Here is a 115,343-nt window from a genome sequence, read left to right as displayed (position 1 = left end):
TAACAAAAACGTCTGCAATCAAGGGTCATTATTCTTATGTTGGGAACCTCCTTCTAGCGTTACTTGGGGTTTTCCTGCTTTTACCTGAAAAGGCAGAGGGTGTCTGTAATCTGATCGGCTCCCTTACAAAACCCGATAGTGTGACCCAGACCCGCTGCACCCAGATGCGGACCACTCCCACTGATCGCCTCGCACCTGGTTTTGATCCCTCGAAACTCCTGACACACAGCTTCCCAGGAGAGATAGGGGGGACCGCTGCAATCGATAGCGCCCTCGAGCTTTTCGTTGTTCTCGGTCCTGGAGAGATCACAGGAAATCCGTTCGGCCAATTGCTTGATAAGACCAGCACCATCTGTAGCGAGATGGGTGGTCCGATCGGACATGAATGCCAGGGTCTAAATAATATCAGCCTGGGCCTTGCAAAATTTAACACGGCGACACAAAAAGATATCCCGCCAAGCACGGGGCCTTGCTTCGATACAGGTCCCGATCCAGACGTAGAAATCACGGCGTCAAGCAGCCCGAGCAGTTTCAGCAATCCTCCTCCACACGCCCAGATCGACTGTCCCTCAAATAACACGGCCGGCTATCTTTACAATAATTTCACGACGCAGGGAGATTTCTTCCCTTTCCAGCTAATCCATGTCGGCTTTGATAGCATTATTAGTTTCGAAGCGGTTCCCGGTGGAGCCACTTCCCCGAAAACACTCGTCCCCTGCACGGCTCCTGCCGGGTGGACCTGCGTCAACAGCAGTCAGACGGTGGAACAAGTGACCGGTGTGTTCAATGACCTGGGCACAGGATCTTTCGACGCTCCCGGCGCAGGGGACCAAGTGGTTGTCAACAATGTGGCCGCATGGTCCGTACAAGCCAAGGGTGATTTAAAATTTACCTCTCCAACGATTGCATGGACACAACAAATCACCGATCCTGATTTCTCCGGCGTTGCACTGGAAGGGTTCGATGAGTTGACATCCGGATCATTTACATACTGTCAAGGATCGCATGCCCCTGGCGGACCGTGTGAGGCAAGCAACGTACCCGAGACATCATATACTTCCGGCGACAGTCAACGAAACGGGACCTTTAGTACCCTGGGAGGAGATTGAATGAATGCCTTTGAGAAATTCACTTCTTCTCCTTTTCCTTCCTCGAATCGACGAAAGAGTGGATACTCTCCCCGCGCCATAGCCACTTTTCGGGTCCTTATCCTTTTCGGATTTACACTATGGATATTTTTAGCTTCTGGACAGCCTGCGAATGCGCAGGAATTCGTCATTTTCACTAAAACTCAGGATCAACGTTTCCCGGCTTGTAGCTCCGCCTCTGAAGCCCAATGCGAACGCTTTAACTCAAGTCAGCCGGCTTGCACCATCAATATTTTCAGTTGTCGTGGGTACGACCCAACACGGAACATCAGCTCCGGCTTGACCACACCGATAAACTGTCCCGACCCCCAAACAAATTGTCCTGCTCCCGCCGATGGCGCGCTCGAACTCTTCGTACACTTGGGACCGGGGGAAGCAACAGGCAATATGCATGGTCGAATACAGGGGGTGAATGGAAGCATCTGTAAAGAGATCTCATCAACGGATCCTTCCAGCGAACTTTGTGCAGGAGTGGGAAACCTTAACCTGGGTATTGAGAAATACAATCCGAAGAGTCAGGACGATAACGCCCCTTGTGTCGGAATTTTTAATGCCTCCTCTCCGACAGGAACCGGAGATCCGAATCCAGCCGAAGATTGCACGAACCCTACCGGGAATGGAAGCAATACAGCCGGGATGACCTCCGCCGACGGCTTCCACGGTTTTTCCGAGCAATTTTCCAGAAATGACGACTTCTTTCCGGGGGCCATCGAACATGCCGGATTCAAGTTCGATGTCAGCTTCAAATGGATGGACCAAAACACCCTTGCGACCTGTAATCAAAATCGAGCCGGGATGGTTCAGCATACTTCTAACTGTACCCATGCCTCACAGAGTGTTGAGCAGGTCACTGCGCTTGATTCCGATCTTGGGATTGGAACACGGGCAAATCCCGGACCGGGCGATCAAGTCGTTCACATCAATGTCCTCGGCTGGTCTGCTAGAAATAACGATGACATTTACACCACACCCGGAGATGCGGCCGCGCAAGCGACCGGTATAAATCCGAGAATTGCCTGGCAGCAAACGATCAAAGATCCGAACTTTTCCGGTCTTTCCGGCTATGATGATGAAATGAATGGCGCATTCACCTATTGCCACGGCGCCCACAACAACTCGGGGGATCCCTGTTTCTCTGTCGTCCTCCCCGATGCGATTTATCCGACCGGAACCAGCCAGACGATCGGCGATTTCAAAAGCTGCTTGTCTTATGATCCGTCGACTGGAAATACAGAGGGCGCTTGTCCATGAGTTATCTTAAAACGAATAAATTTCTCTTTAATACTTTAATGGCGCTCCTCCTCATGTTTTCGATCGTAGGGGAGGTCGGGGCACAACAGTCAGGTGCAACCGACTTTAATATTAACTCAAGCAGCATAGCCCAGCGGCGTGCCGGGAATGCGTCCAGTCCGACTAATTTCGCCAGGAACAATCCAGGTTTTGATCCTTGTTTAAGCCCGACCGGCATTCAAAGCGGTGCAAGATGTGACGGAGAGACAAACCCCGCATCGGGCACGATTCCACTCCTCTCGGCCAGAAACGTCGGTGGTGCCACGAACGATGATAACAACAGACAAGGCGGCTTCTTCCATGCAACCAGTTATGGGGCCGTGACCGACAATATGTTCGGCGCGGTCTCCAAAACCTGCGGTCCCGACAATATTTGCGATAACGCGGACGATGATCCGACGCTTTGCGGAGATCCCGCGTTCGACACCGGGGTCGTGACAGGCCAAAATTGCGGGAACCTCCGCTATAACCCGGTGCGACAGGAGATGCAGATCCCTATCGGCTCGAATAATTTCCACTCGGTGAATTTCCCCTTAAGACGATTCTTCTCATTGGAGATGGTTTCCGAAGACAAAGATCTGGATGCCGATGGTGTTGCGGACTATGACCTATTCGGAAGTCCTTCCGGATCGCCAATTCTCGCAACACCCGATCGGACCAGTTTTTGCGGGTACACGGCGCCCACCGTCTCGGAGTCCGGTGTAGCCGTGCCGAATGACCCCAATCTCAAGACTCCCTGCCAGGGCCCGCTGTTTTTTGCCGGTATTGGGACCGGCTTTTCAAGTGATTTTACTTTCAGACGCGCACCCTCTGCCGGAACATTTAATTGCGGAAAAGATCCTCGGTTGGCCACGGTGCAAACGACAACAGATCTTACCTGCAGCGTCATGGGAATCATTATGGAAACCCAGCTCGAAACCGGTTTTCCGGATCAACATACTGAGATAGGGGCCTATTTCCACGTTACGAATGCAGACTGTATCGGCTCCTCAAGCGGGATAGGGGGAAACAATGACTGCCACGCCTCGAACATTAATCCCGCCACCGGAAACACCCTTTCTCTCACGAACTCTCACACGCCTGCCGCCTTTCGTGGCGGGGGTGATCCTGTCCCGCCGATGATCACGGTCAATTGGGCGCAACATATCACCGATCCGGATGTGGCCGGAGCGATCGATCCTAATCAGCCTGCGGCATTCAGCGCAACAATGGCCGGCTCTTTTGAGATGTGCAACCGAGACGTTTGGACCACCTGCAACCAAACCTTCCCGGCGGTCAATGCGCCGACCGGGGAAAGCCAAACGCGGGGAGATCCCGACTTCTTAATCGGGACCGACCCGAACTAGGAAAACAGATGAAGTTCTCATATTTAATACTCGGTATTTTCTGTACAATCCTCCTGACAGAACAGATCTCCTATGCTCAATCGAATGACTTCTTCAGCTCCACGTCAACCGCCAACAGCCGTTTCAAAAACTCGGGGGATGCAAATGATTGTGCGAATTGTCCCGGGTTTAATCCGTGTAACGGGTCTACGATCGGTGGAACGACTTGTAACGGCAATGGACTGCTTCGCCAGACGCTCGTCGATGGCGCTCTCAACGTGACGCAAGTTGGGTTGGTCGGTCCCCAGGTTTGCATATCGATCTGCGTAGGGACGCCAAGCAATCCGACAAATGATTCGAAACTGGAAGTGAAGGTAAGCCCGCTTTTCGCGATGACCGGCCCCGGCGCCGTCACCGACAATATGTTTAATGTGGTTTCGGACCCGACCCGAACCGCCGCGGAGGTCACGGCCGGAACACCTGCCTTCGGCATGGGAAGCCGCGATCCCGCCCAATGCGGCAATACCGCCGGGGACGGAACGTTTGACCCTTCGATCGATCCCGGCGTACGTTCTGGTCTAAACTGCGGATATCTGAGAAACACCCCGGCCACCCAAGGACTATCCCTTCCCTCAGGGAATAACACCGTTTCAGCTGGCCAGACGATGGTAAGTCTGACAACGATGACGCTGACATCGAGCTCGGGAACCCCATGTGTCCTCGCAACCGATCCTCCTCGCGCAAACGATACAGGGGAGGGATGCGATTTAGTCGACTTTAATGCGGCGCCCCACGCATTTACCTCAAATGTCTTTCCGACCGGAAGCGACTGGACAGCGGGTCCGTTTACAGGAATCCCGAATGGGTTACACAATGAGTTCTCATTTAGCAGGGGAGTTGTTTGCCGTTCCGACACGGGAGACACAACCTGCGCGAGACAGAGTCTCGTTCAGGAAACCCAAACAGAGAACGGCACCTCCCATGCCGAATGGGCCTTTGTGTGGTCGACTCAGAATGTCGACCCCGCCGGCACTGCCTCGGGCGCGGCCACTTGCGGCAATCCGATCCATGGTGTCGCCCAAACGACAGGAGGGAAGATTTGTGTCCATTGGTATTCCAGCTACGAGGACTCTCCCTGTAAAATCATCGGCGCGTATGATCCGAATGCCGGTCCGAACATCTGCCGGGGGGTGGCCTCCGGATACGGATTCCTGGACGTTTCGGAAGGTTACTTCATCCGGGATGGGGATGCCGTCAGCACCACTCCGACCAGTTATCCGCTCGGACCACAGGCATCTTTTGGAATCATCGACGGAGCAACAAGCCCGTGATAGAGGATACAAAATAGAATATTTATCAATTGATTTTTTACCGAACTTTTTTATGCCATTTCTTACTTTTATACTTTACAGGGATATAAAAAACGGCTAAGCTTAGAGGCAGATTACATGGTATTTTTTAATCAGGAGGAAACAATGAACCGCCCTATAAAAAAGATTACCCTGTTTGTCCTAGGCATCGGCATCCTGGCATTTTCTGTCCAGGGCGCTTACGCCCAGGCGCTTGACTTCTTCAGCAATACGCAGTCGCTCGACAAGCGCTCGAGTGGAAGCGATGGCGCACCCGGCTTTAATCCGTGCGCCGGTGGGACCACTCAGACAACCACAGAATGCTCCGGCGCTCCGGGCGGCTCAGAGCCTCTCTTGGATGCACTCAACCTCGGAGATTCTGTGGCCAACACCGCCGGCCTCTTCGAAAAGACCGGACCCGGCGCCATCACAGACAACATGTTCGGAATTGTTGAACGCCCTGCAACCCCGCTTGTGTGCGGAGCACAGGGAGCAGGAGTCCTTGCCGGCGGCGTCGGATCGCTAAACTGCGGTGATGGAAAGTTCGATCCTTCAACGCAGGATCAAACGATTCCAACGTCAGGGACAAATCTCACCGGCGCAATGGCTGTCAACACCCCGATTGACATGACCTCTTGCGGGGCAGGGTCCACAATGGGCGCTTGCGCCAATGATGCCGCGCTGCACCGCTCTCAGGTAGAAGACGCCTTTGTTTGGAATCCGACCGGCTCCACGGTGAACCTTCCGGTCAATACCGCGAACATGCCGACAATCATTGCGGCGCCGGCAGCCAAAACCTGCGCTGCAGGAAGCGCTGCAAACCCCGCTGTCTGCGGACAAGCCTCCATGATCGAAACAACCGCGCTCGGCACAACCACCACGGTGGTCGTCAGCCTGGCAACCGATTGGGCGACAACCAACTCTGCGGCAGGTGCGATGGGAACGGCCCCGACTGTCAACTGGGAAAGCAAGATCGTCCAGAGTGAAATGATCGGAGGGGGCACTTTTGATCAAACGCTCTCCGGCAGCTTCACCTACAACGGCAGCGCTTTCACGGCAACACAATATCCGAGTGGTCAGAGCTTCACGATCCGTGCAGGGGGCGGCGGAACACCGGTTGAGAGCATTCCATAATTTAAGAAACAAGGAGGTAAGAACATGAATATCATTAAAAAGGTTTCAGCGGCGCTGCCCCTCCTGCTGGCAGGAATGCTGACCGTGGCCGGAACAGAAGCTCAGGCAGTTGACTTCAATATAAACACCCAACTGACCGATCTTCGTTCCGATGGTAGCAATAACAATCCGGGATTTAACCCCTGTCGGGGCGGAACCCGCTCGGCTGCCGGAGTTTGCGGCGGAGCCTTAGTCTTGGACGCGAGCGCCCTCGCCTTGCTGGATCCGGATAATCTTCAGACAGTCTTCCCAAGCCTCGGTCCGGGAGCTGTGACCGATAACATGTTCGGGATTATTTCCGGGCAAGATGCCAGTGGAACGCCGATCCCGGTGACTGCCTGCGGAGAGGTCACCAACGCCTCCTTGGCCGGGTTGAACTGCGGCGACCTTCGGTTTAATCCGAGCACGCAAGGCCAAACCACACTTACCACAGATGCAAACACCCTTGTGACACCTGTGGCAGGGCTAGACATGAACAGTCAATTTGTCGCCGATTTTTGCCCCGGGCCCGCCGGCGCGCCGACAGACTGTTCGGACGGGGGAGGAACGCCTGCGCAAGTCATCGCCGCCCATACCGGATTCAATGTCACAAATGATTTCAACTTTATACGTCTGACCGGAACAACTTCTGAAATTACCGGATCCCAAAGCATGCGTCAGGTCACTGCGGTCAAAACGGCCAATATTGGGACCCAAGCGGCACCCGGAACCGGAGACCAGCTGGTTGAGATCAGCGCCGACTGGGCGACAACCGCAGCGAACCCTTCCTCGAATAACCCGGCAACAAATCCCAACAGTCTGACTGTAACCTGGACGCAGAATATCTCCGATCCGGATCAATCCGGAACGGGGGCCAGCTCGTTCACGCAGAACATTGCTGGAAGCTTCGTTTATAACGGTACTGCTGACGCCGTTTCCGCTCAATATCCAAGCGGAAGGACACAAACCGAGAGGAGCATCGGCGTTGCCGCCCCGGTGGGCGAATCGATGGTCTTCGATGCTGTTCCGTAACAGCATATAGCATTATCTTCGCCAAAGAGGAGAGGTCAAACGACCTCTCCTCTTTTTTTTGCTTTCATCTTTGACTTCGATATTACAAGAGACAATGTGGTTCTATTTTTTTCTCAATTTTCTAAAACTTTATGCAGATTCTTTAGACTTTATTGACAATACGGCCGCTCGTGGTAACCTATAAAGACAATTATAGGCTATCCCTGATCGGAGTGGACGTGAGGAAGTTTAGTTATCGACATCGATCGATTATTTTCTCCCTTATTTATTTAACTTTTGTTTTAAGTGGGTGCGGAGGCAGCGACGGCGGCCGGTCAAACACTGGTGAAGCGCCGAGCGACGATACCACTCCGCCTACTGTTTCTTCAGATCCGAGCCCGACACCGGTGAATGGCGCGACGCAGGTCCCTCTGAATACCAGCATCAGAGCCACCTTCAGTGAGCCGATCAACCCAGACACCCTTACCTCGAACACTTTTATTGTTCTTTCCGTGGGGATCTCTGGTGGCACAGCGGTTTCTGGAACGGTTGCCTACACTGCCGAGACAAAAACAACAACCTTCACACCAACCACTCTCCTGGAAATAGATACGACCTATACCGTTACAATTACGACGGCTGTCGAGGATGAAGCCGGCAACCCGATGGCCGCACCCTATTCATGGTCGTTCACGACAGGCTCGGCAATCGATAATAGTCCGCCTTCTTTTCCTGGGAACGATCCTCAACTCGTCGTCCAGGCCACCAGTTCAAATTCGATTTCACTCTCATGGGTCGCCGCGAGTGATAACACAACCACGCAAAGCCAACTCATCTATATTATTTGCCGATCGACTGTCTCAACAGATTGCACCGCCAATCCCTTTCCGACAGGAGGGAATGTGGTCATTACCGAGTCACAAGCAGGACAGACCACATTGGGAGTCAGCGGCTTAGGCAGCAACACAACTTACTATTTCGTGGTCCGGGTGAAAGACCAAGTCAATCTGCTCGACGGCAACACGGTCCAGGAATCGGCAACGACATTCGGAGCTTTCGTTTCTCTAGAAGCCAGCTTAAATAAAAACTCAAGTAAAGATGCGCGTGATCCGTCTATTGCAATTGTTGGAAGTACCCCTTACTTAGCTTGGTGGGAAGGAAATACGCCGGCAGACGTCTACGTTAAAACGTTTGATACCACATCCGAAACATGGTCTACAGAGACCAAGATCAATACTGTTGGAAATCACGCCCTTCAACCTAAGATCGCCTCCAACGGCGCTGCCACTCCCGTTGCTTACATTACTTACACCGAGTGTAATAGCGGAGGGGCGAATTGCAAAGTTTATGTCAAGCGGAATGTGGGAAGCACTACTTGGGACCTCGTTGGCGGGGAACTCAATGTGGATGGAACCAAATCCGCCGCCGACAGCGCCATTGCGTTTGATGGAAGCAACACGCCCTACGTTGTTTGGGTCGAGCCGGATGGATCGGGCATCAATCAAATTTATGTGAGCCATTTCAACGGATCGAATTGGGTCCAAGATGGGGACAGCCTGAACGTCGATGCAACAAAAAACGGATCTAATCCGGCAATCGCAATCAATGGATCAACGATTAAAGTCTCTTGGACGGAATGCATTCCGAATTTAAACGACTGCCAACTCTATGTGAAAGGCTGGGATTCAACGAACTCTACGTGGATACCCGCGAACCCTATTTCCTTAAAAGCAGGCGATCCCGGTCTTCCGTCTCGACCCGATGATGTTTCGCTCGGCTTTATAAACCAAGTCCTGCACGTTGTATGGCACGAGAATGCGAGTGTTTATGCTCGGAAAGAGCAGGGAAATACCTTCGTCTCAGTCGGGACCATTTCCACCGTCGTTTCGACTTCATCAAACGCCGCATTTGGATCGGCTACGACTGGTTCACAGGTTCCCTTCATCACCCTCGTCGATAACAGCAATGCTACGGCGAATCAGGGGCCGCACCTCTTCGTTAAGAAATGGGACGGCACCCAGTGGGTTACAGAAGGGGGTGGAGCGTTAAACATGACCGGTGGGGGAGGGTTCCAGACGATTACCTCTGCGATTGGATTTTCTGGGGGAACCCCCTACGTTGCCTGGGTAGAAAAAGGCTCTTGCCTTGTAAACAATGGATGCGGCCAGAACAATACAAACGCTTCCCAACTTTACGTGAAGCGATTAGAATAACCCGCTGCCATTTTGTTCCGAACAGATCCCTTTTTATCGTTGTCGACGATTCCTTGCAGTTCATTTCAGATCGTTACCTTGACATCTAACCGTCAATCAGGTAAAGTTTTATTTGTCTTTCTCTTTTCAAAGCAAGCACTTGTCGATATGAAACTTTCATTTTTATCCCCTACAAGATCATCAACGAGGATGGTCCATGGATCGACCTTGGCTGAAATTTTATGAGCCTTCCGTCCCTGCAAATCTCCAGTATCCACCCGTCCCTCTTCACCAACTCTTAATCGAATCGACCAAAAAATACCCCAATCAAAACGCAATCCTCTTTTATGGAAAGGGGATGACCTATCGCGAGCTGGATGAAGAGACCAACCGGTTCGCGCAGGCGCTCCAGAAACTCGGGGTTCGAAAGGGAGATCGCGTGGCGGTGATGCTGCCCAATATTCCTCAGTGCGTCATTGCCTATTACGGCGCGTTGAAGATCGGCGCGATCGTCGTCATGACCAATCCGCTTTATGTCGAACGGGAGCTTCAAATTCAGCTCGCCGATTCGGGGGCCGAAACGATCGTCGCGCTCGATTTTTTCTATCCTCGAATCGAGAAGGCGAAGCAGGGAACCGCGCTCAAAAATATCATCCTCACCTCCGTCCGGGACAAGCTTCCTTGGCTCCTCAGCCTGCTCTATCCGATCAAGGCGAAAAAAGAGGGGCAGTGGATTCACGTTGAAAAGAAACCGCCTATCTACGACATGATGGAAATCATGCGGCAGGCGCCGTCGAGTCCACCGGATGTCCAAGTTACAGAGACCGATCTGGCGCTCCTTCAATACACCGGCGGAACAACCGGTATTCCCAAAGGAGTGATGCTGACCCATAAAAATATGGTCGCAAATGCACTCCAGTGCCGTCACTGGATGCCGACCCTTGAGGAAGGAAACGAAGTCTTCCTCGCCGTGGTCCCGTTCTTTCACGTGTATGGCATGTCGGCCTGCATGAATCTGTCGATCTATCTCGGAACGACGCTGGTCCTTCTTCCGCGATTCGTTACGAAAGACGTGCTCCACGCCATTCAAAAAACGCGGTCGACGATCTTCATGGGGGTGCAGGCGATGTATGTCGCCATCAACAACTTCCCGAACGTGAAGCAGTACAACCTCTCCTCCATCAAAGTTTGCATCTCCGGGGCAGGGCCGCTGCACGTCGAAGTTCAACGGCAGTTTGAAACGCTCACCGGTGGAAAACTGGTTGAAGGATACGGTCTCTCGGAGGCAGCCCCCGTCACCCATGCAAACCCGATTCACGGAAAACGGAAGCCGGGGAGCATCGGCCTGCCGTTTCCAGACACCGAGGTCAAGGTGGTCGATATCGAAACCGGCACCCAGCCGCTTCCGATCGGAGAAGTCGGGGAGTTGATCGTCCAAGGCCCTCAGGTGATGCAAGGCTACTGGCAGAAATCGGAAGAAACAAATGCCGTCCTCCGCAACGGTTGGCTTCATACCGGAGACATGGCGAAGATGGACGACGAAGGCTACTTCTTTATCGTCGACCGGAAAAAGGATATGATTAAAACACGTGGAGAAAATGTCTACCCCCGCGAGGTAGAAGAGGTCCTCTTCCGCCACCCGAAGGTAAAAGATGCAGTCGTCGTCGGGTTGCCAGATTCCTTTTCCGGGGAAAAAATAAAAGCCTATCTGATTCTAAAAGAAGGGGAGAGCGCGACCGCCGAGGAGGTTTTAACCTTCTGCAGAACGGAGCTCTCCAAGTTTAAAGTTCCGCAGGAGATCGAATTTCGGAAGGAGCTGCCGAAGACGATTATCGGCAAGGTCCTGCGGCGCGTCTTGATTGATGAAGAAATGAAGAAACTGAAGGAGTCCAAATGAAAGAAATTGCGATTATCGACGGCGTCCGGACACCGATCGGGAATATGGGTGGGGCGCTGAAAGAAATCACGAACCATAAGATGGGGGAGCTGGTCGTCCGGGAAGTGGTGAAGCGGACAGGAATCGATCCCACATTGGTCGAAGAGGTCATCTTCGGCTGCGTCGGACAATACAGCGACGCGACCAACCTCGCCCGCGTGATCACCCTGATGTCAGGTCTGCCGATCACCACGCCGGCCTACACCGTGGCGCGAAACTGCGCCTCGGGGATGCAGGCGGTCGTAAACGCCTGCCAGAACATCCTCGCCGGCGACGCCGATGTTCAGATCGCCGGGGGGGTCGAGAACATGAGCCTGGCGCCGTTTGTCTCGCGCGACATGCGCTTCGGCCATCGGCTGAAACACTCCGTCATGATCGATTCGATCTGGGAGGGGTTGACCGACGGTTTCTGCGGCCAGATCATGGGCTATACGGCGGAGAATCTCGCCGAGGAGTTTAAGATTTCGCGCCAAGAGCAGGACAAATACGCGGTTGAAAGCCACAAAAAGGCTTTCCGCGCCACCCGCGAGGGAAAATTAAAAGAGGAGATCGTTCCGGTCTCCATCCCCAAAAAGGTCGCCGGAAAAGAGGTCACCCCGGAGCTCTTCGCACAGGACGAAGGACCCAACGTTGCCTTGAGCGAACAGATGCTCTCTCTCTATCCGACCGTCTTCAAGGAGGGTGGAACGGTGACCCCCGGCAATGCCTGTCCCATCAGCGACGGCGCGGCCGCCCTTTTGGTGATGTCGAAGGAGAAGGCCCAAGCGCTCGGATTAACACCGCTCGGTTATGTTCGATCCTACGCCTCGGTCGGCGTCGAGCCGCAGCGGATGGGAATCGGCCCGGCGCTCGCCATCCCCAAGGCGCTCAAAAAAGCAAACCTCTCCCTCTCCGATATTCAACTGATCGAGGTCAATGAAGCATTCGCCGTCCAATATCTTGCGGTGGAGCGGGTCCTCGGGAACAAGCGGGAGATCACCAATGTCAACGGCGGAGCCATCGCATTGGGCCACCCGGTGGGGATGAGCGGAACGCGTCTGATCATCACCTTACTGAAAGAGATGAAGCGCCGGAATCTCACCCTCGGCGTCGCCTCCCTCTGCGTCGGCGGCGGCCTTGGATCGGCGATGGTATTGGAGAGAAAATAACCGGATCAGAACAGCGGGAGCGAACAATGTACATCTATAAAGCGGCAGTGATTGGTGCAGGAGCGATGGGATCGGGCATCGCGCAGGTGATTACCTACTCCGGTTTGCCCGTCGTTCTGAAAGATGTTGATCAGAAATCGGTCGACAGAGGAATCGAGGCAATCCGGAAGATCTATCAGAGCCGGGTCGACAAGGGAAAGATGACCGCCTCGGAGTTGGAACAAAAGATGATGCTGGTGACCGGCGCAACCGACTACTCCGGATTCTCCGATGTCGATATCGTCATTGAGGCGATCTTCGAAGATCTCGAGGTGAAACGAAAACTCTTCCAGGAATTGGAAACGGTTTGCCCCGAGAGCACGATCTTCGCCAGCAATACCTCTTCGCTTCCAATCTCCGCCATTGCAGCGGGAACGAAGCGGCCGGAGAAGGTGATCGGGATGCACTTCTTCAACCCGGCCCCCGTGATGAAGCTGGTGGAGGTGATCCCCGGCCTCGGCACTTCTCAGGAGACCATGGATGACGTGGTCGCCTTCACCGAAAGCCTCCGGAAAATTCCGATCCGGGTGCAAGAGTGCGCCGGGTTTTTAGTGAACCGTCTCCTGATGCCTTATCTCAATGAAGCGGCCCTGGCGCTGCAGGAAGGGTCGGCGCCGGCAAAACAGATCGATGAAGCGATCGTCGCCTTCGGGATGCCGATGGGGCCCTTTACCCTCTCCGATATGATCGGGATCGACGTTGCGGTGAAGGTCGCCGACATTCTCTACGATGCCTACGGCCCTCGCGTCACGCCGGCGGAGATTTGGACGGCGCTTTACGAGGCAAAGCGCTACGGGACGAAGAGCGGCTCCGGGTTCTACGAATATGGTGAAGAGAAGAAAGAGAGCCTGGATGCGATCATCGCCAAACTCCAGAAGCAGACCGGCAAAAAGGGGACCCGCTTCTCGGTCAACCGTCTGATGATGCCGATGATCAACGAGGCGGTCATCTCGCTGCAAGAGGGGGTGGCCACGGCAGGCGATATCGACATCGCCATGATGGCCGGCACCGGGTTTCCGCAAGATAAAGGAGGACCGCTCCATTATGCCGATCAGATCGGCGTCGATGTCGTTCTCTCTGAACTACAGGCACTCACAAAGGAACTCGGCCCACGCTTCTGGCCGGCACCCATGCTGAAACGAATGGTGATGGGGGGTTATCTCGGCGTGAAAACGGGAAAAGGATTTTTCACCTATACATAAGGAGGCCGGTTTGGCGAACCAATTCATCAACTACACTCTGGAAGATCGCGTTGCGACAGTGACGATCAGCAATCCCCCGGCGAATGTCCTGACAACCCCTTTGGTCAAAGAATTAGATAAAGTATTTGATGAGCTTTCCGGAAAGGATGATGTGAAAGTCATTATTTTAACCGGATCGGGAACCCTCTTCGTCGCGGGGGCCGATATCAAAGAAATCGGTTCGATCACCTCCCCCAAACAAGGAGAAGAACTCGCCCTGATGGGACAAGCGGTCTTCAATAAGATCGAGCAGATGCGGAAGCCGGTCATTGCGGCCATCACCGGTTTCTGTTTGGGGGGAGGAATGGAGCTGGCGATGGCCTGCCATATGCGGATCGCGGGGGATCGCGCCCGGATGGGACAGCCGGAGATCAATTTAGGAATCATCCCGGGATTCGGAGGAACGCAACGCCTGTCGCGTCTGGTCGGCAAAGCGAAGGCGATGGAGATCATCCTGACAGGCGACATGATCAACGCCCAGGAGGCGAAAGCGCTCGGTCTGGTGAATAAAGTGGTTCCGGAAGGGGAGGTGCTGAAGCAGGCGGTCGGATTGGCGAAGAAGATCGCTTCGAAAGGAATGAAGGCGATTGCCGCCGCGATGAGCGCCATTCAAGAGGGAACCACGCAGCCGTTGTCTCAAGGGCTGACCCTGGAGGCGAAGCTCTTCGGACAGATCTGCGACACCCGCGACATGAAAGAGGGGATCTCGGCTTTTATCGAAAAGAGGCAGCCGAAGTTTCAAGATCAGTGAACAGGTGAGCTCCTTACCCCGCATCCATATGGAATGGAGGAACAATGGAATTTAACTTCAGCGAAGAACAGACCATGCTCCGCGATATGGTCCGGAAATTTACCGACAATGAGGTCAAGCCGGTCGCCCAGCGGATCGACAAAGAGCACAATGTCGATCTCGTAAAGGGAATCTTCAAGAAAGGGGCCGAGCTGGGACTCTGCGGGATTCCTTTTCCGGAGCAATACGGCGGCGCCGGGTTCGGCGAGCTTGGATATTGCATCCTTCTCGAAGAGCTCTCTCGCGGATGCGCCTCCACCTGCGTGACGTTCGGCGCGCATATCGGGCTGGCGGGAACATCAATCCTCCTGGGCGGGACCGAAGAGCAGAAACAAAAATATCTCATCCCTTTGGCGCAAGGACAGAAGATGGGAGCCTATGCGCTCACCGAGCCGGGAGCCGGATCGGATGCGGCGAACATACAGCTCTCCGCCAAGCGGGACGGCGACCACTACATCTTAAACGGCACCAAACTCTGGATCACCAACGGCGATATCGCAGATATCGTGGTCGTCTATGCCGTCACCGACCCGGCGCTCAAGGCCCGGGGCGGCATCACCGCCTTTATTGTCGAGACGAACACCCCCGGTTTCTCCGCCAACCGGATTCAAGACAAGATGGGCCTGCGCGGCTCGGCGACCGCCGAGCTGGTTTTTCAGGATGTCCGTGTCCCGAAGGAGAACATTCTGGGCGAAATCGGCAAAGGCTTCATCATCGCGATGCAGACGCTGGATGAATCGCGGCTCTCGCTCGCCGCCGGCTGCATCGGGGCGGCGAAAGAAGTGATCTCGATGTCGGCCGATTTCGCCAAGAAGCGGGTCGCTTTCGGACAGCCGATCGCTCATTTCCAGGCGATCCAATTTATGATCGCGGAGATGACCACGGAAGTCTACCTGATGGAATCGGTCGTCTATCGGACCGCCTGGATGTATGATCAGGGAAAGAAGATCCCGCGGGAAGGGGCGATCTGTAAGTTGTTCTGCACGGAAGCGCTCGATCGAATCGTCGACAAAGCGGTTCAAATCCACGGCGGAAACGGCTTCATGGGAGAACATCCGGTGGAGCGCTTCTACCGGGACTCCCGGATCAACCGAATCTTCGAAGGGACCAATGAAATCCAACGGCTGGTCATCGCCGAAGATGTCCTGAAAAAGGGAGGATTTTAATCCAAATCGTCGTCCTCATCCAGCCGGTTCCCGATCTCTCCAAGGCCAGCGTCAGCAAAAGCCAAGCGCTTCTCATCGAAAAGGGACCGCGCGTCATGAACCCGGCCGACCGAAACGCGCTGGAGTTTGCGCTTCAAATCAAAGAAAAAGCAGCCGAGTGGAAGGCGACCGGTGGTCAAGTGGAGATCACCACCCTCATGCTCGCTCCGTCTGAATCCGAGGGAATTCTGAAAGAGACACTCGCGCTGGAAGCCGATCGCGCGGTCATCCTCTCCGACGCTGCTTTTTTAGCGGGGGATGGAACCGCCGCCGCGTCGGCCCTGGGGCAAGCGGCGGCCAAACTGAAAGCCGATCTCGTTTTATGCGGCGAAGGGGCGATGGGTCACCGGGTCGCGGAGGAGATGAACCTCCCCTCGGTTCATTCCATCAGCGGGATTTCATTCGATCAAGGCGCGTTGAAGCTCCTGTCCAAGAAACAAAACGGAGAGGAAATGATCAATGTCTCCCCCCCTCTCCTTGCGTCAGTCATCGCGGGAAGCAATACCCCCCGGATTGCCAATGCGATTAAAATCATGAAGGCCGCCAAAAAAGAGATCCTTCGATGGTCCCCCGCCGATCTCGGCTTAACGGCGGACAAAGTCGGCTCCGGCGCATCCGGGATGGAACGCGTACGATCCTTCACTCCGGACAGCACTTAATTGACCCAAAACACTTCGAAAAATTGACGCTCATCAAGAAGGTGTTATACTGATGAATGACATCAGCGTTGATGAAACCTGGACGCATCTCTTCGTCATCGTAGAAACTGAATCCGGCCGGCTGACCCAGGCCTCAAAGGAGATCCTTGGCAAGGGGCGGGAATTGGCCGACCAACTCGGAGTCTGGCTGATGGTATATCCCCGGCCGTTTCCCCTGGACAACGCAAAAGAGATCATCTCCTACGGCGCAGACCTCGTCTTTCGAACACCCTCTCCTTCGGAAGCCTCCCCGGCCGATCGCTTGCTTGGCGAGAAAGCTCGGTTGACCCACTTGATTGAAACAAAACGACCGGAGATCGTCCTCTTTCCCTCGAACGAGCGAACAACCCCACTGGCGGCCCGTGTCGCACAACATTTTCGAACCGGCCTCGTGACCGGCTGCACGGGAATGGCCCTCGATTTAACCGAGCGGCGACTCCTCGCCACGCGGCCTCTTTTTGATGGAAAACTTTTTGAAGAGTATACCTGGCCGGTGCGCCGTCCGCAGATGGCGACCCTGGCCGCCGGCGCCTTCCCGGAAGGATTTTCAGACCCGTACAGGGAGGGACAGATTGAGGAGATATCGAATTAAGATGAAGGAGAAAAGATGAATATTGCCGTCTGCATCAAGCAGGTTCCGGCCTCGGAATCGAAGGTGAAGCCGTCCGCGGATGGAAAAGACATCGATCGGACCGGGCTCACCTACGTCGTCAATCCTTATGATGAATTCGGCGTGGAAGAGGCACTAAGAATCAAAGAGCGGCTCAAGACCGGCCAGGTGACCGTCTTCACCCTCGGTCCTGAAAAGGCCGCGGAGGCGCTCCGGACCTGTCTCGCGGTCGGAGCCGATCAAGCGGTCCACATCAAAGACGCACCCCTGGAAGGGGGGGACGCTTACGCCACCGCCGTGGCGCTGGCGGCTGCGCTGAAGCGAAATCCGTACGATATTCTCTTCTTCGGGCGTCAAGCCATCGATGATGACGCCGGGGCGGTGGGAATTCACGTCGCCGAGATGATGGGGCTTCCGCACGTCGCCGGGATCAACAAACTGGAAATCGATCCCCAGGCCAAAAAAGCGATCGCCCATCGGCAGATTGAAGGGGCGATCGAAGTGGTGGAGGTGACCCTTCCGGCCATCTTTACCTGCCAGAAGGGGCTGAACGAGCCGCGATACGCTTCACTTCCCGGCATCATGAAAGCGAAGCAGAAACCGCTCACAGTGCTGACGCTGGCCGACCTTGGCCTCGATCCGGGCCAGGTCGGATCGAACGGAGCGAAGCTGGTCGTGGAAAAGATCGAATCTCCTCCCGTTCGCTCGGCCGGAAAAATCATCGAAGGGGAGCCGGCCCAAGCGGTGGCCGAACTGGTTCGGGTGTTACGCGAGGAGATCAAGGTCCTCTAATCGGGTTTGATCTCGGTTGGTAAAAAGTGTATGGCGCAAGAAAACGTCCAGGATTCCCAAACCGGGGAAGCGGAAAAACAGGGCCGAGCTAAAAGGGCGCTGGTCCTGGCCGGCGGCGGGATTCCCGGCTGGATGTATGAAATCGGATGCCTGACGGCGCTCGACGATTTCTTCGACGGCTTCTCGGTGAATGACTTCGATATTTATGTCGGAACCAGCGCCGGGGCCGCCGTCGCCGCGCTGATCGCAAACGGCGTCAAGCCGCGGATGATCTACGACGATATCAAAAACGACCGAAAGACGCCGTTCAACTTCGCCAGGCGGGACATCTACAGCTTCGGCTATCAAGAAACATCGCATATCATCAAGAAGTTCCTAAAATCGCTTTACCCGATCTTTCGGTACTATATCAAAAGCGGTCGAAAGGTTTCGATCCTCGACCTTTTGGAGTTCCTGCAGGAGAGTCTCCCTTCGGGAATCTTTACGTTGAAGAATTTTGATCTCTACCTTTCCAATTTCTTCTCCCAAGAGGGATACACCAACGATTTTAGAAAACTGAGGAAAGCGCTTTACATTCCTGCGGTCGATGTCGATGTGGGACGATATGACGTATTCGGTGAAGAGGGATTTGATGACGTGCCGATTTCCCAGGCGGTCATCGCCTCTTCCGCCATGCCGATTCTTTTTCAGCCGATTCAGATTCGAGGGAAAGATTACATCGACGGCGGGGTGGGGCGCGTCGCCTATATGGATATCGCCATGAACCACGGCGCCGAGATGATGTGGATCATCAATCCGGTCCAATACATCGTGAACGACCGAAACCGGGTCCGCCTGCCGTCGCTTTCCGCCGACGGAAAAGCGGTCGGGATCAGAGAAAAGGGGCTCACGTACATCTACGATCAGGCGATGCGGGTCAACACATCGACCCGCATGTACCTGGCGATGAAACGTTATATTTCCGAACATCCGGCAAAGCAGTTTATTTTAACCCAGCCCAAACCGTCGGAGGCCTTCATGTTCGCGCACCACGCGGTCAGCTATAACACCCGCGCTCAGGTCCTCCGGTACGGTTACCATTCGACCATGCAGGCGCTGCGAGAGGAATTCGCTTACTACAAGGATTGCTTGAATCGGAATCAAATTGAGGTAACGCTCGACAAGTTCAAGGAACCGTGACGATTGAAGGAGGCATCATGCCAGGGATTTTGGTTTTTGTGGAACAACGGGACGGCAAGGTCAAACGGGTCGGATTGGAAGCGCTCGGCGCCGCCCGTCGGCTCATTCAAAAGGCCGGCGGAGAGGTGGGGGCGGTGTTGATCGGAGATCGGATCGCATCGGAGGCGAAAGGCTTGGCTGCCGGCGGAGCCGATAAAGTCTATCTGGCTGAAGCGCCCGAGCTGCGGCTCTACTCGTCGGAAGGGTATGCCTCCATCCTCGCCGACGTCGCGAAAAGAATCCAACCCTCGCTCATTCTCATGGGAGCGACCGCGATGGGAAAAGATCTCGGCCCCAAGCTGGCGGCCAAACTCAAAGGTCCCTTCATGGGAGACTGCATCGGTTTGGAAGTCGGAGAGGGGGGCGTTGCGACGGCGACCCGCCCGATCTATGCCGGGAAGCTCCTCTCAAAACTGACGAGCCGGCAGCCGACCCTTCAAGTGGCCACGCTCCGGCCGAATGTCTTTCCGGTCCATCCGCCCGATCCGGCCCGCGAGCCGGTCATCGAAAGGGTTGCTCCCTCCGTCGATCTTGCAAAATTGGGCGATAAGGTAAAAGAGGTCGTCGCGACGGTCGGATCAAAAGTCGAGTTGACGGAGGCCCGTATCATCGTTTCCGGGGGGCGGGGATTGAAGGCGCCCGAAAACTTCAAGCTGGTTGAAGAGCTCGCCGAGGCGCTCGGCGCGGCGGTGGGGGCGTCCCGCGCCGCCGTCGATGCCGGATGGAAACCGCACGCTTATCAAGTCGGCTTGACGGGAAAAACGGTCTCGCCCGTTCTCTACGTGGCCTGCGGCATCTCCGGGGCGATTCAGCATCAGGCCGGAATGTCCTCTTCAAAATATATCGTCGCCATCAACAAAGACCCGAATGCCCCGATCTTCAAGATCGCCACCTACGGCATCGTCGGAGATATTTTCGAGATCCTGCCGCTTCTAACCGAGGCCGTCAAAAAAATGACGGCCGAGGGGTGACAAAAAAGTAGGGGCACGACAGGTCGTGATGTCGTGCCCCTACAGAAATGCAAACCGTGGAACTATTTCTTTCCTAAGATCGAGTCTTTCGCCGCCTTCGCAACGCGGAATTTCACCACGCGCTTCGCTGGAATTTTGATCGCCTCGCCCGTCTGCGGGTTCCGTCCCATTCTCGCCTTACGATTGACCAGAACAAGCTTTCCGATTCCGGGAAGGGTAAAGGTGTTCTTCGCTTCCCGGTAGGCGAGCCCGGCCAATTCATCGAGAAATTGAACCGCTGTTTTCTTCGGGAGACTGGTCTTCTTTGAAAGGGTGTCGGCGATCTGAGACTTGGTCATGGCTTTGGCCATACGTTCATCCTCCTTATAGGTAGAAGTACGATTGATCCAATCTTGCCAAGGCGGGCGCCTCACGCCTTGGCTGTGACAATCATCGGAGCGGGCCACGCGTCTTTCTTCAGGACTGAATGAACTCCTCAGTCGGGAGGGGGGCCCCTTCACCCTCCCACCAGATAAGATCGTGAGAATATATACTGAAATTCAAGAGAGGTCAAGAGAAGAAAATACAAAAAAAGAATTCTTTAAAAAGCTTCTCCTCTATGGAAGCGGGCTGATATGCGGCTCATACAGGACTTGAATCACATTTCCGTCCGGGTCCGCCATGTAAAAAGAGTAGCTCCCGTCTCGGTGCCGCTTCACCGGTTTGACGATCGGAACACCGGCCCTCTCCATTTTTATAGCCATGGCATCGACGACCGACTCGTTCTCCGCAATGAATCCGAAATGGTCGAGTCGCTGCCCCTTCTCCTCGGCCGGCGTCTCTCCCGGCGGAATCTGATGAAGCGCCAGATTGTCCGACCCGAAGCTCAGATACAGATTCTCAGGATCGGGCTCCCAGACGATGCGCATCCCAAGAATTCCCTCGTAAAACCGGCGCGATTTTCCGATATCGGTGACCTTCAGCGCCAAGTGTCTTAACCCCTTGAGCGGGAGCGGTTGCTTTTCATGAGACATCGATTCCCCTCGTGCTTAAAGCAATTCGATCAACTCGTCGAGTTTTTCCTGCGCCCCGTAGGAGATTCCTTCCAGATCTCGATACGGAATCCGGAGCAGATCTTGACTATAGATCGCCCCCTGCCGCTGAAAGAGTTCGCCCAACCAGACCAAGCGCTCGCCGATCCGGGCCTGTCTCGCAATCCGCTCGATCTCTTCCGGAACAAGGTGGTACTCCTTCGCCAATGTCTCCGCCGTCTCTCCGGCGACCAATCGCCGCAGGATCGTCTGGTTTCTTCGGACCGGAGCGGTCAACGAGGAGACATCGAGGTAAACCTCTTCCCCTTCGACTTTGACGGCGAAGCAATCGACCTTCATCGACGGGGCTTCGACCATCGCGCCGGTTCGGACATCAAACCGCCAGAGATGCCAGGGACAGGTGACGATTCCATCCTTCACCGGTCCGTGCCCTAGTGGCCCCCCCTCATGCAGGCAGAGATTGTCGATCGCATAGACCGATCCTTCCGATCGAAAGAGCGCAATCTCTTTTCCCTCCACCTGGATGACCTTCCCCTTCTCCATCGGAATCTCTTGAAGCCGAGCCACCTTGACGAACTCTGCCGACATCTTTTCTCTGCTCTCCATGCTGACGTTAGTCGGATAGTGTACCTTGATGCCTTCCCTTTTTCAATGGACTTCTTGAAAACAGGTGAGGCGTAAAGCGTGAGGGGACGCCTCGCGTTATTTTTCCTCTTCGGAAAGTACGGCGATTTCGTCGATCGCGGCGGGATTTTCGATGGAGGTGAGATCTCCCAGAGATTGTCCGAGAAGCTTTGCCCGGATGACACGGCGGACGATTTTGGCCGATCGGGTTTTCGGAAGATCGGAGACGATGCGGATCGCTTTGGGGCGGAGCGCTTTTCCCATCGCCTCGGTTACCTGATCTGCAAGGCGCTGTTCATCGGCCGATTGCCCCGGCTTCAACACGACGAGACACACGATCGCTTCTCCCTTGATCGGATCGGGAACGCCGATCGCCGCCGCCTCGGAGACGGCGGGGTGTGAGATGAGGACCGACTCGATTTCGGCGGGGCCGACACGGCGGCCGGCGATCTTCATTGTATCGTCCGACCGTCCATGGAGGAACCAGTACCCCTCGTCATCGATCCGGGCCCAGTCGCCGTGAAACCAGATATTCGGCCATCGGGACCAGTAGGTGGCGAGATACCGGTCGCGATCCTTCCAGAAACCCCGCGTCATCGACGGGGCCGGCTTTTTACAAACCAGGTGTCCGGTCTCCCCGCGAACCGGTTTTCCATGATCGTCGAAGACATCGACATCCATCCCCAGCCCCGGTCCCCGCAGGGTGCACGGCTTCAACGGGGTGATCGGAAGGGGGGCGAGAAAACAGCCGATGATCTCCGTGCCGCCGGAGATGTTCATGATCGGAAGTTTTCTTTTTCCAATTTTCTCGAAGAACCAGAGATAACTTTCCTGATCCCACGGCTCGCCGGTGGAGCCGAGCATTCGAAGCGATGAGAGGTCGTGCCGCGCGACGGGGGCTTCCCCCGCGCGGATCAAAAGACGGACGGCGGTCGGGGAGATCCCGAGATGAGTCAGCCGATGGCGGTCGATCATCTCCCAGAGGCGATCGGGGGCCGGGTGGTTCGGCGCCCCCTCATAAAGGAAGACACATCCTCCCTGCAAGTGAACGCCGATGATCATCCAGGGGCCCATCATCCAGCCGATGTCGGTCAACCAGAAAAAGCGGTCCTCCGGTTTGACGTCGAAGTGATACGCCAGCTCCTTCCCGATCTGCATCAAACAGCCGCCGTGCGTGTGGACGGTCCCTTTCGGCCGGCCGGTGGTCCCCGAGGTGTAGAGGATCAAGGCGGGGGCTTCGGCGTCGAGCGGTTCGGTGGCGACCCGCTCCGACTTTCCCGCGACAAATTCGGTATACCAGCAATCACGCGACGAATCCCAATCGATTTCATTTCCGAGGCGGCGCAGAATGACTTTCTTCCGCAACGTCGGAATTTGAGCGGCGGCCTCATCGGCCGACCGCTTGATCTCAATGATTTTTCCACGCCGGAGCGAGCCGTCGGCGGTGAAGAGGATCTTCGCCTCGGCGTGCGCGAGACGGAGGGCGAGGGGGCCGGCGGCAAACCCGGAGAAGATCGGGATGCAGATCGCTCCGATCTTGAAAGCGGCATAGAGCACCGCCACCATCTCCAGCGACATCGGCATGTAGATTCCGATCGTATCGCCGGGACCGATCCCTTCCCGCCGAAGCGCATCGGCCAGGCGGGAGACCTCCCGGAAGAGCTGATCGTACGTCCAGGAGCGGACTTTTTTATCTTCTCCTTCCCAAAGAAGGGCGATCTCATTCGCGCGGGCGGGGAGATGGCGGTCGATGCAGTTCGTCACCAGGTTCGTCCGGCCGCCGATGAACCACTTCGTCCAGGGAAGACCGGCGGAGGTGTCGTAGACCTGTCGATAAGGCCGGTTCCATCGGATTCCGAGGTCCTTCGAGACCGCATCCCAAAATCGGCCGATATCCTCGACCGACCAGAGAATCAGCGCTTCATAAGATGAAAGTCCATGCCGCTGCATCAACCGCCAGACGTTCGACTGCCGGATGATCTCGTCGGAGGGGGTCCAAATGAGATCGTTCATAATGAGCATTATAACATTTCGTCCACCTGATGCCCATCCGATCCAAGGTTCCTCCTATTTGCATTAGAAGTGATCCTTTTTTGCACATCTCTTTCTCTACCGTTCACCGATATGTAAAGGATGTAATCAATTCTGCAATCCGCTGCAATTTCGTCATCACCTAGAAAGGGCTCTCCATCCCCCAATTCGTCTCTTTATCAAAGGTACATAGGTTGCACTCTTACCTAAAAGAAGTACAGTCGGGAGGAGGATCATGAAAAAAGGTTTTATAAAACAAGCAGTCCGTTATTTTGCAGTCGTCCTTATTATTCCTACCCTCATTTCCTGCGGGTCCAGCGGCGGTTCCAATTCGGAGAAGGACCCTGCAACCCCTTCTTCCCTCACCAATGAAACACCCCCCGCCACCCCCGCATCGACAGGGGAGCAGCCCTCAACGGAAGGGGCCACTCCGGCCTCGACGGCGACGGCGGTTCCGGTCGCTCAATCGGTCCCGATCGCCGATCCCGCCCCGGAAACCGATCCGGTGACTGAAGACGCAGGGGGCGGCCCATCCGACGGAGACGCTCAGTGGCAGGCGCTGGGGGCCCGCGTGAACGCGGCGCAACGGGGAGCGGCCGTCTGGTTGACCCTCGCGACAATCGAAAACGCTCCGGTCGTGTCCTGGGAAGAAGACGGAAAAATTTACTCCGGCTTTTGGAACGGAACCGGATGGGGGGTGGAAGGTCCTTTGAATGTGAACCCCAATGAAGCCGCCTCTCTTCCCTCCCTCGCATCCGACGGAGAGCGGCTCTTCCTCACCTGGATTGAAGGGAGATCGCTCTATCTGGTCAGACGAGAGGAGGGTGCATGGTCGACCGTCGCCGTTCAAACGTACCAGGATGGTTGCGGTCCGGCCAATGCCGCTTTGGACGTTCGTCAGGGGGTTCCGACCGTCGCATGGGATTCCTTCTGCAGCGACAGCCGATACGCCAGCACGCGGGTCCAGCAGTGGGCCGGCGCCTGGGTCGATCTCGGCGGGGTCGGATCACACTACGCCGATGCCCCCTCGCCAAGGAAGTATGCGCTCGGCGCCGACGATCAGAACCTCTCCCTTGCCGTTCTGATGCAGAACGCCGCTTCGGAAGGGATCGAATTGGCCCTTTTTGATCGCACCGAGGAGAGCTGGCTTCCCGCCGGCGGCCCGGCCAATGATCCGTCGACTTTTTTCTCCTCCACCTTCTCCCTCGCCTTCGTTCAGGACATTCCAACCCTTGCGTTTCAGCAGGGGGGAATTCAGGCAAGACAATGGAACGGGGAGGCCTGGGTCACCCTCGGCTCACCCCTCTCCCAGGAGGGCGTTGATCCCGCGTTGATGGAAGTCAAAGGGGAACCGACCCTCGCCTTCGGCGGATCGAGTGTGGAAGTTTGGCGTTGGAACGGCACCGCGTGGACCCGGAAGGGGGAGCCCCTGAATGAAACCTCCGGCTCTTTTTCTTGGTCCACCTCGCTTGCCGCTTCGGGCCAACGGCTCTATGCCGCCTGGATTGAAAATGGTTTTGTCTTTGTAAAAGCCCTTCCGGTCCAATGATGTATTGTTTACCCGGCATACCGCCGTGAATACCGCCGGGCATACTCCCAGGCATACTCCCAGACATATTCATTGACGCGCGTCCTAGAAAGCGTTACGCTCTGACCGTTGAAAAGATCGGAATGGACGGAACAACAAGGAGGTCGTTATCGAATCTGTCCTCATTATCGGATGCGGATATGTCGGGTTGCCGTTGGCAAAGGGGTGGATCGAAAAAGGTTTCAGGGTCTACGGCACGACCCGGAGAGTCGAAAAAGTCGATCTTCTCAGAAGAGAGGGGATCGAGCCGATCGTCGTCGATCTCTTAAAACCTCCTTTTCGACTCCCGCAGGCCGACTGGGTTTATTTCCTGGTGTCGGGATCGCAGGAGGAGACCCTTCCCCGCGCCATGACCCATACGATCGCCGCGCTCCTGGAAAACCGGCCCAGTCGGTTCATCTACACCAGCAGCACCGGCCTTTATGGAGATTACTCCAACGGATGGGTCGATGAATCGTCTCTGCGCCGCGCAAAACATCCCGCCGGGGCGCGTCTGATCGAAACGGAGGATATGCTCTTTACCGCCGTCGAAGAGGCGCAGTTCCCGGGAGTGATCGTCCGGCTCTCCGGAATCTACGGACCGAATCGAATTCCCGGACGCGATCAAGTTCTAAAACGGGGGACCCTCCGCGGCCGACCCGAAAGTTACCTGAATTTGATCCATCTCGACGACCTGATTCCGCTCCTCCTGGCGACGGCCCCTTTATCAAAAACGGGAGAGTGTTATCTTTTCTCCGACGATCATCCGGTCCGGCGGGGGGATTACTATGCTTTTCTTGCAAAAAGGCTCGGCATTTCCGATTTCGCTCCTCTCTGGAATTCGTCCGATGAACCGGCCGCCGGTCGGAGATGCCGAAATCAGAAAATGAAGGAGCATTTCCAAATCGATTTGAAATACCCTTCTTACCGGGAGGGGTTAGGCGCCCTTCTTCCGGTCGGATAAATTCGGCTACGGCATGGGTCCGGTCTGACTGGCGACCCCGCCGCCGACAACCATGACAAAGATGAGGACCGCAATCTGAATCACCCACCCGACGACGCAGACGCCGACGGCGCGCAGGGTGCTCTGATAATCAAGCGCCTGTCTTACCGCCACCACCATGGCGATCAGCATCCAGATCGAAGACCCCATCAAAACAATGCCGCTGACGGCAGGGAGGAAGCCCAATATCCGGAGCAGGCCGGGCGCGCTGGCGAAGCCGAGGGTCCGGAGGAGCTCTCCATGGTCCGCCCTGGTCTGCGGCTCCGGAAGCATCTTCGTCCCGATCACATAGATCAGAAAAGCCCAAATATACCAGCCGATGAGGGCCGCCACCGTGCCGAGCGCCAGCCGCCCGATTCCTCCCCCCTGACTCATCGTTCCGATTCCGGCCGCCAGGCTGGAGAGGACCACGACCCCGATCGCCTGTTTCATCGCCCCCTTGTCGGCTTCCACCTCTTCATAGAGATTCACATCGAGCTGCGCTGCGCGAATCATCCGATCTACAAACTGACCCATCGACCCTCCTTCACCGAATACCGATACGAAAACGACGATCCACCGTCCGACACAGAAGCAAAATGATTTTGGATAATGACCATACCAAAAGAGCCGGTCGGAGTCTAGAGGAATCGTCGGAACAGGGTGATGAAGACGCTCTCTCCGGCTGGATGGAAGCCGATGACACCCGGAGTCTTCTTGAATTTGGCGCGCGGTTATGATAAATAAGAAGGCCAATCCACGTGGGGAATCATGTCTTATACCGATGCACTCGACTACCTCTACCGCCTGCAGTGGCACGGCATCCGCCCGGGACTGGAGCGGATGGAGCGTCTTCTCCGTCTGATCGATCATCCCGAGCGAAAATATCGCTCCGTCCATATCGGCGGAACGAACGGGAAGGGCTCGACCGCCGCGACCGTCGCTTCCATTCTGAAACGGGGAGGATACCGCGTCGGCCTCTACACCTCCCCCCATCTGATCGACTTCTCGGAACGGATTCGCATCTCGGGAAAGCCGATTGAACCGGACCAAATCGTCCGTCTGACGAACCTCTTAAGAAAACGAATCGGGGAAGAAGAGCCCGAGCTGGCCCTTTCCTTGACCTTTTTTGAGTTCACCACCGCGATCGCCTTCCTCTACTTCGCGGAGGCGAAGGTCGATCTGGCGGTGGTGGAGGTCGGTCTCGGGGGCCGATTCGATGCAACCAATCTTCTGACGCCGCTGGTCACCGCCATCACCCAGATCGATCTCGATCATGAACGTTACCTGGGGGCGACGATCGTTCAAATCGCGTTTGAAAAAGCCGGGATCATCAAAGCGGGGATCCCCCTGATTACCGGGGCGGCCCAGCCCGAGGTCCTTGCCCTCTTTGAGCAGGCGGCCCGGTCGAAAGGGGCGCCGATCCTCCGTCTCGACCATGAAATCAACGTGGAAGGGGACCGCCCGGAGAGTTTTGTATATCGGGGAGAGCGCGTGCGGACGGTCCACTCTCCGCTGCTCGGACGGCACCAAGTGCGGAACACGGCGGTCGCTCTGGGAATCGTCGAGCAGCTACAAGCGAAGGGGATCGCTCTTTCCGAGGAGGCGATCCTCGAAGGAATCCGTGAGGTGGAGTGGGCCGGACGGCTGGAAGTGATCCGGCGGCGGCCGCTCATTCTTCTCGACGGCGCCCACAACCCGGCGGGAGCGAGGGCGCTGGCCGATTATCTCGGGGAGGTCGATTCCGCGCGGCGCGGAAAACACTGGCTGATCGCGGGAATCATGCGCGACAAAAATATCCGCGACATTCTGAACCCGCTCCTTTCTTGGACCGATGAGATCGTCCTGACCCGGCCCGACATCGACCGGGCGGCCGAGACCGATCTCCTGATCGCCTCCCTTCAAGGGGCATCGCTCATTCAAACCGTCCGAGAGCGGGTGCCCGACGCGATCGATTACGTCGAGTCCAACCTGCGTCCGGAAGACACCCTCGTCATCGCCGGGTCGCTCTATACCGTCGGGGAGGCCAAAGCGGTTTATTCCGGAACCGTCCCCTCTCTGCTACGAGGATGACCCCTCGCTCCGGCGCATCGATAAAGCCTCTCCGTTCCCTTTATACGGGGAGCGCGCCGTTTCGGTCTTTCGGACGTGTCGGCTTTCCCTCGAAGACCTTCTCTCTGATCTTGCTGATGATCGGCTTTCTCCTTCCTTCCGTGCCGGCCGTGCCGGCGTGGGGGCTTCCCCAAGAACTGAACGGAGCCGTGTTGGGTCGCCCGGAAGCAAACGAGCCGATTCAACTCGACGCCGACCGCCTTGAATATCGGCGGGAGGAAGATCTTTTCATCGCCGAGGGATCGGTGGTCGCGATCCAGGGACCGCTTCGGATCGAGGCCGACGCCGTCAGACTCGATAATCGGACCGGCCGACTGATCGCCGAGGGAAACGTTCGCTTCACCGACGGCGACGACCGCATCGACGCCTCACGGGTCGAACTCGATGTCAACACACAGCTCGGCGTCCTCCACAATGCCGAAATCTTCATCGAAGTCGAAAACTATCACATCGAAGCGGACAAAGCCGAGCGTTACGCACTCGATCGCTACCTCCTTGAGAATGCCTATTTTACCGCCTGTGACTGCATCGACGACCCCGATTGGCACATCCGCGCCCAGCGCCTCCGGCTTCAGATCGACGGCTACCTGACGGCGCGCAATGTCGTCTTCTACGCAAACGAGGTTCCGATTCTCTATCTTCCGTATCTCCTCTACCCGGCGAAGACCGAACGCCAAACCGGTCTGTTGATTCCGCGATTGGGGTACAGTTCTCGCGACGGATTCCGCTACAACCAAGATTTCTTCTGGGCCATTTCAAAAAGCCAGGACGTGACGTTCAATCTCGATCACCGCGGCGCCCGGGGCATTGGCGGGGGATTGGAGTACCGCTACGTCTTATCGAAGTTCTCGCAGGGCTACCTGGAAACGAATTACTTTTACGATAAAATAGATCAAGTCGGCCAATGGGAGATCCGCTACAACCACGAACAGCGTTTTACCGATCGGATCAACGCCAAGATCGACGTTCACTACGTCAACCAACAGGATTTTTTCCAGGAGCTCTCGGACGTCACCGCCGAGCGGGCGCAGCAGAATATCGAATCGAACCTCTTCGTCACCTACCGCGGGGACGAATCGTTTGCCTATCTCCTCGGCCGGTATACACAGGACCTGACGACGCCGAGCAACAGCACCACCGCGCAGCGTCTTCCGGAGGTCGGCTACAGCCTGATTGAGCATCGTCTCGGCCGATCACCGGTCTACTTCAACTTTGAGAGCAACGCCGTGAACTTCTGGCGCTCGGAGGGACTGACCACCCAGCGGGTCGATCTTTATCCAAGGCTTTCCGCCCCGATTTCCCTTTCCGGCGCCGGGACGCTGACCCCCTGGGCCGGCGTCCGGGAGACCTGGTACAGCCGGGGAACGACCGAGGAGCCGGTCAGCCGGGAGATTTTTCCAACCGGCCTTCATTGGGAAGAGCACCTTTCCAAAGAGCGGGGAGGGAGCGTTCACCTGTTGAGCCCGTCACTCATGTATGAGTATATCCCGGTGGAAGATCACCCCGACGTTCCACAATTCGACGAACTCGACCAGCTCCAAGACCGCAACGCGGTGACCGCTTCGGTGACGCAGCGTTTCATGCGGCGGGACGTGAAAGGAGTCTTACAAGAAAGGATCTATCTTCGATTCACCGAAACCTACAGCCTGCGGGACGCCCGGTCGGATGGGGACGACACGGAGCCTTTCTCCGATTTTCGCGGCGAGGCGGTGGTTCACTTCACCGATTACCTCTCCCTCGGTTTCGACGCCTTCTACGACCTCTACGATCGTCGCTTCTCCTTCTGGAACACCGATCTAACGATCGATCTTCCCCCGTATCTGATCGCTTCCGTCGGACAGCGCTACACGCGGGGAGGGACCCTTCCGCAGCGGGGGGACCTCTTCAATCCGCTCTATCTCGGCGATCAGGAACCGGCCCCCCGCATTCAGTTCTGGACGGAGAAGATTATGATCCGAACCCCCTGGGGGGTCAGCCTCGCCAGCCGCGCTTACTTCGACGCCGAAACAAGCAAGTTCGTCGAGATCGCCTACGGCCTCCAATACGAAGACCAGTGCTGGGGAATCACGGTCACTTACCTGGACCTCCGCACCCGAAACGAGTTCTCATTCATGCTCACCTTGAAAGGGCTGGGGGCCACCGGATCGCGGAAGTTTGCCAGCATCTTTTAAGGGCAATGCGGCATGGCGAATGCGGATTTCGGATTGCGGAGTAATTAAGGAGAGAAGCCGGAAGTCAGAGGATCACGCGGAGAGCAATCTCTCCAGCGCCGTTTTAAAGGCGATGAGATGGATCTCGACCCGCTCCTGCATTTTAAGATGCACCGGGGTCTCGGAGGTGATGACGTGGGAGGTGCCGTTCATGTAGAAGTAGAGCGCCTGCGGCCACTGCCGCTTCCGAGCGAAGCGCCGTTTGAAGAAGCCGGAGGAAACATCGGGGCTGATTAATCCCTTTTCGGCCGGGGCCCCTTCGATTTCGGTCTGAAGATTGATCGGGTATTTCTTCGCCACCCGCCGGATGATCTTCCGGCCGACCGCTTGGGCCGGGCTGCGAAAAACTTCGTACAGATAAAATCCCGGCGTGTCGATATCCTCGTGGAACTCGACATCGAGATCAAATTTTTTCCCGTCGATGACCTTTTTGACGAACCGTACTTCCGCGGCGGGCCGCTGCCGGACATACTGCCGGTTGAGATCAATTCGAGACCGGTTCTCACGTGTGTGGTGCTCATACCCGAATGGGTTAATGCAGGGAAAAAGGATAAACTGAAACCGGCCAAGAAGCGCCGGCTGGTTCCGGATCATTTCAATGACGGCGAGGATCGCCTCGACGCCGGCCGGCTCATCGCCGTGAATCCCTCCGGAAAGGCAGATCTTTTTCTTTCCCCGCCCGTCGGGGGTCGAAACCACCCAGAAGGGATACCGGTGGGGATCGGCGCGAACCGTTCCAAGGAGATGGGCCTCTACCCCTTTTGTTTCCTTCACCGACCGGAGCATCCGCTCGATCGTTTCCGAATAGGAGCGGACTTTATGTGTCGGCGCCATCGACCCCATCTAAGAAACCCCCTTCGCCTGTTTTAACCGATCGAGGGTGCGCTTGGCCGCATCGATCCGGATATCCTTCGGGTCGAGCGGGGAGTGCGAAATAAATGTTTCCAACGCCTGCCGGACCGAAGTTGTTTGTCCCATCTCCTGATAAGCCAAACCGAGATAGTACTGGACCATGCTTCCGGAGGCTTGATTCCCGAGTTGCTCCGCCGCTTTCTCCAGCTCGACGCTGGCCGGCTCGAACATTCCCAATATAAAGAGGCCGGTTCCGCTATAGAGATGGCCCAACGGGGCCGCCACCAATCGGTTGAAAAGGAGCGCCATCCGCTCTTCCTCCGGAATCTCGATTCCGTTCTTCTTCCGCCATTCGATCTGCTTGGCGTAGGGGAGGGTGGAGAAGCGCTTCGGCTCCAGCTCCAGATCCTTTCGCCAATCGTTGAGGCTGGTGATGAATCGGCCCAGCGCCTGATTGGCCTCCGCTTCTTTTTTCAGCTTACCAAAAACGAGACTCTGATAGTAGTAGGCGAACGGCTCGGAGAAGACCCTTCCTCGGTCGAGCTCATCCAGCGCCCGCTGATACTGGCCGAGATAGTAGAGATTGACGCCATGATAAAAAGCGGCGATCAACTTTTCAGGATGGTCCTTTCGGAGCCGAGAGAGAAGCGGCTCCGCCTGATGAAACGCCCCTTGTTCCTGGTACAACTTGGCCAGACTCAGAGAGGCCTCCGCATGGGAGGGATCCTTCTTCAGGGCGGCCTGCCAGGCGCGGAAAGCGCCGTCGCGATCTCCCTGCTTCTGAAAGAACGAACCCATGAGCCAGTCTCCCTCGGCGGACGGATGGAGAAGGAGCCCCTTTTGGACCATGTCGCGGGCGTCGGTCTCTTTTCCGTTCCGAAGGAGCGCTTTGGCGATGGCGAAAAATGCCTCTCCCTTTGCGCTGTTGGGTTCCGCCGGGTCGATCAGATAAAGCTCCCCGCCGCGCGACGCCCCTTTCATGTCGGCCATATGAATCGAGAGGGTATCTTCGAAAAGCGATTTCGGCGTTTGGAACTCGACGACGGTATAATCGTCGGTGTTGAAGATCCCTTCGCCGGTGTAACGCTCGATCTCGTTGGGCCCTAGGAGAAAATAAGCCCAGAGGTCATACGGAGAGTAGACCTCGGCCCGCGCGAGATCGTTTGCAACGGCATGGACCGCCATCCGCCGGGCGATCTCCTCCCGGTCAATGACGATTTCGCGATCGGAGCCGATCAGGATCAGATCGCCGGCGTCTGTATAAAAAATAAAGACGTGCGGAAAAACGGAATGGAAGGTCCGGATCACCGCCTTCAGCTCCGGCGCCCGGATGCCGTAGAAATGAATCCACTGGGCGAAGATTCCCCCCGGGCGCAGTCGCGATCGGCCCAGGCGAAAGAACTCCTCCGTGAAAAGTTTGGAGGAGCCGCTCCGCCAAGGATGCGACGGCTCGGAAACGATCACGTCGAAGCGCTCTTTCGAAAGAATGAGGTAATTGCGGGCGTCGTCGACGACGATTTGGACGCGCGGGTCCTCAAGGACGCTTCCGTTAAACGGATCGAAGAAGCGCGACGCCTCGACGACCGCCGGCTCGATTTCCAGGGTGACGAGCTTCGAGAGGGGATGGGTCGCGATGGCGCCGGTGGTGATCCCGGAGCCGTGTCCGATCGAGATGACCTCCTTTGCCTCCGGCGCGAGGAGCATCGGAAGATGGCCGACAAGCAGCTGCGTCTTCATGTCGCCGGTGGTGGAGGCATTAGCCTTGCCGTCGATCGCTAAGGTGAGATGAGGGTGCTTCGCCAGTGTCGGGTGCTGAACCACGGTGACGGTGGATGAGATTCCCTCTTTATAGAAAAGAAGGTCGAGGGTCGATAATTTCCCGAAGAGCTCGCTCGACATATGCAGCGGGTTCCAGGCCGGGGTCGAGAAGCCGACGACAACGAGAAACGCGCCAACCCCGCCGACCGCCCAAAGGCGCGCCTCTCCGATTTCGCGCATCTGCATCCAGAGAAGAAGGCTTAAGACGGCGTTGGTGAAGATGGCGACGTGGAGGCTTTTCTGAATGCCGAGCGCCGGGAGGAGGATAAATCCGACCGAGAAGGAACCGACGATCGTTCCGACCGTATTAACGGCGTAAGCGCGGCCGACGATCGACCCCAACCCGGTATCCATGACCGCTTGGCTTTTTCGCTTCGGTTCGTGAGCGGAACTCCCTCCGCCGGTCAGAAGATGGATCACCAGCGGGAAGACCCCTCCCATGAGGACGGTCGGGATCAGCATCACGGCGGCGACAATGAAGAATTTGGAGGCGGAAATAATTCCCCCCTCCGAGTGGAAGATTTCAAGAAGCTTGAAGAAGAGAACGGGGAGGAGGGGAAAAAGAAATTCCCCCCCGAAAGCAAACAGCGCGATCCCCCCTTGAACGAGGGCCAATAAAAGAAGGGGACGCGAAAACCGCTTCAGGAAGAACGAAAAGAGAAAGCTCCCGATCGCAAGCCCCATGAGAAAGGTGGCAAGCATGGTTGCAAAGGAGTAGAGGGTCGACCCGAGAATCAGCGTCAGGATGCGCGTCCAGACCACTTCGTAAATCATTGCGGCAAAACCGGAGAGGGCGAAGGTGATCAACAAGAGTCGACGCGGCGATTGCGGGCGCTTCGGAGCGGAGATCGGCGTTTTTTCAACGGAGGCCTCCATGGGGATGATTCGATATTTCCCGCGCCAGATCGCGAGAAGGCCGACCGCGCCGTTCAGCGCCGCCGCAAGAAGCACCGTTTTGTTCAAACCCAAAGTAGGAAGGAGGACAAACCCGGCCCCCAAAACCCCGATCACCGCCCCCAACGTATTGAAGGCATAAAGAAGCCCGACCCCTTTTCCGACCTCGGCATTGTTTTTATAGAGGCGGGCAAGCACAGGGAGGGTTCCTCCCATCAAGGCGGTCGGAAGAAGGAGGACAAGCACCGCCATCACAAATCGGACCAGGCTGAAGATATAGAACGAGAAGTCAAAGAGGCCGTGGAGATACTGATAGATCGGAATCAGCGAAGAGAGGAGGAACGGAACGAGAAAAGCATACCCTCCGATGCCCAGCTCAAGAAAGCCGTAGATGCGCAGAGGGTTTGAATAGCGGTCGGCGCGCCGGCCGAAGAAATCGCTCCCCAGCGCCAGCCCCCCCATGAATGCGGTCAGGAGGGTGGAGATCGCAAACATCGATGCGCCGAAAACCAAGACCAATTCGCGCATCCAGACCATCTGGTAGATCAGCGCGGTGACGCCTGAAAAAAAGAAGAGAATGGAAACCAAGTTGACCGGGGCTCCAAAAAATCGAACCCCTTATCATAGTCGATCTTTCCGGAAAATTCAAACCCGACTTTGAAGAATCCCCGCCCCGAGGGGGCGGGGATTCTTCGACCCGAAACGAAGAAAGACTTCTTTAGATAGTTTGCTCGCTAACCCCGTCCCAGAGGAGCGAAGATGCGCTCGCAATGCGTGTTTATGATAGAAGTTGACACCCGTTCCGAGAAATGTTAAAAAAGACCTTTCACTTTTCCGATTTCTTCAAAACTGAAGAGATCACCTTGTTCTTCCCATCGTCATCAAGCGAGCCGCTAGCTCAGTTGGTAGAGCACCGCCCTTTTAAGGCGGGTGTCCTGGGTTCGAATCCCAGGCGGCTCACCAGGCTTCTCAAATCGCTTCATCCCTCATCTTTCATCCCGACTAATACTCAATCGTTTTTCTGTTTTTACATCCAGAAAAAATCGCCGAAATTGTCGTATTTCTTGAAGTTCTAAGAAAAAATTTAATGATTTTTTAATTTGACAATGGACTTTTTTAATGTATATTCAACATATTGTATAGTTTTCTCCGGTATCTGATTGTTTTTGCGACCTTGTCTGGAGCTTTAAGGTTGACTGCCAAAGCAAGAACAAGGGCAACGAATCAGACCCACGTAGGTAGTCCTTTCCTACCTTGTTTCCTTCTCCTGAATGTCTCAGGACTTGTCCACTCCATGTTTTATTCATTTCTCTTCTATGAAGATGAAACAGATAAAACCGATTTCATTCAGATAAAAAATATTCTACTTGTGCACGACGGCCCTTTTGCAAACCGATGGGATGAAACATTCCCATTTTTTGTGATGAAGCAATAAATGGAATTGAAGTATGAGGTCAGCTTTATGAAACACCCGGATCGCCGCTCCTATTTTCGCGCAAAAGAGATTGTACCGATCTCAATCATTTTTCGAGATCGAGAGATGAAGAAAGAGAAAAGGATTAAAGGTGAAGCGCTTGATATCGGTTTGACAGGACTTTCAATTTCTACCGAAAAAGCCCTCCCCCAAACTGAGAAGGGCGTTATCGAAATTAGTCTTCCCAACCCCTTCAATCCGATAAAAGCCCGAATACGGATTAAATGGCGGAACGATCAGAAACACGCTTATGGTTTAGAGTTCTATCAATCAGAGAATGGCGATTTGAACAGTTGGGATGAGTTTGTAAAAGGTTCTTCAAATGCAGCGATACCGGATCGGAGGCAAAAGGAGGAGGGGAGAAAAAGAAATTCAGATGGACTCTCTCGTCCATTTAAAAATGATGAAAAACGGAAGATCATTCGAAGAATTACAGACCTCATTGAGTCGGAAAATACCGATCTATTCCACACCGGAAAAAGATCGGACATTACCACTTTGGATCTCATCCCCAACCGAAAAGATGCAAATTACACGAATGATACGGCAGCGGCAAGACGTAAATGGTTGGAACTTAAAACCGGAGTCAAATTGGAAAACGTGAGCGTTTTCAGCGACTGCCCGGAAAATATGAAAGGCAACATCGAAAACTTTATTGGAGTGTCTCAAATTCCGATCGGTATTGCCGGGCCGCTGAAAATAAATGGCAAATTCGCGAAAGGAAACTTCTACGTTCCGATGGCCACGACGGAAGGCGCATTGGTTTACACCTATACTCAGGGCATGCAAATTCTGTCTTTAGCAGGAGGGGTCAACACAGCCGTACTGAAAGATGAACTCCATATCTCCTCTATATTTACCTTCAAAAACATCTCCGAAGCGCTCAATTTTAAAAAATGGCTTCTTGCTAATTTTGAACGCATTAAAACGCACGCGGATGGAACCACTCGACATGGAAAACTCATCCGTATCGAGCCGATTATCTTTGACCGGAATGTAACAGTCAAATTTTATTATTCTACCGCGGACGCATCGGGCGTCAATATGGTTACGTTTGCCACGGATGCCGCTTGTAAATTCATAAGCTCTATCGTAAAACCCGCTAAATTCTTCATTCAATCCAATTATTCCTCGATCAAAAAAGTGACCGCCCATAACTTTATCAGCGGGTACGGAAAATCGCTCATCGCGGAGTGCGTCATTCCGAGAAAGCTCGTCAAAAGAACGTTTAATGTATGGCCGGAAACGATGGTCGATTACTTCCGGCTCGTCCTTTTGAGTACGACGCATGCCGCCATGATCGGGATGAACGGCCACGTCGCAAACGGGTTGGCGGCGATCTTTCTGGCTTGCGGCCAAGATGTCGCGAGTGTCGTAGAATCGCATGCAAGCGTGATCAACTATGAGATCACTGAAAAAGGCGATCTTTACGCAAGCATCAAGCTGCCTTGTCTCGTCATCGGCACGGTCGGAGGGGGGGTCGGCTTGGGAACACAAAGGGAATGCCTTGAATTGATGGGGTGCTTCGGTCACGGACACGCAAAGAAGTTTGCTGAAATTATTGCGGCGACAACCTTGGGAGGAGAGATTGCCATTTGCGCAAGGATCGCAAACGGCACTTTCGTGGAAGGTCATAAGAAGTATGGAAGAAAAACCGGTCCGCAAGTGGATCGATCGCTGGCCCTTCTTCATTCAAACGGTCATGATGAACAAAGTTAATGCACCACTGAATAATATTCTTCTTCATGTAAATAAAAGTACTTTTTGGGCCGGGTTTGTATTATGTGTATACAGTTTCTTCATGTATGCGCTTTTCGTGATACAAAGCTCGGAAAAAATCAATTTCTACTCCATCCCTCCCATCGTCACTTCAATCTTATATTTCATGTTTGGATACTATATTTTCCAAAAAAACTCAAACTCACCTGCAAACATTGCACTCGCTTCGTTATGGTTATCTATCGCAATTTGGCTTTCAGGTTATGCGATGATTTATTTGTCCGCTGATTACGAACATGGGTTGTATTGGGCAAAATTTCTATACTTCGGCGTGCTTTTAATTCCGACGACATTCTATTATTTCACCGTTGAGTTCTTGGGATTAGAACGGCAGAGAAAGCGATCTTTAGCGGTATACTCCGTCAGCGCGATTTTCATATTAGAAATGTTGACAAGTAATCGATTTTTGAATGGGCTATACGCGTATTATTGGGGCAATTATGTCAGAGCAGGTTTCCTTCAAAATATTTTTCTGTTTTTTTTCAGCATTACCTATGCGGGCGGGCTGCTAAATCTCTACCAGGGATATAAGAAAAAACTCGACGAATCTCAAATAGAAGCCAAGCGAATCCAATTCGTATTTTGGGCCTTCGTGATCGCCGTCATCGGCGCCACCGATTTTATTCCCAATTACGGTTTCGAATATTACCCCTTCGGTTATCTTCTGATCGGCGCGCTTTTCGGCGTGATCAGTTATACCATCATCCAGTATCGCCTTTTGGATATTTCGACAGTCATTCACAAAACGATTATGTGGCTCGTCACTTCTTCTCTGATTATTATACCGATCAGCGTTCTCTTTTACTTCGGAAGAAATCAAATCGATAGATTATCCAACCTGCAATTATCGATCTTCGTCGCCGGGCTTTTCATCCTCACCATACCGTATTTTAAATTGATTCAACCACGAATAGATCATTGGTTCCAACGAAGACAATACGATATGCAAAAAATCCTTCAAGGAATGGTCAAAGAGCTTGCGACGTTGAAGGATCTGGATAGTTTAATCGGTAAAATTGCAAGCACGATTCAAGATGCGCTTTACATCTCGAACATCACCCTCGTCTTATGGGATCATAAAGACGGACAATTTAAGATTGTAAAAGGGGAAAGCCAAGCGGCAAAACAGATTAGTCCTGATCACCCGTTTCTCTCATGGATGAAAGAACAAGATCGTGTCATTGAAGCGGATGAGATCGAGCTTGATCCGAAATATGAATCGATCCGTTCATGGGCTCAATCCTATTTTAAGCCGTTTCGTTCAAAGATCGCGTTGCCTCTGATCCATGACGGAAAGCTCATCGGGATCGTGAACATCGGAGAAAAAGACAATCTTAAATCCTTTTCCAACATGGATCTCGATTTTCTTTCAAACCTCCGCGCCGAAGCGTCCATCGCCCTGAGCAACTCCCTTCTCTATGACGACGTCAGCAAGATGTCGGAGGAGCTTCGACAATGGGCGGGCGAGTTGGAACGGAAAGTAGATGAACGGACCCGGGAATTGGCGGAGAGCAAGCGCCAGCTTGAGGAGTCCTACCAGAAACTTCAAGAGCTCGATCAAATCAAATCAAAGTTCTTCGCCAATATCAGTCATGAATTGCGGACGCCGATTACGCTCATCCTTGCCCCCACCGAAATGATGTTGAGCCGAAACTTAGGCAAGCTCACCAAAGATCAGGAAAAATATCTCACGATCATGCAAACCAACTCCCTGCGCTTATTAAAGTTGATCAATAACCTGCTGGATCTGGCGAAGGTGGACGCCGGCAAGATGGAGCTTTATTACAATCGAGCAGACTTTGCGAAGTACGTCAACGAGGTGGTCTTCTCCGTCAGCCCGATGGCGGAGAAAAAATCGTTGGACCTTCGATTTTCGTCCGAAGAAACGATTCCTGAATTCTTCTTTGACGCCGATAAAATCGAGAAGGTCATTCTGAATCTCGTATTCAATGCGCTCAAGTTCACCGAAAAAGGGGAGATCACCGTTTCCTGTTCACGGCAGGATAATGATGTCCTCGTAAAAGTCTCCGACAGCGGAATCGGTATTCCGAAAGAACATATGCCGAAGCTCTTCAGCAGATTCTCCCAAGCGGACAGCTCCGCCAGCCGAAAATATGAAGGAACCGGCATCGGCCTTGCCCTCTCTCGGGAGCTGGTCGAACTTCATCATGGAAAAATTTGGGCCGAAAGCGAAGAGGGGAGGGGAACGACTTTTTTATTCACCATCCCCATCTATACCCGGTTGGAAGATGTCCCGGGGGCCTTGGACCGGCGGACCGAGATCGTTTCGGTTCCCGAAAAGAGAAGGGAAGAGGATTGGACGAAAACTCTCGAAACCCAGGCGGATTACGCCACGGCAGGCATCGTACAGGAAACGGCCCCTCTTCCGGAAGAGACAAACTTTACAGACGGCCGGCATCGCCTCCTCCTGGTCGAAGACAATCCGAACATGCTCGGTTATATCGCATCGCAATTGAAAGACGAATACCAACTTCTCTTCGCCAAGGATGGACAAGAAGGGGTCGAGCGGGCCACATCCGAGATCCCCGACCTGGTGATCTCGGATGTGATGATGCCGTATAAAGACGGCCACCAGCTTTGCCGCGAAATCAAAGAAGAGCCGCGCACCTGCCACATTCCGATCATTCTCCTCACGGCAAAAACCGGCATTACGACAAAGATAGAAGGGTTGGAACACGGCGCGGACGACTATCTCACGAAGCCCTTCAACTCGCAAGAACTGCGCGCCCGCGTTCGCTCCCTGATCAACCTCAGAAAGTTAGAGCGTGAGATTCAGGTTCGGAATCATCAATTGGAAGAGACGCTGCAAGCGCTCAAGGAAACGCAGAGCCAGTTGGTCCAATCGGAGAAAATGGCGGCCTTGGGCCTTTTGGTGGCGGGGGTGGCCCATGAAATCAACAACCCGGTCAGCTTCGCCAAGGGGAGCCTTGCCATCGTCCGGCGCTCCCTGGAACAGATCAAGGCCGCGGATCGGCTGAGTCCCGTTGAAATGACCGAGCTGTTCGAGGATATCGATATCTCCGTTCAAGTGATCAAGAACGGGCTCGACCGCACCGAGAATATTATTAAAAACTTAAAAACGTTCGTCAGAAAGGATGAAGAGGTTCTGAAGCCCTTCGATCTTCACGAAGGGCTTGAATCCACCCTTCAACTCTTTCAACACGAGATCGCCCATCGAATTACGATCCGCCGGGAATATGGAAGAATATCCTCGGTGGAGGCGATTCCGGGACAAATCAACCAGGCTTTCATGAATGTCCTCCAGAACGCGGTTCAGTCGATTCCCGATCGAGGAGAGATCTTCATCAAAACGGAGCAGGAAGGGGAGCGCGTTCGGATCTCCGTCCGGGATACCGGATCCGGCATTTCCGAGAAGGACATTCCTCGCGTCTTCGATCCGTTTTTTACCACCAAAGAGGTCGGCAAGGGAACGGGATTGGGGATGACCATCACCTACAAGATTATCGAAAACCACCACGGAAAGATCGACGTGAAGAGCAAAGTCGGTTCGGGAACGGAGGTGGTCATTTCTCTTCCGCTGACGCAACCCGGCGTCCCGACGGAAAAAGCGGGGAAAGGGCTCTATGCCGGAAGCGCTCCGATATAAAGACTATCCGATTCTCTTTGTCGACGACGAAGAGATGGCCCTCGTCACCTTCAAAAATCTTTTCAAAAAAGAATTTACAATCCATACGGCCGGAAGCGGTGAGGCCGCGCTCGAGTTCATCGAAGGGCATCCCGAGTTGGCATTGATCGTTTCGGATCAACGCATGCCGGACATGACCGGCATCGAATTGCTCCGGCGTATTTCGGTGAAGAGGCCCAACCTCATTCGAATGCTGATCACCGCTTATACCGAAATAGAACTGGTGATCGACGCGATCAACCGGGGAAAAGTGCACCGATACATCACCAAACCCTACAATGAAGAGGAATTAAAACAGACTCTGAAGCAGGGGGTCGAGCGCTACTATCTGGTGAAGGAGCGGGACCGTCTTCATGCCGAAAAAATAGAAACATTCAAAAAGATGGCTCAAGCGAATCGGCTGACGGCGATCGGAATCCTGGCGGCCGGCATGGCGCACGAAATCAACAACCCCTTGGTCGCCATTAATACGTTTCTACAGATGATCCCTAAAAAATATGACGAAGAAATGAAAGACGAGGAGTTTTGGGATAAGTTTTACGCCGTCGCGGTGGGCGAAACCCATCGGATTCAGATGCTCATCAGCCAGCTTCTTCATTATTCGAAAACCCCCGAGGAAGAGGGGTTGAAATTGAACGGGGTGAATATCAACGATCTTCTTTACGAAACCATTACCTTCATTGATAATGAAGCGAAAAAGAAAGGGCTCACGATTCGGCAGGATTTCGAGCCCGATCTTCCCCTCTGTTATGTCGACCGGGAAAAGATCCGACAGGTTTTTTTAAATATCTTTCTGAATGCCATCCAGGCGACCCAGGAGGGCTACATCCGGATAAAAACGTCCGCCGACTTCGATAAAAAGCATCACGCGTTCTTCCATGTGGCGGTTGAAGACACCGGCGTCGGCATCACCGAAGAAAACCTTCAAAAGCTCTTCAACCCTTTCTTTACGACGAAACAAAACGAAGGAACCGGCCTCGGCCTGATGATGTGCCATCATATCATTGAAGAACACAGCGGCAGCATCGATGTCCGATCGGAACTCGGAAAAGGAACGACCATGACCATCCATCTGCCGGTCAATTTAACCGAATTCAACCGGAGAAAATCGGACCGCAGACCATCCGCTCCCTCCGCCGATCAGTAGCCCCGGCACTCCTTCGATGAAACGAGTAGGAACGGAAACGAAAACGGCCCTCCCAAAAGGGGAGGGCCGTTTTCGTTAAAACGTGCGCCTTTTATTTATCGCCCGGCTTTAAGACGATAAAGAATGCCCGATTCTCCCGGCTGATTCGAAGGAGAACCGCTTCCGTCTTTTTGGTCTTTTCCATGATTTTCTTAAACTCGTCCGTGCTGTCGACCTTTTCGCGATTCACTTCCTTGATCAGGTCCCCTTCTTTCAGACCTTCCGCTTCCGCGGCGCTTCCGGGTTCGACCTTCGTGACGATGACCCCTTTTTCTTCTTTAAGCTTGAAGCGCTCGGCGATTTCCGGGGTAAGATCTTGAACATTCAATCCAAGAAAGACTTCGGGACGTCTCGGAATGGCCGCCGTCACCGCCTCGTCTTTTCGCTCGACCAACTCGATCACGATGGTCTTCTTCTTTCCGTCCCGCATGATTTCGATGTTGGCCTTTTTCCCCGGGATGAGGCTGGCAATCACGCGCGCCAACGAATTCGGTGTATCCACGGGCAATTCTTCCACCTTCAGGATGATATCGCCCGGCAGAATTCCGGCTCTGCTCGCGGGGTCTCCATCGAAAACTTCGTTCACCAGAACTCCTTCGTTCTCTTTCACGCCGAACTTGCTCGCCAGCTCCGGGGTGAGGGGTTGGATCCCGACGCCCAGCCAGCCGCGCGTTACTTTTCCCTTCTCCATCAACTGCGCTGTAATCGCTTCGACCATGTTCGATGGAATGGCGAATCCGATTCCCTGGGCGAAATTGATGATGGCGGTGTTGATTCCGATGACCTCGCCGCGGATATTGAACAACGGTCCGCCCGAGTTGCCCGGATTAATCGACGCGTCGGTCTGGATGAAGTCCTCATACCGGGAGAGGTTGACATTTTCTCTTCCGAGCGCGCTCACCACGCCGACCGTCACCGTGCGATCCAATCCGAAGGGATTTCCAACGGCGATCACCCATTGTCCCACCTTGATTTTGGTGGAGTCGCCCATCGTGGCAAAAGGGAGATCCTTTGTCGCTTCGATCTTGATCAGGGCAAGATCGGTATCGGGATCTTTTCCGACCACCTTCCCCGTAAATTTGGTCTTATCGGAGAGCCGGACCTCGACTTCGTCTGCATCCCCCACGACATGATTATTTGTTACGATAAATCCCCGTTTATCGACAATCACGCCCGATCCGGAGCCGGGAGGAGCTTCAGGCGCACGTGGAGATTCCCGCGGCCCTTCATCGGGTTGGGACGGATGCGGGCCCCCTGTTTGAGGCGCGATATTCACCACCGTCGGTTTCACCCGATCTGCAAGGCTGATGAATATATTCTGGAAATCCTCCAGTAGCTTTATTCCGGCATCAGGGCTGTCTTTTGGCGCAGCCAGGACCGTCATTCCTGGAAGCAGCAAAATTACCAGAGCGAAGATAGTCACTCTCCTGAACATAGATTCTCCTTTCAAGGAAGTAAAGAGGTAGGAAAGAACATACTATATAGTAAAACATTTTATATTAAAAGGTAAACTATTACAAGTATCCAATCGATTTGTAAAGATATCTTTTTGATTGATATGATCCACCCTTGTGAGATAAGGTAGCAGACAAGGTTGAAGCTCACCGCCGCGGGGAATGTTCGAATGAAAAATGCGTATCACTTCTGCTCACATCGTGAGGGAAAGCGGACCATGGGTTTCCAAGGCGGATAAACAACGGCAGGGGGTGTATTGATGGGAAACCTAGTGTTGGCGCTGGCGGGAATATTTGTTCTCTTCATTGCGGCGATTGCCTGTAAGCCTCCAAAAGATCCGAACGATAAGTAGCTCCTTGTCAGCCCAAAACCGAGCGTTTCACCTTCCGAAAACCATCTTCTTCGGTTCATTTGCCTCCTCTTTATTCAGCGATACTATAATTTATTTTATAATAATAGCCGTCTAATTCGGATGGCGGCAGATTTAAGCCGGCTTCGAACAATCCTGATCCCCCCGGCAAGAGACAGGTGTTGGTTGCGTCGCAGCTGGAGCCTTTTACGGAGGCAGAGTAAGTCCCTACCACAAGCCCGTCCTTTACCGCGACAAAACTTATTTTAACGGAGATTAAAGGGTAAACCGAGTCATTCTTAATCAGCCCCCGAAGGGTTACCTCACCAAAAAAGTCGATCGTTTCAGTGACAGATCCGACGAGCATGACCTGTAAAGAAGGGACCCTCGGGACCGACGCCGTATCGACATCCCAACTAATGACGACAGAAGCCGACGCGGGAATCGATTCGAGAGATGTGTTGATCTGAAACCCGCCGACCTCTCCAGGTCCCAAACAGGAATCGGTTTCAGCAGAATGGATCGAAAGGGTCGAACCATGAACATAGGTAAAATTGGAATCGATCAATTCGCCGGAGGCATTTTCCGAGTCGATGACGATTTTGACGAGGCACGCAGGGTCCTCGCCTTTGTTGATCAGCTCTCCAAGATAATCCAAGTTTCCCAGTGAATTGAATCTTCGGTTAATCTCGCCTTTGAGTTCGATCTTTGCATTTTGGGTTGGAGCCGAAGGAGGGGACGACGTTATTTGGGGTTCACCCGGTCCGACCCCCTCCAGTCTTCCACCGCCTCCTCCATCTCCACAACCGACCGAAATCAGCGCCGCCACCACCAGAAGGACGAATTTTCGCATGGTCACCTCTTTTGCATCTTCTCTATTAATGATAAAGCGGGGGGGAGAGAACTATCAAGCGAAAATATCGAGCATTCCTACGGCCGTCCTGCAATCGCCGTCAACAGGCGGGCAGCCGGTAGCCGTGGACTACCGACAACCGGACTGGTCATGATCGGATCATGAGGATCGTTTAGAGGTTTTGGTTTGGAGGCGGATAGGCTTGGCGAGGTTCAGGTAGCGGGATATCCCTTCAAGGCTCTCCCATAGCCGGGCGGCAGAGAACTCGCCGCCCTGGCCTTGGAAAGTCATAAATTTGTAAGTGGTAGAAATAGGGTCGGTCGGTGAGAGTTGAAGTTGAAGCTAAAGCTAATTGTCAGTGCTTGAAAGAATTGGTGCCGAGACGCAGAATCGAACTGCGGACACGAGGCTTTTCAGGCCTCTGCTCTACCGACTGAGCTATCTCGGCAATGAGGCAGAAAGTAACAAAACGAAGTACAGATTGTCAATAGTTATTGTTTGAAATGTTACGGCTTGACCTTGATCGCCTGAAGAAAGGCATAGTCGAAGGGGTTCAACTCGTAGGGAACCTCTTCGATTTCTTCATCTTCGATTCCTTCGATGTCAGGCTCATCTTGATCGGATAGGAGACGACTGAGGGAAGCGACCACCAGATCGACCTGATAGCCCTCTTTTTCGATATTCTCAAGGATTTTCTTGATCTGATCGTTCTCTGCAAAGAGATGACTGATCTTCTCGGTCAACTCTTTCACCAACCCCTGAAGACGTTCATTTTCAAATGGTTCTTCATCGTTTGGGTTCATCCGTTTTCCTTCCTCCATATTTCTAATATACAAAAGTCGGAAGAAGGGTGTCAAGGCGAGGAAGGGGGGGAAGAGAACGTCTCAAGAGTTTCCATTTTGACCCGGGCTTTATGAATATAGTCCTTTGCTTCCGCATGTTCAGGTTCAACGATCAAGACATCCTGCCAGGCGTAGACGGCATTTTGCAGCTCTCCTTGACGGTAGAGAAGAATCCCTTTGTCGACAAGAATACGGATCAGTTGATCCAGATGCGTGGTGATCTCGTCGATTCGAAATGGGAGTTCGCGTTCCATCGTCGGATCATTCTGGGAACGGAACAACTCGAGCGCCTCCTTCCAAGCCAGACCGGCCCTCAGGTACTCCTCTCGATTGTAGAATTGGAGGCCGTTCTCATTGAACTGAATCAAATTCTGGACGGTTTTTTCGCGCTCCTCTTTCATTTTTTTCTGCGCCGATCTGAGACCCAGAGCCGCCGGCTGGCTTGAAGGATCGGCCTTGAGGGCCGCCTCGAACTCGACGATCGCTTCTTTATGCTTCCCTTGCTTCAAGAGTTGTTCGCCCGCTTCCAGACGCGGATTTGCCTTGACCGGCTCGGAAGGTTCCGCAGACTTCGGAGCCGGATCGACCGCTTGCAAATCTGTTTCTTTAGGAGAGAGATGAGCGCAAGAAGTAGACAGAGTCGCCCCCAAAAGGACACAAAGGAAAAAAGCTCTCAAACAAGACCTCATGTTGATTAGATGAGTTTGTACTGTTCGGTGCCGAATTCAACGTTTTTTCGAAAGAGGGAATCGGTCCGGAATCCGACAACGACATAGACTTGAATCTCTTCGGATTTTCCACGAACCCGTGTCGGGGGAAGGGGGATCGCATCGAGAATGGATTCAAGACGTTTGTAGGTGCTCGCAGAAATCAAGATCTGGGTATGATAACGCTTGTTCAGCTTTTCGATTCTCGCCGCCATGTTGACGCTGTTGCCGATGACGGTATAAGCGAGCCGCTGCAACGTGCCGACATTCCCGGCAATCACCTCGCCGGTATTGATTCCTATCCCGATTTCGATCTCGGGATAACCTTCCCGGATCCATTTTTGCTTGAGCAATTGGAACCGCTCGTTCATCTCGATTGCGGCGCGAACAGCCCGTTCCTCGTCGTTCTCATGGCGGACCGGCGTTCCAAAAACGGCCATCACCGCATCGCCCATGAACTTATCCAATGTTCCTTCAAATTTTTGAACCACCTCGACCACCGCTGCAAAATAGTCGTTCAGAATATGGACCACTTCGGAAGGCTCCAACTGTTCCGCCAGGGCGGTGAAATTGCGAACGTCGGTAAAGAGGATCGTTGCTTCGGTCCGTGTCCCGCCCAATTGCAAGGTTTTTGGGTTTTGCAGGAAGGACTCCAAAATGTTTTCCGAGACATATTGGGTGAAAGCCCGCTTGATCAACTCTTTTTCCCGGAGGTTTCTCGACATTTCATTGAAGTTTGAAACCAAAAGGCCGATCTCATCATTCGACTTCATTTGAATCTGGGGGAAATCTCCCTCTGTGATCGCCTTCACCCCTTGAACCAGCCGGCGGATCGGTTTTACGATCACATAGGCCAGCAGCCACGCTCCCAACAGACCGACGCAGAGGGCGAGGAGAATGAAGAGCCTAATTTTCTTCTGAGATTGCGCGACCGTTTCGTAGATCGGCCTTTTGGAAAAACCGACATGAACCGAGCCGATCACCTGTTGACCGGCGAAGAGAATAGGGGTGATCACGTCAAGACGCTCCCGCCCGTCCAGATCATGCGAGGTCAGCAACTCGACCCCCCCCATGAGCTGCCGCTGTCCTCCTCCTACTGAAGGAGAATACGTTCGTCCTTGCTGCGTCATATCGGTATGAGCGAGAATATTCTGTTTTACGTCCACGATGAAAATATAAAGGATGGCCGGATCTTTGGAGGCTTCGCTGATCATTGTTTCCAAGGCGAGCCGGTCTCGCGTTAAAATGGCCTCTTGGCTGTATTGAGCGATCCCCTGGGCGATCGAAGCCGCTCGGAGGGTCACCTCTTCGGTCAATGATTCGGTCATCAGTCGGGAGGTAATCAGATAGGAGAGCGAGAGGGTCAAACCAAGCAGGGCGCCGATGAGAAGCGAGAATTTGATTTTCAGGTTGAACTTTTTAAGTATCATAAAAGAAAGTAAAGAAAGAAAGCCTCCTTAGGCGCAGTTTATGTGAAAGATATTAAGCTGAAATGAAAACTTTATTAAAATGTTATTAAATTGTGCCCCCTTTTGCAAGAAAAATGAACGGGTTTCTTTGATTCTTCTTCCATCAAGAAGGCAGGGGCGTGTCGAGGATACGCCCCTGCAAACGAACCATGCAACGCACGTGTGCTCGGACCGGGATAAGCGTGGAAGAGTGGTGGGCCTTCTGCAGTAGAACCGTGAGTAGAACCGTGATTCGGTCCGTTTTAAAGTAAGGGTGAGCGCACTTTTCCCTTTTGACAATGGGGTCGAAAATCAATATAATTCTAAAGTTTATAGTTTTAGGGAAGTGCGACTTGCAAGAGTATATCAGAAATTTTTCGATTATTGCCCATATTGATCATGGAAAATCAACACTGGCGGACCGCCTGTTGGAGAAAACCGGGGCGGTCACCCCGCGAGAGTTCAAAGATCAGCTCCTCGACGATATGGATCTGGAGCGGGAGCGGGGGATCACGATCAAAGCCCATGCCGTTCGGTTAAAGTATCGGGCGGACGATGGGCATGATTATCTCTTCCATCTGATTGATACACCGGGACACGTCGATTTTACCTATGAGGTCTCCCGAAGCCTCGCCGCGTGCGAAGGGGCCCTCCTGGTGGTCGATGCCACTCAAGGGGTGGAGGCGCAAACGATCGCCAACGCTTATCTCGCCATCGACAACAATCTTGAGATTATCCCCGTGATCAACAAGATTGACCTCCCCAGCGCCGACGTTGAGAAGACCAAACAGCAGATCGAGGATATCCTCGGCCTCGACGCCTCGGAGGCGATCCTCGCCAGCGCGAAAGAGGGAAAGGGGATCAAAGAGATCTTGGAGGCGGTGATCCGCCGCGTTCCCCCTCCGTCCGGAAAGGCAGATGCGCCGCTTCGCGCGCTGATCTTCGATTCCTGGTTCGACAACTACCAGGGGGCGGTCGTCCTGGTCAAAGTGGTCGATGGAACGATCCGCAAGGGATCTCAGATTAAGCTGATGTCGAACGGGATCGAGCACGAAGTCCTCTCCCTCGGCGTTTTTACGCCGAAAGCGGAAGAAGCGACCTCGCTCTCGGTCGGGGAGGTCGGTTGCGTCATCTCGGGGATCCGGAACGTCAGCGAGACGAAGATCGGCGACACGATCACCGACGCGAAACGCCCCGCGGCCGAGGCGATCCCCGGCTATAAAGAAGTCAAGCCGATGGTCTTCTGCGGCCTCTACACCATCGACACCGACCGCTACGAAGACCTGCGGGACGCGCTCGAAAAACTTCGACTCAATGACTCGTCGTTCAAATATGAGCCGGAGACCTCTTTAGCGCTCGGCTTCGGGTTTCGATGCGGCTTCTTGGGCCTGCTCCATATGGAGATTATTAAAGAGCGGCTCGAAAGGGAATATCGGCTCTCCCTCATCAGCACGGCGCCGACAGTCGTCTACCGGGTGACCACGGTCAAAGGAAAGGTGCTTCACATCGATAATCCGGCGAAGCTCCCCGCGCCCAACCTGATCGCCGGTTTTGAGGAGCCCTTTATCGAAGGGGTGATCATCACGAAAGATGAGTTTTTGGGATCGATCATGAAGCTCAGCCAAGATCGGCGCGGGACACAGAAGGATATGAAATACCTCGATGTCGGACGGGTCATGGTGAAGTATGAGCTCCCGCTGAATGAAGTGATTCTCGATTTCTACGACCGGCTGAAATCGCTCTCGAAAGGATACGCTTCGCTCGATTATGAATTCATCGGCTACCGGGAGGCCGATCTGGTGAAGGTCGATATCATGCTCAACGGCGAAACGGTCGATGCCCTCTCTTTCATCGCCGCAAAAGACAAATCCCAGGTGCGGGCGCGGCAGCTCGCCGAGAAGATGAAAGAGCTCATCCCCAAACAGATGTTCGAAGTCGCCATTCAAGCGGCCATCGGGAGCAAGATCATCGCGCGGGAGACCGTCAGCGCCATGAAGAAGAATGTGACCGCCAAGTGTTACGGCGGAGATATTACGCGAAAGAGGAAATTATGGGAGAAGCAGAAGGAAGGCAAGAAAAGAATGAAGCAGGTCGGCCGGGTGGAGATTCCACAGGAAGCCTTTCTTGCAGTCCTGAAAGTTCAGGATTAGCCTTGCCTGAAGAGAACAAATTAAAATCGACGATTCGGGAGTACGCCGAAACGCTGGTCATCGCCATCATCCTGGCGTTGGTGATCCGGACGTTCGTCGTGCAGGCGTTTAAGATTCCGTCGGGCTCGATGATTCCGACGCTGAACATCGGCGATCATATCTTGGTGAATAAATTCATCTATGGCGTTCGTCTCCCCTTTACCGACGTGACCTTGATTCCGATCCGGGAGCCGCATCGAGGCGATATCATCGTCTTCCGTTTCCCGAAAGATGAGTCGAAAGATTTCATCAAAAGGGTCGTGGGGCTTCCGGGAGACACCATCGAGGTGAAGAACAAAGAACTTTACCTGAACGGCCAGAAACAGGAAGAATCGTACGCCATCCACGAGGACGACAATCCGGCGCACTCCGTGCCGGACCGGGACAACTTCGGCCCGGTCTCCGTCCCGAAAGATTCCTACTTCGTCATGGGAGACAACCGCGACCATAGCCTCGATTCGCGCTTTTGGGGATTCGTCGACTTCTCCAAGATCAAGGGCCAGGCCTTTATCATCTACTGGTCGTGGGATGGCGAGGCGAGTTGGGTCCGCTGGAACCGAATCGGAAAATTGATCCATTAATATAGGACGTCAATTAGGACCTCCAGGGTATGTCCTCTTCTCGACGGAAAAAGAAAACCGCCTCTCTTTCACAAGGGAACAGTCCAGCCATGACCGAAGCGGTGTCTAAAAAAGAGCTTCGGCCGTACCTCGATCGGTTCGATGGACATCGCGTCCTGGTGGTCGGGGACCTGATGCTCGACCACTACATTTGGGGAAATGTCCAGCGGATTTCTCCCGAAGCGCCGGTCCCGGTCGTCAATGTCGTGCGGGAGTCGGTGCTGCTCGGCGGCGCCGGAAACGTGCTCCACAATATTCTTACATTGGGAGGCCGGGGAATTCTGTGCGGCGTCATCGGCGCCGACGAAGCGGGACGGTGGTTGTCGGAAGAGCTGAAGTCCAAAGGGGTCGAGATCGGCGGGATTGTGGTCGAGGAAGAGCGGCCGACCACCAAAAAGACGCGGATCGTCGCCCACCAACAACAGGTCGTCCGGTTCGATCACGAGAAAAAGGGCGAAATTTCAAATAAAACTGAAAAGAAGTTCATCCAATTCATCAACGACCAACTCGACCGGATCGACTGCATGGTGATTTCCGATTACGCCAAGGGGGTCATTACCGAAGGTCTCTTGGAATCGATCCTCCCCCTGGCACTCCGGCGAGGTATCCCGGTCATCGTCGATCCCAAAGTCCACCATTTCTCTCTTTATAAAAAAGTCACGGTCGTCACCCCCAATCATCTGGAAGCCTCACAGGCGTCGGGGGTTGATATTGAAGACGAGGCAACCCTCCACCAAGCCGGGAAAGCGCTCTTGAAAAAGCTCGGCTGCCGGGCGGTCCTGATCACGCGCGGGGAGCAGGGGATGAGCCTCTTTGATAAAAGCGGGGAGACCACCCATATTCCGACCGAGGCAAGACAGGTGTTCGATGTCACCGGCGCCGGCGATACGGTCGTCAGCACCCTGGCGCTCGCCGTCTCGGCCGGGGCGCCGCTGCCGGCCGCGGCGCGGCTGGCCAATCATGCCGCAGGCGTGGTCGTGGGGATGGTCGGAACGACGGCAATCGAAAAAGCGATGCTGAAGAAAGCCCTCTCATGAAAATGACCGCGGATTCGGTTTTGGTGGTCATCCCGGCGAGATATCCCTCCACCCGGTTTCCGGGAAAACCGCTCGCCGATTTGAACGGAAAACCGATGATCCAGCATGTCTGGGAGCGGGCGACGGCGGCAAAGCGCCCGAACCGTATCCTGGTTGCAACGGATGACGAACGGATCGCTCAAGCGGTCCGACGCTTCGGTGGGGAGGTGATGATGACCTCGTCGGATCACCGGACCGGGACAGAGCGGGTGGCGGAGGTCGCCGCGCAGTTCCCCGCTTTACAGGTCATGAACCTTCAAGGCGATCTCCCCCTTTTTCAGCCCGCAACGCTCGACCGGCTGATTGAAAGCGGCGGCAAGTTGATCCAACGAGGGGAGGCCGACTTGATCACGGCCAAATCGGCGATCACAAGCGAGGAAGAAGTTTTCTCCCCGCATTCGGTCAAAGTGGTTTCGAATGAACGGGAAGAGGCCCTTTATTTTTCGCGGTCTCCCATCCCTTACGTTGAAAAAGACGCGTTCTCCAAAAAGGGCGCATTCACCTTTTATAAACATTACGGTATTTATCTCTACCACAAAGATTTTCTCCTCCACATCGCCAAATCGCCGGAGGGAAGCTTGGAGAAGATGGAGCGGCTTGAGCAGCTCCGCGTTCTGGAACAGGGGGGAAGGGTCCGCGTCCTTGAGATTGAAAAAGAAGAGGCCCGTTTTTTCTGGGAGGTCAATACACCGGAAGATCTGGTCAAGGCGAAAGAGATTTTAAATGCCGACTCCTCACGCAATTTAGCACTCGGAGGGTTCCAGTGAAGAAAAAGCAAACCAAAACAAAATATATCTTCGTGACCGGCGGCGTGGTTTCCTCCCTTGGGAAGGGTCTCTCGGCCGCGGCGATCGGGAATTTGCTCGAATCCCGCGGGCTCTCGATCACCTTTCTTAAACTGGACCCCTACATCAACGTCGATCCCGGCACGATGAATCCTTATCAACACGGCGAGGTCTTCGTCACCGACGACGGCACGGAGACCGATCTTGACCTGGGGCATTACGAGCGCTACACCTCGGCCAGGATGTCGAAGAAAAACAACTACACCACCGGAAAAATCTACAACAACGTCATCACCAAGGAGCGGCGGGGAGATTATCTCGGCGGGACGGTGCAGGTCGTTCCCCACATCACCGATGAAATCAAGCGCTGCATCAAGGCGGTCGGGAACGGAATCGACGTGGCGATCGTCGAAATCGGCGGGACGGTCGGCGATATCGAAAGCCTCCCGTTTCTGGAAGCGATCCGCCAGTTTCCCTTCGACATCGGAAGAGAAAACGTCCTCTATATTCACCTCACCCTGGTCCCGTTCATCAAGGCGGCCGAGGAGCTGAAGACCAAGCCGACCCAGCACAGCGTCAACAAGATGCGCGAGATCGGCATTCAGCCCGACATCCTCCTCTGCCGGACCGACCGCTTTATTTCCGCCGATCTGAAAAGGAAGATCGCCCTCTTCTGCAACGTCGAGCAAGAAGCGGTCATTACCGCGAAAGATGTCGACAGCATCTATGAGGTGCCGCTCGTCTTTCACCAAGAAAAACTGGACGAAACGATCATCAAAAAGTTGAAGCTGAAGGCGAAGGCGCCGCAGTTCAAGAGCTGGGAGAAAATCGTTCAGGTCATCAAACACCCTCAGGACGAAGTCCAAATCGCCCTCGTCGGGAAATATGTCGATCTCAAAGATTCGTACAAAAGCCTTTGCGAGTCGCTGATTCACGGCGGAATCGGAAACAAGGTGCGGGTCGTGATCGACTGGGTGAACAGCGAGCGATTGGAAGAGGAGGGGGTCGAACCGGTCCTGAAGGGATCCCACGGCGTCCTCGTGGCGAGCGGCTTCGGAAACCGGGGAATCGAGGGGAAGATCTCGGCGATTGAATATGCGCGGGAGCGGGAGATTCCCTTTTTCGGCATCTGTCTCGGGATGCAGTGCGCGGTCATCGAGTTTGCCAGACACATCGCCGGGCTCTCCAAGGCAAACAGCTCCGAATTCGAACCGAAAAGCCCCGACCCGGTGATCGATCTCCTTCCCGATCAGCGCCGCGTTCAAGAGAAGGGGGCGACGATGCGGCTCGGCGCCTACCCCTGCCGCGTGGAGAAGGGAACGAAAGCCTACGAGGCCTATCAGCAGACCGAGGTCTCCGAGCGGCACCGCCACCGGTATGAATTCAACAACCGGTACCGGGAGCTTCTGACCAAACAGGGACTCGTCCTCTCCGGTTTATCCCCGGATGGGAAGCTGGTCGAGATCATCGAGCTGGCGGACCACCCCTGGTTTCTCGCCGTTCAGTTCCATCCCGAGTTTAAATCGCGGCCGCAAGAGCCGCACCCCCTCTTCCGGGAGTTCATCAAGGCGTCGCTGAAACATAAACGGGCCGGGGGCTGAGAAAATTTTTATTGTTCATTTTTCATTTTCCATTTATCATTGGCAAATGATAAATGACCAATGGCAAATGGAAAATATTTTTTAGGAGAAGCGATTGCCTCACTCTGTCGAGATCGGAAGGATGCGGTTAGGGGATGGGATTTTTTTTCTCATCGCCGGCCCCTGCGTCATCGAAAGCGAAGATCTCGTCTTAAAGACGGCGGAGCAGATCGCCCGGATCGCCGCCGCGCACAAGGTTCCGCTCATCTTCAAATCCTCCTATGACAAAGCGAACCGGACCGCCGTCAGCTCCTTCCGGGGAATGGGGATGGAGGAGGGGCTGAAAATCCTCCAAAAGGTGAAAGAGAAGGTCGGCGTTCCGGTCCTCTCCGATGTTCATGGGCCTGAAGAAGCGACCGCCGCCGCCGAGGTCCTCGACGTGCTGCAGATCCCGGCCTTTCTCTGCCGGCAGACCGATCTGCTCCTCGCCGCCGGAAAAACCGGCAAGGTGGTCAACGTGAAGAAGGGGCAGTTTCTCGCCCCCTGGGACATGGCTAACGTGGTCGAGAAGCTGGAGTCGACCGGGAACCGGAAAATCTTCCTGACCGAACGGGGCGCCAGCTTCGGATATAACAATCTGGTCAGTGACATGCGCTCTCTGGTCATCATGCGGCGGACCGGCTATCCAGTCGTCTTCGACGGCACCCATAGCGTCCAGCTGCCGGGAGGGGGGGGGAAAGTCTCCTCCGGCCAGCGGGAGTTCGTCCTGCCGTTGACGCGGGCCGCCGTGGCCGCAGGCTGCGACGGCCTCTTTCTGGAGGTCCATCCCTCTCCGGACCAGGCTCCGTCGGACGGGCCGAACATGATCGATCCGGGGCAGTTGAATCAACTCCTTGGACAGGTCGGACGGATTCTCCGAGCGCTGGAAGACGGAGGAGAGCGTTAACTATTTTTTCATTTTCCATTGGTCATTTTCCATCTATCATTTGGTCGATGGCAAATGAAAAATGGAAAATGGCAAATGGCAAATAAAAATCATCTCACTGCGAACTCAAGGAATCCCATGATCTTGGAAGAAGGCAAGCGGGTCCTCAGAATCGAGGCCCAGGCGATCACCGATCTGATCGATCGGATGGACGGCCGATTCGTCGAGGCGGTCGCGCTTTGCTACAACAGTAAAGGCCGCATTGTGGTCGTCGGCATGGGAAAATCAGGGTTGATCGGGAAGAAAATCGCGGCGACCCTCGCCAGCACCGGCACCCCGGCCTTTTTTCTTCATCCCGCGGAGGGGATCCACGGCGACCTCGGCATGGTCTCGAAAGAAGATGTCGCCCTTCTGATCTCCAACAGCGGGGAGACCGAGGAGATCCTTCGAATCTTGCCGTCGATCAAGCGGATGGATCTAAAAATGATCACCCTGACCGGAAACGTCAAATCGACCCTGGCGAAGATGAGCGATGTCATCCTCGATATTTCGATTCGGGAAGAAGCCTGCCCGCTCGGGCTGGCGCCGACGGCGAGCACCACCGCCACCTTGGCGATGGGAGATGCGCTGGCGGTCGCGCTCCTTCAGCAGAGGGGATTCCGAAAAGAGGACTTCGCCTTCTTTCATCCCGGCGGCTCCCTTGGGCGACAACTTCTGCTCAAGGTCGAAGACGCCATGCACGTCGGGAACAACATTCCGAAAGTGGCCGAGGAGACGCCGATGAGAGAGGTCGTCCTGGAGATGACCGCCAAAAAACTCGGGATGACGACCGTGTTAAACGCCGCCGGAAAATTGGCGGGGGTGATCACCGACGGCGATCTTCGGCGGCTGATCAAAAAAATCGATCACGAAGGACGCGATATCTTTTCCCTGCCGGCGCGCGAGGTGATGAATCGGAGTCCGAAAACCATCTCGAAGGAAGCGCTGACGGCGCAGGCGATTCACATGATGGAGTCGCACGCGATCACCACCCTCGTGGTGGCGGGGTCCGACGGGCATGTCGACGGCATCCTTCATCTTCATGATCTCCTCAAAAAAGGGGTCGTCTAAGTGAAGCGCCGGCCGGTCCCCCTTTCTCAGCGACGGCGGAAGGCGATGCGAATCCGCTATCTCCTTCTTGATGTCGACGGGGTGATGACCGACGGAACCCTCTATTTTGATGAGAACGGACGGGAGATCAAAGGGTTTTCGATTTATGACGGCCACGGCATCCGGCTCTTGCAAAAGGCCCGGATCGGCGTCGGAATTATTTCCGGCCGATCTTCGACCGTGGTCGCTTGGCGGGCCAAAGAGCTCGGCATCGAGGATGTGCATCAGGGAAGCCGGGACAAAGAGGCCGCATACGAAATGATCAAAGCAAAACATCGTCTGCAAGATGAAGCGGTCGCTTTCATCGGGGACGATCTGATCGATCTTACTTTGCTTCGGAGGGTCGGCTTTTCGATCGCGGTCGCCAGCGCGGTCGATGCCGTCAAACAGGAAGTCGATTGGGTCACAAAAAAAAAGGGAGGGGAGGGAGCCGTTCGGGAAGTCATCGATTTCATCCTCTCTGCTCAGGCTTCACACACGAAAACACCGTTTTCTTAATTTAAAGAGTCCGCCATGAAAATTTCGAAAAAACTCGTTCGCTCCTTCATCTTTGCCGCGTTGACCTCGGTTGCTTTTTTAACCCGGCCGCTCTCCTGGAAATGGGGGGTTCGCCTCGGCGGCGTGATCGGCTCCCTCCTTTATTACCTTCTCCGGAGAGAACGGGCCAAGTCGCTGGAGGGGCTTCGGATCGCTTTCGGCTCCGATAAACCGGAGCGGGAGCTCCACCAGATTCTGAAAAAGAGTTTTCAAAATCTGGGGAAGGGGCTGATTGAGATCATCAATTTCGGAAACCTGAAGCCCGAGCAGAGCGAGTCGTTGATTACAATCGAAGGGGAAGAATATCTCAAAGAAGCCGAATGCGAGGGAAACGGAACGATTCTGATTACCGGCCACCTCGGCAATTGGGAGCTGATGGCGGCGGCGCTGTCGCTTCGCGGCTATCCGCTCCATGTGATCGCCGCCCCCCTTTACGACCCGCGCATCGACGAATGGATCGTGCGACATCGATCCCGCTTTCAGGTGGAGACGATCAGCCGGGGGAGCCCCTCTTCGTCAAAGAAAATCTTAGGCGTTCTGAGAAAGAAAGAAATCCTCGGTCTTCTGATCGATCAGGACACCAAGGTCAACGGCGTCTTTGTCAATTTTTTCAACAAAAAAGCATACACTCCGGCCGGCGCCGCGGAGCTCGCGCTGCGAAGCGGGGCGGCGACGATGATGTGCTTTATCACGCGGCTTCCGAACGACCATCATCGGATCAGCATCGAGAAACCGATGACCCTGGCGCAGAGCACCGAACATTCAAAAGACGTTGAGATCAATACGGCGCGCTTTACCTCCCGAATTGAAGAGCACATCAAACAGTATCCCGATCAATGGGTCTGGATGCATCGACGCTGGAAAACGAAGCCGGAGAAAAATGGTCCAGAATAAAAGTGATATCCATCCCGCTTCCGCCCCCATCCCAAAACAACACGTCAACGGATCTGTCATGAACCTGCCGAATATCCTCACCATTCTCCGGGTCGTGCTGATCCCGTTCTTCATCTTTTTCTTCTCGCGGCCGTCCACCTCATCGGCGATCATTGCCTCGGTGATTTTTTTGGTCGCCTCCTTGACCGACCTCCTCGACGGCTACTTTGCCCGCCGGCGGAAGGAGGTGACCCAATTCGGAAAATTCTTGGATCCGGTCGCCGACAAGCTTTTGATCGTGTCGGCCCTGATCCTGCTGGTCGCGAATGGCCGCGTGCCGGCATGGATCGCCATCGTCATCATCGGGCGGGAATTCGCCGTGACCGCTTTCCGGGCGATCGCTTCCTCCGAAGGGGTGATCATCGCCGCGGAGGGGACGGGGAAATACAAGATGTTCCTTCAGACGGTCGCGATTATTTTCTTGATCACCGACCTCCCCGCGTTTTATTTTCATGAGATCGGCCTGTTCCTTCTTCTGATCGCGACGGCGCTCGCCCTCTACTCCGCCGGACAATACTTCATCAAATTCGGCCGGCAGGTGAATTTGATGAAGGTCAAATAGACGATGCTGATTGAATTCGGATCGGTGATCATCGCCTACCTCGTCGGATCGATTCCGGCCGGCCTTCTCGTTTCGAAATTCAGCGGGGGGGTCGACCCCCGGCAAGCGGGAAGCAAAAACATCGGGGCGACCAATGTCATGCGGGTGGCGGGGAAGAAAGCGGCCGCCTTGACCCTGATCGGCGATCTCCTCAAGGGGCTTCTCCCGGTCGCCGCCGCCCGGCTTTTTAATCTTCCGGAAGAAGGACTTCTTCTGGCCGGTCTCTCGGCCATCCTGGGTCACATCTTCCCGGTATACCTCAAATTCAAAGGGGGAAAGGGGGTCGCCACCAGCTTCGGCGTTTTTCTGGGGATCTCCCCCCTCATCGCCCTCATCGCCCTGCTGATTTGGATCGCAGGGATCTCCTTTAGCAAATATTCCTCGGTGGGCGCCCTCTCGGCGTTTGCGGCCCTTCCCTTCCTGGCGGTTCTCCTAAAACCAGAAATGAAATTTGTCCTCTTCTCCACCATAATTTCAATTTTGGTGTATATTCGACATAAGGAGAACATTCAGCGGCTGATCGCCGGTCGGGAAGAGCAGGCCCATCGCAATGAAGGATAAAATCATTTTCCTATGGGTGGTCTTTATTTTATCGACCCCCTCGGTCACGACAGCGGAAGCGCCCGCTGTGATCGCAGAAACCGCTGTCGCGGAAGAGATCCCGGTCGCATCCGTGCCGGCTCCGGAACCGGCTCCGACCCTTTCTTTTGAAGAGATCCTCAAATCGGGCCAGATCAACACCTTTAAAACCGACCGCGGGATCGAGCGATCCGATTTGGCCGCCGGTTACCTCCTCTTGAAAGCGGAGGAAGCGATAAAGCGGGGCGATCTCGCCGAGGCGGAGCGGATCGGGGAGGCGGCCGCTGCCTTCTCCCCCGCTTCGCCGGCGCCCCACTTTTTTCTCTCCCACCTCGTCTGGACAAGCCGCAAGACCGATCTTCCCGCGATGGTCAATCACTACTTCACGGCCCTTCAACTGACAGTCAATGATTTTTGGTTTTCTCATTCGATCGCCGGGACCTTTCTGATATTATTCTTTTTCGCAATCCTTCTTGCGTTGTTGACCTTTCTGCTCTTTTCGTTCTTCTCATACAGTCCGCTCTGGATTCATAAGATCTATGAAGGATCGCGGGGATATTTTCATCCGGTCTCGGCGGGGCTCTTCTTCGCCGGCATTCTTTTTATTCCTTTCGTCTTCGGCCTTTCGATTTTATGGTTCCTCTCGGTCTCGTTTCTCCTCTTCTGGGGATTTTACAGCCGCTCCGAGAAGGGGATCGCCGTTGTTTTTCTGATCGCCGTCGGGTTATCCGCCTGGAGCCTTCCCCTTCTTCTCACCTTTTTTACGGCGAAAAGTCCGATGCTGAATCAGATGGTCCGAAACCATCAGGAAGATTTTTTCTGGTCGCCGCCGGAAATCGACCTGGCCGAACCGGATTGGCGGGGGGCGGTGATCCATGCTTCTTATCAGACGCAAAAAGGAGATTACCGCCGGGCCGAGGAGATTTATCAAGAAGCCCTCGATGAACGCCCCGGAATGGTTTTAAACAATCTCGGCAATCTCGCTTTCTACCTGAAAGAATATCCCCGGTCGATCGATCTCTATCGGCAAGCGTTGAACGCCGAATCGGGACTCGTTTCGGCCCATTACAATATGAGCCTCGCCTATCGGGAGATGCTCTCCTTTGAGGAAGGCACCCGGGAGTATGAAATCGCCAAAGCACTGGATAACGGCAGGGTGGAAGGCTACACGCGAAAAAGCGTCCAGTTCCCCAATTTTCCCTTGATCGATGAGCGATTCGAAAAGATGGACCTCTGGCGCCAGGCGGTGACGCCCCATCCGGAACAGATCGCTCATGCCGAGAAAATTTGGCAGGGGATGGCCGGAAAGATCCCCCTTCGCCGATCCGCGGTCGTTGCCCTCCTGCTGCTTTTCGGACTGGGAATATCCTCATTCCTCTTCGAGCGATTCTACGACGCCTCTTTTTGCGCCCTCTGCCACAAGGCGATCTGCAATCGGTGCCGGAGAACCCTCTTGAGTTATCATCTCTGCGGACAGTGCGGAACCCAGTTCAAATCGATCAAGAAAAGCGATATGGCCCTTCTGGAGTCCGAGGAAAAAAAGGTTCCTCGCCGGCTTTTTCCTTTCTTTCTCTTTCCCGGCGGCGGGCATTTCGCCATGAAGCGGGCCGTGGTCGGATTTATCCTTTTATCTCTTTTCTACTTCTTCGCCGGTTATCTCTTTTTCGGCGAGGTCCTCTTTTCATCAACGCATTGGCACCTGCACAGCGGCCGATGGATCTGGGGTCCCGTCGCAATGGTGTTTCTCTACATCGCGTCGACACTCGACCTGATGCGTATTTGGAGCAATGAATCATGGCTCTAGAAGGCTCCATCGAAGAGTTCGGACTTCCCGAGATCTTCCAGATGATCCTCCTTCAAAAGAAAGAGGGGGTTCTGAGGCTGACCCGCGAAAAGACCACCCTCTTCATCGAGTTCAACCAGGGGCAAATCATCTCCGCGGGAGACGGGGAGGGAGATGCGCGGCTCGCCGACAATCTGATCAAAGCGGAGAAGATCAGCAGCGATCAATTGAAGGCGCTTCTCAGGGCGCAGAAAAGGGACAACCAACCGCTTGCGCGGGCCCTGGTCCAAGCGGGACACCTTCCGGCCGACGAGGTCAAAAAATTAAATCGAATCCTGACCGAAGAGACGGTCTTCTCGCTCTTCGAATGGAAATCGGGAAGTTATAAGTTTGAGGCCAAAGAGACGTCGTACGACTCCCAGCTCATCGAGCCGCTGAGCACCGACTCCATTTTGATGGAAGGGGCGACGCGGACCGATGAATGGCCCCTCCTCAAAAAGAGAGTTCCCTCCACCGAGATGGTCTTCGAGGTGCTCCCCAAAGAGCCCGCCCCGGCGCCTGCCGATGAGGAGTCTGAAAAGAAGGAGGAGGACTCCTTCGAATCGATGGCAAACCTCTCCGAGCCGGAGGAAGAAGAAGGGGCCTGGCTGCTCCCCTGGATCGACGGGAAACGGACGGTCCAGGAGATCGTCGACCACGCGCAGATGGGGACCTTTCCCGTTTTCAAGGCGCTCAGCGAGTTGATCTCTCAAGGAAGGATCAAGGCAAAGGAAGAGTCGTTAAAAAGCCAGCGAAAGAAGTCGGGCTTCACATTTAAAGAGCTCTCCAGGCAGCAGCAGATTATCCGAATCATTTTTAACAGCATCACCATTGCCGCAATGGTGATTTTTTCAATTGTCGCCTTCAAGTCGGTTTATGTAACCCTTTCCAATGCCGTCCAACCGATTCTGGAGATGAGGACCCTCCGGGCGGGAATCGAGCGGGACAATCTTCTCTTTGCGCTCGATCTTTATTATTTGAGATACGGCCGGTATCCTGATGCGCTTCAACAGCTCACAGCGGAAGGATTGTTGAATTCAAAAAGGGAGCGGCGGATTGATTTATCAAAGTGGAAGTATGAACTAACCGGAAATACCTTTCGCTTGTCCTCTCTTTAAAAACCTCTTAAATTTTACATAATATATATTATCGGACATTACTTGTTACAATCATCTGTTCTTGTCCTTATCTTCTTTATCTTCTATTTTCGTTTCCATTTTTCTGGGTGCCGGCTCTTGAACATTTCGATTTTGGTCTTCCTTTCCTCGATTAGACGTGGGAAATGGACCGACTATGTAGTCGTCACCGGCGATCTTCACTCGGCATCCCGTTATTGTTGAGACGATCAGAAGAAAGACAAGAAGCAGTGCCGCGCTTTTTGCCTTTGAGAAGAAAAGTTGCTCTGCCTTCAAATCGCCGCCCCCCACAACAACCGATCTTAAGAGGACTATGGAATTTATGCGAAGATTTCGCTGAGTGGAATCTGAAAGCCGGGTAGGAGTGGCGTGTTGAGGGTATCGTTCGTTTCGCGGGAAAGCTCGGCGGCGCGGGTGTAGCCCTTCTCGGATGTCCGGTAAACCTTCACCGTCTCCAGCTCCGGATCGACAACCCAATATTCCGAGATACCGTGGCGTTCATAGAGCTTTCGCTTGATCACTTCGTCGGTCTTACGGGTGCCGTCGGAGAGGATTTCGACGACGAGGTCCGGCGCTCCCTGAATGTTCTTGTCGGTGACGATGGAAGCCCTTCCCGAAGAGATAAAGAGCAGGTCGGGCTGAACGACGTCTGTCTCGGAGAGAACCACATCCATCGGAGCGTCGAAGACTTCACCCAACCGGTTATTTTTTAGAAAAAATTCAAAGGCCGTTGCCAGTTTCAAAGAGATCCGTTGATGCCTTGTCGAGGGCGAAGGGGTCATGAAGTGATCTCCGTCGATCAGTTCGTGGCGCTTCCCGTCCTCCGGGAAGAGGAGGTAATCTTCATAGGTGAATTTGACCCGATGGGTTCGGGATGACATGGTCTTCCTCACTTTCCTAAAAATTCATGATTTGAAGATAACAAGACCCATATGAAATGTCAAACCGCCGCCTGCCCTTCCTCCCCCCACAAATTCAGTTGAAATCCAGCCAATTTTGGGGTATGAATACAGGCAGTCTATAAAAAGTCTGAACCGAAACGTCAACCGATTCATCACCTTTCAGCGGCTCTCCGATGGAAAACCAGCTTTTTTCCGGTAAATACGAAATCCAGGGGGAGATCGCGCGCGGCGGCATGGGGATCGTCTACAAGGCCATCCACAAATCGCTCAACCGGACCGTCGCCCTCAAGGTCCTTCACGCCCAATACACCGGAGACACCTCCTTTGTGAAACGCTTTCAGCGCGAGGCCCGCGCCATGGCCCGGCTGGACCATGAGAACGTCATCCGCGTCTACGACGTTTCGGAAGACCAGAACGCGCAATACATCGTCATGGAGTTCTTTCCGGGAAAGGACCTCAAGCAGGTCATCCTGGAGAGAGGCCCCCTCTCTCTGGAGCAGGCGCTCTCGGTCGCCCTGCAGATGGCCGAGGCGCTCGCCTATGCCCATGCGCAAGGAATTGTCCACCGGGATATCAAGCCGAGCAACGTCATGGTCGACAGCCGCGGCAAGGTGAAGCTCGCCGATTTCGGCATCGCCGCCGCCACCGACGAAATCTCCGTGACCGCCACCGGCCAGATCATCGGCACCCCGGAGTACATGTCGCCGGAGCAAGCGCGCGGAGAAGCGATGGACGGACGGAGCGATCTCTACTCGCTCGGCATCGTCCTCTATGAAATGCTCACCGGAACGACCCCGTTCGAGCGGCTCTCCCGGATGTCGATCATCGCCAAGCTGATTTACGAGCCGCAGGAATTCAACCTCACCTTCCCCGATCATATCCCCTCCCCCATTCAAACGCTCGTCCAATCGCTGCTGAGAAAACAGGCGCAGGAGCGCATTTCGGACGCGGCAACTTTGATCGAGAAAATCCGGAATCTCGGAAATGAGAATCCCGACGAAGATACCCTCGATCGGACGATGACGCGGGCGATCTCCCTCCCTTCGGACGCCACGCCGGCGCCGGGACAACCGGTCGACGAAGAAGAGTCGACGACGATGCTCCCGGGCCGAGCGGATCCGAAGAGAAGCGCGGAATTTTCTTCTCCGAAAACGCCCCCTCCCCTTCAACGCCCGTCGACCGGAAAATTCACCCCCGTTCCCTTACCGGGATCCGATTTTCCCGAGAAAACGCATACCCTCTCCCCGCCTCCCCCGTCGGGCCGGACGCACGCGGGTAAAGGGCAACGATTGGTCCCGATCTTCGCCGGCATCGTTGGATTGGTCGTCCTGATCGCCGGAGGGGTCTACTTCTTTTCTTCTGATTCGGAATCGGCTCCCGAGCCGGTGGCGGCAGTTTCCCCGCCCCCGCCGCGTCCGGTGGAGCAGCCGGTCGCGCCGCCTGAACCGGCGCCGGCTCCCCTTCCGGTCAGCACCCCCGCCCCTCCGGAACCGAAACAGGAAGATCCGATCGAGGCCGCGCAGGCGAAAGCGAATGAGATCGAGACCGAGGCGCGGAAAGCGCAGAGCAACGTCTCCGAATCGAATTTTGAAGCCGATCGACTCGATGCCCGTCATCGCGCCTCCCAGCTTTATTTGCATGCAGCCGAATTGGAAAGGAAAGGGGCCAAGGCGTTCCAAGAGGGAAGCGAATTGATGAACCGGAAGCAATATGAAGAGGCCGGCGCGACCCTGGAGAAGGCAAAAGAGTTTTTCGTCCGCGCCGACCAAGGGTTCAAAAAAGCGAAAGAGGAGGCGCAGATGCAACTCGCCAAGGCGACCTCCGCGCCAAGCCCCAAACCGATGAAGAAAGAGGCCGTAGCAACGCCGAAGGCCGCCCCGGAAAATCCCGCCAAACCCTCCGGCCCGCCCCCCCCGGCCGAAACGAAGATCGCAAAACAGACCCCGCCGACGCCGGTCGTTCCGCCGCGGCCCGATATCGAGGTGGTCGGCGAGATTTTATCGAAGTTGAAAAAAGCCTACGAAGGGAGGGACATGGCCGCCCTGATGCAAATCAGCAATCTCTCCGACGGCCGGACCCGCATCCTGCAAGAGATCTTCCGCGACCATCCGGTCGTCAAAATCTCCATCGCCAACTTTTCGCTCGCCGGAGAGCTGGCTTCCGCCAATGTGGTGATCACCCGGCTGGTTGACCGAAACGGCAAGGTCGTTCCCCCCCCGGACGAATGGAAGCAGAGCAAGGTGCTCATTCGAAAAGAGGGAGCGGGCTGGGGGAAGGTGCTCTGGTAAGGCATGCTTGAATTCAAAGTCTATCTCGACAAAAAGCTCATTCAGCGCTCGCTTCTGTCCAAAGGTGAAATTACCGTCGGCCGCTCTTCCGAGAACGACCTGGTCCTCCCCAATCAACACGTGTCACGGCTTCATCTGGTGATTGCGCAGGAGGGGGACGCTTTCCGCCTGGAGGACCGGAGCTCGAACGGCGTTCTTCTCGACGGGAAACCGGTCGCCGGATCAACCCTTCTCCCCCCGCAGTGCAAGTTGGGGGTCTACCCGTTCGAGATCGACTGCTCCCGTCGGCAGGAGGATCACACCGTCCCGATTCCGAAGAAAACACCCCAGGCCGTCCTGCAAGAAAAAGATCGACGACAAGAGGCCTACGCTTCCAACGCTCCTCTCCGCAGCCATTTCGGAATCTTGATCGGAGAGAGCCCGTCGATGCAGCAGATCTACCGCCTCATCGAGGATGTCTCGGGTCATCCGGTCACCGTCCTGATCCGGGGAGAGCATGGGACCGGAAAGGAGCTGGTCGCCCGGGCGATCCACGAAGCAAGCGCGCGAAGAAACGAGCCGTTCATCGCCGTCAACTGCGCCGCCATCCCGCTCGATCTGATCGAAAGCGAGCTGTTCGGACATGAAAAAGGGGCCTTCACCGGCGCTCAAACCACCCAGAAGGGAAAGATCGAGGAGGCCGATAAAGGAACCCTTTTTCTCGACGAGATCGGCGAATTGAGCCCGGCCGCTCAGGCGAAGCTTCTCCGCTTCCTCCAGGGAAAGGTCGTCATGCGGCTGGGAAGCGCGCGCGAGACCCCGGTCGATACCCGCGTCGTCGCCGCGACCAACAAAGATCTGGAGCGGGCGGTCAAAGAGGGGACCTTTCGCGCCGATCTTTACTACCGGATCAAGGTCGTTCAAATTCTCCTCCCTCCCCTGCGGGATCGAAAAGAAGATATCCCGCTTCTCGCCGCCCATTTTATCGAGCGGCTCGGCGAAGAATTAAATCTCCCGGCCAGGCCGGTCCTGACCGATGAAGCGCTCCATCGCCTTCAGGCCGCCGATTGGCCCGGCAATGTCCGACAGATGGAGAACGCTTTCTACAGCGCGCTCGTTCGCTCCCGCGCCCCTGAGTTGTTGGACGAGACCCTTCTTTTCGATTCCGAGGCCTGGAACAGCCCCGCAGAGATGGAAGAGGAAGCCCCGCTAGATGCTATTTCGAAAGAGCTGCTTCTTAAAATTCTCAAAGAAAGCAGTTGGGATACCGCCAAGGCGGCGGAGACCTTGAAGGTCAGCCGGGGAACAGTCTACTACAAGCTGAAAAAGTATGGGATCAACCTCCGCGAAGCGGCGAAACGAAGCGCCAACATGTAATTCTCTTTTGATCAAACCTCATCCACTACTTTAATTTGATCCTCTTCTCCCCTTCCACTTTTCAAACCTTTTAAACTCATTTCAAAAATTTGAAATCAGATCTTCCGTATCGATGACTTAATCTTCGGAACAATTCTTCGTCCTTTCGAAATCTCTCTGTCTAATTCAGATGTTAGGCCGGTATTGCGCATCCATAAGAAGTCTCCATTTATCCGGCATAGGCTTTGCTTTTCATTTTTATCGAGATCTCCATAAGAATGGACATGGGAGGATGCCGGTGCTTTGGAATAGTCTTAAAAATCACTTCAAAAGAAATGAGGAGAAAACCGGCGGAAAAACCGAAAGCGCCGGTTTGACCGATATCGGATCAAAGCGGGCCCACAACGAAGACGCGCTCTTCCTCTCGGACGAAGCCGGCCTTTATCTGGTGGCCGACGGGATGGGGGGCCACTCCTTCGGAGAGGTCGCAAGCACCATGGCGGTGGAAACCGTGTCGAAAAAATTCCTCTCTTCCGGCAGAGAAAAACCGGCCCCTCTGCTGACGGAGGCGATTCAGGAAGCGAACAGCCGGATCTATCAATTTTCCCAGGAGAAGGTGAAAGTTTTCGACGGAACGGAGACCCTGACCGGCCCCGGAACCGTCGGAACGACGATCGTCGCCCTGGCCCTCTCCGGGGAGACAGCCATCGTTTCGAATGTGGGAGACAGCCGGGCCTACCGCCTGCGGAACGGCCGCCTCGCGCTGCTGACGCAAGACCACACCCTCGCCGCGATGCAGCCCCCTTCGGGAAAGGCCGCTCCAGCGACACTCCCCTCCAAATTGAAGCACATCCTGACCCGCGCGGTCGGCGTGGAGACCAAAGTCAAAATCGACCTTCTGGAAGAGCCTCTCCAACCGGGCGATCTTTTTCTTCTCTGCTCCGACGGCCTCACCAATATGGTTTCCGACGCGCGCATCGAGGAGGTCCTCTCCTCCCCTTCTTCAATCCAGTCGGCCTGCGACATCCTGATCAAAGAGGCCAACCGAAACGGCGGAAAAGACAACATTACCTGCGTTTTGGTGCGCCCTTTGTAGGGGCGATCCTTGTGATCGCCCAGACTGGGCGAATACACGGTGGTGCAGTGCAAGCACGGTGGAACAGTGCAAGCAAGATTCGCCCCTACACGTAACGGAATACCATTTATTTTGTTTGTTATGGATGTCCCTCCATTTTTGTCGCATCCAAACTTAATTTCATTAATCATCCCCCCCCAGCATTTTTTGATTGACTTGCCCTTCAAACCCTGGTAGTTTTCACTTCCTACGCAACCCATCCATACGGGTCTTCTATGAAAAACAGAGCATTGCTCCTCAGCTTCATCGCTTTTTATACCTTTCTCGTCATCCCGACCGCGCCTCTGTGGGCCCAATCTCTGAGATTGGTCGCCGACACGGACCTGATCGCTCCCACGATCCAGCACGAGCCCCCGGCGCAAACCTTCCGGTCGGGCGAATCGGTGAATATTCAGGCGACGATTGTCGATAATACGGAGATCCAAGAGGCCACCCTCTATTACCGTACGATCGGAGCGGATGAGTACTCCTCCATCAACATGGAACGGCTGCCGAAAGGGACCTTCTCGGTTTCCATCCCGAAGGACGATATCGCCGAGCCCGGCCTCGAATACTACATCCAGGCCGCCGATCAGGCCGGAAACATCGCCTTGCGCGGCTTCTCCTTCTCCCCGCTCACTTTGACCGTGACCCCCGCGGCCCCTGAAAAGGAAGAAACCGAAGAGGCCTTTACCGAGAAAGTTTTCCCGGCGGAAGAAAAACAGACGGCGCTGAAGACAGACGCCTCCCCCGAGAAACCCTGGTATAAGAAATGGTGGGTCTGGGCCGTTGCGGGGGTTGTTGTGGTCGGCGCGGCCGCAGCCGGAGGGGGCGGCGGTGGAGGGGGCGGTGGCGGCGGCGCCGGGGGACAAACCGGCTCCGCGACCGTTTCAGGACCGACCCCTTAACATATAGAGGTAACCGTTTTTTATGCGCTCTCTTAAATTCATCTTTCTCAAGTTCCCCTTCACGTTGATCTTCACCGGACTGTTCCTCGCCCTTTTCCTGGCCGGTTGCGGCCAAACCGGCGATCGGCAGACCACGATCGGTCCCGGCGCGGCGGACAACTTCTCCTCCCCGATTCCCACGCAGCTGCAGAAGCTTCGGACCGGACTGAATGCGAAGGTGATCGTCGATGGGGGAACCCCCCGTGTCCAAATCGTTAATCTGCAAGTCGATACGCAAAACGACCGGGTCATTGGGACCATCCCCAACCTTCCGGTCGGACAGCATACCTTCGAGATTCAGTATTTTATCGATAATGCCTTAATCGCTACCGCCCCTGCCATCACGGTCAACATTCAGGCCAATGTCGACACCCCGGTCCCCTTCAACGCCGGAGCGCTTGTTTATCCCGACACCGACGGCGACGGATTCACCAACCTCAACGAGGTGGAGATCTTCGGATCCGCCAGCGACGCCTGGACCAGACCCGATCTCAAGCCTGAGGTCTCAGTGGTCGTAAATCCCGGCGCGGCGATTCTTCCTCCGAACGGTGTTCAGACCTTCACGGCCGCCATCGCACAAAATGCAAATCAGGGAGTTAACTGGAGTCTGGAAGAACCGACAGGCGGCGGATCGATCACACCAGGCGGCACCTATACTGCACCTGCGGTGCCGGGAATATACAATGTGGTGGCGACCAGCCAGGCCGACCCGGCGAAGAGTGCAACTATTCCAGTATTGGTGGTTACTCCGGGGTCCCTTGATACCACTTCCTTCGGCAGCGGCGTCACCGCCGGGACCGTCGCCATTCCAATCGGAAATACTAGCATTGGTCAGGCAGTCGCCATTCAGCCCGACGGCAAAATCGTGGTCGCTGGATACTCTAACACAGGCGGGCCAAACCATTTCACTCTGGCACGATACAATATCGATGGCACACTCGATACGGCCTCTTTTGGAACTACCGGCACAGGTGGCACCGTCGTCACACCCATCGGAACCGGTAGCATCGGTCAGGCAGTCGTCATTCAGCCCGACGGCAAAATCGTGGTCGCTGGATACTCCTCCACACTGGTGTGCCAAACCATTTCACTCTGGCACGATACAACATCGATGGCACACTCGATAAAGATTCTTTCGGCAGCGGCGTCACCGCTGGCACTGTCGTCACACCCATCGGGAACACCAGTATCGGTCGTTCTATGGTTCTCCAACCCGACGGCAAAATTCTCGTCGCTGGATACTCCAACACCGGCGGACCAAACCATTTCACTCTGGCACGATACAATATCGATGGCACTTTCGATACAGCCTCTTTTGGAACCAACGGAAAAGGTGGCACTGTCGTCACACCCATCGGAACCGGTAGCATCGGCCAGGCAGTCGCCATTCAAACTGACGGTAAGGTTATAATCGCTGGCTACTCGATTAATACTGGCGTTCCATCGCATTTCACCTTGGCACGGTATCAGACAAGCGCCCCTCCAGTTTTATTACGGACAACCCTCTCTGGAAGCGAGGAAATACCTGCAGTGACGACACTCGCAACGGGATCGGCTACTTTTGTAATCAGCCCCGGCCAAAACGAAATTTCCTACACACTCCACGTAGCGGACATCGGCATCAGCGGGGTCACCGCCGTACAAATTCACTTTGGTACCCCCGGCGCGGAAGGCCGTGCCCTCTTTACGCTGACTTCAAATTCATTTGTCAGCCCCTTGGTCGGAAAGCTGACCGCCGCTGATCTGGAACCGATTGCTTCGACCGAAGGGATCAATACTTTTTCAGACGCCATTAAAGCGACGCGAGACGGTAATACCTATATCCATGTTCACACATCGACTCATCTCGGTGGCGAAATCCGGGGCCAGATCCTCGAAGCCCCTCCGACCCTCTCCCAGCTTCAGGCTGAGATCTTTACTCAACAATGCGGTGCTGTATGTCACAGATCCGGAGGACTTGGAGGCATCGAGACTGGGCTGTTCCTAGACACCAGGGAGAATGCTTTCAATCTGCTGGTGAATGTACCAAGCACACAGGATTCTAACTTCAAACGGGTTGAGCCTTTTAACCCCGACGCAAGCTTCTTGGTCAAAAAGCTGACAGATCCTAGCCTGGGCTTAATGCCGGCAGGTGGATCTCCTCTTCGAGCTGAAGAAATCAAAAAAGTCCGGGACTGGATAACCGCCGGCGCCAAAAACGACTGATTCCGCGCCTTCGGAAACCGTCTCCCTCGACCGAGTTATTTCCATCGAGCTATGTAGACCATTTCACAGCATTGCCCAAAAAATGCCCCGTTTTTACCCTTATTTATCCCTCTTCACCTGAACAAAATCTCTAATTTATTAATTTAATTCCAGAAATTTCTACGGGAGACCACTGGCATGCCTTTTGCGATATGGAATGGATTGTCATGTTCCGTTGAACACCGTTGTGTCATCGGGCTTTCATTCCGTAAAGGTATTGAAGCATGTCGCTCGGGGTCGCTCGAAAGTTCACTTCTATCTTGGTGGGAATCGCCGCCCTGCTCGTCCTGAGCGGATGCGGAAGGGAAGGTCATTCCGCCGAATCGACCCCGCCGGGCCTCTTTATCGACTCGACGACGGAGAAATTTTTACAGAAAGCGTTCGAAGAGACAAAAGCCTGCGCCGGGATGACCGAGGGGAAATATGAGGACGTTTCCGTCATCTTGATGCCGCCGGTTTTCCCCTGCCCGCACTATGCCGACGGATGCAGCGGCGAATACGTCCGCCCCAATTCGTTCAAAGTGGGGACCCTCTCCGTCTGGCGCCATGAAGTCCTGCACTATCTACTGGACCTCAAAACCGGCGACCCGGACGTCTCCCACGCCAACCCGCTTTTCAAGCAATGCACGTAGCCGCATTCCCCCACCTTACGTAACGACGGCCTTGTCGCGCACCAAGGGTTGATCCCTATAGTCCAGCCGGAGAACCTCGTGTAAAATCAGAGGAGCATAAGCGATTCGATTCCTCGGTGAATCCTGAAAGTCTGTACCAAAAATAGAAATGACCGCCGATGCAGACGGTCGCCCGACCGTCTGGAATCATTCCAACAAGTGAGGTTTTGCGATGAAGCGGATTTTGGTGATCGAGAACGAGTCAATTATCCGGAACTTTCTATCCAGCCTTTTGAGCCGTTTCGGTTACGCCGTCACACAAGCCCAGTCGGGAAGCGAGGGGCTGGAAAAGATCAATGAGGGGGGATTTGACGGGATCTTTCTGGATATCCATCTAAACGACATGAGCGGAAAAGACCTTTATCATCATCTGAAAGATCACTCGGCGGACCTCGCCCGGCGGATCGTATTCGTCACGGGCGACCTGAGAAATCCCAAAACAGAATCGTTCGTCAAAGAAACGGGAAACCTCTGCCTTGAGAAGCCTTTTACCCTTGGCGAAGTAAAGACCCTTCTGAATCAATTCTTCCAGCAGAAAATCCCATGCGGATAACGGACCGGTGATGACGCGTGAGAAGATCGGCCCTTCTACACGAATCCCTCTCTTCAAGCAGTGCGTCTAGAAGGGCAAGCGTTCACTTCCTCTATAAAGATTGGCTGTCCTCATCCCAAAGACCCGGACGGGTCCCGGCAGGGTCCTCCTGATTCATCAGTATCCTATCCTGGGTTTGTCTTCTCAAGTACAAAAGGAGTATAATCAAGCCGCTTCCGCTCTCAAGAAATTGGAGCAATGGACCGTTACACACCCATTCGGGCCATTGTTCCAACGAGGCCCGGTGCGCTAAGATACGGATACCATGACCCGCGTTGAATCTCAGGAGAGAAAGCCGCTTTGACGACCATTCCTGAAAAAGAGATGAATCGGGCCTGCCTGCCGCTGAAGGCTGCGATGGATGAACGACCTTCGGAGATAAGCCGCGCCGGGCAGGGGTCGCGCCGGCGCCGAGCCCGACTCCCGCAATGGCGGGCGATCTTGTTCGGACTGCTCGCCCTGCTCATCCCGGGCGAGCCGTTGGGGCAACCCTCCCCTGCCGAGAACGGGCGTCCGGTGGTCTATCTGGCGCCGATCGAAGGGATCATCGACCTCGGCCTCGCCCCATTCGTCAACCGCGTCCTCGAAGAAGCGGCCGGCGCGGAGGCCGCCGCCGTCATCTTCGAGATCAACACCTTCGGGGGACGGGTCGACGCGGCGGTGGTGATCCGCGACGCGCTCCTGAACGCCCCGATTCAAACGGTCGCCTTCATCAACAAGAGAGCGATCTCCGCCGGCGCCCTCATCAGCCTCGCCGCCGAAAAAATCGCCATGGCCGACGGCGGAACGATCGGAGCGGCCACCCCCGTCCAAGTGGGACAGCCGGGCGCCCCCGCGCAGCCGGTGGAAGAGAAGACGGTCTCCTACGTCCGAAAAGAGTTCCGGGCGACCGCCGAGAGCCGCAAGCGCCCCCTCCTCGTGGCCGAGGCGATGGTCGACGCCGACGTCGAGATCCCGGGCATCATCGAAAAAGGGAAGCTCCTTACCCTGACGACCGAGGAAGCCATGGAGCATGGTGTGGCCGATTTCCGCGCCAACACCCTGGAGAGCGTCCTGGAACAGTTGGAACTCCCGGGCGCGGAGGTAAAGCGGGCGACGCCGAATTGGGCCGAAAGATTGGTCCGCCTCCTCACCCATCCGGTCCTAAGCTCCCTCCTCATCACCGTGGCGATGCTCGGGATCATCCTGGAGCTTCGAACCCCCGGCTTCGGCATCCCCGGCGGCCTTGGGATCGCGAGCCTGGCCCTCTTTTTTTGGGGCCACTGGCTGGTTCAACTGGCCGGCTGGGAAGAGATCCTCCTGGTGGTGTCGGGTCTCGTGCTCCTGGTGATGGAGATCTTTGTCATCCCCGGCTTCGGCGTCGCCGGCGTCCTCGGCATCGCCGCCCTTCTCGGAGGGCTCAGTCTGAGCGTGATCGGCGCGGGGGCCACCTGGGCCTTTATCCTCAAAGCGGTCGGCCGCGTCGTCTTCTCCCTATTCATCGCATTGGGCGCAAGTCTTCTCCTGCTCCGCCTGCTGCCGCGCCTCCCCTTCGGGCGGCGGCTGATTCTGGAAACGGGGCTGGGGGCGGGTGAAGGATACACCTCCGCCCCCGAGAGCGACCGGGGCTGGCTGGGGAAAAAGGGAATCGCCCTCTCCCCGCTTCGGCCGGCGGGGATTGCCGAGATCGAAGAGGAGCGGGTCGACGTCGTCTCCGACGGGGAGCTGATTGAAGCCGGCCAGCCGATCAAAGTGATTCGCGTCGACGGCAACCGCATCGTCGTCCGGAGATTGCGCACATCAACCGAAAGGAGTGAACATGAACGGACTTGAGACCGGAATCGCCGGAGGGTTTGTCTTCCTCATCCTCGCGCTCTTTGTTTTGTTTTTTCTTTTATATCTGGTTCCAATTCCGCTCTGGATCGCGGCCTGGGCGTCGGGCGCCTACGTGGGGCTCTTTACCCTGATCGGCATGCGCCTGAGGCGGGTGCCCCCCGGCACGGTCGTCACGGCGCGGATCAGCGCGGTGAAGGCGGGGCTCGATCTCCCCCTCAACGACCTGGAGGCGCACTATCTGGCGGGCGGGAACGTCGTGCGGCTGGTGAACGCGATGATCTCCGCCGACAAGGCCAACATCGCGCTCCCCTTCAAGCGGGCGGCCGCCATCGATCTGGCCGGACGGGACGTGCTGGAAGCGGTGAAGATGTCGGTCATCCCGAAGGTCATCGAGACGCCGAAGATCGCCGCCGTCGCGAAAGACGGAATCCAGCTGATGGCGATCTCCCGGGTAACCGTCCGGACGAACATCGACCGGCTGGTCGGAGGGGCCGGGGAAGAGACGATCATCGCGCGGGTCGGCGAGGGGATGGTGAGCACCATCGGCTCCGCGGCGACGCACAAGAATGTGCTTGAGAATCCCGACCATATTTCCAAGCATATCCTGAGCAAAGGGCTCGACGCGGGGACCGCCTACGAGATCCTCTCCATCGACATCGCCGACGTCGATGTCGGAGAAAACATCGGGGCCAAGCTACAGATCGACCAGGCGGACGCCGACAAACAGATCGCCCAGGCCAAGGCGGAGGAGCGGCGGGCGATGGCGGTGGCGCTGGAGCAGGAGATGCGGGCGCGGGTCGTGGAGGCCGAGGCCGAGGTGCCGCGCGCCATGGCCGAGGCCTTCCGCCAGGGGAACCTCGGGGTGATGGACTACTACCGGATGAAAAATCTGCAGGCCGACACGTCGATGCGCGACGCCATTTCGGAAACGGGAGAGCCTCCGGCCGAAGGGCCGAAGAAGGAGGGTCCCCGATGAGGCCGGAAGATCTTCTCTTTTACCTGCTGTTTATTCTCGCGGCGCTCTTTTCTCTGATCTCCTCCTGGCTCAGGAAACGGCATGAGGGAAAGATCCCATCGAAGACCGGGCCCGGAGCGTCCAGAATCCCGCCCGGGGCGAGGGCGCCATTGCCCCCTCAAAGGGATCGGGAGGAGCGCCCGACCGGCCCGCCGTTGCCGGCCGCGGCCCTTCCCGTCTCGAATCGCCGGCGGCGCGCGCCGATCGGAAGCCTGCGGGAGGCGCGCCGAGGGATCGTCCTCATGACGCTCCTCGGCCCCTGTCGCGCGCTGGAGCCTCCCGATCCGCCGACATCCATCCCGCTTTGAAAAAGATTAAAGAGGCTCCCGTTCTGTTCGAACCAAATCTAAAGGAGTTGCTGTCCGATGATCGAGCTCTCCGGCCATATGACAAAAATCGTCTGCACGATCGGACCCGCTTCCCGCTCGGAAGCCGTTCTGGAGGAATTGATGAAGAACGGGATGGATGTGGCCCGGCTCAATTTCGCCCACGGCAGCCTGGAGGACCACCGGGAGGTGATCGGGCGGATCCGCGCCATCGCGGCGAAGCTGCACCGCGGATGCATGATTCTGGGGGACCTCCCCGGTCCGAAAATCCGGATCGGCAAATTGCAAAACCAGCCGCTCCTATTGAACAAGGAGGACGAGATCAGCCTAACGACGGAGGACGTTCCCGGCACGGCGGCGCGCATCCCGGTCGGCTATCCAAAGCTGCCGCAAAGCGTCTCCGCCGGACGGACGATTTATCTCAACGACGGATTCATCCAGCTGCAGGTTCAGGAGGTCTCGGGTTTCGATGTGCGCTGCAAGGTGGTGATCGGGGGGGAGCTGCTTTCTTATAAGGGGTTGAACATCCCAGGGGCGAAAATCGATCTCGACGTGATCACGGAACAGGACCTCGGCTTCGTCGATTTCGGCTTGAGAGAAGGGATCGATGCTTTCAGCATCTCGTTTGTGGAAAAGGCGGCGGATATTCTCAAGGTCAGGGCGTTTGCGAAGGAAAGGGGGGAATCGCTCTACGTGGTGGCGAAGATCGAGCGGGTCGAGGCGATCGACCGGATCGATGAAATCCTGAATGCGGCGGACGCGGTCATGATCGCCCGGGGAGACCTGGGGGTGCAGATCCCCTTGGAGGATGTTCCCGCCGTTCAGAAAAAGCTGATTCACAAAGCGAACCTGATGAACCGGCCGGTGATCACCGCAACGCAGATGCTCGTCTCGATGACGCAGAACGTCCGGCCGACCCGGGCGGAGGTGTCGGACGCGGCCAACGCCATTCTCGACGGAACCGACGCCGTGATGCTCTCCGAAGAAACCGCTGTCGGCAAATACCCCGCCGAGGCGGTCGCCATGCTGGCCAAAATCGCCGCGTCGATCGAGCGGCAGCGGGAGGAGATCGACGCCCTCTCCGACCTGGCCGAATATTTCAGGAAAGGGCCGGGCCGGGAGGGAATTTCGGCGGAGGAGACGATCAGCCTCAATGCGATCGAAACCGCCCGTTCGTTGAATGCCCGCTACATTCTGGTTCCGACGCAGAACGGCGACGCGGCGCGCCGCCTCTCGCGGTTCAAGCCCGGCTGCTGGATCCTCTCTTTTTGCGACGACGAAAAGACCCGCAACCTTCTGGCGCTCTCCTTCGGGGTTCTTCCCGTTTTGATGAAACGGGAGGAAAGGGGAGATCCCGACGCGGTCAAGCGATATCTGATCGATGCGGGCCTGTCGCAAAAGAACGACCGCCTTATCCTGACGCAGCGGGCGACGGCCGGACGGCCGGACGACATCGACTCTCTCAGAGTCCTGACCATTTGAAAAACGACTATATTACCCCGTCGCTCTGCTTTCAATTTCACTGCTTCGCGGTTAGGAAGATGCGCTTCCTTCTGAAACCCATCCTGAGGAGGGATCCTATCCTACTTCCGGAGAGATAAGCTTAGCCCGACCGGAGCAGAGAGACTCAGCCCGGCGTGGTCAGGCCGGAAGGTGATGAAGACGTCATACCGGTCCGGCCGCTCTTCACTCTCCTTGGCCTGGACCTCGATCGCATCCGGATCAACAGAAAGAGCCTCGGTCAATATCTTCGTAAAGATCTTTCCGATCGCTGAAGGCGAATTCCCCTCCCCGATCTCCCCGGCCGCGCGGCCGATCGCCTGAGAGAGCCGCCCTGCAACCAACTGGTACGGAAAAGCCGCCCGGGCGGCGCTCAGCGCCGTTTCTCTTGGGTCGGGATAGCGCTCCGGCTGATGCGCGCTCGGCACGGAAGGGATGACAACCGCGTCCGCGTTGAGGCGGCAGGTCAGCGCCAGAATGCCGTTCGCCGCCAGATCGATCCGGTGCGCTTCCGAGATCGGCGCTTCCAACGGAAGCTGCCCCTTCTCCCCGTTCCGCCGAGAGACCTCCCGCAACGGAAGATCTTCGATCATCCCGCCGCCGCGCGCCCCGGTGACTTCGCTGCACCAGCCGGTTTTGGCGAAGCTCGCCGTCAGCAGGCTCGCGAGGCCCCAGGCCGGATTTCCCCAGAGAAACGACCGATCCGAACGGACCGACTCCCGAAAATCAAAACGCTTCACCCGATTCTGCTCCGGCCCATAAGGAAGCCGAAGCAAAAAGCGATTGAAGAGGACCGCCAGCCACCGCGAGGCATTTCCCTGCCGAAGCGATCTCCATTTGACATATTCGGTTTGATCGAACAGATTCCCCGCGGCATCCAGCGGCTCCAACTCCTCGATCGATTCCAATCCGAGGAAGGCCGGACCGACGGCGGTGACCAGCGGCGTCTGGAGCTGTTCGGCCTTCTCGGCGAGATCCTGGAGCAGCTCGATGTCGCGAGGGGATCGATCGAAGATGTAGTCTGCGATGATCACCGAAACGGGCGCTTCGGCGGTCCCCTCCGATTCCGGTTGAAAAACGTCGCGATCGAAGATCTCCGCGAGTTGTTCTTTGGGAGCATGGAGCAGATCGATCTCGATCGGCTCTCGAAAGTCGGTTCGATCGACGAGAAACTTGACCCCCCTCCAAACCGCTTCCAGCCGCTGGAACTCGGGATGATGGAGGATCGCGTCGAGCTGGGCGCCGAGCATTTCGTCCAGCTCCTTCATAACGGCGTCGACGGCGCGGGGATCGGCCGGCGTTCCGGGGCGTCCGGACGAGATGACCTCGGAAATGAACCGATCGAGCCGGGAGGTCGAAGCCGTGGCCGATTCCGGTGCAGACCGATCCGCAACCGGCGCTTCCACCATGTCAAAGAGAGAATCGAGGGCCGATTCCTTTTCGCCGGACGGGGTGGAACTTCGGACGGGAGCAGGGGGGGGCGCAGTCCGCTGTGTGGACGATTGGGCCGGACCCGCTTCGAGCGCCGATTGGATTCGCCCCAGGAGGTTCCCTCCCCCCTGGAGCCGGCCCAATTCGGTCCTGAAGTTCTCATATGAAATTTCTCTGTTACGCAGCCGGACCAACTGTTGGCGAATTTCAAGGAGATCTCTCAAAGCAGGAACGGCTTCTACGACGGCATCGGGATGGAAGCTCTTGATCGAACCGATCGGAAGGGTGATCGGCCACTCCTTCGGCCCGCTCCCCAGGCGGTTGGGGACAGTGAGCGAAACGCGGCCGACGAAGGATTGAAGGACCGCGCCAAACGTCTCTTTATCGACACGGGTCCGCCGCGCATCGATTGTGGACGGCGCCGATTGCTCATCGCGCGGGGCCAGCTCCGCCAAGACCAGGAGCTTGAGCGGAAACCGCTGCCGCAAGGAGCCCGCTTGGTCCGCCACCCGGACGTCGGTCTTCCGCTTTCCATCCGAGCCCATTTTCATATGGATCTCCATCCGAGCCTCCTTGATATTACACGCGGACTTCTCGCCTGCGTTGCAATTACCGGTTCGACCAGGCGTTGTTTCTCCACTTGAGCTCGATGACCCGGTCCCCTCCCGGGATGCTCGACTGATTGCTGGCAAAATGTCCCAGCTCGGGCTCGTCTCCAAAGCTCAAAACGCAAAGCTCCTTGATCGCCTTGGAGAACTCAATTCCGCGATTATGATTATGCGCGTTTTGAACACCGTAAAACCGATAGGTCCGATCTCCGACTTTCGCATCCTGTGTGTAGTAAGGCATCGTTTTTCTCCTTTCCGTGAAAGTGATGGTTGATTGCCGGGTATTGCTCTTGGTTATTTTAAGCCCGCCGTCTCTTTCCGTTGACGCGCCGCAAAGGCCTGCGTCTCGAAAGGGGGACGAGACGGATCGATCAAGGCCAATTCCAGCGCGGCGTGATGGCGCTCGGGGAGCGTGCCGGTGTGGAGAAGTTCGATCAACCTTTGTGGGCTGTAAGGCTGGCCTTTTCGGTACCGGGTCTTCTTATCGAATCGGGATATGCTCTTCCGCCACCATCCCTCCAACTTCACCGGATCGGGGATCGGAAGGCCCTCATCGGGACCATCTTCGAATTCGTCCTCTGCTTCAGGTTTCGCATCGGCTTCCGCTTTTGGCGCGACAAGGTTCTCTTTCTCCAAATCGACGCCGGTCATTGTCCGAATCGCCTCCCCCGCCAAACGCGCAAGCTTCGGATCGGCCGCGCATTGAATCAACGCATCGATCCCCGCGGCGCGACCGAGAAGACCGAGCGACATGACCGCATTTCGAGCGAGGGCCGCTTCTCCCAACGCATTCACGAGGCGCGGTCCATCTTCGGGATGACCCAGGAGACCCAGGAGGAGGATCGCCTCCCCTCCCTCTTCACCCCGTTCCTGAACCGCTTTTCGACAGCGGCTCAATGCCTTCTCGCTCTTCAAGAGAAGCCCCGCCCGGATCGCCTCCAGACGAACCGGGACGGCATCGCTCTCCAACGCCGCCTCCACCTCATATTTCAGGCCGGCGATTCGAAGCCTCCCGACCGCATTCGCCGCGGCGGAAGCGACGAGCGGATCTTTCTCCCGCAATCCAGCTTGAAGAAGACCGGTTTCGAGGGACATCCTGCGGAAGCTGATCACATCGATCGCCGCCGCGCGAACCGCTCCCTTTTCGTTGTCGAGCAGAGGCCGAACGATCTTTTCGATCTCGGGAGAGGAGGTATGCCGAAGGGCGTGGCGGATTCCGTCTAATACCGGCCCCTCCGCCCCGCCGAATGTCTTCTGGAGCAATTCGATCCGCGCCGGATCGCCCGACTCCAGCGCCACGAAGGCCGCCGCGAAAACTTCCCCTAACGCGCCGCCGGCAAGCTTCGGCTCCAGGAGCGCCCAGGCTTCTTTCCCTCCGAGAACCAAACCGTCGAGATGCGCCAGCAGCCGTTCTTCGAGCTCGGCTAAGCCGTCGAGGTCGTAGGCTCGATCGGCAAGCGCATTCGTCCGCTGCTGAAAAAGAAAGTCGGCTTCTTCAAGATGTTCTTCAAGGATGTCGAGGAGGATCATCCTGTCGTCACCTTACCAACTTGAATCCCCGATGCTTTGACATTTATCTCAAGTTGAGATATGATTGTGTTGTGCATATCATTACGCGAAAGAGGCTGATCGAATTTTCCAAGAAACATCCGGATGCGCAAGCTCCACTCAATCACTGGTACACCATCGTCAGCAAGACCGACTACGCTTCTTTTGCCGGCCTGCGGGTTACGTTTCCCTCCGCCGATCAAATCGACCGTTTCACGGTTTTCAACATCGGAGGGAATAAGTATCGATTGATTGCGGCAATCCACTATAACCGGAAAAAAGTTTATATCCGGCACGTGCTCACTCACCCCGAGTACGACCGGGGAAAATGGAGGAAATAAATCATGTCCTCAAATTACATCCATGAGGCAAACGCCGAATATCGCCGGATTCGGAAACGGGTTCCCCTTGGCGTGCTGCATTCAGAGGAAGAGTACAAAAATGCCGTTGCCGTCCTCGACGAAATCATCGACGAAATCGGCCAAAACGAGAATCATCCCCTGGCGGAGATGGCCGAGGCATTGGCCTTGTTCATCCACTCCTATGAAGAGGCCCATTTTTCCCTTCCCGAATCATTCGGACCGGAAATCCTCAAAAATCTGATGGAGGAGCATCGGCTCAAGCAGTCCGACCTGCCTGAGATCGGAAGCCAAGGGGTCGTCTCGGAAATCCTTTCCGGCAAGCGCGAACTGAACGTCCGCCAAATCGCCAAACTCGCGGAGCGCTTCGGGGTTTCACCGGCCGCGTTCATTCCGGCTCCGCCGGACAAAAAGAGAAAACTCACCCCGGGAAAAAAGTGACTCTGCCGGCAGGAGGCCTCTTCTAGCGAGCCGACGTTAAGCCGCCCGCCAGGTCTGATGCCGCAGCGACCACCCCCCTTCGATCGGCACGCCGTAAATGAGGTGCCAGCGCTCCGTCGCGTACTCCGCCGAAAGCTGCTGAACCTCCCCGTCCACCGACCATCGCCCTGCAACGGTCCACTCCGGACCGCGCTGCGACAAGGCGATCACATCGGTCCCGACCGGCGCATCGCTCAACGCGAAGATCCAAAGCCGCCCATCCGAAGAGGCTGCCATTTTATATCCGATGATCGGACCGATCGATAACTCGCGCGAGAGGTTTCGCGGCGAGGCCGGATCGGTCGCCACCATCAGATCCCCCCCCTTCGGCAACTTGTCTCCCGAATACTGCGGCAGCGACCAGAAGGGGTAGTACGGTTCCGGATACCGTTTGAACGCCACGATCTGCTGACCGTTCACAATGGCGGCCTGCGGCTCCGCCGCGTTCGGGATTGAAAACGCCGCAAGGTCCGGCTGGGCCGTGGGGGTGAACAGCATCGCTTGGCCGTCGGCCGTATTCGCGATCAGCTGCGGCGCGTCCCCTCCCCGCACGAACTGCGGGCTGAAGAGCCAACGCGCCGGAGGCAGCGGGGTCGCCACATTCCACCGCTGCGTCACCGGCAGATCTACCTTTTGGGCCTGCGCATCGGTCGGACTGATCTCTCCGCTCGGGTTGAACGCCACGGCTTGATTCGCCGGATCGAGCAGCGCCGAGAGTTCCACCCGCGCGATCTGCAACGACATCTCTTCGTTCAGTTCCAACCCGAAGAGGAGATCGCCTCCGATCGGCTGCCCATCGATCGCCCGAATGCCGACATCCTCGTCTGAAATGGCTTTCACGGTTTCCCAACGACCGTCGCCCGCGCGGAGGATCGTCAAGGTACTCCGGGTCTCATCGGCATCCTGTTCCAGCACACCGAGATAGTTCTGTCCCCCCGCCGTAAACTGCCAGAACCCCACCAGGCGGACGGCGGTATAAATTTCATTGAGCGAAGCGACTGCCATCGTATTGACTCCCGTATTTATTACACGGCTGCACGCGGTGACCAGGAGGAGCAGGAGACAGGCTCCCATCGCGTGCCCCGCCGCTGCGGCGGCCTCCCTGATCCGGTCAGTTCTGATTGCCGTTATTCCTCACCAGGTTATATTTTGCAAGGGCGCGGCAAAGCCACGCGCTCGATTTCTTTTTCTTCAGCCAGAGAAACCCGCCTTTGTATTCGTCTTCCAGCCTCCCCACCATCCAGCCGGCCACCGCGCTCTGCCCATATTTGATGATGTCGTTGGCATGTTTGGCGCCGTAGGAGGTATCATAGAGCGAGCCGCCGGCCTCGACGATCCAGTGATTGCTGAAGCCGAGCGGCGCCTTCGGCTGGCCCTGCGCCGGAACGCCCGGTTTTTTCTTTAAGTCGATCTCGATCAGATCTTTCGTTGACGCGGTCGGCGGGTCGCCGCCCGGCGCCACCGGCCCCGAGGCGATGACTTTCTTTTTAAGAGATGTCGATGCGGCGATGTTCAGCGGCGGTTTATCAATGTGCACCCAGCTTCCGGCGTAGTAGACATCGGGCCATTGTTCCCAGTTCGGGATCGGCGAGGGTTTGATCTCCCAATTCTGGACCAGAAACATAAGGGTCCCTCCCGGCGTCTCGGGAATGACCTCCAGGCACTTCATGCCGTGGAGCGCCATACATTCCATGAAGAGATGCGCAATCGCCCGGCAGCTCCACCCCTTTTTCAGCACGGGCCCCCCCGGCGTGATCAACGTCTTTAGGTCCTGCACCGGGCTGCCCGTCTTCCAGTACGAAAAACCGGTGGCATGCGGCACACGGGCCGCGCTGCCGTCCGAAAACTTGTCCCACAGCGCGTTGAAGACGGCGGCGCTGCCCGACTTCCCCGCGGCCCAGGCGGTGCTCCAGTCGATCACTCTGAGATAATGTTTCTTGTAGCTCCAGCCGATCGGGCGCGGCTTGCCGTCGACGAAAAACAATTGGAGCGGTCCGCCGCCGGGAGCGACCGCCGTTTCGCCCCCCGCCTCCACGGTCCACTGGATTCCGACTCCCTTGCCGTAGTTCGCAACCAGATCGGGCTTCTTGGTGAACTTGCACGATACTTCGGCGTCGCCCTTCTCCCCGCTGATGTTGAAATCGCCCTCAATGACGATTTTCCCGTCGGTCGAGCTCCCTTTGAGCTTGGCCGAGCCGTCGCAGTCCTTCTGGTTCCACTTCACCTTGACCTTCAGCTCTTTCGTCTCGCCCGCTCCCCCTTGGCGGACGTAAACGGCCGGATAGGTCTTCCCTCCCCCCCAGTGCGGCGTCCCCGAAGGGGGGAGCGCGACTTCCGCGCCGCCGGCCTGGACATCGAAAATGTTGATGCCGCTTGCGAAGGTGACTTTCTCGATCGCCGCCAAGATGTATTTTATCTTGGGATCTTTGACGATCCCCCCGGCGACCGCTTCACCCAACTCGGGCATCGCTATCCCTCCTCTTTCCGGTTCGGCGCAAGATAGACGGCGGCGCACTCCCCATGGTCGGCCGAGCAGGCGACGAGCAGCGGCCCCGCGTGATACGCCCGCATCCACCCTCTTAATCCCAGCGCGACCATAATCGGCCCCATCGCCGCGCCCGCCTCGCCGAACGCTTCGGCGGGATGGAGCACATTTAGCGCCTCGCTCAGAAACGGCCGGTTCCGCATCGATGCGATCGACCATTCCTTGGCGCCGAGCTGCTCGCCGGTCAAGTTCACATACGCCGTATAACAGGGGAGCCACTCGGGGGAGACCTGCTCAAAGAGATCGGCCAAGGTCTGCGTCATCCCTTCGGCCTGCATCGGCGCCTCGGAATAGAGATGTCCCGGCTCAAAACCTTTCGCCGTGGCGAGGAGGCGTCCCAGCGGGCGAGACTCAGGCCGCCGTGAGGCCGGCGCCAGTGCGACGAAGCCGGCCCCTTCCCCCGGAATGAAACCATCCAGATTGGCCTCGTTGAGAATCCGGCCGTCGAAATCGAGATCCACCAGCCTTGGGAACGCGTAGTAGCTGTCGATCCCCCCGGCGATCAGCGGACGGTCGAACCCACCGGCGATGCGGTGCGCCGCTTCCTGAATGGCCAGAAGCCCCGCCGCCCGGCCGCCGACGACGATCGTGCTTGCGCGCGGATCGAAACGCACCTGAGACTGCCGCATCAGGTTTTCAAAGAAGGTTTCGGGAGCCAGACCTTGAAGCGGCTCCAGGCTCCGCAATCCGATGATCAGCCCGATCGATTCACCCCGCGACGGAAGGGTCTCCGCCGCCTCTTTGAGCGCCGGACCGGCGAGCTGAAGCAGCCGCGCGGGGACCGAGTCGGCGGTGATATCGACGACCTTCCGATGCAAGCCGGGCAACCGCTCCTCTTTCAGGAAGCCGCCCCGATAAGGATTGCCGTCTTTTCCCTCCCACCCGATCTCGGAGAGGCGGCTGACACCGGCGCGCACCGACGCCGCCGTCTGCGCGGCGCTCAACCCCACCGACGTGACGGTTCCGATCCCGACAATTGAGACGTGTGGCTTCACCCGATTGTTCATCTATCCCATAATATTTTTCTTGTTATGGAACAACGGATCTCCCATTCGACAGGCGTTTTTCCCTTCAAACTTCACGTCGAACGAATACATCATGAACTCCGCTTCTCCCTTGATCGAGCTGCTCATCACCCCGCCCGCCGATCCGGCTTCGTCCCCGCTGGTCATCGAATATTTCGATCCCTTGACCATCGGCATCTGTCCGTCGGTTTTGACCTTCGAGGGACCGCCGCTGGTGTTCGAAGCCATCCCGATATTCGGATAGGGAATCGGGATCGGACCGGCGGGAGAAGGGGTCTTGCAAACATCGGGAAAAACGGTGCTCATTCCCCCGCTTCCTTTGTGAGCAACCCCGCGGCTATTGGCGAAAACGGTGCCCGGCATGATGAACCTCCTTTGATTTAGGCGGCCTTTCCTTTTACATCCAGACTCTGAAGGAGCAGTTCCACCTGCTCGACCTTCATCGCCTTCTTCCCGCAGACCAGCGCGGCGCGCCAAGTCATGCAGAGGGCCGATGCGCTCGGCTCGATTAAAACCGTCTCTAAATAAAGCGGCGGCTTTTCCAGCTTTCCCATCACCTGCACGGAAGCCTCAACCCAACAGGTCGGCAGCTTCAATCTGAGAGGACCGTTCGGTGAAGCGTTGACCACCTCGACCGGCTCCCCTCCCTTCAGGTAACCTTTGCAAACCAGGTCGGGATGGGCCATGTTGAAGAAGCGCGGATTGAAATCATTCGGAAGAAAAGGGGCGCGTTTCTTCTGCCAGGCTTCATCATAGGTCCCTACAAAAGACTTCCGCGGCTCCCAGGCGGGGGAGATCGAACCGAAGCCGGCGGGCGGCGGTTGATCGCCCGGTTTCCCGATCAGATCGGCCGGGTCCTCCAGGTTCGGAATCTTCATTCCCTCGATCTCTTTTTTCCTTTTTTTCCCGACGAACCCGCAGCCGACCGGGTTGCGGGCCTCGAACAATGCAACCCCTTCCGCCTGGTGAACTCCGCCGAAGGCCCGCTCATAGATCAGCGGCACCCTCTCGAACGGCGTCGGCGACGTCATTCGAAGGCCCACCAGACCCCCCTCCCAGATCCGGTCCCCGAAAACGCGGACCGTCTTCCTCCGATCGGCGACGGCGACCGTCACATCGATTTGCGAGATAGGGCGTTGGTCGGGGGCGCAGGCCTCTCCGACCAAGATGACATCGGTGGCGGGTTTGGCCAGGTGCGCTTCCGAAGCATACTTTAGGCTAGATACGCCGGGCTCTCCCCAATATTCATCGGCCAGCACCACCGGCCGCTGCTCGGCCGCGACGGCCAGCCCCTTCCCGATTTCAAAGGTCGCCTTCAGTGTGATGTAGAGGGTGTCGATTCCCTGTTCATTCGGAAAGAGCGCCATCCCGGCTTGAAATGGCGTGGTGTTTTTGAGTTGAAGCATCGATCGGTCGCTCAGCGATGACGTTTAGTTGATGTTGACGCTTCCCCCCTTGATTCTGTTCGGCCCGGATGACCGGGAGAGGAGATGCGTTCCTTTGATAATGATCTTCCCATCTTTCCGAAGCGTGATGCTCCCGGCGCCGCATTTCAGGACAACTTCTTCCTCGGCCTCGATCGTCACCCGTTTTCCGTCGACGACGACCTCTTTCGGCGTGTCGGCCGGTTTCGGGGCAACCTCCATCGAGACGAGGCGGTCGAGGGGGTCCTCCATCAAACCGATGATGATCGGCCGGTTCGGATCTCCGACCTCGAAGAGGAGGAGGACGTCGCGGCCGCGGTTCTCCGGCTTGGCCAACTCGCTTCGACTGATCCCTGAAACCGACCGGGCGACCTTCGTGCTCCCCTCGTATTCCACCAGCACTTCTCCCGCCGGACCGGGGGGGGCAAGCCGTCCGATGCGCGGGGAAAGGTACTGATTGTGCAGCACCTCCGCGCTCTCTCGGTATAACTCCTGTTTCGCCATCCTATGCTCTCCAAAATCTTAATTCTGCTGGACCTTCGACCCCTTGATCACGATATCGCCGTCCCCTTTGATGTTGATCTTGTTTCCTTTGATCGTGATATCGCCGTTCTTCTTGAGGGTGATGCTGGCGCTTCCCGCCGTCAGGACAATCTCCTTGTCGCTGACGATTTTGATCGCGTCGCCCGCATGGATATCCAACTTTTTGGCGACATCCACGCTCAGCGCATCGCCGATGTCGACCGTCCCCTTCTTCCCCGTTTTGACCGACGCGCTCTCCCCCACATCCAGATTCAGGTTCTTTCCCACGGAAGCCGAGAGATCTTTTCCGATCGACACATTGGCCCCTTCTCCGATCGTCTCCGAAAGGTTCTTCCCGACCGAGAGGGTTTGGTTTTCACCGATCGTCACGCTTTGGTTCTTTCCGACGTCGATCGTATGATCTTTACCGACGCTGAGGCTGGCGTTTTCTCCGACGCTCACGCCGGCATTCTTGCCGATCGACTCATTATGGTCTTTCCCGACCGTAATCGACTTGTTCTCGCCGACATCCTCGGTCTCGTTCTTGATGACCTTCTTGCTCCGGTCGTTCCCGACCTCCAGCGTCTCGTCGTGGCCGATCTTCTGGTTCTTGTCGTTCTCGATGCCGATCGTCCAATCCTTCTGGCCGTGGAGGTAGATCTCCTCGCTCCCTTTCGCATCCTCGAACCGAATCTCGTTCGACCCTTCCCCCCCCGGCGAGCTGTTCGTCTTGATGGCGCTTTTCGTCTTCTCCCCCGGAAGGGCATAGGGGGGGACGTTCATCCCGTTATAAACGGCGCCGATGATGATCGGCTGATCGGGATCGCCTTCGAGGAAAGAGACGACCACCTCCTGCCCGATCCGCGGGATGAACATCGATCCCCATCCCGGTCCGGCCCAGATTTGCGCCACGCGAAGCCAGCAGGAGCTCTTCTCATCCTTCTTCCCCTGGCGGTCCCAATGGAACTGGACCTTCACCCTTCCGTGCGCGTCGGTGTAGATCTCCTCTCCCGCCGGTCCGACGACGACGGCGGTCTGCACGCTTTGAATCGAAGGACGCGGGGTCGTCAGCGGCGGGCGGTAGGGAATCCCCGACGGGATACATTCGAAGTCGTTCTGATAGGCGAGTTCTCCGCCCCCTCCGCCGGTGTCGGCCCCGAGGACCTGGGGCTGGCTTCCGGTTTGGGAGAGCCGAACCAGAAGATAATCCTGATTGAAGGAAGACCTTGGATGGCGGTTCAATGCGAAAAGATAGCCCGGCACAAATCGCCTGCAATCGCTTTGACCCGACCCGACCTGCCGGGTCGCCTGAAACGCTTCCAGACGGACCTTCGCAAGGTCTTTCCCCTCATCCGGAGCGACATACTCGCCGGGATAATCATAGACCTCCAGCTTTCCGTCTCCTTCCGCCTTCGCCTTCTGCTCCAGATTGAGCCCCGGTTTTTTGAAGTCATAGTCGCGCAGAGAAACGGCGCCGGAGCGGATTCCCTGATTCAGCCGGAATTCGGTGACAGACTCTTCCTCCGGCGATCCCCCCGTGGAATAGAGCAGCGCCTTCTTTCCTTCGACCGGAACGTGCGCCACCGAATCGTCGCCGATGACCATCACATCCTTCTCGGCGGTATGCTCGAAGAAATAGAACAGACCGTACTGCTCCGCCAGCCGGGTGATGAAAGAGAGGTCGCTCTCGCGGTATTGGACGCAGTAGTCGCGCGGCTTGTAGCTCTTCTTCAACGAAAACCGGAATTGGTCGGAGGAGATCCCCCTGTCGGTGAGGACCTTCTTGATGATATCCGGAATGCTCAAATTCTGAAAAATCCGGCAGTCGGCAAGACGCGAGAGGGGCCAGACGGTCGGAACGATTCCGGCCCGATAACAGGCCCACGCGGCGATATTTCCGGTCTGCTCGAAGGAGTGGACCAGCCCGTGAACGACCCGCTTTCCCCCCGGACCCCGCAGCGTCAAGGTCGCCGGCTTCCCTAGAACGGCGCTAAAGTCGATCCCTTGGTTTTTCGAAGCGAGATCGACGCTGAAGTGAAACAGTTCCGAGACCGCCTCTGTTCCGGAGAACCGGACCACCTTCAGCAGATCGGCTGCCTGCCCGTCGATCTTGAGGGCATAGTCGGTCTCATTTTTTGCTCGGATGATGGCCATGGTTCACCTCATGTGCAATGCGCAGGTAGGGGCGGCCCCCTGTGGCCGTCCGCATTTTTTATCTTTTCAAGATTTAGGAACAGGGCAGGCACCGCCTGCCCCTACTAACTGTTCGCCGCCAAGGGCTGATCGCTTTGGTATTCACCGAACGAAAGCCGGAAACCCCCTTCCGCATCGAGGGTGATCCGCAGCTTGTCCGGCAGCGGCCCCCCCCCGATCCGCTCCAGGATCTCGGTCGAGATCTTCGGCAGCAGCGTCCCCTGGAGGATGTGATCGACGTTCCGCGCGCCGGTCTCCACCTCGGTGCAGCGCTGGACGATCTGCTCCACTACCGATGGATCGTACTCCAGAACCATCCGCTGGCTCTCCATCAGCCGCGCGCCGACCTGGCGGAGCTTCAACTCGACGATCCCCTTCATGGCGGTCGCGTCGATCGGATAATAAGGAACAACGGTCATCCGCGCAAGGAGCGCCGGCTTGAAATGTTTGCTCAACACCGGGCGGATGGCGCCGCTGAGATCGTCCACTGCAGGGCGGTTGCCGTCGGCGCACGACTCCATGATGATGTCGGTGGCGAGGTTGCTGGTCAACAGAATGATCGTGTTCTTGAAGTCGATCACCCGTCCCTCGCCGTCGGAGAGCATCCCCTTATCGAAGACCTGGTAAAAAAGGTTGAGCACTTCGGGATCGGCTTTCTCGACCTCGTCGAGGAGGACCACCGAGTAAGGACGCTGGCGGACCGCCTCGGTGAGAATTCCCCCTTCCCCGTAGCCGACATATCCCGGGGGCGACCCGATCAGGCGCGAGACGGTGTGCTTCTCCTGGAACTCCGACATGTTGATCGTCACCATGAAGCGCTCTCCACCGAAGAGAAGATCGGCGAGCCCCAGCGCCGTTTCGGTCTTGCCGACGCCGCTCGGTCCGACGAGGAGAAAGACCCCCATCGGCGCGCGCGGATTTCCGAGCCCCGCCTTGGCGGCGCGGATTCCCCGGGCGATCGAATCGATCGCGTGGTCCTGTCCCTTGATCCGGTTGATCATCCGCCCGTTTAATTCGAGGACCGACCGGGCCTCGTCCTGGACCATCTTCCCCACCGGGATGCCGGTCCAGTCGGAGATCACTTTCGCGATGACGTCGGAGTCGACCTCAACCTTGATCAGCGGATCGTTTCCTTGAATCTTGGCCAGCGCCTCTTTGGCCGCCTTGAGCTCTTTCTGAAGCGGCTCCCGCGCCGACGCGTTCGTCTCCGCCGACAACTTCTCCCGAAGGGACTTCACCAACTCGGCGGCTTCCTTCTCCTCTTTCCAACGTTTCTCCAGCTGGGACAATTCATCCCGGAGCCCCGCGATCTCCTCGTCCACCTCTTGCACCCGCACCGGGTCAATCTCGGCGCCGCCGGCCATGTCGCGGTGATAGGCCCCCCGTTCCCGCTCCAGGACCTGGATCCGCCGCTCGGTGTCTTCCAGGTGGCTCGGCCGGTTGGTCATCCCGATCTTCACCCGGGCGGCGGCGGTATCGAGAAGATCGACCGCCTTGTCCGGAAGCTGCCGGCCGGAGATGTACCGGCTCGACATCTTCGCCGCCGCCACCACGGCATCGTCGAGGATCGGGATCTTGTGCGACGCTTCGTATTTTTCCCGCAATCCGCGGAGGATGACGACCGCCCCCTCCTCCGACGGCTCTTCGAGACTGACCAGCTGGAACCGCCGCGCCAGCGCGGCATCTTTCTCAAAATATTTTTTGTATTCCGACCAGGTGGTCGCGGCGATCGTCCGCAGCTCGCCGCGCGCCAGCGCCGGCTTCAGCAGGTTGGCCGCATCACTCATCCCCGCCGCCCCGCCGGCCCCGATCAATGTATGCGCTTCATCGATGAAGAGGACGATCGGCTTCGGCGACGCCTTCACCTCGTTGATCACCGACTTGAGACGATTCTCGAATTCTCCCTTCACCCCGGCGCCCGCCTGGAGCAACCCCATATCGAGGCCGAGGATATCGACCCCCTTCAAAATGTCGGGGACGTCCCCCTGGACCACCTTCAGCGCCAATCCCTCGACGACGGCGGTCTTGCCGACCCCCGCTTCGCCGACGACGATCGGGTTGTTCTTCCGTCGCCGCGCCAGGATGTCGATCATCTGCCGGATCTCCCGATCGCGGCCGAAGACCGGATCGATCTCCTCGCTGCGGGCCCGCGCCGTGAAATCGATCGTGAACCGGCCGAGCGCCGTCTCTTCTCCACGCGACGCCGCCCCGGTGGTTCCCCCTTCTTGCGGCCGATCGGCCGCCTGCTCCGAAGAGCCGGCGGTGATTTCGGAAAACTTCCGCTTCAGCTCATCGGGCCGGATCGCCTCCAATAACTCGACCGCCTCGTCCAAGCCATACCGGCTCGGATTTCCGATCAGCGCCGCAAGCAGCGCCCCGGAGCGGATCTCGCTTAAACCCAAATCGATCGATCCGATCAGCCAGGCCTCTTCCACCCACTCCAGGAGCGTCGGGGAGAAAACCGGCTTTCCGGCGTTGCCGCTGCGAAGGCTCTCCAGCTCCCGCTGAAGCGTTTTCTGAAGCCGGGAAGGCTCGATCCCGAAACGTCTCAAGATCGTCTGGATATCGGCCGCCGGGTCCTCCGCCATCTGCATCAGCAGATGGGGAACGCCGACTTCATAATGGCTGCGCGAGACGCAAAGCCCCGCCGCCGCCTCCAGGGAACGGGTGGAGAAACGGTTCAAACGCCGAAGCAACGATTTGATATCGACACCGATCATAAATGGGTCTCCTTTTTCTGTAGGGGCGGACCTGTGTGTCCGCCCGGGTCTTGCGATTTATCGGAATCATTTTTAATCTAACAATCGAAATCAAGGGCGGGCGCACACGTCGGTGCGCCCCTACGCTGCCGCCGCTCTCTCCAACACCACCGATTTTGCCCGCCCATCCTCGAATTTTTCCGTCGGGAGCCACGTGGTCCAGCCGAGCCGGCCGCCCCCTTCACTCTTTAATTGAAGCGGCAAGATCTCTTCTCCATGCACCTGCAATTCGATGTCGAACTCCAAAGGGTCGTTCAAGAAGAGGACAATCAGCGCATTCAACATCCGGAACGATTCTCCGTCGGGAAGAAACGATAAATAAGCGTCATACCGCATCGGGCCGAGCACCACCCGGAATTGGGCGCTTCGGCTCAAGACCTTCTCCCCGAGCGAAACGTCGACGCCGAGCCGGTTGTTCGCCCCTCCCAGCCGAATCCGCTGCTCCGGTTGAATCGTCACCCACCGGGCCACCCACTGGACGATATGAACCGGAATGCCTCCGAAGAAATCGCCGACCATCCCCTCCAGCGCGGCGGCGGAGCGGGGCTTCTGCGTCAGGAGCCCGGCATATCGAATCAGGCGGGCGGCCGGAAGATCGGTCCGATCGGCCAGCCCGGCGGTGCCGAGACCGATGAAGCCGAACATCCGCCGGGAGAAGGGGTCTTTCCCCTCCCCTTCGAACTGGATGTGATACCGGTACTTCTCCCAACAGCGATAGAACAAAGAGAGGAGCCGATGGTGAAAAAGATCGATGAAGGCCCGGACCGGATCTTCCTCGGGGTCCCGGCGAAGCATCTCCTCCGTGTAAAAGACCGGCAAGGGAGAGGTGCTTCCATACAAACCGAGGAAGCTCGTCGTGATCCGAACGCGGGCCGGCTGATCGTCGGCCGCCGGGATCTCCTCCACAGAAACCACATCGGAGGCGGGAAAGCCGAGCGACGCATCGGGCCGGAACCGGAGGATCTCCCCCGAAGCCGGTCCCTCCCCGCCGACGCGCGCCCGCGGCTGGTGGTACCGCTCCAGCAGCCGGACGAGCTGGAAGAACGAATACCGCTCGGCCTCCTCAAAAGGCCGCCCCTCTAAAGGGCTCTCTGTCGACCGATCCTCGGCGGCCATGAATAGACCTCTCCTTGTTGAACTCCCCTCACCGTCAACCGGCTGAAGGAATTAAGAGAAACATAGAGCGAGAGAAACTCGTTCAACACCGTCGCGAAAAGGAAGAGATCTCCCTCCCCGTCGAAGTGATCCTCCTTCATGGCCAGAGCGGTCGCGATCCCCCGCACCGGCGCGCCGCGGAAGAGGAGATCCTCCCCCCGGTTCTCGATCCCGATGATCCCTTCCAGCCGGCGCTCGTTGGCCCGTCCCGCCTGCCGGTCGTAGAGCGACGGAAAATTATAAAGCTCCAGGATCCCGCGCAGCGCTTCGACGCTGGAGAGGGAGGTATAGTTGAGCGACAGATGCGAGATCAACCGCCAATAGAGATCCCCTCCCACCGGGGGCCGGATCGCCGGGGTCACCTTGGTGATGTTCCGGAAGCGGGCGAACTCCGGCGAGCGGTCGGTCGGGACCTGGATGTCTCCCACCCGGAGCTTGCCCGGAAGCGCGCGGTTCGTGCAGGTAAGGTGAAAAACCACCGTCTCCGTCGGCGGAACGACCGTCGTCTGCTCCCCGTTGACGAACGAAACGGAGGTGTCGGTTCCATCCCCCACCACCGCCCCCCGGAGCCGCGTTTGATAATAGGTGAGCCGGCGCCCTGCGGGACCGAGGTGATGCTGGAAGGAGACGAACGGCGGATACTCCTGCTCCTCCGCCGTCCCCCGTACCCATCCCACCGACCGGTCGACCGAATAAGTCTCATACTGGATCGGACTCGCCCCGGCGGGCCGGATCGGATACTCGACCCGCTGATGGTTGACCCGGATCGGATCGGATTCCATTTGGAAAAGATTGACCACCGGGGTGCAGAAAAGACGGACATTCTCCCGGGTGATGTGAAGGGAGGCGGCCGGCGGCTTCGAGAAGACAAAATCGATCTCAAACGCCTCCCCCTTCATCGTTTTGGTCACCGGGAAAAGACCGGTCAAGGTCGTGAAGAGGAACTTCTCCGGAAAGGTAAAGTACTCCTGGAGGTATCGGTAGCCGTCGAACGCTCCTTTGGGATAAGGAAGAAGCGCCTCCTCCTCGGAAAATCCCCCCGCCTCGATCCGGCCGGGAGGGAGGGTGCTTTCTTGAGAAGGTTTGCCCTGAACGATGGCGCGAACACGAATCTCGGAAACATACCGGCAAAGCCAAAGATAAAGGGTATATGCCGGGTCGCCGTGGAGGAACAATCGAAGGGTCTCCAGGCGAACCTGCGAGAGGGTCGTTCCCGGGCTCAGTTTGAATCGAAGACGCAGGGCCGATCGTCCGTCGGGCAAGGTCTGGACGAGCGCCTCCTCCATGCTGAAAGGATAAAGATCGAGGTCAAAAGCGGTGCGGAATCGGCAAGGAATCCCCTCGACCGGAAGCGAGGCGACTTCGGTCCCGCGCGGGACCGGCTGACGCTCCCGGACCGCTCCGGTGATCGGGGTAAACTCGACGATCGACATCGACGGAATCGGCCGCAGATAGTGCGGCCACATGAGGCTCATGAGGGCATGAATCAGCTCGGGGAATTCATCATCGAGCTTCTGGCGGATGCGGCCGGTGAGAAAGGCGAACCCTTCCAATAGCCGCTCCACGTCGGGATCGCTCCCCCGGTCGGCCAGGAAGGGGGCCGCCGCGGGATAGGCCCGGGCAAACTCTCGCCCCATCTCCCGGAGGAAAGTCAGCTCGTCTTGGTAGTATTTGTTGAAGGCCATGGGGGTCCTTAACTCAGACTTAGAATCGTTACCTCGGCCTGATCGGTTCCGGGATGGCCGCCGAACATCACCTTGGAGGGATACCCCTCTACCTTGATGTAGTACGAATCGTTCTGGCCGAGCTTGTTCTGCACCGACCAGGCGGTGTATTCGACGCCGCTCACTTCGGCCGTAATTCCCTGCGTCGCGTATTCAAGCACGCTCTTCTCGGGAAGCTGGCCTTTCGGTCCGACCAGATGATGGGAAATCTTTCCCTCGCCGCTGACGCCGAACATCACCCCCTGCCACTCTCCCTCGCGCGGCCCCACCTCGAACCACTGCCCGATATAGGGATGGCCGGTCGCACTGAAACGGAAGTCCCCTGTGGGGCCTTCGCCCTTTTTCAGAAAGGACGCCGCAATTTTCGCGGCCCAGCCGGCATCGGCGGACGAAAGAAATCGGAGCCCTCGCATCAGGGTCGGCATCGCCTCGGCATCGGGAACCGTGTCCAAGCTGAGACAGAGAATCGGAAAGCCGGTTCCACGGCCGTCCCGCGCCATCGCCGTCACCAGCGACAAGCCGTAACGATACCGCGCCGACCGGAAATCTTCCCCTCTTCCCGCGATCAGCCAGAGATCGGCCTGCGTTGGGTCTTGAAGCGTGGTGCCGAGATCGTACCAGGCCATCTTCTCCAGATCGTCGATCCAGAGAGAGCCGCTGACCTGCAATCCCACGGTGGTCAGCGCCTTTAAAGCACCCTCAGGCTGCGGCGCTTCTTTTCCCGCCGGCAACCAGGTCACCCATACTTTTTTCCCGGCCATCGTTCCACCTCCTTGCGATGATTGCCGCCCCTACCCCCGGATTTCGATCTGTCCCGTCGGGGTCACCGCCGTTTCGAACCAGACGGAGGCCTCGTCCCGCTCGGTCACCAGTTCGGCGGTAATTTCGAATCGGATGTTCGTCGCGATGTCCTGCGAAGGGACATAAGTCACCGTGACGTTTCTGAGACGCGGCTCGAACTTTTCGATCGAATTTCGGATTCCCCGCTGAACCACCTCGACCATCTCCGGCAGGTTCTGGATAAACTCGGTCACATCGGGCATGCCGTACTCGGGCTGGGTCAACGAATGGCCCTGCTTGGTATTGAGCATATTCCGGAGATGACGCAAGATGGAGTCGGCCAGCTCCTGCGTATTCTCCTCGACGGTGAGCGGGCGGTACCCTGTTGGATCGGCAAGCCGCTCCAACAGGGACTTTTCACGCGCCATTGCTTAAACCTCTACTCGATCGGAACGACCCAATCGTCCTGCGCTTCGGTCTTGTCGATCTCATGTCTCCAAGACGCCTTCCGATAGGTAAAGGCGAGCTCTTCCATATGACCGTAAGAAGACATCGATTTGTCGAGGCAGTTCGGCATCCAGGGTCGGATGGAGACCACGACGGCATCTTCCAGGGTGATGGTGAAGTATTGCTCCTCGGTGCCTTTCATCGAGACCCGGTAAAATTTGAGGGTCACGTTGGTCAGATGCTCCCCGGTGCAGAGGGCTTGATAGAGCATGGGAGAGGCTTTGTCGAATTCCTTGACGACCTTCATCGCGCCGTGGATGCGCTTTCCGGCGGACAGACCGGTTTGGATGTCGGTGGGGATGCGGATCTCATGGTCGAGGGCCTGGACCAGGATCGTCCCTTCCCGTCCCTTCATGGTGCAGTTTCCTTTGATGTCCCCCTGCTTTTCTCCCTTCAGGGTCATGTGTGCTGGCATCGGCATGGTCATTTCCTCCTTCGTTTAGTTGTGAGTGTCATTCCTTGAGTGATTCTCTTTCAAACCCTCTTTCGAAACCCGATCGGCATCTAATGCAAAGGGAATACCATTCCGGATCATCGATCAAAAAGAAGAGCGGCGGCATTTCATCCCCGTTTCCTCGATTCTGAGAGGCCTTTTCTTCCCGGGATCTTCCTTCCGAAGCGTCCCGCTTCGCTCCCTTTTTCCGTATTTCAAAATAGGATTCCGATTTCCGGAAACCGCCGTTATTTTTTATCGAGCTTCCCGACCAGCGAGAGGGTGAAGAAGGAGCCCATATACTTGAAGTGCGGGCGGACCTTCATGTCGACCTTATACCAGCCCGGATCTCCCTCCACGTCGCTGACGGTGATCTCGGCCTGGCGCAAGGGCCGCCGTCCGCGGACCGCCGGATCGACGACGTCTTGATCGGAAACATACTGCCCGATCCACTTGTTCAGCTCCTTCTCCAGATCGACCCGCTCCTTCCAGCTTCCGATCTGCTCGCGCTGTAGGACCTTCAGGTAGTGGGCCATCCGGTTCATGATCATCATGTAGGGAAGCTGCGTGCCGAGCTTGTAATTCGTCTCGGCCTCTTTTCCCTCTTTGCTCTGGCCGTAATACTTCGGCTTCTGGCAGGAGTTGGCCGAGAAGAAGCAGGCGTTGTCGCTCCCCTTCCGCATCGCCAATCCGATGAATCCCTCCTCCGCCAGCTCGAACTCGCGCCGCTCGGAGATCAGGACCTCGGTCGGAATCTTGGTCTCGAGCGCGCCCATCGATTCGAAGGTGTGAACCGGGAGATCTTCCACCGCGCCGCCGCTGGTCGGCCCGATGACGTTGGGGCACCACCGGTACTTCGCAAAGCTGTCGGTGATCCGGGTCGCGAAAGCGAACGCCGTGTTCCCCCAGAGGTAGCTCTCATGGCTCTTGCTGACATCCTCGGTATAGGTGAACGCCTTGACCGGATTGTTCTCCGGATGATACGGAAGCCGGAGCAGGAAACGGGGGAGGGTCAAGCCGACGTAGCGCGCATCCTCCGATTCGCGGAAAGAATTCCACTTGATATACTGCGGCCCTTCGAAGATCGATTTGAGGTCTTTGAGGTTGGGGAGGCCGAGGAAGCTCTCCTGCCCGAAGAACTGGGGTCCCGCCGCCGCGATGAACGGCGCATGGGCCATCGCCCCGACGCTGGCGGCGTATTGGAGAAGCTTCACATCCTGCGGGCCGGGCCCGAAGTCATAGTTGGCGATCATCGCCCCGACCGGTTTGCCTCCGAACGTGCCGTATTCGGCCGTGTAGACCAACTTATAGAGACCCGACTTCGTGATCTCCGGCGCGTCCTCGAAGTCGTTGAGGAGATCTTCCTTGGAGACGTTCAAGAGCTCGAACTTGATGTTTTCCCGAAAGTTGGTCCGGTCGACCGCGAACTTCAGCCCCCGCCAGGCCGATTCGATCTTCTGGAAGGTCGGATGATGCATGATGGCATCCACCTGGGACGACAGCTTCCGGTCGATCTCGGCGATCATATCGTTGATGACCGTCTGGTGGACCTTCGCCCCTTTTCGATCGGGGGTCAGAAGCTCGGCGATGAAAGCCTCCACGCCGCGCTTTGCGATCGAGTATCCCTCCTCGGAGGGTTTTAATTTCGTTTCCTGCAGGATGGTGTCGAGCAGAGAGGTCTCTCCCTCGGCTGTTTCAACCGCCCCCGCCTGCTTCTCTTCCGTTTGTTCCGCCATGTTCTTGTCTCCTTATTTGATAAAAGAAGCGATCGGCCGTCCGCATTCAGCTAAAGATTTTATAAACTTCTAAGCTGACGGCTGACCGCTGACAGCTTATTTATTTTCCCCACCCAATTCTTTGAGCAATTTTTCTCGGGCCGCCACGTCGGAGATCAGGCCTTCGATCTTCTTTCGAAAAGCCGGGATGTTTCCCAACGGTCCTTTGAGCGCCTGGAGCGCGGTTCGAAGCTGGAGAAGTTTATTGAGCTCGGGGACCTGCTCCACCACCGATTCGGGACCGAAGTCCTTCATCTTTTCGAATTTCAGGTTGACCGGAAGCTCCTCCCCTTCTTTCCCGGAGAGCTTATTGGCCACATTCAACGAGATCTTCAGCTCCTGGTTCCGCATGACCTCTTCGAAATTATCTTTATCGATGTTGATCGGCTTCCGATCTTCGAGAGCCGTCTCTTCGCTCCGCAGTGTATAATCTCCCATCATGAGCATCTTCAAGGGAAGCTCGACTTCCGCCTGCGCCCCCCCCGTGGCCGGCTTGTAGACGATATTGACCCGTTCCTTCGGTGCGACGGATGATTCTTTTGCCATTGGTTTTCTCCTTTTTGAATGAATACAAAAATTTTTATTTCCGATCCAACTCCAACGCCGAGACCGGGTCGAGACGGCTGATCCGCCCGTAAATCGCCTCCGCCCGAACGGCCCACTCGGGGGAGCCCGGATCGGAATCCCGGGACAACCGGTTCAACACGCGCCAGGAGGCCCGAAGCACCTCCAGACTCAACGCCGGCTCCCACTCCTCCAGGGAAAAACGATCGATCTCCCGTTGAAGGGCATCGAGTTGAGAGAGGGCCACCTTCGGATGCCCGGCATCCAGACAAAGCTGGGCCAACGCCAGCTGCAATAGAAACCGCTCGCGCCGCGACGCGGCCCCATTGATTCGTTCTTGAAAAAGAGCGACCGCTCCCTTCGCCTCTCCCTGTCCGAGAAGTTGATTGGCCTGCGCCCGCGTCTCCGCAATCCGCGCGTCTGCGGCGCTTCCCTCCCCGGCGCCGTTCGAAGCTCCATTTCCTCCGGAGAGGACCTCTTTCTCAATCCACTGCTGCGTCTCATCGTCGGCAAAGGGGGTCCCGTCGGCGAAACGGCATCTCGGCAGATCGGGAAGCCGCTGCAGCAAGATCCGAACCTCACCCAACACGGCGCTTTTGATTCCGGCATAAGAAGAACCGAGATTGGAAAGGGCCAGCGCGCTGAGGCGCTGTAGGTCGAGCCAAAACGGATTTTCCGGAAGTTGCGCTTCGACCTGATCAACCAGATCCTTCCAACCTCTTTGCTCCACCAGCAGGCGCCCGCTCTCCACCAGATGGGAAGGGGGGGCCGGAATGCGGGTCTCCCAATCGGTATGGGCCGGAAGCCCGTCGAATCGCGACCAGGTCAGCGCGCGCATGATCTGGTAGGGCCATGGGTTCGTCGGCTGCTGGCCCCGGACGACGTCGGCCGCCCGGCGGATCACGTCGCCCGCTTCGCCGAAGGCCCGCTCGGCCTCTTCAATCGACTCGATCTTGCCGGAAGAGATCGCCGGTCCGGCCGACTCCGGCGACGTCGAGGCGCTTGGCGCCGGCGATTCGGTCCGGGCCGTGGCCGCTTCGGCGCTCTCGACCTCCCGCGCCCACTGGTCGACAGCGCGGCGCAGATCGCCAAGCCCCGGAGAATCGTTTGCGAGCTTCTCGCCGAAATATTTCTCAAGAGCGTCGATTTTCTCGCTGCAGGCGCGAACCTCTTTTCCCTCGCCGGGAACCGGCTTCTTGCGCCCGACCGCCACGCCCCCTTTTTCGGAAAGCCAGATCAGCGCGTTGATCCGCGCCCGCATCCGCTTCGTCTCCGGATAAAGGGTCTCCCAGAACGCTTCGACCATCCCCTCCATGCAGGAGAGCCCCGCCAAAAGACCGGCGTACCCCCGTTGCTCAAGCAGTCCGACGGAGACGTAGCTGGCCACAAGGAGATCCTTCGATTTCTTTTCCAAAATCTCCCGACCGGATCCGACCACCTCTTTCCATTGGACCGGGCCGCCGGAGAGCGCCTCCAGTTTTCCGATCTCCGCCTGAAGCTTCTCGAAGAGCGGATCATATTTGGCCGAATCGCCCGAAGGGGCGTCGGAGCGAATCGGCGTCGACCCGATTCCAACCCACTCTGCGATTTCGTCACTCATGAGAAACTCCGTAAAGAGATTTTTAAACCGCTCCCATCTTCTCTAGGAAGGCAGCCAACGATATCTCGCCGTTCTCCAAAACCGCCCGTCTCCCGGCATCGACCTTTTCTTTCACCGTCTGAAGTTCAACCGCCGTCTCCGGCGCCAACTCATACGCCGTCCCGCCGTCGAGGCTCGGGGCGATCAGGGAGAGAAAACTCTTCGCCGAGGGGGGCCCCATGAAGAGCATCATCCAGGGGGTCCCTTTCGCCGGCGTTCGATTCCAGAATAAGTTGAGAGCGGCCGGCGGCCGCTTCAGCATCCGGGCGATCAGATCAATCCAGAGGGGGATGTCCTCTTTGCGGTTCTTCTCCGAAGCGATCAGCGGAAACCTTAAACCGAAACCGAGCCGGCTCGAAGAAGTTTGGCGCATCGGCCCCAGAATCGCCAGAAGGTTCTGATCGACTTGATATTTTTTCGGGTGCTCGAACTCTCCAAAGAGCGCCGTCCAGAAGGCCCGGCTCGGCTCCCCTTGTAAAAAACGCCGATAGTTCTCCTCCTCCGCCGCGGGGGCGCGGTCGTCCGGGATGGGAAGGTTCATCCGTTCGAGATGCTCCAGAAACTCCTTCAACCGCATCCCCGACCCGCCCGACCGCGCCAGCGCGGCCGCCTCATTCAAAAAAGAGGCGTACGTCATCGGGGCGAATTGAATCGGCGCGGCGAACCGCTTCCGGTCGACCCTCAGGAAAATAAAGAAGGGGTAGGAGCGTCCCGCCTGATCCCGGCTCGGCGCCAGGGTCCCGATGAGAAAGCTGTCGGTCCCCTCCACCTGAAAAACAAAATTCCACGGATCGGCCTGAAAATAATCGGCCTCCCATCCCCTCCCCAACCGGGACTTCCCGGCGAGGATCCCCTCCTGCAGCCATTGATCGAGCGCGCGGACCTCCTCACCCGACGCGCGAAAGCGAATAAAATCGGAATGGATCGGGAGTTTTCCGAAGCAGCCGAAGGTTCCGTTTCCCATGGATCCTATTCTCCTAACCGATTCTGCCTGGACACAACGTCTCTGAGAAGAATCCCGACTTGAAAGGATTCTTCACACTCTGCGCTCTCAGGTCGTAACGGACTTTAATCGCCTTTCCATCCGGCCCCTTCAGCTCCCACTCGATCTTGTAAACGATACTGCTGACCGGGGTGATTTTTGCCGCGTCGAGGAGCTTGAAGAAACCCCATCGGCCTCCATACTGCTGCATCTGCCGGGAGCCGCCGCTCTGGACCTGAAGCATCGCCCCCGGTGTCCCGGAAGGTCCGGGCCAGGAGAATTCATGCCATTCCTGCGGCTCGTTCCGGTATCGGAGTTCCTTTCCGTCGGCGGAGAGAAGGATCTCGGTCACCCCGGAGCTCGGGTAAGGATAGAGGCTGAACGACAGCTTCAGATCGGGATTCCCCCTCGGGAAGAGACTCTCCGAGAGGTGCCGGGCCCGCCGGAGCGACTCCAGAAAGTCGGGCGACATCGCCGGGGCGGCCGAGGTCCGCTTGACCTCCCAGCGGCGGCTCCCCTCTTCGACGAAGGGCTTGAGCTCCTTCTCGTAGAACTTCCAGAGGGTCCCTTCCTGCGGATGGAAAAACTCCGCGATGTCGGTCAGGGTCGCATCTTCTCCCCCCTTCTTGAAGGGATACCGCCCCGCAATGCTCTGCTGGCACGGCTCGTAGACCTCACCCCGCCACCGGCGGTTCAGGTCGGCCATCGCCCCGCTCACCAGCCCGGAGGAGGCCATCTTGAACGGCTCCAGGAAAATCGGGGCCACCACCCGGCGGACCTCCGCGTCGGCCGTCTGGAGAAGGCGCTCGGCGTTCCTTTGAGCGACGAAGAGATCGTTCGACTGCCCGCTCGCCATCCCCTGGACCAACGCCTTGGCCCCCGCCGCATCGCCCGATTCCGCCAGCGGTTGAAGAACGTCATACGCCCTGCGCAATTCAGCGACGAGACGGGTCACCGGGGGCTCTTTCTTCGGGTCGGCCGAGGTCACGAAATCATGGAAAGATTGGAACCGGGTCGAAACCGGCGTCGGCTCAGAAGAAGCGGCGGGGGTCCCCTCCGTTTCGGCGGAACGCTCCATTCCGAACTTCTCCTTCACCCGCTCGACCATTCCCTTCATCGCGCCGCCATCGAGCGGCGCGGACTCTTTTCGAAGGTAGGTATTTCGATCAACCTCGGTAAAGAGCGCCACCAAGGGCGAATTCTCCTGCGAGAGAACCTCGAAGAGCTTCGCCGTCTCGGACATCCCCTCGGCGGACCGCAGCCGGATCGATTCGATAAATCCGCGCCACTGGCGTTGGTATTCGTCGAAGTAGCGCTTCTCGATCCCCGCCGCCACCGTCGTCCGCTCCGGCTCCGGCTCGCCGAGGACCCACTCCTCCCCGCCGACCTCTTTTTCTTGAAGGATCCGATCGAGCGACTCTTTGAACGGGCCCTTCCATCCCGCCTCGGTGAAAATGGCCGGGATCTTGTAATCGCTGAGAAGGGCCCCCTCTCCGTCCCCCTTCAAGGCGGTCTTGAGGGTATACGGCTCCGACTTTTCCGATCCCTCCCGGCGGATGCGCGTATAGAGGCGCTCCTCCAACGGAATCGCCCGAAGCCCCCGGCGAACCTCCTCGACCAGCTTTTCATTCAGCGTGAGCCGGGGAATCCCCTGTTGATTTGCGGCGCGGCTGTAAAAAGAAACCTGCTTGGCGATCCCGTCTTGAAGCCCCTCCGGGACTTGGTTCGCGTAGAGGGCCGGAAGCATCTCCCGCCAGATCTGCTGCAGCCGCTCGTCGAGGAAGGACGGATCGAGATGGGCCGGATCGGACATCATCAGGTAGATCTTCAAAAGCATGTAGTAATAATCGAAGTCCCGCCCTTCCGGAAGCTGCCGGGGATTCGACGCGAACCGCTCCAGATCGGCTTCGATCGCCCCCTGCGTCGGGCCGAGGAGGAGCTGGTTGAGCCGCTGGAAATAAAGATCCCGCATCGGCGGATAGAGGGTCCCCCCCCGGTAGAGGCCGCCGCGCAGGCGGAAAGGAATCCCCCCCTCCGCGTCGCTTTCGAGCCGGTCGAGCCCCTCCCGAAGCTGGTCCAGCTGCGCAACATTTTTCGGGAATTGCCGCTCGTCTCCCGGCGCCATCTCGGCCGCCGTCGACGCGCTCGACTTGATCGAGCCGAGATAGACCCGGTTTCCGACGAAGGAGAACGAGAGACCGACGACGGAAAGGATCGTGACGAGGACCGACCCGACGAAGACCGCCACCCGCAGGGCGCCGCGCTGGCGGGTCATGGCGTTGGAAGGTCCCGCCAGAACCTGGTCCTGGAAGATCACATCGGTGAAAAGGTTCTTGATGAAGTAGCTCTTCGACTCGACTTCCGAGCCGAACGAATCGCTGACCGCCTCGGAAAGGCCTGAGGCGCGGCTGACGGCGGTGAGAATCCGGTCGATCGGCCTCCCCTCCTGCGTTCCGCTGGTGAAGTAGAATCCGCGGAAGACCGGATTCTCCTGATACGGATTGTGGGCGAAGACCAGCTCCACGAACCGGGCCATCTTTTCCCGTCCGGAGGCCAGCTGCAGCGGGAAGCCGTAGACGTCCCGGACCTTCTGCGCCCCCCGCGCGGAGGCAAGCCGCGCCAGCCGCCGGGCGTCGAGCGCGTTGAAGAGCTGGCCGAACTCCGCGTCGAAGAGCTGTTGCGGCAAGGCGCCGGCGGGGGGATTCTTCGGCAGGGTCGCCCCCCAGATCTGCTCCCGCTCCGTTTTGCTGAAGTCTTCATAGAACTCGACGAAGCCGCGGATCAGATCGCACTTGGTAAAAAGAAGATAGACCGGAAAGACGATGCCGAGCCGCTGGATCAGCTCGTCGATTCTCGCCCGCATGTTTTTGGCGTGCCACTCCAGATCCTCCTCGCTCGCCTCCAGCAATTCGACGATGCTCATCGCCGCCAGGACCCCGTTGATCGGCTTCCCCTTCCGGTGTTTTTTCAGAAGATCGAGGAAGCCGTACCACTCCTCCCGGTCTTCATCCTGGGTGACGTAGCGGCCGGCCGTATCGAGGAGGACCGCCTCGCTGGTGAACCACCAGTCGCAGTTGCGCGTCCCGCCGACCCCCTGCACCCCGCGGCTCGACCCGCCGAGATAAGGGAACTGCAAGCCGGAATGTAACAATGCGGTGCTCTTCCCGGAAGCGGGGGGGCCGATGAACATATACCAAGGGAGGGCATACAGGGCGGTCCTCCCGGAGCGGCCCTTCCCCAGCTTCGACTGCTTCAGCGCGGCGACCGCCTTGTCGAATTGGCCTCCGAGCTCCTCGATCTCTTCCTTCCGGTCGGGCCGGCTGCTGACCGCCTGCTCCTGCGCCTGTTTTTGAAGCGACTTCTCCAGCTGCTTTGCCCCCTGCTCGGCGCGGTAGCGGTCGATCACGAGGAAGAGCGACCAGAAGAAGAGGATGGCGACAATCAAAAAAAGCCGCGTTTCGAGCTTCTCCAGCCAGAGGGAGGGGCCGGCGAACCAGATGAGACAGATCAGCAGAAAAATCGCGACGGCCGCCGTGACCCGGGGGAATCGGGTCATCGCATTGACGAGGGCTTTGAGACCTTTCAACAAAAACTTCATCGTCCCCCCCCGATCAATTGCTGGATCTCATTTGCGATTCCGTTGGCGTCCCGGCTGATGAGAAGAGAAAGGGAAATATATAAAAGGAAGACGATCGCAAAACAGGAGACGGCCACCACCCAGGAGGGAATCCCCTGCTTCACCATCTCGATCAATTCGTCCGGGCGCTTGCCGTGCGGCGAAAGGAGCGGGACCTCTCCCGGCCTCGGCTGGATCTCCCGGGCGAGCCCGTCGATCAGATCTTTGAGCTTCTCCCGTCCGTGGAGCTTGTATTGCCCCTCAAACCCGAGGACCAGGCAGAGATAATAAACCTCTACGACATCACGATTGGAAGAGATTGATTTGCGAAGGCCGTCGAGCCGGTTGAAGAACTCCACCCCGGCGACGTTTTCCCGGAAGAATTCATACTGCAGCGGCCGGGCCGACCAGGCGTCGCGATGGGGAGAAGGGACGCCGAGAATCATCTCGTCGAGGAAAGCGGCGACGGCGAAGCGCGCCTGCTGGACCGCGTCGTCGGGAACCGCGAGGCGTTTCGCCTCCCGCTCCGCCGCGTTGAACATCTCCACCAGCCGCATCCGCAATGCGTCGGGGGTGCCGTAGTCGCGTGCGGTTTTCAGATGGGCCCCCAAGATGAAAAGGTCGGAGAAAAGATCGACCAGCCGTTTTCTTTCTCCTGCATTCGCGCTTGCCATTGAAGCCTACTCCTTTATTGCAAAAAGCTCGACGGTGAAGCCATTCAGATCTGCAGGAAGGTAGAAGGCGACGGCGTGTGAACGGCAGATCGAATCCCAAAGGGGCCCTTGATTCTCAAGTCGAAAATAATGGTGCCCGATTTTTGGAGAGAGACCTGAAGGCGGACGGGCGGTGTAGGTTAGCTTGAGCCCCGGCAATGCCGAGGTGACGATGGTATCGAGATCGAGCGGGGCGCCCGCCTTGATTCGCCGCGGGGTCCACTCCCGGATCTGATCTTCCGGAAGGTTACCGGTCACCCCGAGGTAGAATTGAGACGTCTCCAAAAGCCGCTCATCGGCGATCCGGCCGACCAGCGTATTCTCCCGGCTCTTCTCCAGCGGGATGACGGTATGCCGCGTCGGGGTGACCCCCTCCACCAGGCTTCTGATCCGCAGCTCCAGCTCCCGGAAGGTCTTCGTGAGGTCGTGGTGCTGATACGGAGGGAGATCGCGCGGATGCTGGTCGGGCGACGCCGTGGTCAGCTCCCCCGCCATCGAAGCGAGGGTCAGATAGAGCGCTTCGGGATGGATCTTCCCGAGATGGCTGTAGTGGGACAAAACCGGAATCGACCGGTTGAGGGTTTGAAGAAGGGTCATGCGGACCGGATCGAACGACCCCGGATCGTCCCGCTGCCCGGCCAGGGCGCTCCGCTTGGCGGAGAGGAGTTCCAACAATCCGCGAATCAGCCGCATCAGATATCCGGAGGCGGAGATCGCCAAACAAGGGGGGATATAGGTTTCCCGAAGGGCGAGGTTTCCCCCGGCGGTCCGGACCAGCTCGGCGATCTTGAGAGTAACCGCCCCCGACATCTCCTCCCCCGAGAAGAAGAGCCGGAGATTTTTCCGGGCGACGGCGATCTCCCGGATATTTCCGCCGGTGTTGAAATCGGCTACCTTAATATAGGAGGCGGTGTAACGGGTCGATCGCGTGTCACCCCCCTCCTCCAACCGGCAGTTGGCGGCATCGGGCTGTTCGGCCGGAATCCCGAGGTAGACATCGAGGTGGTCGAGGGCCGGCGGGAAAAGATCCCCGATCGGCCGCGTCTCCGGGGAAGGATCGGTCTCCGGAATCTCGACCACGAGACCGTCGGGCATCACCCCGTGCAGGCCGAGCAGAGCGACCGTTCCGTTGGCCAGCGCCTCTGTATCGATGTCGATCCGGGCGACCCCCCCGCCGAATCGGGTCATCGCGCCGAGGAGCTTGGAGAGATTCCGCTCCTGAAACCGGTCCCAATGCTGAAAGTGGTGGGGCGATAGAAACATCCCCTCGCTCCATACTACTTTTTGATCTTTATCCATAGGAATTGATCCTTTATTCCCTTAATCGATGTTGGCCGCCTTCACCGTCTGCGCTTCGACGCTGATCTCCACCGAGCGGACCTTTTTCCCTTTTAGCGGGATGATCTCCCGCCAATCGTTTCCCTCCGGCTTTCGGAAGAGGGCCATCAGCGCCAGATACTCCGCCCCCTCCTGCGGATCGACTTTGACCTCGACCTTCGTATCGGGGAGGAGGGTGATCTCCTGCCGTTCCAACAAATCCCCTTCGAGAATTTTCTCATCCTCTTTCCAGAGGGAGATAAAGTCGGCCCCCTCGATTTTCTCTTTCCCCTTCAACTGGTAGACGCGGACGATCACCGGAAGGGGGTTGCCGCCGTCGTCGAGATTCAACGTTTTGGAACCGGCCAGCGAAAGGTTGATGACTTTTTTCCCGCAGGCCGGCAGCCCGAATGAAACCGCGCAAAGGAGCAAGATCAATGAAAACTTAAGAAGTTGTTTTCTTCTTTTTCTGGATGGAGAGATAGCCCTCCGCAAAATAGGGTCCCAAAATCTGTTCAAATGTCCGAACCTCCTCCTCTGATAACTCCCGATGTTTTTCCCGGAATCGATCCCACGCCGCCAATTTGGCCAGCGGGCCGATCCGGAGGGCGCCCCCCTCTCGCCGCTCTTTTCCCTCCAGGGTGTCCGGATCCAACTGCTTCAGCAGCCCGCGCAGGCATTCCCGAAATCCGGCCATCATCCCGACCTGATGAAGCGCCAGGTCGGTGAAGACATCTTCCAGATCGGCGATCACCTTCTCGGTCGACTCCGAAATATTCATGTCAAAAAGATAGGCTCCGATCTCCCGGCTCCCCTCGACCACTTTGATCGGGTTCGGTTTGCGCAGGAAGATCCGGGTCGACTCGACTTCGAACCCCGCCTCAAACTCCCGCCGTCCTTTCACCGCGTCTGCGAGCGAGTCGACCATGACCTTTAAGACCCGATCGAGACGGTCGACGAAAGCGGTCATCTCTTCCGGCGCGTCCAGCGTCTCTGCATTTTCAAAATATTTTCCCGCCAGCTTCTTTAAGGCTTCATGTGCCGCCCGGCCGGCCGCAATCTCCCGCATCTGTTCGGGGGGGAGCGTATCGGCCGATTTCCGCTTCACCCGCTCCTGCTGATACTCCGGCTCCGGGAAGCGGGCCTCGACCAGATCGAGAAGCCGTCTCGCCCTCCCCTCGTCGAGGCTGAAAACCGCCTTCCGGAGAATCTCGGCGATCCGGGACCGCCGCCCTTCGGAATCTGCTTGATGATCGGCGTAGGCGCGGCTTAATTCCTCCAGGAGGGTTTCGGTCTCCTCCGCCGTTCCTGAAAAGTTCAGGGTGGCGTCCGAAACCTCGACCGCCTCCAGTTTGGTCTCCTCCCGAATGATCGGGAAAAACTGAAGGACGAAGTTGCCGATGGCGATCTGGTCTTCCGGGCCGAGCGGGTATTCCTTTCCGGAAATCAACGGCTCCCCGTTCAGCCGCGTCCCGTTTTTGCTCCCGATATCGATCAACAGGAATTGATCCTCCTTCCGGCGGATCTCGGCATGTTTCCCCGAGACGATGCGTCGCGGATCCTCCAGCTGGACCTCGTTGGAATCCTGGCGGCCGATTCGGACCACCTCCTGCTCATATTCGCATTCGACCGCCTCATTTCCGGTCTTGTCCAAAATACTCTCGATGACTAATTTGAATGGCATTTACCCGTTCCGAACCTCGCTCAGTTCTTTCCGGATGAGGTCGCACGCCTCGAGAATCTCCCGGTTCCGCTCGCGGGAGCCGAAGAGCTCCAATTTGATTCGCCCCCCCAGCCGTTCCGCGTCGGCGGTCACCCCCGCCATCAGGCCCCCGAGCTGATCGAGCGGGACCTCGACCCGATTCTGAATGAGGCGAAATCCGATCAAGAGCGCCTCGATCCACAGATCGTCCGGGATCGCATCGCAGCCGTTTTCTCTCTCCTGCTGCCGATGGAAGATCGCTTTTTTCGAAAGGATCTCCCCTTCCTTCCGGAGGTAAAACCGGAGCCGGCGCGACAGGAATTGCTTCTCCTGGTTTTCCAACGAGAGGGAAATCGGGCCGAGCTGCCCCGCCGTTCTGTCGACCGCCTCGTAAACCCCCTCCATCTCCTGCCGATCGTTGACGAGAAGCGTCCGAAAGAGAATCATCCCCAGGCTGTAGAGATCGCACGGAATATGAAGACTCTTGTAGATCATGACTTCCGACCGGGCGAAAACCTTCTGCCGCGCTTTTTCAAATCCCTCCCAAACCGCGGGGGAGACCGGCTCGGTGACCCCTTCGAGAAGAACCCCCCGTTCCGCGGAGCCCCGCTTGCTCGCCCAGATCCGAAGCGATTCCCCCTCCTCGGAGAGGTGCGGGGCGACAAGAAAGAGGTCCCCCAAAGAATAATCAGCCCCCTTCAGACGGTCGGAGACCAGCTGGGCCTGAACGATCCCCCGGATCTCTCCCGGCGGGGAGTCCCGCATCCGCTCCGTCGATCGAACCAGGAGGGTCGCCGTCTCCTCCTGCTCAAGCCCCTGCCGCCTCACGAGGGGCGCCGAATAAAGAGGATGCGCATCCGGGGGAGGGCTGAAGAGCTGTGCGGGAAAGTCGGCCGGCATTCCCGGCGGGGTAAATCGATCGGCCAATTGGAGATTCGACGTATCGAGGGAAAAACCCCATCGGACCGGCAGGAACGGTTCGGTCGCCGCCGCCATCGTCAGTCGGAGATGGGCCGGCTGAAGATTCAAGAGGGGCCGTTGATGCGCCTGATGAATGCCTTGGATTCGGCGGCATAAACCGGTGAAAAGATTCCACTTCAGCCAGAGGACCTCCAGGGAATAGCGTTGTCGATCCTCCGAGAAAAGGAATTGAGGAGAAGATGAAAAATAGGACGCGAAAGGACGAAGCGTCTGCTGCCGCGCAATCGAAAAACCGGAGCGGCTCCACCGATCCAATGCCTCTTCCCAAACGGCCCCTCCCAGAAGGTCGCTGAACTCGTCATACTGAAGAGACATTTGTCCCGGTAAACGCTCATCATCCATGAAAGCACCTGAGGTTTTCGGAGGTAGAACTGCGGATAGGCGCTAATATTGAAGAAAAACAAGAGGAATGTCAAGCGATTTTCCATGGTCCGCGGCGGACTATTTTCGATGGCATCATCCCTTAAAAGAGGAGGCCGGGAGAGATTGAATCCCGGGATTTCCCATCCCCGTGGGCGGCGACGATCGGCACGGAATCGAACCGGCCTCCTTCGGGATCTCATTGGCTTATCGGCAAAATTATGGTAATTTGGACGGTGCAGAGCGGTTCGAAAAACGGCTTGAATCAGAGGGAGGGATTCATCGATGGGTACCTGGAGGCGGATCAGACGCGATCTCGCGCTTGCCGCGACCGGATTTCAGGAAGCGACCGTCGCGATCGCCGAGCGGGTCCATCATCGGGTCCAGCATGTCAAGATCTCATTGGAGATGTCCGAACTGGAGCGTCGGATCAGGGAATACCAATCGATCTTGGGAGAGAAGACGTACCGGAAGTTTGAGGCCGGAATGACCGATTTGGATCTTCTCTCCCAAGAGCCCGAACTCGCCGATCTCGGCCGCGAGATCAATGCACTTCAAAACCGGCTGACCCTGATTGAAGAACAATCGACGGAAGAAGAACCGCTCCGCCTTTTTGAGCATGTCCTGGAAGATTCCGGTCTGGTCCTGCAACATGCGGTCATTCCGAACGGGTTTCCCTGGATTGGAAAAGCCATTCAGGAATGGAACCTCCCGGCGGAGATGCGGATTGTCTACGTTCGGAAAAAGAATGGGGTCGAGGTGGCGAACGGACGGACGGTCGTGGAGCCGCATGACCAGATCACCTACATCGGCCCGCGGAGAAAAATACATATTTACAAACTGTTCTGGTTCAACGGTTAAAGTTAAATCGGATGGTTTTCGCGGACCACTCGACAGGCCCGCGTGTTTCGTTAAAATCGTTCAGAAGGGACCCTCCCCGTATCTCTCCTCAAGTTTTTTGATGTGCGCATACAACTTTGGTTTTTCCAGCTGCATCTTCTCGAACTGGATGCCGACTGCAAAGTGGTTTTGATCCGGAAGCGGCGCCACCCAAACCACCTTTCCGGAGACCGATTCGACGATTTTCTCTTCTTGAATCGTCAGGGTCAGCTCAACGAGGACAAGATCCCCCTTCCGATACCGTTCCTTACTGTATATCCCCAGGCCGTCGGTTGAGATGTCACGGATCAAAACATACTCTTTTGATTCCATCCCCTCGGGCGTGAGGCGGGCGATGGAGATCAGTGGAATCCTGGCCCGTTTCCTTTTGCTTCTCATCATGAATCCTCTGATGAAAAGGTATCACACTTTATCCCCCCGTCAACAATTGACGATGACTACGGAAACCCGCTCACTTTTTTCGCGACAGTCGATGTGGATTCCATCAGCCCGCTTCGTACGACGACCGATCGAATTTGATTTTGATTGAATTCGAGTGTATTCTCCTTTCGAATTAAATGAGGCCGCCCCTTGCTGATACCGCTCCTTAATACAACGCCTCAGACCCTCCTTCACCTCCCCGGCTTCCTGCCGAGCGCGATCCTGGCGGGGGTCTTGTATCTGATCCTGCTTCGCGCCCGCGGCTCGAAGTGGCGGCTCGCGATTCTCTCTCTTCCCGGCACCTTTTCCCACGAGCTGCTCCATCTGATCGTCGGTTTCCTTCTCCTGGCGAGGCCGGCCGGCTTCTCTCTTCGGCCCAAACGCGCCGGGGAGGGCTGGGCCCTCGGCTCGGTCTCCTTTCGTAAAATAAACATGTTCAACGGCGCTTTTGTCGCCCTCGCCCCCCTGCTCCTCCTCCCCTTGGCTTGGCTCTGCTTGACCGGCCTGGCGGCCCCTTTTTGGGCAAATCATCAGTGGGGGGGATGGCTCGCGACCGGCTACTTCACCTCCACGCTCCTGCTCGCCGCGATCCCTTCCCCTCAGGACATCAAGGCGGGGCGCCGGTCGCTTCTCCTATATGGAACCGTCGGCGGGCTCTGGTGGTTGTGGGGCTCACCCTCTTGGCCGAATTGGTTTCATTGAGATGGAATGGAGATGAGCGAAATTACGTTTCAAGAGATTCAGACCGCCGCGCGCCGGCTGGAAAAGAATGCGCACCGCACGCCGGTCGCAACTTCAGATCAGCTGAATGACATCGTCGGCGCCGAGGTTTTTTGTAAATGCGAAAACTTGCAACGGGTCGGCGCGTTCAAGTTTCGGGGCGCATTTAATTTGATCGGCCAATTGAGCGAGGCGCAGCGCGAATCAGGGGTGGTGGCCTTCTCCTCCGGAAACCATGCCCAGGCGGTGGCGCTGGTCGCGAAGCGGCTCAAGATCCCCGCCGTCATCGTCATGCCGCGCGACTCCCCCGCCGTAAAGCTGGCGGCAACGCGCGGTTACGGCGCGGAAGTGATCCTCTATGATCGTCTCAAAGACAACCGGGAAGCGATCGCGAAACAATTGTCGGAGAAAAGGGGCCTGACGCTCGTGCCGCCGTTCGACCATCCGCACATTATCGCCGGGCAGGGAACCGTCGCGCTGGAATTCCTCGCCGACATCCCCGATCTCGATTTTCTTGTGGCGCCGATCGGGGGAGGCGGGCTGATCAGCGGATGCAGCATCGCGGCCCATGCAATCCGGCCCGGAATTCGGATCGTCGGGGTCGAGCCCGAAACGGCGAATGATACTTTCCTCTCCCTGAAGCAGGGGAAAATCATCTCCACCCCGCTCTCCCGGTCGATCGCAGACGGGCTCCTCTCCCCCGCGCCGGGCCGGCTCACTTTTCCGGTCATGCAACAACATTTGGAATCGGTCGCGTTGGTCACCGATGCGGAGATCGCCGAAGCGGTCCGCTTCATGCTGATTCGGATGAAGCTGCTCGTCGAGCCGAGCGGGGCGGCCGGCGTTGCCGCGTTGATGGCGGGCAAGGTTCCAGGCCTGCGGGGCAAAAGGGTCGGCGTCGTCCTCACAGGCGGGAATGTCGATCCCTCGCTGCTGGGAATGATGTTGATTTCAAAAGATGATAATAGATAGACCTATACTTTAAACCTAAACTTCCTTTCAGGCCATTTATAAAATATACTGCCGTTGAATTTATCTCTTGCCTTTTTATCAATTGTGTATTTTAGTAGATGATGACATCGTGGGAACGTGAGGGACTCTTCCGATGAAGCGACATCATGGGAGACAAAGAAAATGAATGAAGACCTCGAACAGCGCGTCGTTGAACGGACCAGAGCGTTGGCGGCCGCCAACGAAGCATTGCAGAAAGAAGTCGCCGAACGCCGACGGGCTGAAGATGCATTGCGGTTAAGCGAGGAGCGGTTCCGTAAAGCATTCGATCGGGCGCCGATCGGCATGACCCTGACCGGCCTCGACGGCCGCTGGATCGAGGTCAATCATGCTTTCTGCCAGATGGTCGGATATTCCGAACAGGAGCTTGTCGGAATGAACTTTCGCGCCATCATGAATCTGGACGACCTCGACGCGAACCTGAAAGGCTTCCGGGAATTGCTCAATCGGGAGAAAGATCCGTTCAAAATGGAAAAGCGCTTTTTCCACAAAGACGGCCACACCGTTTGGGTGAGCGTCAGCGCCACCGTCGTTCGCGACCCGGACGGAGAGCCGCTCTATTTTGTCGCACAATTGGAGGATTTAACCGAGCGAAAACAGGCGAAGGAGGCGCTGCAGCGGTTCCAGTTCTCCATGGAGCATGCGCCGGACGCGGTCTTCTTTATGACCCGCGAGGCCGGCTTCTCTTATGTGAATGAACAGGCGTGCCGCTCGCTCGGCTACACCCGTGATGAGCTGTTGAGTCTGAAACTCTGGGATATCGATCCCGTTTTTTCGAAAGAGCGATGGGAGGAGATTATCCAAAACCGGATCGATACGGTACATACCGAAACCTTGCACCGGCGCAAGGACGGCGTCTTTTTTCCAGTGGAGGTTTCGGCGCGGCATCTCTGGCACGGCGACGACGAGTTTCATGTCGCTTTCGTCCGCGACATCTCCGAGCGGAAGCAGATCGAAGAGCAGCTCCGGCATGCGCAGAAGCTGGAGGCGGTCGGCCAGCTGACGGGAGGGGTGGCCCATGAATTCAACAACCTGCTGACGGCGATCACGGGGAGCCTCGCCCTGATTCTGGAACAACTTCCCGCCGGGAGCGAGTTGTTCGGCCTGGTCGATGTCGCCCAAAAGGCGGCATGCCGGGGGGCCGGGCTGACCCAACAGCTTCTCTCGTTCAGCCGGAGAAGCCCGGTCGATCAACGGCCGCAAGATCTCGGGAAAGAAGCCAAAGAGGCGGTTCATCTTTTACGGCAGGCGATCGACCGCCAGATTCAGATCGAGATGAAGGTCGACCCCGGCCTTTGGCTCATTCTGGCCGATGCGGGCCAGATGAACCAGCTCATCATGAACCTCTGTGTCAATGCCCGCGACGCCCTGATGGAGCGGATGGAACGGCGCACGAACGTCCCGACGCCGCCGGGGTGGGAGCCGTGCATCTTGATCCGTGTCGAAAATATCGAAGTCGATGACGCGCATTGCCGCATCTACCCCAACGCCAAAAGGGGCCGTTACGTCCGTCTCACCGTTTCCGACAACGGCAGCGGGATCGATGAGGCGATTCGTCATCGCATCTTCGAGCCGTTCTTCACCACAAAAGAAATCGGGCGCGGCACCGGGCTGGGACTCTCCGCCGTCTATGGGATCGTCGCGGAGCATCAAGGATGGATCGAATTGCAGAGCGCGAAAGAGGAGGGGACCACCTTTCGGATCTATTTCCCGCAGACGGAGCAATCCCCTCTTTCGAGGCAGACGCTCTCCTCCGAGAGGCCCGCGACGGAGGGTGGAAAGACTATTCTCCTGGTCGACGACGAAGAGGCGATCCGCCTTCTGGGAAAAACGATTCTCGAATGCAAAGGATATAAAGTGCTCACCGCGGGGAACGGTCTAGAGACCCTCGCGCTCTTATCGGGAAAGAAAAAAGAGATCGATCTGGTCATTCTCGACTTAACCATGCCCCACCTCTCCGGGGAAGAAGTCCTCCGTCAGCTCGACCAAATCGGCCCGAGTTTAAAAATCATCGTGTCGAGCGGCCATCGGACCGAAGATGCCTCTTACTTCAAAAAGATCTCCTATTTACCGAAACCGTATCGCCCCGACGATCTTCTCCGAACGGTCGCGGAAGTCCTGCGACAGGCCTGATCCGACGGTTACGATGAATGCGGCCCTTCCTCTTTTCGTATCATCTCGATCTCCGCAAGAAGCTCTTCTTCCGTGATCACCCCCTTTTTGAGAAGAAGAGAAATCGTCGCCTCCTGGAAATACCGCCCCCTTTCGGCGTGGCTCTTCCCTCCTTCGTAGGTGATCTTCTCCTTCCCGTTTTGAACCGCTCCCCCCGACGCGCCCCGGCCGGCCGCCTTGGAGGCAAAGCGGGCGATCAGAATAATCGCCGTTAATCCAAGTAACAATAAAAAAACAAAGCCCATTTCTTCCGCCTCACGTTATTAAATCTTTTCGATCATCGCTTCATCCAACAGACGGA

97 protein-coding genes, 2 tRNA genes and 1 pseudogene (2 of these 100 only partly in view) are annotated in these 115,343 nt (G+C 56.7%); 56 read left to right on the top strand and 44 right to left on the bottom strand.

The annotated features are described in order from the left end of the window. The 17 genes from MNODULE_RS17275 to MNODULE_RS17195 all read left to right on the top strand — a co-directional run. On the top strand, positions 1 to 1,109 hold the 3' portion of the coding sequence (locus tag MNODULE_RS17275; protein ID WP_168062149.1) for a hypothetical protein. Its footprint begins 13 nt before the window's first position; the window shows 1,109 of its 1,122 coding nt (coding positions 14-1,122); its start codon lies beyond the left edge, outside the window; the stop codon is at positions 1,107 to 1,109. Beyond that, positions 1,110 to 2,399 carry a hypothetical protein gene (locus tag MNODULE_RS17270; RefSeq protein ID WP_168062147.1) on the top strand — a complete coding sequence of 430 codons (1,290 nt, stop codon included), beginning with the start codon at positions 1,110 to 1,112 and terminating at the stop codon, positions 2,397 to 2,399. After that, the gene (locus MNODULE_RS17265) at positions 2,396 to 3,784 is read left to right on the top strand and encodes a hypothetical protein (RefSeq protein WP_168062145.1); all 1,389 of its coding nucleotides are present in this window, start codon (positions 2,396 to 2,398) and stop codon (positions 3,782 to 3,784) included. The genes MNODULE_RS17270 and MNODULE_RS17265 overlap by 4 nt, the downstream gene beginning before the upstream one ends. A gap of 347 nt (positions 3,785 to 4,131) precedes the next feature. Next, complete coding sequence (locus MNODULE_RS17260; RefSeq protein ID WP_168062143.1) at positions 4,132 to 5,094, top strand: hypothetical protein; 963 nt, start codon at positions 4,132 to 4,134, stop codon at positions 5,092 to 5,094. A gap of 117 nt (positions 5,095 to 5,211) precedes the next feature. Then, entirely contained in the window at positions 5,212 to 6,246 is a 1,035-nt protein-coding gene (locus MNODULE_RS17255) for a hypothetical protein (protein WP_168062141.1), read from the top strand. Positions 6,247 to 6,270: 24 nt separating this feature from the next. Next, positions 6,271 to 7,296, top strand: a complete 1,026-nt coding sequence (locus MNODULE_RS17250) for a hypothetical protein (protein WP_168062139.1) — start codon at positions 6,271 to 6,273, stop codon at positions 7,294 to 7,296. A 218-nt stretch (positions 7,297 to 7,514) separates the two neighbouring features. Then, positions 7,515 to 9,488 carry an Ig-like domain-containing protein gene (locus MNODULE_RS17245; protein WP_168062137.1) on the top strand — a complete coding sequence of 658 codons (1,974 nt, stop codon included), beginning with the start codon at positions 7,515 to 7,517 and terminating at the stop codon, positions 9,486 to 9,488. Between the two features lie 196 nt (positions 9,489 to 9,684). Further along, the gene (locus tag MNODULE_RS17240) at positions 9,685 to 11,364 is read left to right on the top strand and encodes a long-chain-fatty-acid--CoA ligase (RefSeq protein WP_168062134.1); all 1,680 of its coding nucleotides are present in this window, start codon (positions 9,685 to 9,687) and stop codon (positions 11,362 to 11,364) included. After that, complete coding sequence (locus tag MNODULE_RS17235; RefSeq protein ID WP_168062132.1) at positions 11,361 to 12,551, top strand: thiolase family protein; 1,191 nt, start codon at positions 11,361 to 11,363, stop codon at positions 12,549 to 12,551. The genes MNODULE_RS17240 and MNODULE_RS17235 overlap by 4 nt, the downstream gene beginning before the upstream one ends. A 26-nt stretch (positions 12,552 to 12,577) precedes the next feature. Then, positions 12,578 to 13,792, top strand: coding sequence for a 3-hydroxyacyl-CoA dehydrogenase (locus MNODULE_RS17230; RefSeq protein ID WP_168062130.1), 1,215 nt, complete (start codon positions 12,578 to 12,580; stop codon positions 13,790 to 13,792). A gap of 10 nt (positions 13,793 to 13,802) precedes the next feature. Beyond that, on the top strand, positions 13,803 to 14,582 hold the full coding sequence (locus MNODULE_RS17225) for an enoyl-CoA hydratase (RefSeq protein WP_168062128.1): 780 nt from the start codon (positions 13,803 to 13,805) through the stop codon (positions 14,580 to 14,582). 44 nt (positions 14,583 to 14,626) lie between these two features. Beyond that, positions 14,627 to 15,787 (top strand): acyl-CoA dehydrogenase family protein, encoded by a 1,161-nt coding sequence (locus tag MNODULE_RS17220; RefSeq protein ID WP_168062126.1) that lies wholly within the window; start codon positions 14,627 to 14,629, stop codon positions 15,785 to 15,787. Next, positions 15,781 to 16,485, top strand: a complete 705-nt coding sequence (locus MNODULE_RS17215; protein ID WP_320412496.1) for an electron transfer flavoprotein subunit beta/FixA family protein — start codon at positions 15,781 to 15,783, stop codon at positions 16,483 to 16,485. Before MNODULE_RS17220 ends, MNODULE_RS17215 begins: the two co-directional genes overlap by 7 nt. 52 nt (positions 16,486 to 16,537) lie before the next feature. Beyond that, entirely contained in the window at positions 16,538 to 17,116 is a 579-nt protein-coding gene (locus MNODULE_RS17210; protein ID WP_168062122.1) for a hypothetical protein, read from the top strand. Between the two features lie 15 nt (positions 17,117 to 17,131). Next, a complete protein-coding gene (locus tag MNODULE_RS17205; RefSeq protein ID WP_168062120.1) occupies positions 17,132 to 17,926 on the top strand; it encodes an electron transfer flavoprotein subunit beta/FixA family protein in 795 nt (264 codons plus the stop codon). A gap of 30 nt (positions 17,927 to 17,956) precedes the next feature. Further along, on the top strand, positions 17,957 to 19,105 hold the full coding sequence (locus tag MNODULE_RS17200; RefSeq protein ID WP_168062118.1) for a patatin-like phospholipase family protein: 1,149 nt from the start codon (positions 17,957 to 17,959) through the stop codon (positions 19,103 to 19,105). 17 nt (positions 19,106 to 19,122) lie between these two features. Next, positions 19,123 to 20,115, top strand: a complete 993-nt coding sequence (locus MNODULE_RS17195; protein WP_181071092.1) for an electron transfer flavoprotein subunit alpha/FixB family protein — start codon at positions 19,123 to 19,125, stop codon at positions 20,113 to 20,115. Between the two features lie 62 nt (positions 20,116 to 20,177). Here MNODULE_RS17195 and MNODULE_RS17190 read toward each other — a convergent pair whose 3' ends face one another. From MNODULE_RS17190 to MNODULE_RS17175, 4 genes are all read right to left on the bottom strand, one after another. After that, entirely contained in the window at positions 20,178 to 20,465 is a 288-nt protein-coding gene (locus MNODULE_RS17190) for an HU family DNA-binding protein (protein ID WP_168062115.1), read from the bottom strand. Between the two features lie 246 nt (positions 20,466 to 20,711). Next, complete coding sequence (locus MNODULE_RS17185) at positions 20,712 to 21,128, bottom strand: VOC family protein (protein ID WP_168062112.1); 417 nt, start codon at positions 21,126 to 21,128, stop codon at positions 20,712 to 20,714. Between the two features lie 15 nt (positions 21,129 to 21,143). Then, positions 21,144 to 21,734 (bottom strand): Rieske 2Fe-2S domain-containing protein, encoded by a 591-nt coding sequence (locus tag MNODULE_RS17180; RefSeq protein ID WP_168062110.1) that lies wholly within the window; start codon positions 21,732 to 21,734, stop codon positions 21,144 to 21,146. A 114-nt stretch (positions 21,735 to 21,848) separates the two neighbouring features. Beyond that, a complete protein-coding gene (locus MNODULE_RS17175) occupies positions 21,849 to 23,783 on the bottom strand; it encodes an AMP-binding protein (RefSeq protein ID WP_181071091.1) in 1,935 nt (644 codons plus the stop codon). 253 nt (positions 23,784 to 24,036) lie between these two features. Between MNODULE_RS17175 and MNODULE_RS17170 the strand changes: the two genes are divergently transcribed. Beyond that, on the top strand, positions 24,037 to 25,350 hold the full coding sequence (locus tag MNODULE_RS17170) for a hypothetical protein (protein WP_168062108.1): 1,314 nt from the start codon (positions 24,037 to 24,039) through the stop codon (positions 25,348 to 25,350). A 148-nt stretch (positions 25,351 to 25,498) separates the two neighbouring features. Continuing rightward, positions 25,499 to 26,332, top strand: a complete 834-nt coding sequence (locus MNODULE_RS17165; RefSeq protein WP_320412495.1) for an SDR family oxidoreductase — start codon at positions 25,499 to 25,501, stop codon at positions 26,330 to 26,332. A 6-nt stretch (positions 26,333 to 26,338) separates the two neighbouring features. On the opposite strand, the gene MNODULE_RS17160 is transcribed toward MNODULE_RS17165, so the two are convergent. After that, positions 26,339 to 26,887, bottom strand: coding sequence for a YIP1 family protein (locus MNODULE_RS17160; protein WP_168062104.1), 549 nt, complete (start codon positions 26,885 to 26,887; stop codon positions 26,339 to 26,341). Positions 26,888 to 27,121: 234 nt separating this feature from the next. Between MNODULE_RS17160 and MNODULE_RS17155 the strand changes: the two genes are divergently transcribed. Continuing rightward, positions 27,122 to 28,423 carry a bifunctional folylpolyglutamate synthase/dihydrofolate synthase gene (locus MNODULE_RS17155; protein WP_168062102.1) on the top strand — a complete coding sequence of 434 codons (1,302 nt, stop codon included), beginning with the start codon at positions 27,122 to 27,124 and terminating at the stop codon, positions 28,421 to 28,423. 116 nt (positions 28,424 to 28,539) lie between these two features. Next, positions 28,540 to 30,633: an LPS-assembly protein LptD gene (locus MNODULE_RS17150; protein WP_168062100.1), complete on the top strand. Its 2,094-nt coding sequence runs from the start codon at positions 28,540 to 28,542 to the stop codon at positions 30,631 to 30,633. Positions 30,634 to 30,705: 72 nt separating this feature from the next. Here the strand turns inward: MNODULE_RS17150 and MNODULE_RS17145 are convergent, their stop codons facing one another. Together MNODULE_RS17145 and MNODULE_RS17140 are read right to left on the bottom strand one after the other, a co-directional pair. Then, complete coding sequence (locus MNODULE_RS17145; RefSeq protein WP_168062098.1) at positions 30,706 to 31,506, bottom strand: M14 family metallopeptidase; 801 nt, start codon at positions 31,504 to 31,506, stop codon at positions 30,706 to 30,708. A gap of 9 nt (positions 31,507 to 31,515) precedes the next feature. Then, on the bottom strand, positions 31,516 to 34,824 hold the full coding sequence (locus tag MNODULE_RS17140) for an MFS transporter (protein ID WP_168062095.1): 3,309 nt from the start codon (positions 34,822 to 34,824) through the stop codon (positions 31,516 to 31,518). A gap of 299 nt (positions 34,825 to 35,123) precedes the next feature. Between MNODULE_RS17140 and MNODULE_RS17135 the strand changes: the two genes are divergently transcribed. The 4 genes from MNODULE_RS17135 (at position 35,124) to MNODULE_RS17120 (ending at position 42,303) form a co-directional block, all read left to right on the top strand. After that, positions 35,124 to 35,199 (top strand) — tRNA-Lys (locus MNODULE_RS17135). A gap of 472 nt (positions 35,200 to 35,671) precedes the next feature. Next, positions 35,672 to 37,429: a PilZ domain-containing protein gene (locus tag MNODULE_RS17130; protein ID WP_168062092.1), complete on the top strand. Its 1,758-nt coding sequence runs from the start codon at positions 35,672 to 35,674 to the stop codon at positions 37,427 to 37,429. Beyond that, positions 37,353 to 41,117, top strand: coding sequence for an ATP-binding protein (locus MNODULE_RS17125; RefSeq protein WP_320412489.1), 3,765 nt, complete (start codon positions 37,353 to 37,355; stop codon positions 41,115 to 41,117). The genes MNODULE_RS17130 and MNODULE_RS17125 overlap by 77 nt, the downstream gene beginning before the upstream one ends. Beyond that, the gene (locus MNODULE_RS17120; RefSeq protein WP_168062088.1) at positions 41,095 to 42,303 is read left to right on the top strand and encodes an ATP-binding response regulator; all 1,209 of its coding nucleotides are present in this window, start codon (positions 41,095 to 41,097) and stop codon (positions 42,301 to 42,303) included. The genes MNODULE_RS17125 and MNODULE_RS17120 overlap by 23 nt, the downstream gene beginning before the upstream one ends. 91 nt (positions 42,304 to 42,394) lie before the next feature. Here MNODULE_RS17120 and MNODULE_RS17115 read toward each other — a convergent pair whose 3' ends face one another. From MNODULE_RS17115 to MNODULE_RS17090, 6 genes are all read right to left on the bottom strand, one after another. Further along, positions 42,395 to 43,777 carry a DegQ family serine endoprotease gene (locus MNODULE_RS17115; RefSeq protein ID WP_168062086.1) on the bottom strand — a complete coding sequence of 461 codons (1,383 nt, stop codon included), beginning with the start codon at positions 43,775 to 43,777 and terminating at the stop codon, positions 42,395 to 42,397. Between the two features lie 442 nt (positions 43,778 to 44,219). Next, a complete protein-coding gene (locus MNODULE_RS17110) occupies positions 44,220 to 44,999 on the bottom strand; it encodes a hypothetical protein (RefSeq protein WP_168062083.1) in 780 nt (259 codons plus the stop codon). A 372-nt stretch (positions 45,000 to 45,371) separates the two neighbouring features. After that, positions 45,372 to 45,447: transfer RNA gene (locus tag MNODULE_RS17105), tRNA-Phe, on the bottom strand. 58 nt (positions 45,448 to 45,505) lie between these two features. Continuing rightward, a complete protein-coding gene (locus tag MNODULE_RS17100) occupies positions 45,506 to 45,802 on the bottom strand; it encodes a hypothetical protein (RefSeq protein ID WP_168062081.1) in 297 nt (98 codons plus the stop codon). A 50-nt stretch (positions 45,803 to 45,852) separates the two neighbouring features. Then, the gene (locus MNODULE_RS17095) at positions 45,853 to 46,437 is read right to left on the bottom strand and encodes a tetratricopeptide repeat protein (protein WP_168062078.1); all 585 of its coding nucleotides are present in this window, start codon (positions 46,435 to 46,437) and stop codon (positions 45,853 to 45,855) included. Positions 46,438 to 46,535: 98 nt separating this feature from the next. Continuing rightward, complete coding sequence (locus MNODULE_RS17090) at positions 46,536 to 47,978, bottom strand: adenylate/guanylate cyclase domain-containing protein (protein ID WP_168062076.1); 1,443 nt, start codon at positions 47,976 to 47,978, stop codon at positions 46,536 to 46,538. A gap of 317 nt (positions 47,979 to 48,295) precedes the next feature. Here MNODULE_RS17090 and lepA point away from each other — a divergent pair, with 317 nt between their 5' ends. The 13 genes from lepA (at position 48,296) to MNODULE_RS17025 (ending at position 61,910) form a co-directional block, all read left to right on the top strand. Next, complete coding sequence (gene lepA, locus MNODULE_RS17085) at positions 48,296 to 50,146, top strand: translation elongation factor 4 (RefSeq protein ID WP_168062073.1); 1,851 nt, start codon at positions 48,296 to 48,298, stop codon at positions 50,144 to 50,146. Between the two features lie 2 nt (positions 50,147 to 50,148). Continuing rightward, positions 50,149 to 50,766: a signal peptidase I gene (gene lepB / locus MNODULE_RS17080; protein WP_238339607.1), complete on the top strand. Its 618-nt coding sequence runs from the start codon at positions 50,149 to 50,151 to the stop codon at positions 50,764 to 50,766. An 89-nt stretch (positions 50,767 to 50,855) separates the two neighbouring features. Further along, positions 50,856 to 51,842, top strand: coding sequence for a D-glycero-beta-D-manno-heptose-7-phosphate kinase (gene rfaE1, locus MNODULE_RS17075; protein ID WP_168062069.1), 987 nt, complete (start codon positions 50,856 to 50,858; stop codon positions 51,840 to 51,842). Beyond that, on the top strand, positions 51,839 to 52,648 hold the full coding sequence (kdsB, locus tag MNODULE_RS17070; RefSeq protein WP_168062067.1) for a 3-deoxy-manno-octulosonate cytidylyltransferase: 810 nt from the start codon (positions 51,839 to 51,841) through the stop codon (positions 52,646 to 52,648). The genes rfaE1 and kdsB overlap by 4 nt, the downstream gene beginning before the upstream one ends. Beyond that, entirely contained in the window at positions 52,645 to 54,267 is a 1,623-nt protein-coding gene (locus MNODULE_RS17065; RefSeq protein WP_168062065.1) for a CTP synthase, read from the top strand. Before kdsB ends, MNODULE_RS17065 begins: the two co-directional genes overlap by 4 nt. A gap of 121 nt (positions 54,268 to 54,388) precedes the next feature. Then, positions 54,389 to 55,192 carry a 3-deoxy-8-phosphooctulonate synthase gene (kdsA, locus tag MNODULE_RS17060; protein WP_168062601.1) on the top strand — a complete coding sequence of 268 codons (804 nt, stop codon included), beginning with the start codon at positions 54,389 to 54,391 and terminating at the stop codon, positions 55,190 to 55,192. A 117-nt stretch (positions 55,193 to 55,309) separates the two neighbouring features. Further along, positions 55,310 to 56,281 (top strand): KpsF/GutQ family sugar-phosphate isomerase, encoded by a 972-nt coding sequence (locus MNODULE_RS17055; protein ID WP_168062063.1) that lies wholly within the window; start codon positions 55,310 to 55,312, stop codon positions 56,279 to 56,281. Continuing rightward, positions 56,282 to 56,818, top strand: coding sequence for a KdsC family phosphatase (locus MNODULE_RS17050; protein ID WP_320412488.1), 537 nt, complete (start codon positions 56,282 to 56,284; stop codon positions 56,816 to 56,818). A 15-nt stretch (positions 56,819 to 56,833) separates the two neighbouring features. Beyond that, on the top strand, positions 56,834 to 57,751 hold the full coding sequence (locus MNODULE_RS17045) for a lysophospholipid acyltransferase family protein (protein WP_168062061.1): 918 nt from the start codon (positions 56,834 to 56,836) through the stop codon (positions 57,749 to 57,751). Continuing rightward, positions 57,738 to 58,352, top strand: coding sequence for a CDP-diacylglycerol--glycerol-3-phosphate 3-phosphatidyltransferase (gene pgsA, locus MNODULE_RS17040; protein ID WP_168062059.1), 615 nt, complete (start codon positions 57,738 to 57,740; stop codon positions 58,350 to 58,352). Before MNODULE_RS17045 ends, pgsA begins: the two co-directional genes overlap by 14 nt. A 3-nt stretch (positions 58,353 to 58,355) precedes the next feature. Beyond that, complete coding sequence (plsY, locus tag MNODULE_RS17035) at positions 58,356 to 58,952, top strand: glycerol-3-phosphate 1-O-acyltransferase PlsY (protein WP_168062057.1); 597 nt, start codon at positions 58,356 to 58,358, stop codon at positions 58,950 to 58,952. Continuing rightward, positions 58,942 to 60,774 (top strand): tetratricopeptide repeat protein, encoded by a 1,833-nt coding sequence (locus MNODULE_RS17030; protein WP_168062055.1) that lies wholly within the window; start codon positions 58,942 to 58,944, stop codon positions 60,772 to 60,774. Before plsY ends, MNODULE_RS17030 begins: the two co-directional genes overlap by 11 nt. Beyond that, entirely contained in the window at positions 60,765 to 61,910 is a 1,146-nt protein-coding gene (locus MNODULE_RS17025) for a DUF4388 domain-containing protein (protein ID WP_168062052.1), read from the top strand. The genes MNODULE_RS17030 and MNODULE_RS17025 overlap by 10 nt, the downstream gene beginning before the upstream one ends. 51 nt (positions 61,911 to 61,961) lie before the next feature. On the opposite strand, the gene MNODULE_RS17020 is transcribed toward MNODULE_RS17025, so the two are convergent. Both MNODULE_RS17020 and MNODULE_RS17015 read right to left on the bottom strand, forming a co-directional pair. Further along, a complete protein-coding gene (locus MNODULE_RS17020; protein WP_168062050.1) occupies positions 61,962 to 62,204 on the bottom strand; it encodes a hypothetical protein in 243 nt (80 codons plus the stop codon). 44 nt (positions 62,205 to 62,248) lie between these two features. Further along, positions 62,249 to 62,809, bottom strand: coding sequence for a Uma2 family endonuclease (locus MNODULE_RS17015; protein WP_168062048.1), 561 nt, complete (start codon positions 62,807 to 62,809; stop codon positions 62,249 to 62,251). Between the two features lie 194 nt (positions 62,810 to 63,003). On the opposite strand from MNODULE_RS17015, the gene MNODULE_RS17010 reads away from it, so the two are divergent. The 12 genes and pseudogenes from MNODULE_RS17010 (at position 63,004) to pyk (ending at position 76,659) form a co-directional block, all read left to right on the top strand. Then, entirely contained in the window at positions 63,004 to 65,118 is a 2,115-nt protein-coding gene (locus MNODULE_RS17010; RefSeq protein WP_168062045.1) for a serine/threonine-protein kinase, read from the top strand. 3 nt (positions 65,119 to 65,121) lie between these two features. Further along, positions 65,122 to 66,474, top strand: coding sequence for a sigma 54-interacting transcriptional regulator (locus tag MNODULE_RS17005; protein ID WP_168062043.1), 1,353 nt, complete (start codon positions 65,122 to 65,124; stop codon positions 66,472 to 66,474). Positions 66,475 to 66,751: 277 nt separating this feature from the next. Next, the gene (locus MNODULE_RS17000) at positions 66,752 to 67,549 is read left to right on the top strand and encodes a protein phosphatase 2C domain-containing protein (RefSeq protein ID WP_168062040.1); all 798 of its coding nucleotides are present in this window, start codon (positions 66,752 to 66,754) and stop codon (positions 67,547 to 67,549) included. A gap of 254 nt (positions 67,550 to 67,803) precedes the next feature. Then, complete coding sequence (locus MNODULE_RS16995) at positions 67,804 to 68,475, top strand: hypothetical protein (RefSeq protein WP_168062037.1); 672 nt, start codon at positions 67,804 to 67,806, stop codon at positions 68,473 to 68,475. A 22-nt stretch (positions 68,476 to 68,497) separates the two neighbouring features. Continuing rightward, a pseudogene (locus tag MNODULE_RS16990) lies at positions 68,498 to 69,580 on the top strand (delta-60 repeat domain-containing protein); the annotation flags it as partial. Positions 69,581 to 69,588: 8 nt separating this feature from the next. Then, on the top strand, positions 69,589 to 70,719 hold the full coding sequence (locus tag MNODULE_RS16980; RefSeq protein WP_168062034.1) for a CHRD domain-containing protein: 1,131 nt from the start codon (positions 69,589 to 69,591) through the stop codon (positions 70,717 to 70,719). Positions 70,720 to 70,982: 263 nt separating this feature from the next. Beyond that, positions 70,983 to 71,390: a hypothetical protein gene (locus tag MNODULE_RS16975; RefSeq protein ID WP_168062030.1), complete on the top strand. Its 408-nt coding sequence runs from the start codon at positions 70,983 to 70,985 to the stop codon at positions 71,388 to 71,390. A gap of 211 nt (positions 71,391 to 71,601) precedes the next feature. Then, on the top strand, positions 71,602 to 71,982 hold the full coding sequence (locus tag MNODULE_RS16970) for a response regulator (protein ID WP_168062028.1): 381 nt from the start codon (positions 71,602 to 71,604) through the stop codon (positions 71,980 to 71,982). A gap of 339 nt (positions 71,983 to 72,321) precedes the next feature. Then, a complete protein-coding gene (locus tag MNODULE_RS16965) occupies positions 72,322 to 73,833 on the top strand; it encodes an NfeD family protein (RefSeq protein WP_168062026.1) in 1,512 nt (503 codons plus the stop codon). Beyond that, on the top strand, positions 73,820 to 74,812 hold the full coding sequence (floA, locus tag MNODULE_RS16960; RefSeq protein ID WP_168062024.1) for a flotillin-like protein FloA: 993 nt from the start codon (positions 73,820 to 73,822) through the stop codon (positions 74,810 to 74,812). Before MNODULE_RS16965 ends, floA begins: the two co-directional genes overlap by 14 nt. Then, entirely contained in the window at positions 74,809 to 75,159 is a 351-nt protein-coding gene (locus MNODULE_RS16955; RefSeq protein ID WP_168062021.1) for a hypothetical protein, read from the top strand. The genes floA and MNODULE_RS16955 overlap by 4 nt, the downstream gene beginning before the upstream one ends. Positions 75,160 to 75,216: 57 nt before the next feature. Further along, on the top strand, positions 75,217 to 76,659 hold the full coding sequence (gene pyk / locus MNODULE_RS16950) for a pyruvate kinase (RefSeq protein ID WP_181071088.1): 1,443 nt from the start codon (positions 75,217 to 75,219) through the stop codon (positions 76,657 to 76,659). Positions 76,660 to 76,760: 101 nt separating this feature from the next. Here the strand turns inward: pyk and tssC (MNODULE_RS16945) are convergent, their stop codons facing one another. Genes tssC (MNODULE_RS16945) through MNODULE_RS16935 form a run of 3 tightly spaced genes read right to left on the bottom strand, consistent with a single transcriptional unit; the run spans position 76,761 to position 80,246 of the window. Next, on the bottom strand, positions 76,761 to 78,671 hold the full coding sequence (tssC, locus tag MNODULE_RS16945; protein ID WP_168062018.1) for a type VI secretion system contractile sheath large subunit: 1,911 nt from the start codon (positions 78,669 to 78,671) through the stop codon (positions 76,761 to 76,763). Between the two features lie 46 nt (positions 78,672 to 78,717). Further along, on the bottom strand, positions 78,718 to 78,957 hold the full coding sequence (locus tag MNODULE_RS16940; protein WP_168062016.1) for a hypothetical protein: 240 nt from the start codon (positions 78,955 to 78,957) through the stop codon (positions 78,718 to 78,720). A gap of 53 nt (positions 78,958 to 79,010) precedes the next feature. Then, positions 79,011 to 80,246: a TIGR02270 family protein gene (locus MNODULE_RS16935; protein WP_168062014.1), complete on the bottom strand. Its 1,236-nt coding sequence runs from the start codon at positions 80,244 to 80,246 to the stop codon at positions 79,011 to 79,013. A gap of 71 nt (positions 80,247 to 80,317) precedes the next feature. Here MNODULE_RS16935 and MNODULE_RS16930 point away from each other — a divergent pair, with 71 nt between their 5' ends. Both MNODULE_RS16930 and MNODULE_RS16925 read left to right on the top strand, forming a co-directional pair. Beyond that, positions 80,318 to 80,605: a type II toxin-antitoxin system HigB family toxin gene (locus MNODULE_RS16930; RefSeq protein ID WP_168062012.1), complete on the top strand. Its 288-nt coding sequence runs from the start codon at positions 80,318 to 80,320 to the stop codon at positions 80,603 to 80,605. Between the two features lie 3 nt (positions 80,606 to 80,608). Then, positions 80,609 to 81,064 carry a helix-turn-helix domain-containing protein gene (locus MNODULE_RS16925; RefSeq protein ID WP_168062009.1) on the top strand — a complete coding sequence of 152 codons (456 nt, stop codon included), beginning with the start codon at positions 80,609 to 80,611 and terminating at the stop codon, positions 81,062 to 81,064. 36 nt (positions 81,065 to 81,100) lie between these two features. Here the strand turns inward: MNODULE_RS16925 and MNODULE_RS16920 are convergent, their stop codons facing one another. From MNODULE_RS16920 to MNODULE_RS16810, 23 genes are all read right to left on the bottom strand, one after another. After that, positions 81,101 to 82,108, bottom strand: a complete 1,008-nt coding sequence (locus MNODULE_RS16920; protein ID WP_168062006.1) for a hypothetical protein — start codon at positions 82,106 to 82,108, stop codon at positions 81,101 to 81,103. A 106-nt stretch (positions 82,109 to 82,214) separates the two neighbouring features. Continuing rightward, positions 82,215 to 83,570, bottom strand: coding sequence for a hypothetical protein (locus MNODULE_RS16915; RefSeq protein ID WP_168062004.1), 1,356 nt, complete (start codon positions 83,568 to 83,570; stop codon positions 82,215 to 82,217). 2 nt (positions 83,571 to 83,572) lie between these two features. Further along, positions 83,573 to 84,643, bottom strand: a complete 1,071-nt coding sequence (locus MNODULE_RS16910; RefSeq protein ID WP_168062002.1) for a hypothetical protein — start codon at positions 84,641 to 84,643, stop codon at positions 83,573 to 83,575. A 12-nt stretch (positions 84,644 to 84,655) separates the two neighbouring features. Further along, entirely contained in the window at positions 84,656 to 85,036 is a 381-nt protein-coding gene (locus MNODULE_RS16905) for a DUF4150 domain-containing protein (RefSeq protein ID WP_168062000.1), read from the bottom strand. 17 nt (positions 85,037 to 85,053) lie between these two features. After that, entirely contained in the window at positions 85,054 to 86,079 is a 1,026-nt protein-coding gene (locus MNODULE_RS16900) for a DUF2169 family type VI secretion system accessory protein (RefSeq protein ID WP_168061998.1), read from the bottom strand. Positions 86,080 to 86,103: 24 nt separating this feature from the next. Next, positions 86,104 to 86,601, bottom strand: a complete 498-nt coding sequence (locus MNODULE_RS16895; protein WP_168061996.1) for a DUF6484 domain-containing protein — start codon at positions 86,599 to 86,601, stop codon at positions 86,104 to 86,106. 18 nt (positions 86,602 to 86,619) lie between these two features. Continuing rightward, a complete protein-coding gene (locus MNODULE_RS16890) occupies positions 86,620 to 88,773 on the bottom strand; it encodes a type VI secretion system Vgr family protein (protein WP_168061994.1) in 2,154 nt (717 codons plus the stop codon). Positions 88,774 to 88,877: 104 nt separating this feature from the next. Beyond that, positions 88,878 to 91,532 carry a type VI secretion system ATPase TssH gene (gene tssH / locus MNODULE_RS16885; RefSeq protein ID WP_168061992.1) on the bottom strand — a complete coding sequence of 885 codons (2,655 nt, stop codon included), beginning with the start codon at positions 91,530 to 91,532 and terminating at the stop codon, positions 88,878 to 88,880. A 120-nt stretch (positions 91,533 to 91,652) separates the two neighbouring features. Then, entirely contained in the window at positions 91,653 to 92,687 is a 1,035-nt protein-coding gene (tssG, locus tag MNODULE_RS16880; RefSeq protein ID WP_168061990.1) for a type VI secretion system baseplate subunit TssG, read from the bottom strand. Beyond that, positions 92,651 to 94,411, bottom strand: a complete 1,761-nt coding sequence (gene tssF / locus MNODULE_RS16875) for a type VI secretion system baseplate subunit TssF (RefSeq protein ID WP_168061988.1) — start codon at positions 94,409 to 94,411, stop codon at positions 92,651 to 92,653. The genes tssG and tssF overlap by 37 nt, the downstream gene beginning before the upstream one ends. 8 nt (positions 94,412 to 94,419) lie before the next feature. Continuing rightward, positions 94,420 to 95,211, bottom strand: coding sequence for a hypothetical protein (locus MNODULE_RS16870; RefSeq protein WP_168061986.1), 792 nt, complete (start codon positions 95,209 to 95,211; stop codon positions 94,420 to 94,422). A 30-nt stretch (positions 95,212 to 95,241) separates the two neighbouring features. Next, positions 95,242 to 95,658 carry a type VI secretion system baseplate subunit TssE gene (tssE, locus tag MNODULE_RS16865; RefSeq protein WP_168061984.1) on the bottom strand — a complete coding sequence of 139 codons (417 nt, stop codon included), beginning with the start codon at positions 95,656 to 95,658 and terminating at the stop codon, positions 95,242 to 95,244. A gap of 11 nt (positions 95,659 to 95,669) precedes the next feature. Next, the gene (locus MNODULE_RS16860) at positions 95,670 to 96,158 is read right to left on the bottom strand and encodes an Hcp family type VI secretion system effector (RefSeq protein ID WP_168061982.1); all 489 of its coding nucleotides are present in this window, start codon (positions 96,156 to 96,158) and stop codon (positions 95,670 to 95,672) included. Positions 96,159 to 96,418: 260 nt separating this feature from the next. Further along, a complete protein-coding gene (gene tssC, locus MNODULE_RS16855; RefSeq protein ID WP_168061980.1) occupies positions 96,419 to 97,906 on the bottom strand; it encodes a type VI secretion system contractile sheath large subunit in 1,488 nt (495 codons plus the stop codon). A 96-nt stretch (positions 97,907 to 98,002) separates the two neighbouring features. Further along, positions 98,003 to 98,491, bottom strand: coding sequence for a type VI secretion system contractile sheath small subunit (gene tssB / locus MNODULE_RS16850; RefSeq protein WP_168061978.1), 489 nt, complete (start codon positions 98,489 to 98,491; stop codon positions 98,003 to 98,005). 34 nt (positions 98,492 to 98,525) lie between these two features. Further along, entirely contained in the window at positions 98,526 to 100,109 is a 1,584-nt protein-coding gene (gene tssA, locus MNODULE_RS16845; protein ID WP_168061976.1) for a type VI secretion system protein TssA, read from the bottom strand. A 22-nt stretch (positions 100,110 to 100,131) separates the two neighbouring features. Then, on the bottom strand, positions 100,132 to 101,112 hold the full coding sequence (gene tagF, locus MNODULE_RS16840; protein ID WP_168061974.1) for a type VI secretion system-associated protein TagF: 981 nt from the start codon (positions 101,110 to 101,112) through the stop codon (positions 100,132 to 100,134). A gap of 13 nt (positions 101,113 to 101,125) precedes the next feature. Continuing rightward, positions 101,126 to 104,728, bottom strand: coding sequence for a type VI secretion system membrane subunit TssM (tssM, locus tag MNODULE_RS16835; protein WP_168061972.1), 3,603 nt, complete (start codon positions 104,726 to 104,728; stop codon positions 101,126 to 101,128). Next, complete coding sequence (gene icmH, locus MNODULE_RS16830; RefSeq protein WP_168061970.1) at positions 104,725 to 105,420, bottom strand: type IVB secretion system protein IcmH/DotU; 696 nt, start codon at positions 105,418 to 105,420, stop codon at positions 104,725 to 104,727. The genes tssM and icmH overlap by 4 nt, the downstream gene beginning before the upstream one ends. Before the next feature lie 6 nt (positions 105,421 to 105,426). Beyond that, entirely contained in the window at positions 105,427 to 106,758 is a 1,332-nt protein-coding gene (gene tssK / locus MNODULE_RS16825; protein ID WP_168061968.1) for a type VI secretion system baseplate subunit TssK, read from the bottom strand. Between the two features lie 21 nt (positions 106,759 to 106,779). Next, positions 106,780 to 107,214, bottom strand: coding sequence for a type VI secretion system lipoprotein TssJ (gene tssJ / locus MNODULE_RS16820; RefSeq protein ID WP_168061966.1), 435 nt, complete (start codon positions 107,212 to 107,214; stop codon positions 106,780 to 106,782). 7 nt (positions 107,215 to 107,221) lie between these two features. Beyond that, positions 107,222 to 108,460, bottom strand: coding sequence for a type VI secretion system-associated FHA domain protein TagH (gene tagH, locus MNODULE_RS16815; RefSeq protein WP_168061964.1), 1,239 nt, complete (start codon positions 108,458 to 108,460; stop codon positions 107,222 to 107,224). Continuing rightward, on the bottom strand, positions 108,461 to 109,801 hold the full coding sequence (locus MNODULE_RS16810) for a hypothetical protein (RefSeq protein ID WP_168061962.1): 1,341 nt from the start codon (positions 109,799 to 109,801) through the stop codon (positions 108,461 to 108,463). A 303-nt stretch (positions 109,802 to 110,104) separates the two neighbouring features. Between MNODULE_RS16810 and MNODULE_RS16805 the strand changes: the two genes are divergently transcribed. Continuing rightward, the gene (locus tag MNODULE_RS16805) at positions 110,105 to 110,680 is read left to right on the top strand and encodes a TrkA C-terminal domain-containing protein (protein WP_168061960.1); all 576 of its coding nucleotides are present in this window, start codon (positions 110,105 to 110,107) and stop codon (positions 110,678 to 110,680) included. A gap of 60 nt (positions 110,681 to 110,740) precedes the next feature. Here the strand turns inward: MNODULE_RS16805 and MNODULE_RS16800 are convergent, their stop codons facing one another. Beyond that, positions 110,741 to 111,100 (bottom strand): PilZ domain-containing protein, encoded by a 360-nt coding sequence (locus tag MNODULE_RS16800; protein ID WP_168061958.1) that lies wholly within the window; start codon positions 111,098 to 111,100, stop codon positions 110,741 to 110,743. A 189-nt stretch (positions 111,101 to 111,289) separates the two neighbouring features. Between MNODULE_RS16800 and MNODULE_RS16795 the strand changes: the two genes are divergently transcribed. From MNODULE_RS16795 to MNODULE_RS16785, 3 genes are all read left to right on the top strand, one after another. Then, on the top strand, positions 111,290 to 111,841 hold the full coding sequence (locus tag MNODULE_RS16795; protein ID WP_168061956.1) for a hypothetical protein: 552 nt from the start codon (positions 111,290 to 111,292) through the stop codon (positions 111,839 to 111,841). Between the two features lie 6 nt (positions 111,842 to 111,847). Continuing rightward, positions 111,848 to 112,831 (top strand): threonine ammonia-lyase, encoded by a 984-nt coding sequence (locus MNODULE_RS16790; RefSeq protein WP_202882250.1) that lies wholly within the window; start codon positions 111,848 to 111,850, stop codon positions 112,829 to 112,831. A gap of 162 nt (positions 112,832 to 112,993) precedes the next feature. Next, positions 112,994 to 115,003, top strand: coding sequence for a PAS domain-containing hybrid sensor histidine kinase/response regulator (locus tag MNODULE_RS16785; RefSeq protein WP_168061954.1), 2,010 nt, complete (start codon positions 112,994 to 112,996; stop codon positions 115,001 to 115,003). Positions 115,004 to 115,011: 8 nt separating this feature from the next. Here the strand turns inward: MNODULE_RS16785 and MNODULE_RS16780 are convergent, their stop codons facing one another. Together MNODULE_RS16780 and MNODULE_RS16775 are read right to left on the bottom strand one after the other, a co-directional pair. Next, positions 115,012 to 115,287, bottom strand: a complete 276-nt coding sequence (locus MNODULE_RS16780) for a hypothetical protein (RefSeq protein WP_168061952.1) — start codon at positions 115,285 to 115,287, stop codon at positions 115,012 to 115,014. An 18-nt stretch (positions 115,288 to 115,305) separates the two neighbouring features. Next, positions 115,306 to 115,343, bottom strand: partial view of an SAM hydrolase/SAM-dependent halogenase family protein gene (locus MNODULE_RS16775; RefSeq protein ID WP_168061950.1) — the 3' portion only. The gene runs 847 nt beyond the window's last position; only the last 38 of its 885 coding nucleotides appear in the window; its start codon lies off the right edge, out of view — the gene reads right to left on this strand; the stop codon is at positions 115,306 to 115,308.

This window comes from Candidatus Manganitrophus noduliformans (assembly GCF_012184425.1).
Taxonomy (GTDB): Bacteria; Nitrospirota; Nitrospiria; order SBBL01; family Manganitrophaceae; genus Manganitrophus; species Manganitrophus noduliformans.
This window is presented reverse-complemented; position numbering and strand designations above follow the sequence as displayed.

What these genes read in the sequence shown, in the direction of transcription:
- MNODULE_RS17220 (WP_168062126.1), top strand. Translation starts at nt 14,627, where the DNA reads ATGGAATTTAACTTCAGCGAAGAACAGACCATGCTCCGCGATATGGTC.
- MNODULE_RS17120 (WP_168062088.1), top strand. Translation starts at nt 41,095, where the DNA reads ATGCCGGAAGCGCTCCGATATAAAGACTATCCGATTCTCTTTGTCGAC.
- MNODULE_RS16780 (WP_168061952.1), bottom strand. Translation starts at nt 115,287, where the DNA reads ATGGGCTTTGTTTTTTTATTGTTACTTGGATTAACGGCGATTATTCTG.
- MNODULE_RS17090 (WP_168062076.1), bottom strand. Translation starts at nt 47,978, where the DNA reads ATGATACTTAAAAAGTTCAACCTGAAAATCAAATTCTCGCTTCTCATC.
- tagH (WP_168061964.1), bottom strand. Translation starts at nt 108,460, where the DNA reads ATGCCATTCAAATTAGTCATCGAGAGTATTTTGGACAAGACCGGAAAT.
- MNODULE_RS16935 (WP_168062014.1), bottom strand. Translation starts at nt 80,246, where the DNA reads ATGATCCTCCTCGACATCCTTGAAGAACATCTTGAAGAAGCCGACTTT.
- MNODULE_RS17130 (WP_168062092.1), top strand. Translation starts at nt 35,672, where the DNA reads ATGGAATTGAAGTATGAGGTCAGCTTTATGAAACACCCGGATCGCCGC.
- MNODULE_RS16975 (WP_168062030.1), top strand. Translation starts at nt 70,983, where the DNA reads ATGTCGCTCGGGGTCGCTCGAAAGTTCACTTCTATCTTGGTGGGAATC.
- MNODULE_RS16895 (WP_168061996.1), bottom strand. Translation starts at nt 86,601, where the DNA reads ATGGCGAAACAGGAGTTATACCGAGAGAGCGCGGAGGTGCTGCACAAT.
- MNODULE_RS17200 (WP_168062118.1), top strand. Translation starts at nt 17,957, where the DNA reads ATGGCGCAAGAAAACGTCCAGGATTCCCAAACCGGGGAAGCGGAAAAA.
- MNODULE_RS16790 (WP_202882250.1), top strand. Translation starts at nt 111,848, where the DNA reads ATGGAGATGAGCGAAATTACGTTTCAAGAGATTCAGACCGCCGCGCGC.
- MNODULE_RS16810 (WP_168061962.1), bottom strand. Translation starts at nt 109,801, where the DNA reads ATGGATGATGAGCGTTTACCGGGACAAATGTCTCTTCAGTATGACGAG.
- plsY (WP_168062057.1), top strand. Translation starts at nt 58,356, where the DNA reads ATGCTGATTGAATTCGGATCGGTGATCATCGCCTACCTCGTCGGATCG.
- MNODULE_RS16905 (WP_168062000.1), bottom strand. Translation starts at nt 85,036, where the DNA reads ATGCCGGGCACCGTTTTCGCCAATAGCCGCGGGGTTGCTCACAAAGGA.
- MNODULE_RS16860 (WP_168061982.1), bottom strand. Translation starts at nt 96,158, where the DNA reads ATGCCGATGCCAGCACACATGACCCTGAAGGGAGAAAAGCAGGGGGAC.
- MNODULE_RS16920 (WP_168062006.1), bottom strand. Translation starts at nt 82,108, where the DNA reads ATGGCAGTCGCTTCGCTCAATGAAATTTATACCGCCGTCCGCCTGGTG.
- MNODULE_RS16955 (WP_168062021.1), top strand. Translation starts at nt 74,809, where the DNA reads ATGAGGCCGGAAGATCTTCTCTTTTACCTGCTGTTTATTCTCGCGGCG.
- MNODULE_RS17195 (WP_181071092.1), top strand. Translation starts at nt 19,123, where the DNA reads ATGCCAGGGATTTTGGTTTTTGTGGAACAACGGGACGGCAAGGTCAAA.
- MNODULE_RS17055 (WP_168062063.1), top strand. Translation starts at nt 55,310, where the DNA reads ATGATCTTGGAAGAAGGCAAGCGGGTCCTCAGAATCGAGGCCCAGGCG.
- tssE (WP_168061984.1), bottom strand. Translation starts at nt 95,658, where the DNA reads ATGGCGCGTGAAAAGTCCCTGTTGGAGCGGCTTGCCGATCCAACAGGG.
- MNODULE_RS17110 (WP_168062083.1), bottom strand. Translation starts at nt 44,999, where the DNA reads ATGCGAAAATTCGTCCTTCTGGTGGTGGCGGCGCTGATTTCGGTCGGT.
- MNODULE_RS16940 (WP_168062016.1), bottom strand. Translation starts at nt 78,957, where the DNA reads ATGCCTTACTACACACAGGATGCGAAAGTCGGAGATCGGACCTATCGG.
- kdsB (WP_168062067.1), top strand. Translation starts at nt 51,839, where the DNA reads ATGAAAATGACCGCGGATTCGGTTTTGGTGGTCATCCCGGCGAGATAT.
- tssH (WP_168061992.1), bottom strand. Translation starts at nt 91,532, where the DNA reads ATGATCGGTGTCGATATCAAATCGTTGCTTCGGCGTTTGAACCGTTTC.
- MNODULE_RS17175 (WP_181071091.1), bottom strand. Translation starts at nt 23,783, where the DNA reads ATGAACGATCTCATTTGGACCCCCTCCGACGAGATCATCCGGCAGTCG.
- MNODULE_RS17145 (WP_168062098.1), bottom strand. Translation starts at nt 31,506, where the DNA reads ATGGCGCCGACACATAAAGTCCGCTCCTATTCGGAAACGATCGAGCGG.
- tssK (WP_168061968.1), bottom strand. Translation starts at nt 106,758, where the DNA reads ATGGATAAAGATCAAAAAGTAGTATGGAGCGAGGGGATGTTTCTATCG.
- kdsA (WP_168062601.1), top strand. Translation starts at nt 54,389, where the DNA reads ATGCGGTTAGGGGATGGGATTTTTTTTCTCATCGCCGGCCCCTGCGTC.
- MNODULE_RS17210 (WP_168062122.1), top strand. Translation starts at nt 16,538, where the DNA reads ATGAATGACATCAGCGTTGATGAAACCTGGACGCATCTCTTCGTCATC.
- MNODULE_RS17185 (WP_168062112.1), bottom strand. Translation starts at nt 21,128, where the DNA reads ATGTCTCATGAAAAGCAACCGCTCCCGCTCAAGGGGTTAAGACACTTG.
- MNODULE_RS17170 (WP_168062108.1), top strand. Translation starts at nt 24,037, where the DNA reads ATGAAAAAAGGTTTTATAAAACAAGCAGTCCGTTATTTTGCAGTCGTC.
- MNODULE_RS17155 (WP_168062102.1), top strand. Translation starts at nt 27,122, where the DNA reads ATGTCTTATACCGATGCACTCGACTACCTCTACCGCCTGCAGTGGCAC.
- icmH (WP_168061970.1), bottom strand. Translation starts at nt 105,420, where the DNA reads ATGGCAAGCGCGAATGCAGGAGAAAGAAAACGGCTGGTCGATCTTTTC.
- MNODULE_RS17115 (WP_168062086.1), bottom strand. Translation starts at nt 43,777, where the DNA reads ATGTTCAGGAGAGTGACTATCTTCGCTCTGGTAATTTTGCTGCTTCCA.
- MNODULE_RS17010 (WP_168062045.1), top strand. Translation starts at nt 63,004, where the DNA reads ATGGAAAACCAGCTTTTTTCCGGTAAATACGAAATCCAGGGGGAGATC.
- MNODULE_RS17205 (WP_168062120.1), top strand. Translation starts at nt 17,132, where the DNA reads ATGAATATTGCCGTCTGCATCAAGCAGGTTCCGGCCTCGGAATCGAAG.
- MNODULE_RS16890 (WP_168061994.1), bottom strand. Translation starts at nt 88,773, where the DNA reads ATGGCCATCATCCGAGCAAAAAATGAGACCGACTATGCCCTCAAGATC.
- MNODULE_RS17100 (WP_168062081.1), bottom strand. Translation starts at nt 45,802, where the DNA reads ATGAACCCAAACGATGAAGAACCATTTGAAAATGAACGTCTTCAGGGG.
- MNODULE_RS17030 (WP_168062055.1), top strand. Translation starts at nt 58,942, where the DNA reads ATGAAGGATAAAATCATTTTCCTATGGGTGGTCTTTATTTTATCGACC.
- MNODULE_RS17150 (WP_168062100.1), top strand. Translation starts at nt 28,540, where the DNA reads ATGATCGGCTTTCTCCTTCCTTCCGTGCCGGCCGTGCCGGCGTGGGGG.
- MNODULE_RS17240 (WP_168062134.1), top strand. Translation starts at nt 9,685, where the DNA reads ATGGATCGACCTTGGCTGAAATTTTATGAGCCTTCCGTCCCTGCAAAT.
- MNODULE_RS17270 (WP_168062147.1), top strand. Translation starts at nt 1,110, where the DNA reads ATGAATGCCTTTGAGAAATTCACTTCTTCTCCTTTTCCTTCCTCGAAT.
- tssG (WP_168061990.1), bottom strand. Translation starts at nt 92,687, where the DNA reads ATGGCCGCCGAGGATCGGTCGACAGAGAGCCCTTTAGAGGGGCGGCCT.
- MNODULE_RS17025 (WP_168062052.1), top strand. Translation starts at nt 60,765, where the DNA reads ATGGCTCTAGAAGGCTCCATCGAAGAGTTCGGACTTCCCGAGATCTTC.
- pgsA (WP_168062059.1), top strand. Translation starts at nt 57,738, where the DNA reads ATGGTCCAGAATAAAAGTGATATCCATCCCGCTTCCGCCCCCATCCCA.
- tssC (WP_168061980.1), bottom strand. Translation starts at nt 97,906, where the DNA reads ATGGCGGAACAAACGGAAGAGAAGCAGGCGGGGGCGGTTGAAACAGCC.
- MNODULE_RS16970 (WP_168062028.1), top strand. Translation starts at nt 71,602, where the DNA reads ATGAAGCGGATTTTGGTGATCGAGAACGAGTCAATTATCCGGAACTTT.
- MNODULE_RS17045 (WP_168062061.1), top strand. Translation starts at nt 56,834, where the DNA reads ATGAAAATTTCGAAAAAACTCGTTCGCTCCTTCATCTTTGCCGCGTTG.
- MNODULE_RS17005 (WP_168062043.1), top strand. Translation starts at nt 65,122, where the DNA reads ATGCTTGAATTCAAAGTCTATCTCGACAAAAAGCTCATTCAGCGCTCG.
- MNODULE_RS17160 (WP_168062104.1), bottom strand. Translation starts at nt 26,887, where the DNA reads ATGGGTCAGTTTGTAGATCGGATGATTCGCGCAGCGCAGCTCGATGTG.
- MNODULE_RS17250 (WP_168062139.1), top strand. Translation starts at nt 6,271, where the DNA reads ATGAATATCATTAAAAAGGTTTCAGCGGCGCTGCCCCTCCTGCTGGCA.
- MNODULE_RS17255 (WP_168062141.1), top strand. Translation starts at nt 5,212, where the DNA reads ATGGTATTTTTTAATCAGGAGGAAACAATGAACCGCCCTATAAAAAAG.
- tssB (WP_168061978.1), bottom strand. Translation starts at nt 98,491, where the DNA reads ATGGCAAAAGAATCATCCGTCGCACCGAAGGAACGGGTCAATATCGTC.
- pyk (WP_181071088.1), top strand. Translation starts at nt 75,217, where the DNA reads ATGATCGAGCTCTCCGGCCATATGACAAAAATCGTCTGCACGATCGGA.
- MNODULE_RS17015 (WP_168062048.1), bottom strand. Translation starts at nt 62,809, where the DNA reads ATGTCATCCCGAACCCATCGGGTCAAATTCACCTATGAAGATTACCTC.
- MNODULE_RS16805 (WP_168061960.1), top strand. Translation starts at nt 110,105, where the DNA reads ATGGGTACCTGGAGGCGGATCAGACGCGATCTCGCGCTTGCCGCGACC.
- MNODULE_RS16800 (WP_168061958.1), bottom strand. Translation starts at nt 111,100, where the DNA reads ATGATGAGAAGCAAAAGGAAACGGGCCAGGATTCCACTGATCTCCATC.
- floA (WP_168062024.1), top strand. Translation starts at nt 73,820, where the DNA reads ATGAACGGACTTGAGACCGGAATCGCCGGAGGGTTTGTCTTCCTCATC.
- tssA (WP_168061976.1), bottom strand. Translation starts at nt 100,109, where the DNA reads ATGAGTGACGAAATCGCAGAGTGGGTTGGAATCGGGTCGACGCCGATT.
- MNODULE_RS16870 (WP_168061986.1), bottom strand. Translation starts at nt 95,211, where the DNA reads ATGGCCGGGAAAAAAGTATGGGTGACCTGGTTGCCGGCGGGAAAAGAA.
- tssC (WP_168062018.1), bottom strand. Translation starts at nt 78,671, where the DNA reads ATGGAGATCCATATGAAAATGGGCTCGGATGGAAAGCGGAAGACCGAC.
- lepA (WP_168062073.1), top strand. Translation starts at nt 48,296, where the DNA reads ATGGGGTCGAAAATCAATATAATTCTAAAGTTTATAGTTTTAGGGAAG.
- tssM (WP_168061972.1), bottom strand. Translation starts at nt 104,728, where the DNA reads ATGAAGTTTTTGTTGAAAGGTCTCAAAGCCCTCGTCAATGCGATGACC.
- rfaE1 (WP_168062069.1), top strand. Translation starts at nt 50,856, where the DNA reads ATGACCGAAGCGGTGTCTAAAAAAGAGCTTCGGCCGTACCTCGATCGG.
- MNODULE_RS16925 (WP_168062009.1), top strand. Translation starts at nt 80,609, where the DNA reads ATGTCCTCAAATTACATCCATGAGGCAAACGCCGAATATCGCCGGATT.
- MNODULE_RS16785 (WP_168061954.1), top strand. Translation starts at nt 112,994, where the DNA reads ATGAATGAAGACCTCGAACAGCGCGTCGTTGAACGGACCAGAGCGTTG.
- MNODULE_RS17265 (WP_168062145.1), top strand. Translation starts at nt 2,396, where the DNA reads ATGAGTTATCTTAAAACGAATAAATTTCTCTTTAATACTTTAATGGCG.
- MNODULE_RS16900 (WP_168061998.1), bottom strand. Translation starts at nt 86,079, where the DNA reads ATGCTTCAACTCAAAAACACCACGCCATTTCAAGCCGGGATGGCGCTC.
- MNODULE_RS17125 (WP_320412489.1), top strand. Translation starts at nt 37,353, where the DNA reads ATGGAAGAAAAACCGGTCCGCAAGTGGATCGATCGCTGGCCCTTCTTC.
- MNODULE_RS17180 (WP_168062110.1), bottom strand. Translation starts at nt 21,734, where the DNA reads ATGTCGGCAGAGTTCGTCAAGGTGGCTCGGCTTCAAGAGATTCCGATG.
- tssF (WP_168061988.1), bottom strand. Translation starts at nt 94,411, where the DNA reads ATGGCCTTCAACAAATACTACCAAGACGAGCTGACTTTCCTCCGGGAG.
- MNODULE_RS17190 (WP_168062115.1), bottom strand. Translation starts at nt 20,465, where the DNA reads ATGGCCAAAGCCATGACCAAGTCTCAGATCGCCGACACCCTTTCAAAG.
- MNODULE_RS17230 (WP_168062130.1), top strand. Translation starts at nt 12,578, where the DNA reads ATGTACATCTATAAAGCGGCAGTGATTGGTGCAGGAGCGATGGGATCG.
- MNODULE_RS16995 (WP_168062037.1), top strand. Translation starts at nt 67,804, where the DNA reads ATGAAAAACAGAGCATTGCTCCTCAGCTTCATCGCTTTTTATACCTTT.
- MNODULE_RS16915 (WP_168062004.1), bottom strand. Translation starts at nt 83,570, where the DNA reads ATGCCCGAGTTGGGTGAAGCGGTCGCCGGGGGGATCGTCAAAGATCCC.
- MNODULE_RS17235 (WP_168062132.1), top strand. Translation starts at nt 11,361, where the DNA reads ATGAAAGAAATTGCGATTATCGACGGCGTCCGGACACCGATCGGGAAT.
- tagF (WP_168061974.1), bottom strand. Translation starts at nt 101,112, where the DNA reads ATGGGAAACGGAACCTTCGGCTGCTTCGGAAAACTCCCGATCCATTCC.